General features: G+C 65.2%; 100 protein-coding genes, 2 tRNA genes and 1 pseudogene (1 of these 103 only partly in view). 76 read left to right on the top strand and 27 right to left on the bottom strand.

From position 1 onward, the window contains the following. Positions 1 to 140: the beginning of a guanine deaminase gene (gene guaD / locus ACEN2S_RS00515; protein ID WP_441860950.1), read on the bottom strand. The gene continues 1,156 nt to the left of window position 1, outside the view; 140 of the gene's 1,296 nt are visible here — the first part of the coding sequence; it begins with the start codon at positions 138 to 140; its stop codon lies beyond the left edge, outside the window. A gap of 117 nt (positions 141 to 257) precedes the next feature. On the opposite strand from guaD, the gene mgtE reads away from it, so the two are divergent. The 6 genes from mgtE (at position 258) to ACEN2S_RS00485 (ending at position 6,965) form a co-directional block, all read left to right on the top strand. Then, on the top strand, positions 258 to 1,655 hold the full coding sequence (gene mgtE, locus ACEN2S_RS00510; protein WP_441860947.1) for a magnesium transporter: 1,398 nt from the start codon (positions 258 to 260) through the stop codon (positions 1,653 to 1,655). After that, the gene (locus ACEN2S_RS00505; RefSeq protein ID WP_441860944.1) at positions 1,652 to 2,215 is read left to right on the top strand and encodes a 5-formyltetrahydrofolate cyclo-ligase; all 564 of its coding nucleotides are present in this window, start codon (positions 1,652 to 1,654) and stop codon (positions 2,213 to 2,215) included. The genes mgtE and ACEN2S_RS00505 overlap by 4 nt, the downstream gene beginning before the upstream one ends. Before the next feature lie 232 nt (positions 2,216 to 2,447). After that, positions 2,448 to 3,302 (top strand): TIGR00282 family metallophosphoesterase, encoded by an 855-nt coding sequence (locus ACEN2S_RS00500; protein ID WP_441860942.1) that lies wholly within the window; start codon positions 2,448 to 2,450, stop codon positions 3,300 to 3,302. Beyond that, positions 3,299 to 4,333, top strand: coding sequence for a DMT family transporter (locus ACEN2S_RS00495; RefSeq protein WP_441860941.1), 1,035 nt, complete (start codon positions 3,299 to 3,301; stop codon positions 4,331 to 4,333). The genes ACEN2S_RS00500 and ACEN2S_RS00495 overlap by 4 nt, the downstream gene beginning before the upstream one ends. A gap of 12 nt (positions 4,334 to 4,345) precedes the next feature. After that, positions 4,346 to 6,124, top strand: a complete 1,779-nt coding sequence (locus tag ACEN2S_RS00490) for an SLC13 family permease (RefSeq protein ID WP_441860939.1) — start codon at positions 4,346 to 4,348, stop codon at positions 6,122 to 6,124. A gap of 100 nt (positions 6,125 to 6,224) precedes the next feature. Continuing rightward, positions 6,225 to 6,965, top strand: coding sequence for a YebC/PmpR family DNA-binding transcriptional regulator (locus tag ACEN2S_RS00485; RefSeq protein WP_441860936.1), 741 nt, complete (start codon positions 6,225 to 6,227; stop codon positions 6,963 to 6,965). Positions 6,966 to 7,107: 142 nt separating this feature from the next. Here ACEN2S_RS00485 and ACEN2S_RS00480 read toward each other — a convergent pair whose 3' ends face one another. Continuing rightward, positions 7,108 to 7,983: a LysR family transcriptional regulator ArgP gene (locus ACEN2S_RS00480; protein WP_441860933.1), complete on the bottom strand. Its 876-nt coding sequence runs from the start codon at positions 7,981 to 7,983 to the stop codon at positions 7,108 to 7,110. A gap of 94 nt (positions 7,984 to 8,077) precedes the next feature. Between ACEN2S_RS00480 and ACEN2S_RS00475 the strand changes: the two genes are divergently transcribed. Both ACEN2S_RS00475 and ACEN2S_RS00470 read left to right on the top strand, forming a co-directional pair. Continuing rightward, positions 8,078 to 8,692: a LysE/ArgO family amino acid transporter gene (locus tag ACEN2S_RS00475; RefSeq protein ID WP_441860930.1), complete on the top strand. Its 615-nt coding sequence runs from the start codon at positions 8,078 to 8,080 to the stop codon at positions 8,690 to 8,692. Positions 8,693 to 8,873: 181 nt separating this feature from the next. After that, positions 8,874 to 9,734: a DMT family transporter gene (locus tag ACEN2S_RS00470; protein ID WP_441861811.1), complete on the top strand. Its 861-nt coding sequence runs from the start codon at positions 8,874 to 8,876 to the stop codon at positions 9,732 to 9,734. A gap of 53 nt (positions 9,735 to 9,787) precedes the next feature. Here ACEN2S_RS00470 and choV read toward each other — a convergent pair whose 3' ends face one another. The 3 genes from choV to choX all read right to left on the bottom strand — a co-directional run bounded on the left by choV (position 9,788) and on the right by choX (position 12,649). Then, entirely contained in the window at positions 9,788 to 10,813 is a 1,026-nt protein-coding gene (gene choV, locus ACEN2S_RS00465) for a choline ABC transporter ATP-binding protein (protein WP_441860927.1), read from the bottom strand. Next, positions 10,813 to 11,643 carry a choline ABC transporter permease subunit gene (choW, locus tag ACEN2S_RS00460; RefSeq protein ID WP_441861809.1) on the bottom strand — a complete coding sequence of 277 codons (831 nt, stop codon included), beginning with the start codon at positions 11,641 to 11,643 and terminating at the stop codon, positions 10,813 to 10,815. Before choW ends, choV begins: the two co-directional genes overlap by 1 nt. A 91-nt stretch (positions 11,644 to 11,734) precedes the next feature. After that, a complete protein-coding gene (gene choX / locus ACEN2S_RS00455; RefSeq protein WP_441860925.1) occupies positions 11,735 to 12,649 on the bottom strand; it encodes a choline ABC transporter substrate-binding protein in 915 nt (304 codons plus the stop codon). Between the two features lie 119 nt (positions 12,650 to 12,768). Here choX and betI point away from each other — a divergent pair, with 119 nt between their 5' ends. From betI to ACEN2S_RS00425, 6 genes are all read left to right on the top strand, one after another. Beyond that, the gene (betI, locus tag ACEN2S_RS00450) at positions 12,769 to 13,374 is read left to right on the top strand and encodes a choline-binding transcriptional repressor BetI (protein ID WP_441861808.1); all 606 of its coding nucleotides are present in this window, start codon (positions 12,769 to 12,771) and stop codon (positions 13,372 to 13,374) included. Then, the gene (gene betC / locus ACEN2S_RS00445) at positions 13,371 to 14,891 is read left to right on the top strand and encodes a choline-sulfatase (protein ID WP_441860922.1); all 1,521 of its coding nucleotides are present in this window, start codon (positions 13,371 to 13,373) and stop codon (positions 14,889 to 14,891) included. Before betI ends, betC begins: the two co-directional genes overlap by 4 nt. Positions 14,892 to 14,926: 35 nt before the next feature. Next, the gene (betB, locus tag ACEN2S_RS00440; protein ID WP_441861806.1) at positions 14,927 to 16,369 is read left to right on the top strand and encodes a betaine-aldehyde dehydrogenase; all 1,443 of its coding nucleotides are present in this window, start codon (positions 14,927 to 14,929) and stop codon (positions 16,367 to 16,369) included. A 92-nt stretch (positions 16,370 to 16,461) separates the two neighbouring features. Continuing rightward, entirely contained in the window at positions 16,462 to 18,120 is a 1,659-nt protein-coding gene (betA, locus tag ACEN2S_RS00435; protein ID WP_441860919.1) for a choline dehydrogenase, read from the top strand. 66 nt (positions 18,121 to 18,186) lie between these two features. Beyond that, positions 18,187 to 18,828 carry a thermonuclease family protein gene (locus tag ACEN2S_RS00430; RefSeq protein ID WP_441860916.1) on the top strand — a complete coding sequence of 214 codons (642 nt, stop codon included), beginning with the start codon at positions 18,187 to 18,189 and terminating at the stop codon, positions 18,826 to 18,828. Positions 18,829 to 18,925: 97 nt separating this feature from the next. Next, a complete protein-coding gene (locus tag ACEN2S_RS00425; protein WP_441860914.1) occupies positions 18,926 to 19,165 on the top strand; it encodes a YdcH family protein in 240 nt (79 codons plus the stop codon). Between the two features lie 64 nt (positions 19,166 to 19,229). Here the strand turns inward: ACEN2S_RS00425 and ACEN2S_RS00420 are convergent, their stop codons facing one another. The 3 genes from ACEN2S_RS00420 to ACEN2S_RS00410 all read right to left on the bottom strand — a co-directional run bounded on the left by ACEN2S_RS00420 (position 19,230) and on the right by ACEN2S_RS00410 (position 23,542). After that, the gene (locus tag ACEN2S_RS00420) at positions 19,230 to 20,624 is read right to left on the bottom strand and encodes a helix-turn-helix domain-containing protein (protein ID WP_441860911.1); all 1,395 of its coding nucleotides are present in this window, start codon (positions 20,622 to 20,624) and stop codon (positions 19,230 to 19,232) included. A 273-nt stretch (positions 20,625 to 20,897) separates the two neighbouring features. Then, positions 20,898 to 22,415 carry a GMC oxidoreductase gene (locus ACEN2S_RS00415; RefSeq protein ID WP_441860908.1) on the bottom strand — a complete coding sequence of 506 codons (1,518 nt, stop codon included), beginning with the start codon at positions 22,413 to 22,415 and terminating at the stop codon, positions 20,898 to 20,900. Between the two features lie 815 nt (positions 22,416 to 23,230). After that, positions 23,231 to 23,542, bottom strand: a complete 312-nt coding sequence (locus tag ACEN2S_RS00410) for an ETC complex I subunit (RefSeq protein ID WP_441860905.1) — start codon at positions 23,540 to 23,542, stop codon at positions 23,231 to 23,233. Positions 23,543 to 23,915: 373 nt separating this feature from the next. On the opposite strand from ACEN2S_RS00410, the gene uvrB reads away from it, so the two are divergent. After that, positions 23,916 to 26,096 (top strand): excinuclease ABC subunit UvrB, encoded by a 2,181-nt coding sequence (gene uvrB / locus ACEN2S_RS00405; protein WP_441860902.1) that lies wholly within the window; start codon positions 23,916 to 23,918, stop codon positions 26,094 to 26,096. A 60-nt stretch (positions 26,097 to 26,156) separates the two neighbouring features. Here uvrB and ACEN2S_RS00400 read toward each other — a convergent pair whose 3' ends face one another. Further along, complete coding sequence (locus ACEN2S_RS00400) at positions 26,157 to 27,614, bottom strand: MDR family MFS transporter (RefSeq protein ID WP_441860900.1); 1,458 nt, start codon at positions 27,612 to 27,614, stop codon at positions 26,157 to 26,159. Between the two features lie 251 nt (positions 27,615 to 27,865). Then, the gene (katG, locus tag ACEN2S_RS00395) at positions 27,866 to 30,076 is read right to left on the bottom strand and encodes a catalase/peroxidase HPI (protein ID WP_441860897.1); all 2,211 of its coding nucleotides are present in this window, start codon (positions 30,074 to 30,076) and stop codon (positions 27,866 to 27,868) included. 159 nt (positions 30,077 to 30,235) lie between these two features. Between katG and ACEN2S_RS00390 the strand changes: the two genes are divergently transcribed. The 4 genes from ACEN2S_RS00390 to ACEN2S_RS00375 all read left to right on the top strand — a co-directional run bounded on the left by ACEN2S_RS00390 (position 30,236) and on the right by ACEN2S_RS00375 (position 33,141). Then, positions 30,236 to 31,174 (top strand): LysR substrate-binding domain-containing protein, encoded by a 939-nt coding sequence (locus ACEN2S_RS00390; protein ID WP_441860894.1) that lies wholly within the window; start codon positions 30,236 to 30,238, stop codon positions 31,172 to 31,174. Positions 31,175 to 31,343: 169 nt separating this feature from the next. Beyond that, entirely contained in the window at positions 31,344 to 31,802 is a 459-nt protein-coding gene (locus ACEN2S_RS00385; RefSeq protein WP_441860891.1) for a GNAT family N-acetyltransferase, read from the top strand. Positions 31,803 to 31,846: 44 nt separating this feature from the next. Then, positions 31,847 to 31,923: transfer RNA gene (locus tag ACEN2S_RS00380), tRNA-Arg, on the top strand. A 195-nt stretch (positions 31,924 to 32,118) separates the two neighbouring features. Continuing rightward, the gene (locus ACEN2S_RS00375) at positions 32,119 to 33,141 is read left to right on the top strand and encodes a hypothetical protein (protein ID WP_441860888.1); all 1,023 of its coding nucleotides are present in this window, start codon (positions 32,119 to 32,121) and stop codon (positions 33,139 to 33,141) included. Positions 33,142 to 33,632: 491 nt separating this feature from the next. Here the strand turns inward: ACEN2S_RS00375 and ACEN2S_RS00370 are convergent, their stop codons facing one another. Further along, positions 33,633 to 33,917: a hypothetical protein gene (locus tag ACEN2S_RS00370; protein WP_441860885.1), complete on the bottom strand. Its 285-nt coding sequence runs from the start codon at positions 33,915 to 33,917 to the stop codon at positions 33,633 to 33,635. 179 nt (positions 33,918 to 34,096) lie between these two features. Further along, entirely contained in the window at positions 34,097 to 34,798 is a 702-nt protein-coding gene (locus ACEN2S_RS00365) for a hypothetical protein (protein WP_441860883.1), read from the bottom strand. 540 nt (positions 34,799 to 35,338) lie between these two features. On the opposite strand from ACEN2S_RS00365, the gene ACEN2S_RS00360 reads away from it, so the two are divergent. Both ACEN2S_RS00360 and ACEN2S_RS00355 read left to right on the top strand, forming a co-directional pair. Beyond that, the gene (locus ACEN2S_RS00360) at positions 35,339 to 36,322 is read left to right on the top strand and encodes an aldo/keto reductase (protein ID WP_441860881.1); all 984 of its coding nucleotides are present in this window, start codon (positions 35,339 to 35,341) and stop codon (positions 36,320 to 36,322) included. A gap of 146 nt (positions 36,323 to 36,468) precedes the next feature. Next, positions 36,469 to 37,452, top strand: coding sequence for a type I glyceraldehyde-3-phosphate dehydrogenase (locus ACEN2S_RS00355; protein ID WP_441860879.1), 984 nt, complete (start codon positions 36,469 to 36,471; stop codon positions 37,450 to 37,452). A 72-nt stretch (positions 37,453 to 37,524) separates the two neighbouring features. On the opposite strand, the gene ACEN2S_RS00350 is transcribed toward ACEN2S_RS00355, so the two are convergent. Together ACEN2S_RS00350 and ACEN2S_RS00345 are read right to left on the bottom strand one after the other, a co-directional pair. After that, positions 37,525 to 38,295 carry a Bax inhibitor-1/YccA family protein gene (locus ACEN2S_RS00350; RefSeq protein ID WP_441860877.1) on the bottom strand — a complete coding sequence of 257 codons (771 nt, stop codon included), beginning with the start codon at positions 38,293 to 38,295 and terminating at the stop codon, positions 37,525 to 37,527. A gap of 134 nt (positions 38,296 to 38,429) precedes the next feature. After that, complete coding sequence (locus ACEN2S_RS00345; RefSeq protein ID WP_441860875.1) at positions 38,430 to 38,612, bottom strand: DUF1127 domain-containing protein; 183 nt, start codon at positions 38,610 to 38,612, stop codon at positions 38,430 to 38,432. Between the two features lie 166 nt (positions 38,613 to 38,778). Here ACEN2S_RS00345 and ACEN2S_RS00340 point away from each other — a divergent pair, with 166 nt between their 5' ends. After that, a complete protein-coding gene (locus tag ACEN2S_RS00340) occupies positions 38,779 to 39,636 on the top strand; it encodes a LysR family transcriptional regulator (RefSeq protein WP_441860873.1) in 858 nt (285 codons plus the stop codon). A 92-nt stretch (positions 39,637 to 39,728) separates the two neighbouring features. On the opposite strand, the gene ACEN2S_RS00335 is transcribed toward ACEN2S_RS00340, so the two are convergent. Next, a complete protein-coding gene (locus ACEN2S_RS00335) occupies positions 39,729 to 40,694 on the bottom strand; it encodes an NADPH:quinone oxidoreductase family protein (RefSeq protein ID WP_441860871.1) in 966 nt (321 codons plus the stop codon). 327 nt (positions 40,695 to 41,021) lie between these two features. Between ACEN2S_RS00335 and ACEN2S_RS00330 the strand changes: the two genes are divergently transcribed. The 6 genes from ACEN2S_RS00330 (at position 41,022) to ACEN2S_RS00305 (ending at position 45,754) form a co-directional block, all read left to right on the top strand. Next, on the top strand, positions 41,022 to 41,384 hold the full coding sequence (locus ACEN2S_RS00330; protein WP_441860869.1) for a helix-turn-helix domain-containing protein: 363 nt from the start codon (positions 41,022 to 41,024) through the stop codon (positions 41,382 to 41,384). Positions 41,385 to 41,674: 290 nt separating this feature from the next. After that, on the top strand, positions 41,675 to 42,487 hold the full coding sequence (hisN, locus tag ACEN2S_RS00325; RefSeq protein WP_441860867.1) for a histidinol-phosphatase: 813 nt from the start codon (positions 41,675 to 41,677) through the stop codon (positions 42,485 to 42,487). Positions 42,488 to 42,857: 370 nt separating this feature from the next. Beyond that, entirely contained in the window at positions 42,858 to 43,901 is a 1,044-nt protein-coding gene (locus tag ACEN2S_RS00320; protein WP_441860865.1) for an aldo/keto reductase, read from the top strand. Positions 43,902 to 43,909: 8 nt separating this feature from the next. Next, positions 43,910 to 44,251, top strand: coding sequence for a hypothetical protein (locus ACEN2S_RS00315; RefSeq protein ID WP_441860860.1), 342 nt, complete (start codon positions 43,910 to 43,912; stop codon positions 44,249 to 44,251). 7 nt (positions 44,252 to 44,258) lie between these two features. Next, entirely contained in the window at positions 44,259 to 44,861 is a 603-nt protein-coding gene (locus ACEN2S_RS00310) for a lipocalin family protein (RefSeq protein WP_441860858.1), read from the top strand. Then, complete coding sequence (locus ACEN2S_RS00305; protein ID WP_441860856.1) at positions 44,858 to 45,754, top strand: EamA family transporter; 897 nt, start codon at positions 44,858 to 44,860, stop codon at positions 45,752 to 45,754. The genes ACEN2S_RS00310 and ACEN2S_RS00305 overlap by 4 nt, the downstream gene beginning before the upstream one ends. A gap of 14 nt (positions 45,755 to 45,768) precedes the next feature. On the opposite strand, the gene ACEN2S_RS00300 is transcribed toward ACEN2S_RS00305, so the two are convergent. Continuing rightward, positions 45,769 to 46,485: an NUDIX hydrolase gene (locus tag ACEN2S_RS00300; protein WP_441860854.1), complete on the bottom strand. Its 717-nt coding sequence runs from the start codon at positions 46,483 to 46,485 to the stop codon at positions 45,769 to 45,771. Continuing rightward, a complete protein-coding gene (locus ACEN2S_RS00295; protein WP_441860852.1) occupies positions 46,478 to 46,909 on the bottom strand; it encodes a DUF983 domain-containing protein in 432 nt (143 codons plus the stop codon). Before ACEN2S_RS00295 ends, ACEN2S_RS00300 begins: the two co-directional genes overlap by 8 nt. 201 nt (positions 46,910 to 47,110) lie before the next feature. Between ACEN2S_RS00295 and ACEN2S_RS00290 the strand changes: the two genes are divergently transcribed. The 4 genes from ACEN2S_RS00290 to ACEN2S_RS00275 all read left to right on the top strand — a co-directional run bounded on the left by ACEN2S_RS00290 (position 47,111) and on the right by ACEN2S_RS00275 (position 49,441). Next, the gene (locus ACEN2S_RS00290; RefSeq protein ID WP_441860850.1) at positions 47,111 to 47,827 is read left to right on the top strand and encodes an EF-hand domain-containing protein; all 717 of its coding nucleotides are present in this window, start codon (positions 47,111 to 47,113) and stop codon (positions 47,825 to 47,827) included. A gap of 96 nt (positions 47,828 to 47,923) precedes the next feature. Continuing rightward, positions 47,924 to 48,508, top strand: coding sequence for an RNA polymerase sigma factor (locus tag ACEN2S_RS00285; protein ID WP_441860848.1), 585 nt, complete (start codon positions 47,924 to 47,926; stop codon positions 48,506 to 48,508). Beyond that, entirely contained in the window at positions 48,501 to 48,911 is a 411-nt protein-coding gene (locus tag ACEN2S_RS00280; protein ID WP_441860845.1) for a dihydroorotate dehydrogenase, read from the top strand. Before ACEN2S_RS00285 ends, ACEN2S_RS00280 begins: the two co-directional genes overlap by 8 nt. A gap of 2 nt (positions 48,912 to 48,913) precedes the next feature. Further along, complete coding sequence (locus tag ACEN2S_RS00275) at positions 48,914 to 49,441, top strand: periplasmic heavy metal sensor (RefSeq protein WP_441860843.1); 528 nt, start codon at positions 48,914 to 48,916, stop codon at positions 49,439 to 49,441. Positions 49,442 to 49,941: 500 nt separating this feature from the next. On the opposite strand, the gene ACEN2S_RS00270 is transcribed toward ACEN2S_RS00275, so the two are convergent. Beyond that, on the bottom strand, positions 49,942 to 51,360 hold the full coding sequence (locus ACEN2S_RS00270; protein ID WP_441860840.1) for a diguanylate cyclase: 1,419 nt from the start codon (positions 51,358 to 51,360) through the stop codon (positions 49,942 to 49,944). 103 nt (positions 51,361 to 51,463) lie between these two features. Between ACEN2S_RS00270 and ACEN2S_RS00265 the strand changes: the two genes are divergently transcribed. The 7 genes from ACEN2S_RS00265 (at position 51,464) to dacB (ending at position 58,726) form a co-directional block, all read left to right on the top strand. Next, positions 51,464 to 51,739, top strand: a complete 276-nt coding sequence (locus tag ACEN2S_RS00265; protein WP_441860838.1) for a DUF3572 domain-containing protein — start codon at positions 51,464 to 51,466, stop codon at positions 51,737 to 51,739. A gap of 27 nt (positions 51,740 to 51,766) precedes the next feature. Then, a complete protein-coding gene (locus tag ACEN2S_RS00260) occupies positions 51,767 to 52,492 on the top strand; it encodes an HAD family hydrolase (RefSeq protein WP_441860835.1) in 726 nt (241 codons plus the stop codon). 307 nt (positions 52,493 to 52,799) lie between these two features. After that, entirely contained in the window at positions 52,800 to 54,590 is a 1,791-nt protein-coding gene (locus ACEN2S_RS00255) for a DUF4153 domain-containing protein (protein WP_441860833.1), read from the top strand. A gap of 69 nt (positions 54,591 to 54,659) precedes the next feature. Continuing rightward, positions 54,660 to 55,241 (top strand): heme NO-binding domain-containing protein, encoded by a 582-nt coding sequence (locus ACEN2S_RS00250; protein ID WP_441860831.1) that lies wholly within the window; start codon positions 54,660 to 54,662, stop codon positions 55,239 to 55,241. Then, positions 55,238 to 56,293: a GGDEF domain-containing protein gene (locus ACEN2S_RS00245; RefSeq protein WP_441860827.1), complete on the top strand. Its 1,056-nt coding sequence runs from the start codon at positions 55,238 to 55,240 to the stop codon at positions 56,291 to 56,293. Before ACEN2S_RS00250 ends, ACEN2S_RS00245 begins: the two co-directional genes overlap by 4 nt. Positions 56,294 to 56,577: 284 nt before the next feature. Then, complete coding sequence (locus ACEN2S_RS00240; RefSeq protein ID WP_441860824.1) at positions 56,578 to 57,186, top strand: nicotinate-nucleotide adenylyltransferase; 609 nt, start codon at positions 56,578 to 56,580, stop codon at positions 57,184 to 57,186. Positions 57,187 to 57,286: 100 nt separating this feature from the next. Then, positions 57,287 to 58,726, top strand: coding sequence for a D-alanyl-D-alanine carboxypeptidase/D-alanyl-D-alanine endopeptidase (gene dacB / locus ACEN2S_RS00235; RefSeq protein WP_441860821.1), 1,440 nt, complete (start codon positions 57,287 to 57,289; stop codon positions 58,724 to 58,726). Positions 58,727 to 58,741: 15 nt separating this feature from the next. Here the strand turns inward: dacB and ACEN2S_RS00230 are convergent, their stop codons facing one another. After that, entirely contained in the window at positions 58,742 to 59,251 is a 510-nt protein-coding gene (locus ACEN2S_RS00230; protein WP_441860818.1) for a hypothetical protein, read from the bottom strand. A gap of 218 nt (positions 59,252 to 59,469) precedes the next feature. Beyond that, positions 59,470 to 59,892, bottom strand: a complete 423-nt coding sequence (locus tag ACEN2S_RS00225) for a tellurite resistance TerB family protein (protein WP_441860816.1) — start codon at positions 59,890 to 59,892, stop codon at positions 59,470 to 59,472. Between the two features lie 109 nt (positions 59,893 to 60,001). Between ACEN2S_RS00225 and ACEN2S_RS00220 the strand changes: the two genes are divergently transcribed. The 3 genes from ACEN2S_RS00220 to ACEN2S_RS00210 all read left to right on the top strand — a co-directional run bounded on the left by ACEN2S_RS00220 (position 60,002) and on the right by ACEN2S_RS00210 (position 64,515). Beyond that, on the top strand, positions 60,002 to 61,579 hold the full coding sequence (locus tag ACEN2S_RS00220) for a lysine--tRNA ligase (RefSeq protein WP_441860813.1): 1,578 nt from the start codon (positions 60,002 to 60,004) through the stop codon (positions 61,577 to 61,579). 101 nt (positions 61,580 to 61,680) lie between these two features. After that, positions 61,681 to 62,094, top strand: a complete 414-nt coding sequence (locus tag ACEN2S_RS00215) for a DUF4864 domain-containing protein (protein ID WP_441860810.1) — start codon at positions 61,681 to 61,683, stop codon at positions 62,092 to 62,094. Between the two features lie 126 nt (positions 62,095 to 62,220). Continuing rightward, complete coding sequence (locus ACEN2S_RS00210) at positions 62,221 to 64,515, top strand: glycosyl hydrolase family 28-related protein (RefSeq protein ID WP_441860807.1); 2,295 nt, start codon at positions 62,221 to 62,223, stop codon at positions 64,513 to 64,515. 12 nt (positions 64,516 to 64,527) lie between these two features. On the opposite strand, the gene ACEN2S_RS00205 is transcribed toward ACEN2S_RS00210, so the two are convergent. Next, on the bottom strand, positions 64,528 to 65,052 hold the full coding sequence (locus ACEN2S_RS00205) for a pyridoxamine 5-phosphate oxidase (RefSeq protein ID WP_441860804.1): 525 nt from the start codon (positions 65,050 to 65,052) through the stop codon (positions 64,528 to 64,530). A 139-nt stretch (positions 65,053 to 65,191) separates the two neighbouring features. Between ACEN2S_RS00205 and ACEN2S_RS00200 the strand changes: the two genes are divergently transcribed. The 9 genes and pseudogenes from ACEN2S_RS00200 (at position 65,192) to ACEN2S_RS00160 (ending at position 76,893) form a co-directional block, all read left to right on the top strand. Continuing rightward, positions 65,192 to 66,808, top strand: a complete 1,617-nt coding sequence (locus tag ACEN2S_RS00200) for a SulP family inorganic anion transporter (RefSeq protein WP_441860801.1) — start codon at positions 65,192 to 65,194, stop codon at positions 66,806 to 66,808. A 335-nt stretch (positions 66,809 to 67,143) separates the two neighbouring features. Continuing rightward, the gene (gene acs, locus ACEN2S_RS00195; protein ID WP_441860798.1) at positions 67,144 to 69,117 is read left to right on the top strand and encodes an acetate--CoA ligase; all 1,974 of its coding nucleotides are present in this window, start codon (positions 67,144 to 67,146) and stop codon (positions 69,115 to 69,117) included. Between the two features lie 17 nt (positions 69,118 to 69,134). Next, complete coding sequence (locus ACEN2S_RS00190; protein ID WP_441860795.1) at positions 69,135 to 69,818, top strand: adenylate kinase; 684 nt, start codon at positions 69,135 to 69,137, stop codon at positions 69,816 to 69,818. Between the two features lie 68 nt (positions 69,819 to 69,886). Further along, entirely contained in the window at positions 69,887 to 70,144 is a 258-nt protein-coding gene (locus tag ACEN2S_RS00185; RefSeq protein ID WP_441860792.1) for a DUF4212 domain-containing protein, read from the top strand. A gap of 15 nt (positions 70,145 to 70,159) precedes the next feature. Then, entirely contained in the window at positions 70,160 to 71,926 is a 1,767-nt protein-coding gene (locus ACEN2S_RS00180) for a sodium:solute symporter family protein (RefSeq protein ID WP_441860789.1), read from the top strand. 84 nt (positions 71,927 to 72,010) lie between these two features. Continuing rightward, positions 72,011 to 73,846, top strand: a complete 1,836-nt coding sequence (locus ACEN2S_RS00175) for a DUF294 nucleotidyltransferase-like domain-containing protein (RefSeq protein WP_441860786.1) — start codon at positions 72,011 to 72,013, stop codon at positions 73,844 to 73,846. 9 nt (positions 73,847 to 73,855) lie between these two features. Continuing rightward, the gene (locus ACEN2S_RS00170; RefSeq protein ID WP_441860784.1) at positions 73,856 to 74,377 is read left to right on the top strand and encodes a hypothetical protein; all 522 of its coding nucleotides are present in this window, start codon (positions 73,856 to 73,858) and stop codon (positions 74,375 to 74,377) included. A 3-nt stretch (positions 74,378 to 74,380) separates the two neighbouring features. Further along, positions 74,381 to 74,743: pseudogene (locus ACEN2S_RS00165) on the top strand (response regulator transcription factor); the annotation flags it as partial. A gap of 95 nt (positions 74,744 to 74,838) precedes the next feature. Next, the gene (locus ACEN2S_RS00160) at positions 74,839 to 76,893 is read left to right on the top strand and encodes an exonuclease domain-containing protein (protein WP_441860782.1); all 2,055 of its coding nucleotides are present in this window, start codon (positions 74,839 to 74,841) and stop codon (positions 76,891 to 76,893) included. Positions 76,894 to 76,982: 89 nt separating this feature from the next. Here the strand turns inward: ACEN2S_RS00160 and arsC are convergent, their stop codons facing one another. Genes arsC through ACEN2S_RS00145 form a run of 3 tightly spaced genes read right to left on the bottom strand, consistent with a single transcriptional unit; the run spans position 76,983 to position 78,710 of the window. Next, on the bottom strand, positions 76,983 to 77,315 hold the full coding sequence (gene arsC / locus ACEN2S_RS00155) for an arsenate reductase (glutaredoxin) (protein ID WP_441860779.1): 333 nt from the start codon (positions 77,313 to 77,315) through the stop codon (positions 76,983 to 76,985). Position 77,316: 1 nt separating this feature from the next. Further along, positions 77,317 to 78,375: a quinone-dependent dihydroorotate dehydrogenase gene (locus ACEN2S_RS00150; protein ID WP_441860776.1), complete on the bottom strand. Its 1,059-nt coding sequence runs from the start codon at positions 78,373 to 78,375 to the stop codon at positions 77,317 to 77,319. After that, positions 78,372 to 78,710 carry a DUF952 domain-containing protein gene (locus ACEN2S_RS00145; RefSeq protein WP_441860773.1) on the bottom strand — a complete coding sequence of 113 codons (339 nt, stop codon included), beginning with the start codon at positions 78,708 to 78,710 and terminating at the stop codon, positions 78,372 to 78,374. Before ACEN2S_RS00145 ends, ACEN2S_RS00150 begins: the two co-directional genes overlap by 4 nt. A gap of 172 nt (positions 78,711 to 78,882) precedes the next feature. Here ACEN2S_RS00145 and ACEN2S_RS00140 point away from each other — a divergent pair, with 172 nt between their 5' ends. Together ACEN2S_RS00140 and ACEN2S_RS00135 are read left to right on the top strand one after the other, a co-directional pair. After that, entirely contained in the window at positions 78,883 to 80,457 is a 1,575-nt protein-coding gene (locus tag ACEN2S_RS00140; RefSeq protein ID WP_441860770.1) for a bifunctional metallophosphatase/5'-nucleotidase, read from the top strand. A 314-nt stretch (positions 80,458 to 80,771) separates the two neighbouring features. Then, positions 80,772 to 80,845, top strand: a tRNA-Gly gene (locus ACEN2S_RS00135). 391 nt (positions 80,846 to 81,236) lie between these two features. Here ACEN2S_RS00135 and hemP read toward each other — a convergent pair. Both hemP and ACEN2S_RS00125 read right to left on the bottom strand, forming a co-directional pair. After that, the gene (gene hemP, locus ACEN2S_RS00130) at positions 81,237 to 81,392 is read right to left on the bottom strand and encodes a hemin uptake protein HemP (protein ID WP_441860767.1); all 156 of its coding nucleotides are present in this window, start codon (positions 81,390 to 81,392) and stop codon (positions 81,237 to 81,239) included. Then, entirely contained in the window at positions 81,389 to 81,589 is a 201-nt protein-coding gene (locus tag ACEN2S_RS00125; protein ID WP_441860764.1) for a hypothetical protein, read from the bottom strand. Before ACEN2S_RS00125 ends, hemP begins: the two co-directional genes overlap by 4 nt. Positions 81,590 to 81,819: 230 nt before the next feature. Here ACEN2S_RS00125 and osmF point away from each other — a divergent pair, with 230 nt between their 5' ends. The 10 genes from osmF (at position 81,820) to ACEN2S_RS00075 (ending at position 91,771) form a co-directional block, all read left to right on the top strand. Beyond that, on the top strand, positions 81,820 to 82,740 hold the full coding sequence (gene osmF, locus ACEN2S_RS00120; protein ID WP_441860761.1) for a glycine betaine ABC transporter substrate-binding protein OsmF: 921 nt from the start codon (positions 81,820 to 81,822) through the stop codon (positions 82,738 to 82,740). Then, positions 82,730 to 83,908: an ABC transporter permease gene (locus ACEN2S_RS00115; protein ID WP_441860758.1), complete on the top strand. Its 1,179-nt coding sequence runs from the start codon at positions 82,730 to 82,732 to the stop codon at positions 83,906 to 83,908. The genes osmF and ACEN2S_RS00115 overlap by 11 nt, the downstream gene beginning before the upstream one ends. Continuing rightward, positions 83,905 to 84,858: an ABC transporter ATP-binding protein gene (locus ACEN2S_RS00110; protein WP_441860755.1), complete on the top strand. Its 954-nt coding sequence runs from the start codon at positions 83,905 to 83,907 to the stop codon at positions 84,856 to 84,858. Before ACEN2S_RS00115 ends, ACEN2S_RS00110 begins: the two co-directional genes overlap by 4 nt. Then, a complete protein-coding gene (locus ACEN2S_RS00105; RefSeq protein ID WP_441860752.1) occupies positions 84,855 to 85,637 on the top strand; it encodes an ABC transporter permease in 783 nt (260 codons plus the stop codon). Before ACEN2S_RS00110 ends, ACEN2S_RS00105 begins: the two co-directional genes overlap by 4 nt. Before the next feature lie 79 nt (positions 85,638 to 85,716). Next, on the top strand, positions 85,717 to 86,124 hold the full coding sequence (locus ACEN2S_RS00100; protein WP_441860749.1) for an acyl-CoA thioesterase: 408 nt from the start codon (positions 85,717 to 85,719) through the stop codon (positions 86,122 to 86,124). Positions 86,125 to 86,411: 287 nt separating this feature from the next. Beyond that, on the top strand, positions 86,412 to 87,386 hold the full coding sequence (ytfQ, locus tag ACEN2S_RS00095; protein ID WP_441860746.1) for a galactofuranose ABC transporter, galactofuranose-binding protein YtfQ: 975 nt from the start codon (positions 86,412 to 86,414) through the stop codon (positions 87,384 to 87,386). A gap of 126 nt (positions 87,387 to 87,512) precedes the next feature. Continuing rightward, positions 87,513 to 89,030 (top strand): sugar ABC transporter ATP-binding protein, encoded by a 1,518-nt coding sequence (locus ACEN2S_RS00090; RefSeq protein ID WP_441860743.1) that lies wholly within the window; start codon positions 87,513 to 87,515, stop codon positions 89,028 to 89,030. Beyond that, positions 89,027 to 90,043 carry an ABC transporter permease gene (locus tag ACEN2S_RS00085; protein WP_441860740.1) on the top strand — a complete coding sequence of 339 codons (1,017 nt, stop codon included), beginning with the start codon at positions 89,027 to 89,029 and terminating at the stop codon, positions 90,041 to 90,043. Before ACEN2S_RS00090 ends, ACEN2S_RS00085 begins: the two co-directional genes overlap by 4 nt. Further along, complete coding sequence (gene yjfF, locus ACEN2S_RS00080) at positions 90,040 to 91,026, top strand: galactofuranose ABC transporter, permease protein YjfF (protein ID WP_441860737.1); 987 nt, start codon at positions 90,040 to 90,042, stop codon at positions 91,024 to 91,026. Before ACEN2S_RS00085 ends, yjfF begins: the two co-directional genes overlap by 4 nt. Beyond that, on the top strand, positions 91,019 to 91,771 hold the full coding sequence (locus ACEN2S_RS00075; protein WP_441860734.1) for a FadR/GntR family transcriptional regulator: 753 nt from the start codon (positions 91,019 to 91,021) through the stop codon (positions 91,769 to 91,771). The genes yjfF and ACEN2S_RS00075 overlap by 8 nt, the downstream gene beginning before the upstream one ends. A 4-nt stretch (positions 91,772 to 91,775) precedes the next feature. Here ACEN2S_RS00075 and ACEN2S_RS00070 read toward each other — a convergent pair whose 3' ends face one another. Then, entirely contained in the window at positions 91,776 to 93,377 is a 1,602-nt protein-coding gene (locus tag ACEN2S_RS00070; RefSeq protein WP_441860731.1) for an alpha-amylase family glycosyl hydrolase, read from the bottom strand. Between the two features lie 151 nt (positions 93,378 to 93,528). Here ACEN2S_RS00070 and ACEN2S_RS00065 point away from each other — a divergent pair, with 151 nt between their 5' ends. The 13 genes from ACEN2S_RS00065 to ACEN2S_RS00005 all read left to right on the top strand — a co-directional run bounded on the left by ACEN2S_RS00065 (position 93,529) and on the right by ACEN2S_RS00005 (position 112,156). Further along, positions 93,529 to 95,931 (top strand): glycogen/starch/alpha-glucan phosphorylase, encoded by a 2,403-nt coding sequence (locus ACEN2S_RS00065; protein ID WP_441860728.1) that lies wholly within the window; start codon positions 93,529 to 93,531, stop codon positions 95,929 to 95,931. 38 nt (positions 95,932 to 95,969) lie between these two features. Then, positions 95,970 to 98,147, top strand: coding sequence for a 1,4-alpha-glucan branching protein GlgB (glgB, locus tag ACEN2S_RS00060; protein ID WP_441860725.1), 2,178 nt, complete (start codon positions 95,970 to 95,972; stop codon positions 98,145 to 98,147). A 52-nt stretch (positions 98,148 to 98,199) separates the two neighbouring features. Continuing rightward, positions 98,200 to 99,471 carry a glucose-1-phosphate adenylyltransferase gene (glgC, locus tag ACEN2S_RS00055; protein ID WP_441860722.1) on the top strand — a complete coding sequence of 424 codons (1,272 nt, stop codon included), beginning with the start codon at positions 98,200 to 98,202 and terminating at the stop codon, positions 99,469 to 99,471. Positions 99,472 to 99,492: 21 nt separating this feature from the next. Further along, on the top strand, positions 99,493 to 100,938 hold the full coding sequence (glgA, locus tag ACEN2S_RS00050) for a glycogen synthase GlgA (RefSeq protein ID WP_441860719.1): 1,446 nt from the start codon (positions 99,493 to 99,495) through the stop codon (positions 100,936 to 100,938). Then, positions 100,935 to 103,067 (top strand): glycogen debranching protein GlgX, encoded by a 2,133-nt coding sequence (gene glgX, locus ACEN2S_RS00045; protein WP_441860716.1) that lies wholly within the window; start codon positions 100,935 to 100,937, stop codon positions 103,065 to 103,067. The genes glgA and glgX overlap by 4 nt, the downstream gene beginning before the upstream one ends. 382 nt (positions 103,068 to 103,449) lie before the next feature. Continuing rightward, complete coding sequence (locus ACEN2S_RS00040; protein WP_441860713.1) at positions 103,450 to 104,484, top strand: substrate-binding domain-containing protein; 1,035 nt, start codon at positions 103,450 to 103,452, stop codon at positions 104,482 to 104,484. A gap of 108 nt (positions 104,485 to 104,592) precedes the next feature. Continuing rightward, positions 104,593 to 106,053, top strand: coding sequence for a phosphate ABC transporter permease subunit PstC (gene pstC / locus ACEN2S_RS00035; RefSeq protein ID WP_441860710.1), 1,461 nt, complete (start codon positions 104,593 to 104,595; stop codon positions 106,051 to 106,053). Next, entirely contained in the window at positions 106,050 to 107,408 is a 1,359-nt protein-coding gene (gene pstA / locus ACEN2S_RS00030; protein ID WP_441860707.1) for a phosphate ABC transporter permease PstA, read from the top strand. The genes pstC and pstA overlap by 4 nt, the downstream gene beginning before the upstream one ends. Before the next feature lie 21 nt (positions 107,409 to 107,429). After that, on the top strand, positions 107,430 to 108,227 hold the full coding sequence (pstB, locus tag ACEN2S_RS00025; protein WP_441860704.1) for a phosphate ABC transporter ATP-binding protein PstB: 798 nt from the start codon (positions 107,430 to 107,432) through the stop codon (positions 108,225 to 108,227). A 14-nt stretch (positions 108,228 to 108,241) separates the two neighbouring features. Then, entirely contained in the window at positions 108,242 to 108,964 is a 723-nt protein-coding gene (gene phoU / locus ACEN2S_RS00020) for a phosphate signaling complex protein PhoU (protein WP_441860701.1), read from the top strand. Between the two features lie 4 nt (positions 108,965 to 108,968). Then, positions 108,969 to 109,661, top strand: coding sequence for a phosphate regulon transcriptional regulator PhoB (gene phoB / locus ACEN2S_RS00015; protein ID WP_441860698.1), 693 nt, complete (start codon positions 108,969 to 108,971; stop codon positions 109,659 to 109,661). A gap of 249 nt (positions 109,662 to 109,910) precedes the next feature. Beyond that, positions 109,911 to 110,846, top strand: coding sequence for a lipid A-modifier LpxR family protein (locus ACEN2S_RS00010; RefSeq protein ID WP_441860695.1), 936 nt, complete (start codon positions 109,911 to 109,913; stop codon positions 110,844 to 110,846). Positions 110,847 to 111,061: 215 nt separating this feature from the next. Further along, positions 111,062 to 112,156, top strand: a complete 1,095-nt coding sequence (locus tag ACEN2S_RS00005; RefSeq protein ID WP_441860692.1) for a Hint domain-containing protein — start codon at positions 111,062 to 111,064, stop codon at positions 112,154 to 112,156. Positions 112,157 to 112,296: the final 140 nt, after the last annotated feature.

Raw genomic sequence — 112,296 nt, 5'->3', positions numbered from 1 at the left:
TCATCGGCCGCGCCCGTCGCGCGGATCTTGCCGCCCTCGACCAGCACGCCGCCCCGCGTCATATGCCGCGCCGCGCCGGTCCCTTCCACGAAAGGATCGCCGTGATACGCGAGGACTTGCCCGATCAATAGCTCTGCCATGACATCTCCTGTGGTTGTGCCTATGCTAGCGCCGCGTCGCAGCAAGGTAAATCGCCCCGGCCTCTGTTCCCTGACGACACCCTGCGATAAGGTGCGCGCAAAGAGACGGGAGTCAGCATGGCGGAACTCAGGGCGGAAGACCGGGCAGAAGAGACCGATCGCGAGGAAGTGGATTACGGCCTGGATGCCGATCTGGTCGATCAGCTTCTTCAGGCGGTCGAAGCCGGGGATCGCGCGCGCCTTGATGAACTGTTCGCGCCGCTGCACGCCGCCGATATTGCAGACGTTCTGGAGCAGATCAACAGCCACGAGCGCCGCGCGCTGATCGCGATCTGGGGTGACCAGATCGACGGCGAGATCCTGACCGAGATTGACGAATCGATCCGCGAAGAGGTGATCGAGGCGCTGCCCGCCAAAGTGCTGGCCGATGCGGTCCGCGAGCTGGATTCGGATGACGTCGTCAACCTGATCGAGGATCTGGAAGAGCCGCAGCAAGAGGCCATTCTGGACGCGCTGGAAGACAGCGACCGGGCGGCGGTCGAGCAATCGCTGGCCTATCCGGAATATTCCGCCGGCCGTCTGATGCAGCGCGAGGTGGTGACCGCGCCGGAACATTGGACCGTGGGGGAAACCATTGATTTCCTGCGCAACGAAGACTGGCTGCCCGATCAGTTCTACCATGTGATCCTCATTGATCCGCGCTGGCATCCGATCGGCTATGTCACTTTGGGCAAACTTCTGTCCGCGCGCCGCGACGTGCCCCTCAAGGATATTGTCGAGGACAGTTTCCGCACAGTCTCGGTGTTTCAGGAAGAGGGCGATGTGGCCTATGCCTTCAACCAATATCACCTGATCTCCGCCCCGGTGGTGGATGGCGATGAGCGGCTGGTGGGCGTGATCACCATCGACGACGCCATGGCCGTGCTGGATGAAGAGCACGAGGAAGACATCCTGCGTCTGGCCGGGGTGGGCGAGGAAAGCTCGCTCTCGGACGGGGTCTTGGAAACCGTGCGGCAACGCGCGCCCTGGCTTTTCGTGAACCTGATCACCGCCAATCTGGCGGCCTGGGTGATCTCGTGGTTCTCGGGCACGATTGAACATATCGTGGCGCTGGCGGCGCTGATGCCCATCGTTGCCTCGATGGGCGGCAATGCGGGCACGCAATCGCTGGCGGTGGCGGTGCGGGCGCTGGCGACCAAAAGCCTGACCGAAAGCAACGCGGGGCGGGTTGTGCTGCGCGAGGGGCTGGTGGGCCTGATCAACGGTCTGGGTTTCGCGGTGATGATGACGATTGTGGGCTATGCCGCCTATGGCTCGTTCCTGCTGGGTCTGGTGTTGGGCATGGCGATGGTGATCAACCTGATCGTCGCGGCTTTGGGCGGGGTTCTGGTGCCGCTGACGCTGGACCGGCTGGATCTGGACCCGGCGCTGGCCTCGGGCACTTTCGTGACGACGCTGACCGATGTGGTGGGCTTTCTCACCTTCCTCGGTCTCGCCACGGTGATCCTGCTGTGACGGCGCTGCCCGCCGCCTCCCCCGACAAAGCCGAGGCCCGCCGCGCGGCCTTCGCCGCCCGCAAAGCGGCGCATGCGGCGGGACCGGGCGCGGCGCTTGCACATCTTGAGGCGGTGCTGGTGCCTTTCGCGGGCGAGATCCTTGCCGGATACATGCCGATCCGCACGGAAATCGACCCGCTGCCCGTGATGGCGCGCCACGCGGGCCCGGTCTCTGTGCCGGTGATCCTTGGTCCGGCACAAGCACTGGCCTTTCGCGCCTGGCGCCCTGATTGCGCCATGGTGCCCGGCGATTTCGGCGCGCTGATCCCCGAAACCGGCGCCTGGCTGACCCCGCGCGTCCTGATCGTGCCGCTTCTGGCCTTTGACGCGCGCGGCTACCGTCTCGGGTACGGCGGCGGCTTTTACGACCGCACGCTTGAGGCCTTGCGGGCCAGAGGCCCGATCACCGCCATCGGCTTTGCCTATGCCGCGCAGGAAATGCCGCAGGTGCCCACCGAACCCACCGACCAACCCCTCGACCTGATCGTCACCGACCAAGGCAGCTTCGCGCCCCGCTGACCCCTTTGCCTGATCCAAAATATCCCGGGGGGCGGCCTGAGGGGACCTCAGGCCCGGGGGGCAGCGCCCCCCTCTTGCGTCTCCCCCCGCGGCACAGCCCAGACCCGGCCCCAACGCCCGGGCCCCAACACCCCGGCCCCCAACACCCGGGCCCCAACACCCGGGCCACTGCCCGATCACGCCGCTGCCTGCACTCTTGCCCTTTTGCGGCCCAAGCCCTATGGCTTTGCCCATGAAAATACTCTTTCTTGGCGATGTCATGGGCCGCGCGGGCCGCGCGGCGATCACGGAGCGGCTGCCCAGGCTGCGCACCGATTGGGGCCTCGATTTTGTCGTGGTGAATGGCGAAAACGCCTCCTCCGGCATGGGGCTCACCCCCGATCATGCCAAAGGCATATTGGCCGCGGGCGCAGATTGCGTCACGCTCGGCGACCATGCCTTTGATCAAAAAGACATGCTGCGCTTTATCGAGACCGAGCCGCGCGTGTTGCGCCCGCTGAACTTTGCCAAGGAGGCCCCGGGCAAAGGCGCGCGGGTTTATGCGGATGCGCGCGGGCGCAAGATCCTGATCACCCAGGTTCTGGGGCAGGTTTTCATGAAACGCCCCTTTGACGATCCGTTCTCGGCCATTGACGCGGTGTTGCGCAGCCATCCGCTCGGCGGCCTCGTGCAGGCCAGCTTTGTCGACATGCATTGCGAAGCCACCAGCGAGAAAATGGCGATGGGCCATTGGTGCGATGGCCGCGCCAGCATGGTCGTGGGCACCCACACCCATGTGCCGACGGGCGATGCGCAGATCCTGCCCGGGGGCACAGCCTATCTGACCGATGCGGGCATGTGCGGCGACTATAATTCGGTGATCGGCATGGACAAGGCCGAGCCGATGCGCCGTTTCATCACCGGCATGGCACGTGACCGTTTCACGCCCGCGGCGGGTGAGGCGACGCTCTCGGGCCTTTATGTCGAAACCGATGACCGCACCGGTCTGGCCAAAAAGATCGAGATGGTGCGGCAGGGCGGGCGGCTGCAACAGGCAGGCCCCGCCGCCCGCACGGATGGTGCCGCGCGCAGCGGAGCCGCGGGATGATACCGGCCGCGCCGGGTCAGGTTGCGGCGCGGCTTTTGCCGTTCGCGGTGCTGATCGGCCTGGGCGCGGCCTGGGGTCTGGCGACCCCGATGTCCAAGATCATGGTCACCGCGGGCTACCGCGATCTCGGGATCGTCTTTTGGCAAGCGGTGATTGACCTCGTGGTCCTGTTGCCGGTTCTGGCGCGCTTTGGCGGGCTGCCCCGGCACCGCGCGGCATGGCTTCTCTATCTTTTCGTGGCGCTTTTCGGCTCGGTCCTTCCGGGCGTGGCCTCAACCACGGCGGCACGGTTCCTGCCCTCGGGGGTGGTTTCGCTCTGCATTTCGCTGGTGCCGCTGTTTGCCCTGCCGCTCGCGCTGATGCTCGGCACCGACCGGGCCAGCCCGGCGCGGCTTCTGGGCCTCGTTTCCGGCCTCATCGGCGTGGCGCTGATCCTCTGGCCGGGCAGCCTGGGGGCGCAGGCGGGCGGACCGGGGCTTGGCCTCGCGGTGGGCTTGGCGCTGATCGCCCCGCTCAGCTATGCGGTGGAGGGCAATGGCGTCGCGCGTCTGGCGCAAACCCCGCTGGGGGCCAATGTTCTGGCGCCGGGCCTTTTGGGCGCGGCACAGATGGTGGCGGGCGCCTCGCTGATTTCGGCGCTGATCTCCGGCCCGCTGGCGCTGATGCGCGGCGTGTTCCTCTGGCCGCTCGATCTGCCGCAGGCGACGGGCGGCGCGGCGCTGGCACCGCTGGCCCTTGTCGGCTCGGCGCTGATCTCGCTGGCGGCCTATGTCGGCTATCTGTGGCTGATCGGCAAAGCCGGAGCGGTCTTTGCGGCGCAGGTTTCCTATCTGGTGACCGGCTTTGGCGTCTACTGGGCCATGGTGCTGTTGGGCGAACGCTTTGCCCCGGTTTTTTGGGGGGCCATGGCGGTCATATTTTGCGGCCTCATTCTTGTGCAACCGCGCAACGCTGCGGCATCCGCACCACCGAAAACCACCCTCGCGCTTGTGGCCGAACCGGGGCCGGATAATATGGGCCCAACGCATTGACGGATTCCATTCATGATTGATCTTGCCCTCGACCAGACCACGCAGGCCGTCATTACCCTGCTGGTCGTCGTGACCATGCTCGTGCTGTTTGCGCGCGAGAAATATCCCACCGAGGTGATCGCCATTGGCGGTGCGGCGGTGGTGCTGCTGCTCGGGATCGTCAGCTATGATGATGCGGTGAAAGTGCTGTCGAACACCGCGCCCTGGACGATCACCATGATGTTCCTGATCATGGGCGCGCTGGTGCGCACCGGGGCGCTCGACTGGATGACCCGCCAGGCCGAGGCGCATATCGACAACAATCCAGTGGTGACGGTTCTGGCCATCTTTGCGCTGATCGCGGCGGCTTCGGCCTTTCTAAACAACACACCCGTCGTCGTGATGATGATGCCGGTGATGATGACCATCGCGCGCCGTCTGGGCATTTCTGCCTCCAAGCTGCTGATTCCGCTGTCTTATGCCGCCATTCTCGGGGGCACGGTGACGCTGATCGGCACCTCGACCAACCTGCTCGTGGACGGGGTGGCGCGGGACCGCGGGCTGGCGCCTTTCACCATGTTCGAGATTTCGGGCATGGGGCTGATCCAGTGTTTCGTCGGCGGCGCCTATATGCTGATCCTCGGGCGCAAACTGCTGCCGAACCGCTCGTCGATGGGGATGCTCCTGGGCGACAAGCGGCGGCTGAAATTCTTCACCGAAGTGGCGCTGCCCGAGGATTCCAGCCTGATCGGCCAGCCGGTGCTGGAGGTGGATCTGTTCCGCCGCGACGGCGTGCGGCTGATCGACGTCTTGCGCGGCGATGCCAGCTTGCGGCGCGATCTGGCCTCGGCGGTGCTGCAGGCGGGCGACCGCGTGGTGCTGCGCACCGAGATGGAAGAGCTTTTGGGGATGCAGCAAAACCCCAATCTGCGGATGGTGGACAAGCTGAGCTCGGTGCAGACCGAGACGGTGGAGGTGCTGATCTCGCCGGGCTGCCGGATGATCGGCCGCTCTCTGGGCGAATTGCGCCTGCGCCGCCGCTATGGGGTCTATGTGCTGGCCGCGCACCGCCGCAACCAGAACATCGGCCGTCAGCTCGATGATCTGGTGGTGGTGGTGGGCGACACGCTGCTGCTGGAGGGCGCGGCCGAGGACATCGCCCGCCTTGCCGCCGATATGGATCTGGTCGATGTGACCAAGCCGCGGGTGCAGGCCTACCGCCGCGCCCATGCGCCGATTGCCGTGCTGTCGCTTTTGGCGGTGGTGGTGCTGGCCGCCTTTGATCTGGCGCCGATCCTGTATCTCGCCACCATTGCCGTGGCGATCATCCTGATCACCCGCTGCATTGATGCCGATGAGGCCTTCAGCTTCGTCGAGGGGCAGTTGCTGGCGCTGATCTTTGCCATGCTCGTCGTGGGCGCGGCGCTGGACAGTTCGGGCGCGGTCAAGCTGATCGTGGATGTCATTTCGCCGCATCTGATGGGGTTGCCGCCGGTGCTGGCCATCCTCGCGGTCTATGCTTTGTCCTCCTTCCTGACCGAGGTGGTCTCGAACAATGCGGTGGCAGTGATCGTGACCCCGATCGGGATCGAGCTGGCCGGGGCGCTGGGCTATGACGCGCGCCCCTTCGTGGTGGCGGTGATGTTCGCGGCCTCAGCCTCCTTCGCCACGCCGATCGGCTATCAGACGAACATGCTGGTCTATGGCCCGGGCGGCTACCGCTTCACCGACTACCTCAAGGTCGGGGTGCCGCTGAACATCATCCTGGCGCTGACCGCTTGCCTGGTGATTCCGTGGCTTTGGCCGCTCTGAGACGATATCTCTCGGGGGCGGGCGGCAGCCAAGACTTGCGGCCCCCCCATCGCCTGCACTATATGGGCCGCTAACCGCGTAAACCGGATCGGAGAGGGTCATGGCAGGCCATTCAAAATGGGCGAACATCCAGCACCGCAAGGGGCGGCAGGATAAACTTCGTTCGAAACTGTTCTCGAAGCTGGCAAAAGAGATCACCGTTGCCGCCAAGATGGGTGACCCGGACCCCGACAAGAACCCGCGTCTGCGTCTGGCGGTCAAGGCGGCCAAATCGGTCTCTTGCCCCAAGGATGTGATCGACCGCGCGATCAAGAAATCCATGGGCGGCGACGCCGAGGATTACACGGAACTGCGCTATGAGGGCTATGGCCCGAACGGCATCGCGGTGATCGTGGAAACCATGACCGACAACGTGAACCGCACCGCCTCCAACGTGCGCAGCTATTTCACGAAATTCGGCGGCAATCTCGGTACCACCGGTTCGGTCAGCTTCATGTTCGACCGTCTGGGCGAGATCATGTATCCCGCCAGCGCCGGCGACGCCGACACCGTGATGATGGCCGCTCTGGAAGCCGGTGCTGACGACGTCGAAAGCGATGACGAAGGGCATTGGATCTATTGCGCCGATACCTCGCTCAGCGAAGTGTCGAACGCGCTTGAGGCGGTCTTGGGCGAATCCGAAAGCTCGAAGCTGATCTGGAAACCGCAGAACCGCACCAATGTGGATCTGGAAACCGCGACCAAGCTGATGAAGCTGATGGATGCGCTGGAAGATGACGATGATGTGCAAAACGTCACCGCCAATTTCGACGTCAGCGAAGAGATCGCCGCGGCGCTCTGAGCCACGATTGTCAAAGATCTGACAGAACGGCCCTCCGGCATCGGCGGGCCGTTTTGCTTTGCCTGATTCCAAATATCCCCGCCGGAGGCTTCCACGGCGGCCACGGGAGCCTCCGGCGGGGATATTTGAGACGAAGCAAGCGTCAGATCGGGATCAGCACTGCCCGGGCAGCCTGCCGGACGGCGGCGGTGAGCGGGGCCAGCGGGCCTTTCATCGCACGCAGGCTTTGCCAGTAGAGCGCCACGTCGAGGGGGGCTTTGGGGTCAAGGGGGATCAGGGTGCCTGCCGCGAGGTGGCTGCGGATCAGCGGTTCGGGATTCATCCCCCAACCCAGGCCCAGAGCGGCGGCTTCGATAAAGGCCTGACTGGAGCCGATGACATGGGTGGGCGGGCTGATCCGGCGCCCCGCCTGACGGCTGGCCCAGTCGATTTGCAGCCGGTCCTTGGCGTTGAAGGTCAGCGCCGGGGCCTCGGCGAGGGCCTCGGGCGTCAGGCCTTGCGGGAACCAGCGGGCAAGATAGCCGGGGCTGGCGGTGGCGATATAGCGCAGCGCCCCCAGCGCCGCCGTATCGCAGCCGGGCAGGGGGCCCGGATCGGCGGTCACCGCCGCCACCACCGCGCCGCGTTTCAGCCAATCGGCGGAATGGTCCTGATCGTCGATGGTCAGGTCATAGAGCAGCCCCTCCTGTGTCGCGAGCGCGGGCAGCACCCAGGTGGCGAGGCTGTCGGCATTCACCGCGAGCGATAGGCGCCGGGGGCCGGTTTCCGGCATCAGATCGGCGCCGAGGCTGGCCTCCAGCAGATGCACCTGTTCGACATGGCGCGCGAGGCGCAGGCCTGCCTCGGTTCCCGCCAGCGGCGGCCCGCGCTGGATCAGGACCTGACCCAGCCGGTCCTCGAGGCCCTTGATGCGCTGCGAGATGGCGGAGGGCGTCACCCGCAGCGCCATTGCGGCGCCTTCAAAGCTGCCGCGGCGCAGCACTTCGGCGAGGGCGGCCAGGGCGGGGTAGTCGTGCATTAGCTGTCCTTCATTGGCGTTATCCCAATTAAATGGCGCGAAAGGCGCTGCCGCGCTAGAGCCTTTGTCAGAACAAAAGCGCAAAGGGCGGCAGATGGTATTCTTGGAAGGGTTCAAGCTTTCGCTCGGGCTGATCGTGGCGATCGGGGCGCAGAATGCCTTTGTGCTGCGGCAGGGGGTGTTGCGGCAGCATGTCTTGCCGGTGGTGCTGTTTTGCGCAGGTTCGGACGCCTTGTTGATTGGCATCGGGGTGGGGGGATTTGCCCGGCTGAGCGCGCTGGCGCCCTGGGTGGGGGTGGTGGCGCTCTGGGGCGGGATCGCCTTTCTCCTCTGGCTGGGGGCGATGGCCTTTCGCCGGGCCTGGGCCGGGGGCGAGGCTTTGGCGGTGGCGCGCACCGCGCCTGCACCGCTGGGAAAGGTGCTGGGGATGCTGGCGCTGATCACCTGGGGCAATCCGCATGTCTGGCTGGATACGGTGGTGTTTCTGGGCGGCATCTCGGCGCAGTTTCCGGGGCAGGGGCTGGCCTTTGGGCTGGGGGCGGCCACGGCCTCGCTGGTGTTCTTTTGCCTCTTGGGGTTTGGCGCGCGGGTGCTGGCGCCGGTCTTTGCCCGCCCCCGCGCCTGGCAGGTGCTGGAGCTGGCCATCGGGGTGGCGATGTGGTCCATCGCGCTGCGGCTGGGGCTGATGGCGCTGACGGGCGCGGCGTGACGGGTACAATCGCGGCCTTGCGCCCGCGCGGCAGTTGGCGTCAATTCCTTGCATGACACGTGAAGCCGATGCCCCCCGCACGCCCTCCCCTTTGTCTGCCGTCGATGGTGCGGCGCCGCCGGAGGATGGTTTGGCCGCCCCGCGCGTGGCCCCGAACCATCCGGTCGCGGGGGTGCTGTGGATGCTGGCGACGGGAGGCTTTTTCGTCGCGGTGAACGGGCTTGTGCGCAGCCTTGGCACGGTGCTGCCCTCGCCCGAAGCCGCCTTTTTGCGCTTTGCCTTCGGCTTGGTCTTCCTGATGCCGGTGCTGGTGCCGGTCTTGCGGCGCGGGTTCACGGTGCCGATCTGGCGGCTTTTCGTGCTGCGGGGGGTGCTGCACACGGTGGCCGTCTGCCTGTGGTTCTATGCCATGGCGCGGATCCCGATCGCCGAGGTGACGGCGATTGGCTATCTGAATCCGATCGTGGTTACCCTGGGCGCCACCCTGGCCTTTGGCGAGCGTCTGGCGGCCCGGCGGCTGCTGGCGATCGGGGTGGCGATCATCGGCGCGCTGATCGTGCTGCGCCCGGGCCTGCGCGAACTTGGTGCGGGGCAGTTCGCCCAATTGGGGGCGGCCTTTTGCTTCGGGATCTCCTATCTGATTGCCAAGAAGCTGGCCGAGAATGCGCCCGCGACCGCGGTGGTGGCGATGATGTCCTTCACCGTCACCCTCGGCCTCGCGCCGCTGGCCGCGATGGATTGGGTGACGCCGACGCTGGGGCAGATGGTCATTCTCGCGGCCACCGCTTTGGCGGCAACGGCGGGGCATTACTGCATGACGCGGGCCTTTGCCACGGCGCCGATGACGGTGACCCAGCCCGTCACCTTCCTGCAGCTGATCTGGGCGGCGCTGCTGGGGGCGGTGATGTTCGGCGAGGCGGTGGACCCGATGGTCATTCTGGGCGGCGCGATCATCATTGGCGCGATCACCTATATGACCTGGCGCGAGGCGCAGATCAAACGGCGGACGGTCACGCCGCTGCACAACGCCACCAAGGTCTGACAGCAAAACGCCGGCCCCGAGGGACCGGCGTTCTTTCTTTCAGCGCGGATGCCTTAGCCCTGCGGCGAGATCAGACAGCCGATCACGCCTTCGCGGCTGATGCGGCCACCGCCGGTGATGCCCAGCATCGGATGATCCTTCAGGAGGCCCATCACCTCGCGCACCGGGGTTTCGGCATGCACCTCCGGCGCGCCGGGGGCCTCGCCTGCTTCGGCGACGTCATGCGCGGTCAGCACGCCCATCGGATTCATATGCGCCACGAAATCGGCCACATAATCATCAACCGGATTGGCGATGATCTCGCGTGCGGTGCCGATCTGCACCAGACGGCCGCCCTCCATCAGGGCGATGCGGTTGCCCAGTTTGAAGGCCTCATCCAGATCATGGCTGACGAAGATGATCGTGCGTTTCAGCCGCGATTGCAGTTCCAGCAACTCATCCTGCAGCCGGGCGCGGATCAGCGGATCGAGCGCCGAGAAGGGCTCGTCCATCAGCAGGATCGGCGCATCGGTGGCAAAGGCGCGGGCGAGGCCCACGCGCTGCTGCATCCCGCCCGAGAGGTCACCCACCCGGCGCTCGGCCCAGTCCGACAGGCCGACGAGGGCGAGTTGCTCATCCACCTTTTTGCGGCGCGCCTCGGGGGACATGCCCGCGAGCTCCAGCCCGAGGCCGACGTTTTCGCGCACCGAGCGCCAGGGCAGCAGGCCGAATTGCTGAAAGACCATCGCCACCCGGGTCAGGCGCAGATCGCGCAGCCCGGCGGCCGAGGCATGGGTGACCGAGACCATGCCGCCCGCATCATTGCGGATGCGGACCTCGCCCCGGCAAACCGGGTTCAGCCCGTTCACGGCACGCAACAGCGTGGATTTGCCCGAGCCCGACAGGCCCATCAGCACGAGGATCTCACCCTCATCGACGCTGAGCGAGCAATTGTGCACGCCGAGCACCTGACCACATTCGGTTTTCACATCGGCGCGGGTCTTGCCCGCATCCATCAGCGGCAAAGCGGCCTGCGGCCGCTCGCCGAACACAATCGAGACATTGTCGAATTCGACAGCGGTTTTGGGGGCTGCACTCATCACTTGCGCTCCAATTTCAGCATGCGGTCAAGGATGATGGCGACCACCACGATGATGAAGCCGGATTCAAAGCCAAGCGCGGTGTTCACCGTGTTCAGCGCGCGCACCACCGGCACGCCCAGGCCATTCGCGCCGACCATGGCGGCGATGACGACCATCGAGAGCGAGAGCATGATCGCCTGATTGAGGCCCGCCATGATCTGCGGCAGCGCATAGGGCAGCTCCACCTTCCACAGCACCTGCGAGGGGGTGGCGCCAAAAGCGGTGGCGGCCTCCAGCAAAGGCTGTGGCGTGGTGGAAATGCCCAGATAGGTCAGACGGATCGGCGCGGGCAGCACGAAGATCACGGTGGCGATCAGGCCGGGCACCATGCCCAGACCAAAGAAGACGATGGCCGGGATCAGATAGACGAAGGTCGGCAGGGTCTGCATCAGGTCAAGCACCGGCTGCATCCAGGCGTAGAGTTTGGGGCGGTGGGCGACGGCAATGCCGATCGGCACGCCGATGGTCATGCAGATCACACAGGCCGAGAGCACCAGCGTCAGGCTTTCGGTGGTGTTCTTCCAGTAGCCCTGGTTCATGATGAACAAAAAGCCGACGAACACCAAAAGCGCGGTCTTCCAGTTGCGCTGCAGATACCAGGTCAGGGCGACAAAGCAGCCAATGATGACCAGCGGATGCGGTGTCTGCAGCACCCAGAGGATGCCGTTGATCAGCCCCTCCATCATGGTTGAAATCGTGTCGAAAATGCCCTTGCCGTGCATCTGTAGCCATTTGAAGACGTCACTTGCCGTCTTGCCGACCGGTATCTTGGTGGTCAACCAATCCATCTCCATGCGCGTAGAGCTCCCGCGTTGGATGTTTCGTGAAAGTCAGTTTGGGTCGAAAAAGGGCCCCTGAAACTCAGGGGCCCTGTCTGGGTCAGAGCCCCAGCGCGGTTTTCACGGCCGCAAGGCCATCGCCACCGTCCTTGGTGGTGACACCCGCCAGCCAGGGGGTGATCACTTCCGGGTTTTCCTGAATCCAGGCCTTCACCGCAACATCCGGCTCCTGACCTTCATCGAGGATCGCGCCCATGATCTGGTTTTCCATCGCCAGGCTGAACTTCTCGTTTTTCAGCAGGGTGGCGACATTCGGGCATTCCTCGGCAAAGCCCTTGCGCACCAGCGTGTTCACCACGCCTTCACCGCCAAAGAACTCTTCGCCGCCGGTCAGATATTTCAGCTCGAAATTGGCGTTCATCGGATGCGGCGCCCAGCCCAGGAAGACCACGGCTTCATCCTGCGCATAGGCACGGTTCACCTGCGCCAGCATCCCCTGCTCCGAGCTTTCGACAACTTCAAAGCCTTCCAGCTTTTTGCCCGGCTCGGTCAGGCTGATCAGATAGCCATTGCCTTCGTTGCCTGGCTCGATCCCGTAGATCTTGCCGCCCAGCTCATCCTTGAATTTGGCGATGTCTGCAAAGTCATGCAGGCCCTTGTCGTAAAGATAAGCGGGCACGGCCAGCGTGTAGTTGGTGCCCTGCAGGTTCTCGTCCAGAATCTCGATGCTGCCATTGTCGAGATAGGGTTTCACCGCGCCTTCCTGTGCGGGCATCCAGTTGCCGAGGAACACGTCGATGTCGCCGGATTCCAGCGAAGCGAAGGTGACCGGGACGGCCAGGATCTTCACATCGACCTCATATCCCAGCGCTTGCAGGATCTGTTTGGTGGCCGAGGTGGTGGTGGTGATGTCGGTCCAGCCCACATCCGAGAAGGTGACCTTGCTGCAGTCAGCCTGCGCAGCGCCAGCGGCGGCGATAAGGGCCAGAGCAGAGATCGAGGTCTTGAAAGTCATGGAACGCTCCCGTGTTCACTTGATTTGACGGTCGGAGCAGATGCCCCGCCGTGTTTCTTGATTGACGAGTCAATTAACTCATCACTAAAACATCTTTGCAACCGTTTTCCGGAGAAAACATGGCAAGGATCGCAGCAGAGCCTATCCGACGGGCAGAAATTGTTAAAGCAACCATCCAGGAGATCGGCCGGGCCGGGTCTCTCGAGGTGACCGTCGCACAGATCGCCCGTAGGGCCGGGGTCTCTGCGGCGCTTGCTCATCACTATTTCGGTTCGAAGGAATCGATCTTCATCGCGGCAATGAGACATGTGCTTTCCATCTTTGGAGCAGAGGTTCGCGGCGCTTTATTGACCGCCAGCGACCCGAAAAGCCGAATCGAAGCGATTCTTCAGGCCTGTTTTGCGCCCGGATCGTTCCGCCGCGAAGTAGTGGCGGCCTGGCTGAACTTTTACGTGCTGGCGCAATCCGAACCCGAGGCGCGACGGCTGCTGTTGATATACCACCGCCGGTTGCATTCGAACCTCTTGCATGAGCTGCGCCCGCTTCTGGGCCGCCGCGCTCCGATGGTGGCGGAAAGCATGGCGGGGCTGATCGACGGCGTCTATCTGCGCGCGGCGCTGGCCTCCGGGCAGGGCGGCAAGGGGGTGGCCCCCGACCGGGCCCGGGCCATGGCCTTGCTGCTGGATCATCTTGACCGCGAATTGACATTGGGAGAGCGCGCATGACCGCCACCGCCAAACGGCCGAACATCCTGATCCTGATGGTGGATCAGCTGAACGGCACCCTGTTTCCGGACGGCCCCGCCGAGTGGCTGCACGCGCCGAACCTCAAGGCATTGGCGGCGCGTTCGGTGCGCTTCACCAACAGCTACACCGCCAGCCCGCTTTGTGCGCCTGCACGGGCCAGCTTCATGTCAGGCCAATTGCCGTCGCGCACCAAAGTCTATGATAACGCAGCGGAATTCGCTTCGGACATTCCGACCTATGCGCATCATCTGCGCCGTGCGGGCTATCAGACCTGCCTCTCGGGCAAGATGCATTTCGTCGGCCCCGACCAGATGCACGGGCTGGAGGAACGCCTGACCACCGACATTTACCCCGCCGATTTTGGCTGGACCCCGGACTACCGCAAACCGGGCGAGCGGATCGATTGGTGGTATCACAACATGGGTTCGGTCACCGGCGCGGGCGTGGCCGAGATCACCAATCAGCTCGAATATGACGATGAGGTCGCCTATGAGGCGGTGCGCAAGATCTATGATCTGTCGCGCGGCAAGGATGACCGTCCCTGGTGCCTGACGGCGAGCTTCACGCATCCGCATGACCCCTATGTGGCGCGCAAGAAATACTGGGATCTCTACGAGGATTGCGCGCATCTGGACCCCGAAGTGCCCGCGATGGCCTTTGAGGACATGGACCCGCATTCGCAGCGGATCTACCTCGCCTCGGACGCCGCCGCGACAGAGATTTCTGCCGAGCAGATCCGCCGCGCCCGCCGCGCTTATTTCGCCAACATCTCCTATGTGGATGACAAGATTGGCGAAATTCTGGCGGCTCTGGAGGCGACCCGCCAGGAAGCCATCATCCTTTTCGTCTCGGACCACGGCGATATGCTGGGCGAGCGGGGGATGTGGTTCAAGATGTCCTTCCTCGATGGCTCTGCCCGCGTGCCGCTGATGATCGCCGCACCGGGGCTGAAGCCGGGGGCCCGGCATGAGCCGTGCTCCTCGATCGACGTGACGCCGACGCTCTGCGATCTGGCGGGGGTGTCGATGGAGGAGGTGATGCCCTGGACCGATGGCATCTCGCTGGTGCCGCTGGCGCGCGGCGAGGGGCGCACGGCGCCGGTGGCGATGGAATATGCCGCCGAGGCCTCTTATGCGCCGCTGGTCAGTCTGCGGCGGGGGCGGTTCAAGCTGAACCTCTGCGCGCTCGACCCCGATCAGCTGTTTGATCTGGAGGCCGACCCGCACGAGGCGGTCAATCTGGCCGGCGATCCGGCCCATGCCGAGACGCTGGCCGCGCTGAAGGCCGAGGCCGAAGCGCGCTGGGATCTGGGCCGCTTTGACGCCGCTGTGCGCGAAAGCCAGGCCCGCCGCTGGGTGGTCTATGAGGCGCTGCGCAACGGCAATTACTACCCCTGGGATTATCAGCCGCTGAAAAAGGCGTCTGAGCGTTACATGCGCAACCACATGGACCTGAATGTGCTCGAGGAAAACCAGCGTTTTCCGCGCGGCGAATGACCTTTCCTGCCCCCCTGACAGCGGAGACCGCAATGATTGCCACGCAACCGAAAGCCAGCCATTTCGTCAATGGCGCCTATCTGGAAGACACGGCCGGAGCGGTCATCGAGGTGATCTATCCCGGCACCGGCACGGTGATTGCCACGCTGCATGAGGCGACACCGGCGGTGATCGAGGCCGCGCTCGCCTCGGCCCGCGCGGCGCAAAAGGACTGGGCGGCGTTGCGCCCGGTCGAGCGCGGCCGGATCCTGAACCGCGCGGCGGCGATCATCCGCGAACGGCTGCACGATCTCTCGGTGCTGGAAACCTATGACACCGGCAAACCCTTGCAGGAGACGCTTGCCGCCGATTGGCCCTCGGGTGCGGATGCGCTGGAATATTTCGCGGGCCTTGCGCCGACGGTGACCGGCGAGACGATGCCCCTGGGCCGCGATTTCGTCTATACGATCCGCGAGGCTCTGGGCGTTTGCGTGGGCATTGGCGCCTGGAATTACCCCAGCCAGATCGCCTGCTGGAAATCGGCCCCGGCGCTCGCCATGGGCAATGCGATGGTGTTCAAACCCTCGGAAGTGACCCCCTTGGGCGCGCTGCAACTGGCGGAGATCTTTATCGAAGCCGGGATGCCTGCCGGAATTTTCAACGTGGTGCAGGGCCGTGGGGCCGTGGGGGGCGCGCTGGTCACCGATCCGCGGGTCGACAAGGTTTCGCTGACCGGCTCGGTCTCCACCGGTGCGCGGGTCTATGCGGCAGCGGCGGCGGGGATGAAACATGTGACGATGGAGCTGGGCGGTAAATCGCCGCTGATCGTCTTTGATGATGCAAGCCTCGAGGATGCCGTGGGGGCGGCGATGCTGGCGAACTTTTATTCCTCGGGTCAGATCTGCTCGAACGGCACAAGGGTCTTCGTGCAAAAAGGCATCAAGGAGCGCTTTCTGACGCGGCTGGCCGAGCGGACGGCGACGATCAAGATGGGCGATCCCCTGGATATGGAGACGCAGTTCGGCCCGCTGGTCAGCGCCCTGCATCATGAAAAAGTCATGGGCTATATGGGTGTCGCCAAGGCCGAAGGGGCGCGGCTGATCTGTGGCGGCGAAGCGGTAGGGCAGTTTGTCGAACCGACGGTCTTTGCCGATGTGACGGATGCGATGACGCTGGCGCGGGAGGAGGTTTTTGGGCCGGTGATGGCCGTGCTCGACTTCGAGACCGAGGACGAAGTGGTGGCGCGGGCGAATGCCACGCAATTTGGGCTGGCGGCGGGGGTGTTCACCGCCGATCTGACCCGCGCGCATCGGGTGATCGGCGCGCTGGAGGCCGGGACCTGCTGGATCAACGCCTATAATCTGACGCCTGTGGAGGCGCCGTTTGGTGGGGTGAAAGCCTCGGGCGTCGGGCGCGAGAACAGCCGCGCGGCCATTGAGCATTATAGCCAGGTGAAGTCGGTCTATGTCGGCCTCGGGCCGGTGGACGCGCCCTACTGAGGTGGTTTTGGCGGTGCGGCCGGGGGTTTTCCACCCCCGGACCCCCGAAGGTATTTTTCCCAAGAAGAACGGGACGCGGAAGGATGAGTGGGATGCGGGCGGATTATGTGATCGTGGGGGCGGGCTCGGGCGGCTCGGCGGTGGCCTACCGGCTGGCCGAGGCGGGCAAAAGCGTGATCGTGATCGAGCATGGCGGCAGCGATATCGGGCCGTTCATTCAGATGCCGGGCGCGCTGTCCTATCCGATGAACATGGGGATTTACGACTGGGGTTTTCAGTCGGAGCCGGAGCCGCATCTGGACGGGCGGCGGCTGGCCACGCCGCGTGGCAAGGTGATCGGCGGATCTTCCAGCATCAATGGCATGGTCTATGTGCGGGGCCATGCGCGCGATTATGATCATTGGGCCGAGCAGGGCGCGGCGGGCTGGGGCTATGCCGATGTTCTGCCCTATTTCAAGCGGATGGAGCAGTGGCACGGGGGCCATGATGGCGGCGATCCGGCCTGGCGCGGTGACAAAGGGCCGCTGCACATCAGCCGCGGGCCGCGCAAGAACCCGTTGTTTGACGCCTTTATCGCGGCGGGGGAGCAAGCGGGCTATCCGGTGACCGCCGATTACAACGGCCAGCAGCAGGAAGGTTTTGGCCCGATGGAGGCCACGATCTTCAAAGGTCAGCGCTGGTCGACCGCCAATGCCTATCTGCGGCCTGCGCAAAAAAGCGGCAATTGCACGGTGCTGCGCGGTCTGGCGCGGAAAGTGGTGATCGAAAACGGCCGCGCGACCGGCGTCGAGATCGAGCGCGGCGGCCGGATCGAGGTGATTTCGGCGGCGGCAGAGGTGATTCTCGCGGCCTCCTCGATCAATACGCCGAAGCTGTTGATGCTCTCGGGCATTGGCGATGCGGGCCATTTGGCTGAGCATGGGATCGAGGTTGTGGCAGACCGGCCCGGTGTCGGGGCGAATCTGCAGGACCATATGGAGATCTATTTCCAGTTCGCGTCAAAACTGCCGATCACGCTCTATAAATACTGGAATCTCTGGGGCAAGGCGCTGATCGGGGCGCAGTGGTTGTTCACCAAAAAGGGGCTCGGGGCCTCAAACCAGTTTGAGGCCTGCGCCTTTATCCGCTCGGCGGCGGGGATCGATTATCCCGATATCCAGTATCATTTCCTGCCGATTGCCGTGCGCTATGATGGCAAGGCCTCGGCGGAGGGGCATGGCTTTCAGGTGCATGTGGGGCCGATGCGCTCGAAGTCGCGGGGCGCCGTCACCCTGCGGTCCGCCGATCCGAAGGAAGCGCCGGTCATCCGCTTCAACTACATGTCGCATCCCGATGACTGGGACGAGTTCCGCAAATGCATCCGCCTCACGCGCGAAGTGTTTGGGCAGGCGGCCTTCGCGCCTTATCTCAAGCATGAGATCCAGCCGGGTGCCAATGTGCAGAGCGATGCCGAGATCGATGCCTTTATCCGCGAACATGCCGAGAGCGCCTATCACCCCTGCGGCACTGCGCGGATGGGGCGGCGCGATGATCCGATGGCGGTGGTGGACCCCGAATGCCGGGTGATCGGCGTGGAGGGGCTGCGGGTGGCCGACAGCTCGATCTTCCCGCGGGTGACGAATGGCAATCTGAACGGCCCCTCGATCATGACCGGCGAGAAGGCGGCCGACCATATTCTGGGGCGGACCCCGTTGGCGCCCGAGAATGCCGAGCCCTGGATCAACCCGGCGTGGCGCGAAAGTCAGCGTTAAGCGGCAATTTGCCATGATCCACAAGATGCCTTGACCTTTGCCGCCTGATCTACCAGATCTTGCGGTATGTGCAGGATATGTTCACTGCTGCTCTTGCTTGCCCTGCCCGCCGGGGCGCAGGTTTTTTCGGGGCCCGCGCGGGTGGTCGACGGCGATACGCTGGAGATTGCCGGGGTGAAGGTGCGCCTGTTCGGGGTGGATGCGCCGGAGGCGCGGCAGGAATGCACCACCGCCGAGGGGCGTCTCTGGGCCTGTGGCCGTGTCGCGACCGAGCGGTTGCGGCAGATGGCGGTGGGGCAGGTGCAGTGTCAGGGGGTGGACACCGACCGCTATGGCCGCACCGTGGCGCGATGCCGGGTGGCGGGGCGTGATCTGGCGGCCGATCTGGTGGCTGAGGGCGCGGCCTTTGCCTATGCGCGCTATGGTCAGGACTATGTCGCGCTGGAGGCGCAGGCCCGGCGTCAACGGCGCGGGCTCTGGGCGGGCGGGGCCGAGCGTCCCGATGTGGTGCGCGCGGCGGCGCGGCCAGACAGCACGCCGCCGGGGGCTTGCCAGATCAAAGGAAATATCTCGGCCAATGGTCATTTGTACCATCTGCCGGGTAGCGCCACCTGGGCAAAGACGCGTATCAATACCGACAAGGGCGAGCGGTGGTTTTGCACCGCCGCCGAGGCCGAAGCGGCAGGCTGGCGGCGGGCGGGCCATTGATGGCCCCTTTGATGCGCGGTTGTGAAAGTTGATCCGTATCAAAGTGCTGCCGGGCTCTGGCTGTCAGAGTGGAGGCAGCAGAACAGGAGAACAGCAGATGTCGAATACACCGCATGACCTTGCCGAGGATTTCCCGGGTGATGTCGATAAAATCCACGCTCTCAAGGCCGAAAATGCGCATTTCGCGCGGCTGGTTGAGGAATATCAGACGGTAAATGTCGCTGTGCACCGGGCCGAAACCCGGCTGGATACGCTGGAGGAGCTGGCAGAGGTCGCGCTGCGCAAGACCCGCGCCGGGCTGAAAGATGACATCAGCCGGATGCTTGCCGAGGCGTAAGTCCTTGATTTGAAAATGTGCGAGGCCCGGCCCGTCCGGGCCTTTTGCCTGTCCGGCTGGATTGTCAGCCGATCTCATAGGGCAGCAGGCCGCGGGCGTCAGGGTTGACGGTCAGGCGACGCTCCAACGGGGGCACCGAACGCTGATGGCAATGGGTGCGCTCGCAGATCCGGCAGGAAATGCCTATGGGTTCAAAGGCTTGTGGGTTCGACAGGTCCAGCCCGTCGGCATAGACCAGATCGCGCGCATGGCTGACCTCGCAGCCCAGCCCGATGGCATAGCGGCGCACCGGCGCATGAAAGGCGCCGCCGGATTTCGAGATGTCGCGCGCGAGGCAGAGATAGCGGACCCCATCCGGCGTCTCGGCCAGTTGCCGCAAGAATCGTCCCGGTGTTTCAAAGGCCTGGTGCATGTTCCACAGCGGGCAGGCGCCGCCGAAGCGGGCAAATTGCAGCCGCGTGGCCGAATGGCGTTTGGTGATCGTGCCCGCCTGATCGACGCGGACGAAAAAGAACGGAATGCCTTTGGCGCCCGGCCGTTGCAGCGTTGACAGACGGTGCGCCACCTGCTCGATCGAGGCGCCGAAACGGTCGGCCAGTTGCTCCAGATCGTGGCGGGTTTCCTGTGCGGCCAGTTGAAAGGCGCGGTAGGGCATGAGCGCGGCTCCGGCGAAGTAATTGGCCAGACCGATTTTGGCAATCGCGCGCGCCGTCTCGGACTGAAACCGCGCCAGATCCAGCGTCGCCTCCAGCAGGTCATTCTGTGCCGCGAGCGCGACCTGATGCAGCAGTTGAAACACCTGCGTCGGCGCCTGTGCGCGGGCCGAGATCTGCAGATGACCGCCGGTGAGGCGGCGCAAGCTGTCAATGTTGGAAAACTGCACATCAATGCCCCGGGCTTTCAGGGCATCAATCGCGCAAACAACCGGATCCAACCGTTTGCCATTCGGGCAGGAAAACCGCTCGGCAGCCCTGTCCACCGCATCAATGTAATTGTCGCAATAGTGAAAGAAGTCTCGGACCTCCTCCCAGGGCGACAGCACGGTTTCGCCGCCGTCGCGCCCCAATGCTTCATCGAGACTCGCCAGCCGCTCATGCGTCTGGCGATAGGCGCGGTGCAGCGCCAGAAACGACCGCGCCAACATTGGCGCATTGGAGGCCGCGAGCCGCAGATCGGCCAGCGGCGGGGCGGTGTCGGTGAAGACCGGATCGGCCAGCGCTTCGCGCATGTCGGTCACCAGCCGCTCGGAATCGCCCGCCGAAAGCTCGGTGACGTCGAGGCCAAATTCCCCCGCCAGCGCCAGCACCACCGCCGCCGAGACCGGGCGGTGGTTGTTTTCCATCTGATTGAGATAGGGCAGGGAGACCCCAAGCCGTTCGGCAAACAGCTTTTGTGTCAGGCCAATCCGGGCCCGCGTCTCGCGCAGTTTTGCCCCGGCATAGAGTTTTTGCGTGGCCATGCGCTTCTCCCATAGTTTTGCAAAGCGATCATATCCTTTGCAAACTAACGGGTCAAACGCTGCGGGGGGACCCGGTCCGCGGGTCAGCTGCAGGCGGGCCTGACGCATCAACCTCGGGACAGGGTCCGACCGGGATGGCGTGAAGGACAGTATCGGTGTCCCGCGGCACCGCGAACATCCCCGGCCAAGAGGCGCAATTGGCTTGGGTTTCCGGCGGCGGGCCGGTCGAAAGAGCCGGTGAGGGCAGCCGAAAATTCGCTCTCGGCGGGCCTTTCAGGGGCAGGTGGCGCGCATGTCGCGCAGATGCGCGCCGACCCGCAGCGCCTGGGCGGCGATGGTCAAGGCCGGGTTCAGCGCGGCGGAGGAGGGGAAGAACCCCGAATCCACCACATAAAGGTTCGGATGATCATGCGCGCGGCAGAGCGCGTTCAGGGCCGAGGTCGCGGGATCGTCCCCCATCCGCACCGTGCCGCATTGATGCGACGGGGCCTGAATGCCGAAACTGTGGCGCAGCACCACCGGAAAGCCCGCCCGCCGCAGCACGCTTTTGGCGTGCCGCACAAAGCGGTCATGCGCCTGGGTGCCGCCGGGGCGATAATCCACCTCGACCTGTCCGTCGCCCAACAGCCGCACCCGGCTCTCGCGCAGGGGCAGGTCCTCGGACATGGCCAGCACGTCGACGGAATGGCGGCCCAGCCAATGGGCGAGGGGCCGGGGCGTGGCGGGATAGGCCGCGCGGATCATCGCGCCCTGAATGTTGCCGAGCATCTGAAGATTGCCCCGCGCCTCCGGATCGCCGGGCAGGCCGTGGTAAAAATCGTTTATTGCCAGTGTTTTGGGGAATTTGGTGGCATTCACCGCAAATGGCTTTACCCCCATCAGCCCTGTCAGATGATGGTTCATCAGATAGCGCCCGACCACGCCGGAACGGTTGGCCAGACCCTCTGGTGCCCCGGGGCAGGCCGACCGCAAGAGGATCAGCGCGGAGTTGATCGCCCCGGCGCTGAGCACGAAAACCGGCGCCTCGACCCGGAGCAGGGTGCCGTTCTGCCGGACCTCGGCCGCGATGATCCGCTGGCCCTGCGCATCGGCGATCAGCCGGGTGACTTCGGCACCCCGCTCCAGCCGCAGATCGGGATGGGCGAGGAGCGGCCGCAGGACGCGGGTTTCCGCATCGCCCTTGGCGTCAAAGCGACAGGCAAAGGCATCGCAGGTGCCGCAACGCTGGCAGCTGCCGCCGGGGCCGAAATCCACTGCCGAGGGCATGTGAAACGGATGCAGCCCCTGTGCGGCCAGCCGGTCGGACAGCGCCGCGATCACGGGTTCATGCGGAATGGCGGCATGCGGATAGGCGGCACGCGGCGGCTCGGTCGGGTCGGTGCCCGATTGGCCGCGCACGCCGTAAAGACGCTCGGCGGCGGCATAATAGGGCGCGAGATCGGCATAGCGCAGCGGCCAGGCGGGCGACGGCATCCCCCCGGTTTCGCTGGCCTCAAAATCGCTTTCGCGAAAGCGGAACATGGCAGTGCCGTAGAATTTCGTATGCCCGCCAACGTAGTAATACTGGCCCGGCCGGTAGCGCGCGCCATTGGCATCTTGCCATTCATCGCGGGTTTTGTAGCGCGCCTGACCAAAGACCGCCTCGGCATCGCTGTTTTGCGGCTCATTCGGCAAAAAGTCCCCGCGTTCGAGGATCAGGATCTTGGCCCCCGTGCCCGCCAGCTGATGCGCCACCGCGCTGCCGCCCACGCCCGAGCCGATGATGACGATATCCGCGCTGATGGTCTGCATTCTCCGGCCTCCCCCTGATGGCCCAGACGTGCCGGAGGGCAGCACAGCACGCCAACCCCCAATACCGCAAGTCCTTGTATGCGCGACGCATTCTGGCTGTGCGTGAGCACGCATTGGCCGCTGCGCCACCCTGTTTCGAGGCAGTGTGGAGTGCCCCCGCCGAGGGGTCCAGATGAAATGTTGGCGCATGTTTGGCCTTTGGTCTGTCGGGACGCTGCTTTCGGGCGCTGGTGGAGGGCAATCCGGAGCGATCTGCGGTCTGACCGAGCTTGTTTCTCTGACCGGAGAGGATTACTATATTAATTAATACAATGACTTAATGTGCATCATGCTGAAGCCTGCTTCCATCCGTGATCGCGCCGCGAACGGGGCTGTCGACAAGGCGGCGCTCAACCCGCGGGGCGCGTGTCCGGTCTGGTTTGGCGCAGACACGGTTTGGCGCGCCGAAATGACCGGGGCACGGGGGCGGCCCGAGACATTCTCCGATGCGGCACTCGAGGTCTTCCGCTTGCGGTAATTACTCTTCGCCCTGCCACTTTGACCGGCGGTCGGGCGTGCCGGGCTATGAACCGGATGGCCGTGTGCAACGAGCCGCCCGCCTCGGTCATGCAGATGCACCGCCCCGTCAGGCGGGAGTCAGCTGTCGTCGCGCCGGAGCATTCAATGCCGGTGGTGCGTTGAACCGGCTTGATCGCTCCAAAAGCAAAGACCGCCCGAAAGCGGCCTCATGAAATCAAGGGCTTGCGAGACCTTTGCCCCGAACTGGACAAACTTTGCCCCAGCCGGCAGCAACTATGCCCCGACCTACACACAGTTCAGTGCGTCCAGACAGTCCGGCGGTCGGTCGCGAAATTCTCGCCATAGCCGCGCGGGCGGACGTTGGCCTTGCGCTGATGCGGCTCGGTCACGGTGTACTCAAGGCCCTTTTCCTTGGCATAGGCCTCGGCCTCGGCGCGGGTCTCAAAGCGCAGACGCACCTGACTGTTCATGTCGCCCGAGCTGGTCCAGCCCATCAGCGGATCAATCTCGCGCGCATCGGTCTGCGCATAGTCCAGAATCCAATGCTTGGTCTTGGCGGTGCCGGACTGCATCGCGTTGCGGGCGGGTTGGTAGATGCGTGCGCGCATGGATTCCCTCATGTTCAGGACAGGTTCGTTATCGTGAAACCTCAGCAAAAGTGCAAGCCCCGAGAGGCGCTTGGGCCGAACAGCGGTGTCAGGAAGCGCAAGGGTTGGCTGCCGACCGGGCGGGGGGAGCGAGGGGTGGGGGTGGTGCTCAGGTCGGCAGCCTTTACTGCTTGCCGGTTCAACATAGTAAACGCGGTGGGTATTCTCAAGAGAATATTCCGGCAAGCCATTGTCTATATTGATAAAATTGCGCGTTTACCTTAATCTTTGCGAAAGGATTCCTTCAGAGTTTCTTCATATTTTCGCCGCCCCCTTGCATGTGAACAAAAACGGACCAAACTAAAGGGGAACCACTGGGGCCAAGGATATCACCATGCCGCACAACAACACCAACGCCCCCGCGCCGCGCCCCGATGTGCTCACGCGGCCAAAGCTCGAGGGCGGCAAACGCTTCGTGATGAAGACCGACTTCCAGGCCGCGGGCGATCAGCCGACCGCGATTGCCGAGCTGTCGGCGGGGGTGCTGTCGGGCGAGCATGATCAGGTGCTGCTTGGCGCCACCGGCACCGGCAAGACCTTTACCATGGCCAAGGTGATTGAGGAGACCCAGCGCCCGGCGATCATCCTTGCGCCCAACAAGACGCTGGCGGCGCAGCTTTACGGCGAATTCAAAGGGTTTTTCCCCGACAATGCCGTCGAGTACTTTGTGTCCTACTACGATTACTATCAGCCCGAGGCCTATGTGGCGCGGACCGATACCTATATCGAGAAGGAAAGCCAGATCAACGAACAGATCGACCGGATGCGCCACTCGGCCACAAGGGCGCTTCTGGAGCGGGATGATGTGATCATCGTCGCCTCGGTCTCCTGCATCTACGGCATCGGCTCGGTTGAGACCTATTCGGCGATGACGCAGGATATGGAGGTGGGCAAGCTCTATGAACAGCGGCAGTTCATCGCGGAACTGGTGGCGCAGCAGTATAAACGCCTCGATGCCGCCTTTCAGCGCGGGGCGTTCCGGGTGCGCGGCGATACGGTCGAGGTCTGGCCCGCCCACCTTGAGGACCGCGCCTGGCGGTTTTCCTTTTTTGGCGAGGAGCTGGAGGCAATCACCGAATTTGATCCGCTGACCGGGGCCAAGACCGACACGTTCAAGCAGATCCGCATCTATGCCAACAGCCACTATGTGACGCCGCGCCCGACGATGCAGCAGGCGACCAAGGGCATCAAGAAAGAGCTGGCGATGCGGCTCAAACAGCTGAACGACGAGGGGAAACTTCTGGAAGCGCAGCGGCTGGAGCAGCGCTGCAATTTCGATCTGGAGATGCTGGAGGCGACGGGCGTCTGCAACGGGATCGAGAATTACTCGCGCTATCTCACGGGCCGCGCGCCCGGCGAGCCGCCGCCGACCCTCTTTGAGTTCATCCCCGACAATGCCATTGTTTTCGCGGATGAATCCCACGTTTCGGTGCCGCAGATCGGCGGCATGTACAAGGGCGACTACCGGCGCAAATTCACGCTGGCGGAGCACGGGTTCCGGCTGCCTTCCTGCATGGACAACCGGCCGCTGAAGTTCGAGGAATGGGATGCGATGCGGCCGCAGACCGTGTTCGTCTCGGCCACGCCGGCGAATTGGGAGATGGAGCAGGCGGGCGGCGTTTTCACCGAACAGGTGATCCGCCCGACCGGCCTTCTGGATCCGGTGATCGAGATCCGCCCGGTGGAGATGCAGGTCGATGACCTTCTGGACGAGATCCGTCGGGTGGCGGCGCAGGGTCTGCGGGTGCTGGTCACCACGCTGACCAAGCGGATGGCCGAGGATCTGACCGAATATTTCCACGAGCAGGGCATCCGCATCCGCTATATGCACTCGGACATCGACACGATCGAACGCATTGAAATCCTGCGCGATTTGCGGCTGGGGGCCTTTGATGTGCTGGTGGGGATCAACCTCTTGCGCGAGGGGCTCGATATTCCCGAATGCGGGCTGGTGGCGATTCTGGATGCCGATAAGGAAGGGTTCCTGCGCTCGGAAACCTCGCTCATCCAGACCATTGGCCGGGCGGCGCGGAACTCGGAAGGCCGGGTGATCATGTATGCCGACCGCATCACCGGCAGCATGGAGCGCGCGATGGGCGAGACGAACCGCCGCCGCGACAAGCAGATTGCCTATAATGAGCTGCATGGCATCACGCCGACGACGGTGAAAAAGAACGTCGAGGATGTGCTGGCGGGCCTCTGGCAGGGCGATACCGACATGAGCCGCGTCACCGCCAAGGTCGAGAAGCCGCTGGTGGGGTCGAACCTCGCCGCGCATCTTGACGGGCTGCGGCTGGCGATGCGCAAGGCGGCCGAGAACCTTGAGTTCGAGGAGGCGGCGCGGCTGCGCGATGAGGTCAAGCGGCTGGAGGCGGTGGAGTTGGCGGTGGCCGATGATCCGCTGGCGCGCCAATCGGATGTGGAAGCGGCAGCCGAGGCGGCGGTCAAGGCACGCGGACGTTCCACCGGCGGGCAGGCGGGGCAGCGCGGCGGCAAGGCGCGGCGCGTCCGCTAAGCCTCTGACATGCAAACGGGCGCCAAAGGGCGCCCGTTTTGACCTTCCGGCGGGGGGAGGTCAGGCAACCTGTTTCGGGGCGCGGCGGACAAAGAACCCGGCGACGATCATCAAAAGCGAGATGGTCGCGCCGCAGATGAACCCCGCCCGCAGACCGGCGGCGGTGGCCTCGACCTGACCGGCGCCTGCCGCCATTTCGGCCCCGATCCGCAGCGACATGATCGAGACGAAAAGCGCGATCCCCGCCGCCCCCGCCACCTGCTGCACCGTGCCGAGCACCGCGCTGCCATGCGGGTATAGCTCGGGCGGCAACGAGCCGAGGCTGGAGGTGAAGAGCGGCGTGAAGAGAAGCGCGAGACCGATGCTCAGCACCACGTGATAGGCCAGCACCAGCCCCACGGACGAGCCGGGCGCGAGGCTGGCCATCAGCCAGAGGCCCGCGCTGACAAACACCGCCCCCGGGATCACCAACTTGCGCGCGCCGATCCGGTCATAAAGCCGCCCGACGCTGGGGGCCAGCAGCCCCATGATCAGCCCGCCCGGCAGCACCAGCAGGCCCGATTGCAGCGGCGCCAGCCCCAGCACGTTCTGAATGTAGATCGGCAGCAGGATGATCATCCCGAAAAGCGACATCATCGCCAGCCCCATCATCACCACCGACACCGTGAACACCCGCACCCGGAAGGTACGCAGATCCAGCAGCGCCCGCTCTTGCGGCCCGAGTTTCAGCTGGCGGGCGACGAAAAACACCAAGGCCACGCCGCCGATCAGCAAGGGCAGCCAGACCGGCATCGCCGCCTCGCCACCGCCGCCTTCGCCCAGCGTCGAGAGGCCGTAAACCACGCCGCCAAACCCCAGCGCCGCCAGCGGCACCGAGATCAGGTCGAGCGGCACCTTACGCGGCTCGGTCACGTTCTGCAGCTTGGCCCGCCCCAGCGCCAAGGCGCCGAGGCCGATGGGCAGCACCAGCCAGAACATCCAGCGCCAGTCGAGAAAATCAAGGATGATGCCGGAGATGGTCGGCCCGATGGCCGGGGCCACCGAGATCACGATCGAGATATTGCCCATGGTCTTGCCGCGCGTCTGCGGCGGCACCAGCGTCATGACGGTGGTCATCAGAAGCGGCATCATGATCGCGGTGCCACAGGCCTGCACCACGCGGCCAAAGACCAAAAGCCCCAACCCCGGCGAGAGCGCGCAGATCAGGGTGCCGGTGCTGAAGAGTCCCATCGCGAGGGTGAAAACGCTGCGGGTGTGGATGCGCTGCAGCAAAAAGCCGGTGATCGGGATCACCACCGCCATCGTCAGCAAAAAGGCCGTGGTCAGCCATTGCGCCGCGCTCGCGGTGACGTTCAGATCCTGCATCAGCCGGGGCAGGGCGACGCTCATGATCGTCTCGTTCAGGATCACGGTGAAGGCGGACACCAACAGCAGCATGATCACCAGCCGGTTGCGCGCGGCATGTTCGGGCGACAGCGGTGCCATCGGGGCATCATCGGCGGGAAGGTCGATTTGCATCGGGCTGCCTTTCACGGTTGGGGGGCGCAAAGGACCGGAAAGCAAGCCCCTGACGTCGGGGTGGCGCGAGTTGCCACGCATGTCAAGTCAGGCTTCGCGCGCCGCCACGGCCCCGGCGGCGGAACGCCCAAGCAGCACAGGAAACGCCCGAACCCTCTGTGGATTCGGGCGTTGATGGTTGTGCGCTGCCCCACAACGGGGGCGGTGAAAGGGGCGCGGCCGCGGCGGCGCGCGCCCGGTTTCCGACGGTCTCAGGCCAGATCGAAACGGTCGGCGTTCATCACCTTGGTCCAGGCCTTCACGAAGTCACGGGTGAATTTTGCCTGTGCGCCGTTCTGGCCATAGACCTCGGCAATCGCCCGCAGCTGCGAGTTCGAGCCAAAGACCAGATCGGCGCGGCTTGCCGTCCATTTCAGCGCGCCGCTGGCGCGGTCGCGGCCCTCAAAGACCATGTCGCCGCCGCCAATCGGCGCCCAGACCGTGCCCATATCCAGCAGGTTGACGAAGAAATCATTCGTCAGCACGCCCGGACGGTGGGTCAGCACGCCTTGCTGGCTGCCGCCGTGGTTGGCGTTCAGCGCCCGCATCCCGCCGATCAGCACCGTCATTTCCGGCGCGGTCAGGGTCAGGAGTTGCGCCCGGTCCACCAGCAGCTCCTCGGTCGAGAAGCTGAAAGCCTGCGCCTGATAGTTGCGGAACCCATCCGCCATCGGCTCCATCACTTCGAAGGATTCGATGTCGGTCTGTTCCTGGCTCGCATCCGTGCGGCCGGGGGCAAAGGGCACTTCAACCGCTTCGCCCGCAGCCTTGGCCGCCGCTTCCACCGCTGCGACACCGCCGAGCACGATCAGATCGGCCAGCGAGATCTGCTTGCCGCCCGGCGCTTTAGCGTTAAAGGCCGCTTGCACGCCCACCAGCGCCGTCAGCACAGTGGCGAGCATGGCGGGTTCATTCGCTGCCCAGTCCTTTTGCGGGGCCAGACGGATGCGCGCGCCATTGGCGCCGCCGCGCTTGTCCGAGCCACGGAAACTGGCCGCAGCATTCCAGGCGGTCGAGATCAGATCGGCGGCACTGACGCCGGTGGCCAGAATGCTGGCCTTCAGATCGGCAATCTCCGCCGCCTCCACCAGGGGATGCGTGACCGGCGGCACCGGATCCTGCCAAATCAGGTCTTCGGCGGGCACTTCATCGCCGAGATAGAGCACTTTCGGTCCCATATCGCGGTGGGTCAGTTTGAACCAGGCACGGGCAAAGGCATCGGCAAACAGGGACGGATTCTCGTAATAGCGGCGCGAGATCGGCCCGTAGATCGGGTCAAAGCGCAGCGCGAGGTCGGTGGTCAGCATCGAGGGCGCGATCCGTTTGTCCGTATCATGCGCATCCGGCACGCTGCCCGCGCCCGCGCCGTCTTTCGGCCGCCATTGATGTGCCCCGGCGGGGCTTTTGGTCAGCTCCCATTCAAACTCAAAGAGGTTGCGGAAGAAATGGTTGCTCCAGGCAGTCGGCGTCTGCGTCCAGACCACTTCCAGGCCCGAACCGATGGCGTCGCGGCCAATGCCGGTGCCGTGTTTGCTGACCCAGCCGAGGCCCTGCATCTCGATCCCTGCCGCTTCCGGATCCACGCCGACCAGCGCCGCATCGCCCGCACCATGCGTCTTGCCGAAGGTATGGCCGCCCGCGATCAGCGCGACGGTCTCTTCGTCATTCATCGCCATCCGGGCAAAGGTTTCGCGGATGTCCTTGGCGGCGGCCAGCGGATCGGGGTTGCCGTTCGGCCCCTCCGGGTTCACGTAAATCAGCCCCATCTGCACGGCGGCCAGCGGGTTCTCCAGTTCACGCTCGCCCGAATAGCGTTTGTCGCCCAGCCATTCCGCCTCGGCACCCCAATAGATGTCTTCGCCCGGCTCCCACACGTCCGGACGGCCGCCCGCAAAGCCAAAGGTTTTGAAGCCCATTGATTCCAGCGCGACATTCCCGGTCAGGATCATCAGATCGGCCCAGGAGAGGTTGTTGCCGTATTTCTGCTTGATCGGCCACAGCAGGCGCCGCGCCTTGTCGAGGTTGACGTTATCGGGCCAGGAGTTCAGCGGCGCGAACCTCTGGGTGCCCGAGCGCGCCCCGCCCCGGCCGTCCGCCGTGCGGTAGGTGCCCGCACTGTGCCAGGCCATGCGGATGAAGAACGGCCCGTAATGGCCCCAATCGGCGGGCCACCAGTCCTGACTGTCGGTCATCAGCGCGTGCAGATCCTGCTTCACCGCGCCGATGTCCAATTGCTTGAAAGCTTCGGCATAGTCGAAATCGGCCCCGAGCGGGTCCGAGAGGCTGGAATTCTGATGCAGGATCTTCAGGTTCAGCTGATTGGGCCACCAGTCGCGATTCGAGCGGGCCTTATGGCTGACATTGGGGTTGCCGCCGTGCATTACCGGGCATTTGCCGCCTTCGGTTCTGTCGTTTCCGTCCATCTTATCCTCCGATCATGCGTATTTCCGGCACACTATGGGCGCCGCGCGGCCATCCTCGTCGCAGAATATGTCTGCCGGGTGACCCTTGTCTTGCCTTTCTAACAGAGTTCGCCGATTAGTTTAATTTGGAATTTCTGATGGTCGCGATAAGGTGCGCTGATGCTGAACATGACGCTGAAACAGTTGCGCTATTTCGAGGCGCTGGCGCGGCAGGGTCATTTCGGCCGCGCCGCCGAGGATTGCGCCATCACGCAACCGGCGCTGTCTATGCAGATCAAGGAGCTGGAGGAGGTGCTGGGCACACCCTTGTTTGAGCGCAGTCCGCGGCAGATCCGCCTGACCGGCTTTGGCGAGGTTTTCGCGCAGCGCGCGCGCGAAATTCTGCGCGCCGTCGAAGAGCTGGAGGACCTCGCCCGCGCCGCGCGCACGCAGCTGGCAGGAAGGTTGCGCATCGGGGTGATCCCGACAATCGCGCCCTATCTTTTGCCGACGATCATCGGTCAGCTGACCAGCCTCTACCCCGATCTTGACCTGCATCTGCGCGAAACGGTGACGCCAAAGCTGTTGCAGGAGCTGATGGACGGGCGGCTCGACACCGCCATCATCGCGCTGCCGGTATCGGAGCCGACGCTGACCGAGGTGCCGTTGTTCTCCGAAAACTTCCTGCTCGTGCGCCATCACAGCGACGTGGGCAAACCGGTGCCCAACCGCGAGATGCTGCGCGAAATGCGGCTCTTGTTGCTGGAAGAGGGGCATTGTTTCCGCGATCAGGCGCTGTCGTTTTGCGACATCGCCACGGCCCGGCCGCGCGAATGGCTCGACGGCAGTTCGCTGGCCACGTTGGTGCAGATGGTGGGGGCGGGGATTGGCGTCACCCTGATCCCGGAAATGGCGGTGCCGGTCGAGACGCGCTCGGCCCCGGTCTCGGTGGCGCGGCTGCGCGATCCGCAGCCCGCGCGCACGATCGGCATGGTCTGGCGCAAGACCAGCCCGCTCGCCCGTCAGCTGACCGATATTTCCGAGGTGGTGCGCCAATCCGCCGAGACGCTGCGGGCGAGCCAAAGCCCGGCAATCCTGCGGCAGGCAGCCTTGGGCTGACGGATTCGGCAAGGCACGCGGATGGCGGGGTGGGGGGGCGTTGCGGCAAGCCTTGCCTGCGCTGCCGGGCCTGCTACTCTCATCGTCAGGATTGTCGGATGAGCACCACGGGACGCACGCCATTGAGAAAAACTAATAATTTCAGGATCATCACCGGAATTATCCGCCCATGATCGAGATCTCGCGCGAAAGCCCGCTGGGGGCGGATCTGACCCTGTTGATGACGCGGCACACGCAGGCGATGCACGAAGACACGCCGCCGGAATCGATCCACATGCTGGACGCGGGTGCGCTGGCCGCACCGGGCATCTGGTTCTATGTCATGCGGGAAGCGGGGCAACCCTTGGGCATGGGGGCGTTCAAGCGCATTGATGCGACCCATGCCGAGATCAAATCAATGCATATTCTGGCCGAGGCGCGCGGCCGCGGTCTGGCGCAGGCGATGCTGGATCATCTGGTTGCCGCCGCCCGGGCCGAGGGCTTTTCGCGCCTCAGCCTTGAGACCGGCGCCCAGCCGAGTTTCACCGCAGCGCGGCGGCTCTATGCGCGGGCGGGTTTCGTCGAATGCCCGCCGTTTGAGGGCTATGTGCTCGATCCCAACTCGGTTTTCATGACGCTCACCCGCTGAGACCCTCTTGCGCCACGGGGCCTGATGGCGCAAAACGGCGCCGTGGTCCCGTAGCTCAACTGGATAGAGCAGCCGACTTCTAATCGGCAGGTTGAGGGTTCGATTCCTTCCGGGATCACCAGTTTTTCAGATGCTGCAGGTAAGGCATATGTATGCACGAGGCGGTGTTTTTCGCGCACACCCCTGTCAAGCCTGTTCTGTTGGCGGCCCCGCTTTATGCTGATAAGTCTCTGTTATTCATGTGATTAAACTTGTGGATTGCAGAATCCCGTCGGTTCCCACCTGATGGGGCATAGAGCGCGAGCGCTCACCCGCGATGGCGTTTCAACACGGCTTCCGCCGCGCTGCGAAGGTAGATCTTGCCGTAATCGCCTCCGTCCGGGCTGAAGGGTCGAATGCCTTTTGCCCTCAGGAGTGCCGATGCGGTCTGCCCGTGAAGATCAAACGCGTCGAGAATCCGCGGCAGAGTCAGGTATTTCTTATGGAATCGGGCGTTGTGTTCTTCGGAGATGACGAACTGCGCGTTGCGTTCTTTGGTTCACAATCCGGGAACACGGCAGGGCTGCGCGAACCCGATTGGGGGGGGGGGCGGATCACGGTGTCACGCCTGTGCCCGGAGATCGTGCAGGTCAAGGAGGCCTCAGCCTTCAACGAGGATCTGAGATATGCTCATCTGGGCCGCGATATTTCCTGCAATCTCGGCAGTTTGAACGTCGCGGCGACAATGGATGGCCCCGATTTCGGCACCACGATCGAGACCGCGATCCGCGCGCTGGCCGCGCTGTCGGAAATGTCGGCCATCGACCCGGTGCCCAGGATCCGGCGCGGCAATGACGCGGCGCATGCGGTCGGGGTCGGGCAGATGAACCTGCGCCGGTCTCTCGCGCGCGAGCCGATCCACTGCGGAAGTGCGGCGGGAGTGGAATTCTCCCCGGTCCATTTCGCCGCTGTCGCCTGCCACGCGCTGCGGGCGGCAAACCTGCTGGCGCGCGAACATAGCACGCCCTTCTACGGGTTTGCCGCGTCCGAATATGCCGATGGCTGCTTTTTTGAGAGGAATCTTGAGGAAGACCGGCTGCCCGCGCTGCCCGATGTGGCGCGGGTGTTTGTGGGGATCTCCGATGGATTTTTTCGCGAGAAATGGCCGCAACATCACCCCGCGGGGCAGGTCAGTCAGTCGACCAGTCCGGCGGCCTTTTTCAAGCCGATTTCTTCAAAGAAATCCAGGGCGGCTCTCTGTGCTGGGCTTCCCAAAAGAGAGTGCAATCCTACCGCGCTCTCATCAATGATCTTGCCAAGGCGGGCCGCAGCCAGATTGTCGCTCACGCTCTGCCCATAGGCCGCTTCGGCAACGGCTCTCGCGATGACCTGATGCCTGAGAGGCGACCCTTTGCGAATGGCGCAGGGGCCCTGGTCCAACGATGAAATTGTGTCAAAAAGGCAATCAAGAACAACGCGTGAGGTTCTCATGACGCGCTACCTTTCTTCAGTTCCCGACGCGCTGGCATCTTCGCAGCAGGTCATTCTCTTCGCCTCGCGGCATGTAGATAGTGATTTCTTAACAGGTGGTTGTGGCGGTTTCGCGACGGCTTTCGCCTAGGTGATTTTTGATCTGATTTTCAGATGCCCGTGGCGTGATCCGCAAAAGGGCATCTTCCTGAAGCTATCTATTCTGGAAAAAAATTGTCAATATGGCTGAAAAGAGAGGCTGTGATTTTTCGCGGCTTTCGGTCTGGCGCGCTGAAAATGCAGGCGAGAGTACTGCGTGTCAGGCAGTGTTGTCACCATGCCGGTGCCCGTGCGGCCTGACGGCTTTGGGATAGCCCGGCGTCACATTTGCCTCTCGAGCCATTGAGGAATCTGGGCAGGCATGCCCGCCGCATCCTTCAGGCCAATTTCCTCCAGAAACACCAGCACGGCCATCTCTTCCTGCGCCCCCCAAAGGAGGAAAAGGTCCAACGCACAGTCGTCGACCATTTTGCCGAGGCGCGCGGCTGCAAGATCGTTGTCAATCCCGCGCCCATAGGCCTCAAACGCGACCGCGCGCGCGATGATCTGGTGGCGCAAAACGGAATTTCTCGGAAGCGCGCCGTCGCCGCTATCCAGAAAGGCCAAAGTGTCCCAAAGACAGGAGAGAACGTCGTGAGCTGTTCGCATGGCATACAATCATGGCAAGCTTGCCGAATGCCTGCGCGCAGCGGCGCGATCCCATCCGGCAAAAGGATAAAGCGATACGTGGTGCCGTGCGGCGCCACCCAACCAAGGTCGTCTCGCGTGACGAGAGGTGAGCAACCTCATGGCATCTTGCTTTGCCGATCTTGCGAATATTTGTTGTTCTGCAGCTCCGATTGGATGCCCAGCAAGAAAGCCGTTTGGCTGACCGGCATCTTCAGCGTTGTGTCGCAGATTGCGATACGTTCGACCGAAAAATCATTGGCGGTCACGCGACGTGAGCCCATGATGATCGGCAGCCGCGGCGCCAGGACCCGCAGCCTGAGGCCGAGATCGACGAGGCTTTCCACTTCCCCGACGTAATCTGAGTCGACAAAGCAGAAATCGAGCGTGGCGTAGTTTTCGGCGAGCCAGTCCAGCGGCGGAGATTTCTCTTCCACGACGATGGCGGCGCCGCCATATTCCTCATACCAATCCCGGAGCTTGCGCATTTCAGCGTTGTTCTCACCGCAAAACAGCGCGACGCCATTCTTCAGCAAGGCCGGATTGATCAGGCGGTTGACTTCCACTCTGCCCTGGCGCGTCCAGCGCAAACCGCGCACGTCCGCCGGATGTCGCGGCTTTTGCACTTCGGCCGGCTGACGCAAGCCGCCGGGCGCGAACTGGAGCGTTTCGGCCAGCTTTCTGACCAGCCGCCCCGTTAATCCCTGCAGTTCCGTGAGGGGGCCAGCGTTGACGGGTTTTTCCAGCAGGAGCGGTGAGGTCCGTCCTCCCAATTCCTCATGACGAGGGGCGATTTCGTAGGGGGCGTCTTTGTTCTTCATTCATTCCGTTCCTCGCATGGGTGATGAGCCTGCAATGAGCATGATGGCGGCACGCATGTGCCGCCCCTCAATCACTAACAAACTTACGAACACCCCCCCGAGCACAACCAGGAGACGAAAAATGAGATACATTGTCAATATGACTGCAACTAATGGCTGAAACTTTCGTACTTTATTGCCTAAAATTCTACCAATGCGCGCATTTCATCAACAATACTTGGGGCAAACCTCACCTGCGCGGCGGCTTGGGGGGCCGCTTCGGCGCCGGATACCCCGCCCCATCACGGCAACGTGACGCTTCGTTTTCTGCCGCCGACGCGAGGGGCCCTCTGGCGGCTTTTGCCAATCACCGCCCCCAAGGAAGTTGCCCCGACGGAAGCTGCCCCCGGGGCGGTGTCGCGGGGAAATGCCCGAAGGATGCGCGTTTTGCGGGCAATGCGGAGCGCCTGTGGCGGGCAGGGGCCGCAATTGCCGGGCAGCGGGTTGACCCCCGGGCGGGTCTGTAGCCAAATCCCCGCGATCAGAAAAAGGATAGTGACCATGCAACAGCGGCAATTGGGGCAGGGCGGGCCAATGGTCTCGGCGATCGGGTTGGGCTGCATGTCCTTTGGCGGCATGTATGGCCCCACCGGATTGGCCGAGAGCCTGCGCTGTCTGGACGCGGCCTGGGACCACGGCATCACCTTTTACGACACCGCCAATATCTATGGCATGGGCGTCTCGGAAACCGTGCTGGGGGAATGGCTTGCCCGCCGCAAGCACGAGATCGTGCTGGCGACCAAGGCCTCGATCATCTCGGGACCGCCCCGGCGCATCGACAACAGCGCCGAGCATCTGCGCGGCGAGCTGGAGGCCTCGCTGCGGCGGTTGGGGCGCGAGCGGGTGGAGCTGTTCTACATCCACCGCCGCGATCCCGGCGTGCCGCATGAGGCCTTGGCCGAGACGCTGGAACGTTTCATGGGCGAGGGGAAGATCGGCGGCTATGGGCTGAGCGAAGTCGCGCCGTCGACGATCCGGGCGATGCATGCGCTTTTGCCCTGCCGCGCGGTGCAGAACGAATATTCGCTCTGGACGCGGCAGCCCGAGCTGGGGGTGACCCGTGCCTGCGCCGATCTGGGCATTGCCTTCGTGCCGTTCTCGCCGCTGGGCCGCGGGATCTTTTCGCAAGAGCCGTTGGAGCAGGCGAGCTTTCCCCCCGGCGATTTCCGCCGCAGCAATCCCCGCTTTATCGCGCCGAATTTTGAGGTGAATCAGCGTCTCATCGCGGGGTTCCGGGCGTTCTGTCAGGCGCGCGGCTGGAATGTCGCCGCGGCGGCCATGGCCTGGGTGCTGCAACAACCGGGGGGCATGCTGCCGATCCCCGGCACCCGCACGGCCGAGCATCTGGCCGATTGGGCCGGGGCCGATGCGCTGATCTTCACGCCGGAGGAATGGGCCGAGATCGACCGCCTGCTGCCGCCGGGTTTCGCGCAGGGCGCGCGCTATGGCGAAGCACAGCGGGTCTCGGTCGAAGAATATTGCTGAGGCGGCCCGGGGCAGGCCTCCGGCCCGCGCGAAGTTGTACCCATGTCAAAGTTGCCCTGTTCCTGCGGGGGCTTTCTTCCTAAAACCGGGCGAGGTCTCGCGTCGCAGTCCTTGCGCGGAGCCCTTGTTCGGCAAGGAGGATCACGATGGTCAAAGTGTTCATCAATGGCTTTGGACGGATCGGCCGCTCGGTGCTGCGGGCCTGGCTGCAGGGGCAGCCGCAGGGGATGTGGCCCGGGCTGGAGATTGTCGGCATCAATGACATCGCCGCGCCGGAAATGTGCGCCTACCTTTTTCAATACGACAGCGTCTTTGGGCCGTTTCCGGGCAGCGTGGTGCAAGAGGGCGGTGCGCTGAAGGTGAACGGCCATAGCATCGCGCTGCACCGGGTCCCCGATCTGACCGAGCTGGATCTGTCCGGCGTCGATCTGGTGCTGGAATGCACCGGGCGCGGCGACCGGCATGATATCGCGAGCCAGGGCATGATGGCAGGGGCCGGGCGGGTGCTGATTTCGGGGCCTTCGGCGGTGGCGGATTATACCGTGGTGCTGGGGGCGAATGACGCAGGTCTTGCCGATCAGAAGATCGTCTCCAACGCCTCTTGCACCACCAATGCGCTGGCGCCCCTCGTGCGGCTCTTGAACGACCGTTGGGGCGTGGTGACCGGCTCGATGACCACCATTCACTGCTACACCGGCAGCCAGCCGACGGTGGACGCGCCAGCCGCCAATTATGCGCGGTCGCGCGCGGCGGCCTTGTCGATGGTGCCCACCACCACCTCGGCCCAGCGTCTCCTCGATTTGGTGCTCCCCGAGGTGGCGGGGCGGATCGAAGGCTCGGCGGTGCGGGTGCCGGTGGCCTCTGTCTCGGCGGTGGATCTGACGGTGCTGCTGGAGCGTCCGGCGACGGCGGCCGAGCTGAACGCGGCCTTTCACGCGGCGGGCGGGGTGATCGGCGCGATTGACGGACCGCTGGTCAGCACCGATCTGCGCGCGCGTCCCGAAAGCATCGTGATGGCCACGCCCGAGACGCGGGTCACGGCGGGCGGCCTCGTGCGGGTCTATGGCTGGTATGACAATGAATGGGGCTTTTCCAACCGCATGCTGGATATTGCCCTGCGGATGGGCTGACGCGCCCCGCCGCCGAAAACGAAAAAACCCCGCCGTGAGGCGGGGTTTTCCAATCTCTCGCGGCAGGGACGCTTAGTTGCGGTTGCCGAAGAATTGCAGCAGGAACATGAACATGTTCAGGAAGTCGAGGTAGAGCCGAAGCGCGCCCATGATGGCGGATTTGCCCAGGAATTCCTCGCCCGAATGCGCCATTTCCAGATAGGTGTTCTTGATGTTCTGCGTGTCGAACGCGGTCAGGCCCGCAAAGATCAGCACGCCGATCACCGAGATCGCGAATTGCACGGCCGACGAGGCCAGGAAGATGTTCACGACCGAAGCCACCAGCAGGCCGATCAGACCCATCATCAGGAAGGTGCCCATGCCCGACAGGTCACGCTTGGTGGTATAGCCCCAGAGCGACAGACCGGCGAAGGAGATCGCGGTGATCAGGAAGGTCTGCACGATCGAGAAGCCGGTGTAGACCGCGAAGATCCACGAGATCGAGATCCCCATCAGTGCGGCATAACCGAGGAACACCGCCTGCGCGGTGGCAACCGACATCCGGTTCAGCATGGCGCCAAAGGCGAAAACCACGGCGAGCGGCGCGAACATGATCACCCATTTCAGCGGCGACATGAACAGCGTGCGGCCGAATTCGGTCAGATAGGTGCTCGACCCGATCTGATAGGGCGTCGGGTCGGCGGAAATCGCCAGGCTGGCCATCAGCCAGGCAGCGACAGCCGTGATGATCATGCCCACGGACATCAGACCGTAGACTTTGTTCATATGCGTGCGCAGGCCTTCGTCAATGCTCACGCGGCGGGCGCCGGCCTGGCCGGCGCGGATTGAGTTATAGTCTGCCATAACAGCCTCCGTTTACTCTGGCAGGGCCCCGGCGGGCGCCGATCCCGTCCCAGTTCAGCATATTGGAGGGACGGGCTGCGAATTCAAGACTTTCGCTGCAAAAGAGCGGGGGGTTTCCGCGGCTTTGGAGAGGCTCAGGGAATGTCGCGCCGGATCCAATGTGCGGGGGCGTCCCAGCGCGGCCGCGCGGCTTCGGTCTGCGCCTCATCGGCCGTCAACCCGATGTCGCGCAGCAGATGCGGCTCAAGCTCGGCCAGCTGGCGGCGCTGCCGCGCGAGCCCGGCTTGTCCGAAGATGCGCAGAACCCAGGAATACAAGCGCGATTGCGGTCTGGCGGACCGGCTTCGGGGCAGGGCGCGTTCCATGGTTTTCCTTTCCGTTTCGTGATGAACCTTCGGCACTCATGCCGATACTTGATTTATCGCCGAAATAAGTTCATCATGAAAACGAATGATTGTTATGCTTTTGATCACGGAGTCTGATATGCCGCGCAACCTCGATACCTCCGCGCTGCGCGCTATTGTCGCAGTGGCCGATGCGGGCGGGGTGACCCGTGCCGCCTCGATGCTGAACCTGACACAATCGGCGGTGTCGATGCAGATCCGGCGGCTGGAGGAAAACCTCGGCATCGATCTCTTCACCCGGGCCGCGCGCAAGATGGAGCCCTCGCGCGCGGGGGAGCAATTGATCTCTTATGCGCGGCGGATGCTGGCCCTGAACGATGAGGCGCTGATGAGCCTCGCGCCGCAGGCCTTCGAGCAGGAACTGCGGCTGGGGGTGCCCTATGATATCGTGGCGCCGCAAATGCCCGGCATTCTCAAACGCCTCTCCTCGGGCTGGCCGAAGATGCGGATCAATCTGGTCTCCTCTTACACCAAGACCCTCAAGGAGGGGTTCGCGCGTGGTGATTATGACCTGATCCTGACCACCGAGCAGCGCCCCGATCCGCAGGCCGAGGTGCTGGCCGCGCGGCGGCTGATCTGGGTGGGGGCGGCGGACAGTATTGCCTATGCGGCGCGGCCGCTGCGTCTGGCCTTCAAGGAAACCTGCTTCTTCCGGCCGGTGGCGCATGCGGCGCTGGATGCGGCGGGCATCGCCTGGGAAAGCGCCTTTGATGGCGACAGCGAAACCGTGGTCGAGGCGACGGTGGCCGCGGGTCTCGGGGTGACGGTCCGGATGGAGGGCTGCGCGCCCGTCCATTGCATTGAATGGGGGGCGGAGCAGGGCCTGCCGGACCTCGGCGCCTCGCAGATCTGCCTCTATGACAGCGGTCAGGCGCGGGGCGAACTGGCCGATGCGCTGCGTGCCGAATTGCGCGCGGCCTATGGCATGCCGCTTTGACCGCGGCCGCGCGATCGCAAAACCCCTGACTTTGCCTGATTGAAAATATCCCCGCCGGAGGCGCAGATCGCCCCCGGCGCCCCCGCCGGGGCTCAGTCCCGCATCGTCACCACGATCTTGCCCGTTGCGCGCCGGTGCCGCAGCATGTCCAGCCCCTCGGCCACCCGATGCAGGGGGAGCAGGTGGCTGATATGCGGCTCCAGCCCGCCCTCGGCGAACATCGCGAACAATTCCGACATCCCCGCCCGCATCACCTCGGGGTCCAGCACCATATACCCGCCCCAATAGATGCCATGCAGCGTCTGGTTCTTGACCAGCATGTGATTCAGCTTCACCCGCGGAATATCGCCCGAGGCAAAACCGATCACCAGATAGCGCCCGCCCGGCCGCAGTGCCGCGAGCGCCGCTTCACCCAAGGCGCCCCCCACCGCATCATAGACGACATCGCCGCCGCCCGCGGCCTTGAGGGCGGCCTTCATATCCGGGTGATCCGCGTCGATCAGCCGCTCCGCCCCGGCGGCCTGCGCGACGGCCAGCTTGTCCGCGCCGCGGGCCACCGCGATCACCCGGGCGCCCATGCGCGCCGCCAGTTCCACCGCCGTCAGCCCGACCCCGCCCGACGCGCCCAGCACCACCACCGTCTCGCCCGGCCGCACCTGCGCACGGTGCGTCAGGGCAAGATGGCTCGTGCCATAGGCAATCTGGAAGGCGGCGGCCTGATCAAAACCCATGGCATCGGGCAAGGGAATGCAGCGGTTGGCCGCCACAACACCCCATTCCGCGAGCCCGCCCTGTCCGGCGACAGCGGCCACCCGCGTTCCCGGTGCCGGTCCCTCGGTGCCGGGCCCCAGTGCCTCAACAACCCCGGCCCATTCCATCCCGAGGGTGAAGGGCGCGGCCGGGGTGTCCTGATAGCGCCCCTCGATCATCAAGAGATCGGCAAAATTCAGACCGCAGCATTCGATGCGCAACAGGGCCTCGCCGGGTCCCGGCGCCGGGCGGGGCAGCGTGGTCAGCGTGGGCGCAGTGCCAGCGGTGCTCAGGTGATAGGCGCGCATGCTCTTCCTTTTGTCGGCCAGATGTCACGTCATACGACCATAGTCTGCCGGTGCCCCCAAGCGCGAATCGCTTGCGCCGCCCCGCGGCTTTTGCTGCGGCTGCGCGGTGACCGGCTTCCCTAGGGGCAGTTGCAAAATGAATTGCATTTTGCAAAACACGCATAGGATGTGCGGCTGTCGGCGGCCTCAATTTGGCAAAATTCGCTTTTGCGGCCGTGTACTGGGGCAGGTACTTATCTTTTTTGGCAGGTTCCTAACTATCCCTCCGGTGGTAACTAGTTCGAAGCGGATCCAACCCTAGATTGTCCGCGATTGTAGGAGTAATAAATGAAACATCCGGTAGATATTCACGTCGGCAAACGCATTCGTCACCGCCGTTGGATGATTGGGATGACGCAACAGCAGCTGGCCGACGCGGTTGGGATCAAGTTTCAGCAGATTCAGAAGTATGAGACCGGCATGAACCGCGTCTCTGCCTCGCGGCTGTGGGACATCGCGGAAGCGGTCGAAGTGCCGATCAGCTTCTTCTTCGAGGGTATCGAAACCGAAGGCACAGCCAAATACGACGTTTCCGGCGATATTCTGGCCGATAAAGAAGCGCTGATGCTGGTGCGGTCCTATTATGCCATTCCCGAGGCGCAACGCCGCCGCCTGTTCGATCTGGCGAAGGTGCTCTCGGACGCGGCCTGAAAACCGCCGGCCCCCTGACCCTGTACGCCGATCCGCCCGATGGGGCAGCGCCGATCCGCCGTCTCGCCCCTCTGACGACATGTCGGTTTTGCCGGACGCCTTGCGCACATCAGCCATGACGATCCCTTGGGCGCAGGCCAGATGCCAATCGGCTGCCGCCACCGAAGACCGCTCATAAACGGCTCGCCCCCTCCCGGCGGGCCGTTTGGTTTTGCGCCGCCTTCAATGACTTGACCGGGGGCAGGGGCGCCGCTACCGCTTTGGGCGATGTTTCAGCCCGAGGGATGCCCATGAGCCGTACCGCCGACCGCCTGAGCGCGGCAGATCGCCAAGAGATCATCACCACCGCCGCGGCGCTGGCCGATGCGGCGCGGCGCGAAACGCTGCAGCATTTCCGCGCCGAGGATCTGAGCGCCGAGACGAAAGAGACCGAGCGCTTTGACCCGGTCACCGTCGCAGACCGTGCCTCCGAGCAGGCGATGCGGGACATTCTGGCCGCCCGTCGGCCGCAGGACGCCATTCTGGGCGAGGAATTCGGGCCGAAAGCGGGCAGCTCCGGTCTGACCTGGGTGCTGGATCCGATTGACGGCACCCGGGGCTATTTGTCCGGCACGCCGACCTGGGGCGTCCTGATCTCGATCGCCGATGAACAGGGGCCGGTCTATGGGCTGATCGACCAGCCCTATATCGGCGAGCGGTTTGAGGGGGGCTTTGGCCGCTCTGCCATGCAGGGCCCGCAAGGCACGCGCGCGCTGAAGACCCGTCCGGCGCGGCCTTTGGCGCAGGCGATCCTGCTCTCGACCTTTCCCGAGGTCGGCACCGAGGCGGAAGGGGCGGCTTTTCGCCGTGTCAGCGCTCAGGCGCGGCTGACCCGCTATGGGATGGATTGCTATGGCTATGCGCTGCTGGCGGGGGGGCATGTCGATCTGGTGATCGAGGCGGGTTTGCAACCCTACGATGTGCAGGCGCCGATTGCGGTGATTGAGGCGGCGGGCGGCGTGGTGACCGATTGGCAGGGGCGGCCTGCGCCGCAGGGCGGGCAGATCCTCGCCGCGGCGAATGCCGCGATTCACGCCGAAGCGATGGCCCTTTTGAACCGCTGAGGCCGCGGCCGCCTGCCCGGCGGCACCCGATGCGTGGACGCGACGGCCCCTTGGCGCTGGCCCTGTGACACGGGCCTTGTGACACGGGCCTTGTGCCACTGGCCCTGTGACACCGGCGCGGCCTGCGCGCGGCCGGGCCCGGCTTTCCCCGGCGCCCGCGTCTGCCGTGGCGCCGCAAGCCTATCGCCCGCGCAAAAAACCCAGCGCGGATGCCCGGTCTTTGCCTGCGGGCGCGCCGCAGCATGGCGGTCCGCTGCCCCACGGCTTTGGGCGGGCCGGCCCCCCGTGCAATATCAGGTCTTTAACCCGGGGCCGCGCTATGGCAGGTTCGCGCGGTCGCGCCATGGGGCGCAGCTTGCCGGAGATCTCCATGAAAACCGTTCAGCTGGGCCGTACCGGCCTTGAAATCAGTGCTTTGTGCCTGGGGTCGATGACCTGGGGCTCGCAGAATACCGAAGCCGAGGGCCATGCCCAGATCGATCACGCCCGGGCGGCGGGGATCAATTTCATTGATACGGCCGAAATGTATCCGGTGAACCCGGTCAAAGCCGAGACCGCGGGCCGGACCGAAGAGATCATCGGCACCTGGCTGGCGAAATCCGGGCAGCGCGATCAGATCGTGCTGGCCAGCAAGATCACCGGGGCGGGCTCGGTCCTGCGCGAGGGCGCGCCGATCACCCCGGCCTCGATGCGCGCGGCCTGCGAGGACTCGCTGCGCAGGCTGCAGACGGATTACATCGACCTCTATCAGATCCACTGGCCCAACCGGGGCAGCTATCACTTCCGCCAGATGTGGAACTTTGACGCGCGGCGTCAGGGCCCGGCGGCGGCGGTGACCGAGGATATGATCGCGCTGCTCGAGATGCTGGAAACCCTGCGCGATGAGGGCAAGATCCGGCATTTCGGCCTCTCGAACGAAAGCGCCTGGGGCATGGCGCAATGGCTGCGGCTGGCGGATGAGGGGCATGGCCCCCGCGCGGCCGCGCTGCAGAACGAATATTCGCTGCTCTACCGCGTGCATGACACCGATATGGCCGAGCTGACGGTGCATGAAGAGGTGACGCTGCTGGCCTATTCGCCCCTGGCGGTTGGCATTCTCAGCGGCAAATATTCGGGCGATGCGACGCCGCCGGGCACCCGCCGGGCGGTGAACGAGAGCCTGGGCGGGCGGGCGACGCCGCAGGCTTTTGCCTTGGCGGATATCATCGTGGGCATCGCGGCCGAGGCGGGGCTGGACCCGGTCAGCATGGCCATTGCCTGGATCATGCAACGTCCCTTCCCGGTGGTGCCGATCATCGGGGCCACTTCGGTGGCGCAGCTTGAGCCCGCGCTGGCGGCGGCGGAGATGGTGCTGCCGCCGGAGGTGATCGCGGCGCTGGAAGCCACGCATCGCGCGCATTCGCTGCCCTATTGAGTCTGCGGATGCGCCCGTTTGTGCTGATCTCCGGCGGGCTGGCGCTGGTCCTGGCGCTGGCGGCCTGCCGCCAGTCGCCCCCCGCGCCCGCGCCGGTGGGGGCCGCGCGCGTGCAGATGGAACGTACGGCCTGCGAAAAGGGTGGCGGGATTTACCGCAGCCTTGGCAGCAGCGGCGGCCTGTTTTGCCAAAGCGTGCCGAAAGATGCCGGGCGCAGCTGTCAGCGCGCCAGTGATTGCGAAAGCGCCTGTCTGGCGCGGTCGAACACCTGCGCGCCGTTCAAGCCGCTGGTGGGGTGCAACGAGATTTTGACCTCAAGCGGCCTCAGGGTCACGGAATGCGTGGAGTGATAGCGCGATGCGAATGAATGCGGTGCCCGGCGCGCCCGGTATTGTCCGCCCCGGTACGGCGCGCGGCGCGGCGCGGATGGCGGCGCGGATGGCGGCTCTGGCCCTCTGCGGTGCGGTGGCGCTGGGTCTGGCCGGTTGCGCCAAAAAACCGGCGGCGCCGGAGGTGCGGCGCGATCCGGCGGTGCGGATTTCCTCGGCGGTGATTTTTGAGCCTGCGCGCTTTGCGGGTGACTGGCGCGTGGTGGCCAGCCACACGCCGGGCTGCACGGGCGCCCAGCAGCAGTGGCAGCAGGCGCAGCAGCGCGGCACCCCGGCCTATGTGCTCTCGGGGACCGATTGCACGGGTGCGCGCCCCGCGCGCCTCTCGGGTGCGGCGGTGGTCACCGGACCCGGCGCGCGCTTCACCCCTGACACCGGCTTTGGCCGCGACCCGATTTATGTGATGTGGGTCGATCAGGATTACCGCATCGCCGCGCTGGGCACGCCCTCGGGCGGCTGGGCAATGATCCTCGCGCGCGACAGCGTGATGGGGCGGTCCGATCTGACAGCGGCCGCGCGTGAAGTGCTGGCGTTCAACGGCTATGATCTGAGCAAGCTGGCCGCGAAATGAGCCTGTGGATCCTGATCACCTTCGGCGCGGCGCTGGTGCAGACGCTGCGCTTCATGCTGCAAAAACAGCTGAAAGGGGCAGGGCTCTCGACGGGCGGCGCCACCTTCTCGCGCTTTCTGTTCGGCGCGCCGCTGGCGGCGCTGACCGCCGCGCTGACATTGGGCATCAGCGGCACGCCGATGCCCGATCTGTCGGCGGCCTTCTGGGGTTTTGCGCTGATGGGGGGGGTCGCGCAGGTGGCGGCCACCTTCATGACCGTCGCGCTGTTCTCCTTGCGCAATTTCGCGGTGGGGGTCGCCTTTACCAAAACCGAGACCGTGCAGGTCGCGGCCTTTTCAGCGCTGATCCTGGGCGAAGCGGTCAGCCTGCCGGGCTGGCTCGCGATTGGCATCGGGCTGGCGGGGGTGATCATGCTCTCGCGCGGGCCGAAGGGGGGCGGGCTTCTCAGCCGCGCCTCGGTCTATGGCGTGCTGGCGGGGGGGCTTTTTGGCCTTTCGGCCATCGGCTACCGCGGAGCAACGCTGGAACTGCTGCCGCTGGGCTATTTCCTCCGGGCCATCGTGACGCTGGCCTGTGTGACCTTCAGTCAAAGCATCGGCATGGCGCTCTATCTGGCGCTGCGCGAACCCGGCGAGTTGGCGCGGGTGGTGCGCGGCTGGCGGCGCACGATCTGGGTGGGGGTGACGGGAGTGCTCGGCTCGGCCGGGTGGTTCACCGCCTTTTCGCTGCAAAACGCCGCCTATGTCCGCGCCCTGGGGCAGGTCGAGATCGTGTTCACGCTTCTGGTCTCGGCGCTGGTCTTCAAGGAAAAACTCAGCGGGCGCGAGGGGGTGGGCATCGCCCTTGTCATGCTAAGCCTTGTGTTGATCGTGCTCTTTGGCGGCGCGGGCTGAGCGGGCCCATGGCCTTACAGCCGCGAAAAGCGTGAGCGGGGGCCGGTGTTGTCAAAGAACGGCACCCCGGGGGCCGAGCTGCCCCGGCAGAGGGCGGCCACCTCCGACAGCACCACTTCGGTGACAAAGGGCAGGTTGAGGTCGCGCGCCTGATCGAGCGGCACCCAATGCAGATGCGACAGCTCATCGCAGGCCTGCGAGAAATCGTCAGGATCGCCGCGCAGCGCCGCCGCCTCCACCATGAAAAACCGCGCGTCAAAGCGGCGCGGCCGTCCCGTCGGCGTGATGGCGCGGAATACAAAGCGCAGCGCCTGCGCGTCGGGGCGGTAGCCGCGCGCGGCGAAACCCGCCCAATCGCCGGGGACCGCCGCGGGCCAGTCCGACGGATGGCCGAGGATCAGCCCGGTCTCTTCCCACAATTCGCGCAACGCGGCCGCGGCCAGCGCCTCGGGCGTGACCGGGGGCGTCCCGCCGGGGCAGGGCATCTGCGACAGCGCAGCGCTCAGCGCGGCGGGCAGAGGCTGCCAGAGTGGCACGGTCGCATCCTGCGGATCCACCGCGCCGCCCGGAAACACATATTTCGACGGCATGAAGGCGGCACTGGCGCCGCGTTGCCCCATCAAAACAGCCGGGCCGCCCGGCAGGTCATGGCGCAGCACCACCACGCTGGCCGCATGGCGCAGCGCCGAGCGGTCCGGCGGTGCCGCGGTTGCGGGCGACGGCTCAGTCATTCACCAACGCCGGTTCCCCGCGCGCTTCCCGCGCGGCGGCGCCAAAGCCATGCATTTCCTTGGCCCATTGCAGCGCCACGATCATGCCTTTGAACCGCGGCAGCAAGAACAGCGAGAGGGCGACGGTGCCGGTCATGAAGATGGTCATCAGCGTCAGCGGCTCGGGCCGGAAGGTGACAAAGGCCCAGAGCAGCAGCGGCGCCATCAGATGCCCGACGATCAGAATGGTCAGATAGGCGGGACCGTCATCGGCCCGGTGGTGCGAGAGGACTTCGCCACAGGCGGGGCAGGCGGCGTTCACCGTCAGATAGCCGGTCAGCATATGGCCCTTGCCGCAGGCCGGACAGCGCAGCATCAGACCACGGCGCAGCGATTGGCCCATCGGGCGCTCTTCCGCATCGGCAAGCAGATGGAGATCGGTCATCGGCGGCATCCTCATATGTGGCAACCGGCCATTCTCTGTGCGCCGGATCTGACCGCGCCAGTATCGCCTGAAAATCGGCCGGGGGAAAGCGCTACGCCGTCGCGGGGATGAGGGCCGGGCAATCTTGCGACGGAAAGCCGGGCCTGCCGCGTTTGACGGGTATCAGGGCGACGAAATGCGCCCCCCAAGAGGAGATACGGAATGAACCGGAAAACCACGATCACCGCTGCGCTGTTGCTGGCAACCTGTGCGGGTTTCGCCGTGCCGAGCTTCGCTCAGGAATCCGCGCCGGCGCCGGAGGCGGCACAGCCGGGCGACGGTCCGATGGGCATGATGCCGGATTTTGCGACGCTGGATTTCAACGGCGACGGCAAGCTGACGGTTGAGGATATCACCGCCAAGCGCGCGGCGCGCGCGGCGGCGCTGGATGCCGACAAGGACGGGCTGATCAGCGTTGAAGAACTGGTGGCGCAACGGATGCAGGACATGCAGGCCCGTGTGGAAGCGCGCGCCAAGGCGCAGGTGGCGGCCCTTGATCTGGACGGGGATGGCAAGCTGTCGGCGGCCGAGCTTGCTGCAGGCCCGGCGATGGGATCGCGCGGGGGTCATCGGGGCATGATGACGGGCGAGGGTCCGGCAGGCGGTGCCGAGCGGATGATCGCGCGCTTTGACACCGACAAGGATGGTGCCGTCAGCGCGGCCGAGTTCGAGGCGGGCAAGGCGCAATTTGCTCAGATGATGCAAGAGCGCATGGAGCGGGGCGGCGCGCGTGGGGGCGAAGGTCATCACATGAAGCGCGACGGTTGGGAGCATGGCCGGGGCCATGACCGTGACGGCAAGGGCCATCACATGCGCATGAAGCCGCCGGTGCCGCCGCAAGACATGCCCTCGGATGATGCGGCCCCTGCCGGGAACTGATGGGAGACGGGGGGATCCCGGCGGGGGTGCCCCCGGCTGTGCCTCGGGGGCGGTGCGATTGCGCCGCCCCTGAATTCGCGCTAGGCCAGAATGGGTATGGAGATGGCATTTGACGCGATGATCGACGTGACCGACGAAGCATTGCTGGTGCTCTATGCGAATGGAGATCCCGCGGCCGCGCGCAGCCTGACGCTGCGCCTGGGGCCTCTGGCTTTCCGCGTGGCAATGCGGATGCTGCGCGACACCGCCGAGGCGGAAGATGTGGCGCAAGAGGCGCTGTTGCGCCTGTGGCGCATCGCGCCCGACTGGCGGCAGGGGGAAGCCAAGGTCTCGACCTGGCTCTACCGGGTGGTCACCAATCTGAGCACCGACCGTCTGCGCCGCAGGCGGGGGGTGGCGCTGGAGGCGGTGGCCGAGCCGGAAGATGGCCGCCCGAGCGTGGTGGAGGTGATGATCGACACCGACCGCGCCACGGCGCTGGAGACGGCGCTTGCGGCGCTGCCCGAGCGGCAACGGCAGGCGGTGGTGTTGCGGCATCTGGAAGGGTTGTCTAACCCGGAGATAGCCGAAGTGATGGAAATTGGCGTCGAGGCGGTTGAAAGCCTCACGGCGCGGGGCAAGCGGGCGCTGTCGGCTCTTTTGGCGGGGCGGCGCGAGGAATTGGGGTATGGTCATGGCTGAGACGGATCGCGAATTTGACGGGCTGGAAGGCTATTTTGCCGCCGCACGGGCGACGGCCATGGACCCTTCCGCCGATTTTATGGCGCGGGTTCTGGCGGATGCCGAAGCCGAAGCGGCGCGGCGGATCCCGCAGGGCCTGAGCCGCCCGCAGGCCGCGCCGCGGCAGGGCCTCTGGGCGATGCTGGTGGCGGGGCTGGGCGGCTGGGGTGGTCTGGGCGGTATGGCCACGGCCGCGGTCGCCGGGGTGTGGATCGGGGTTTCCGGCCTGAGCAGCTTTGGCACGGTGGGAACCACGCTGAGCGGTTCGCTCTGGTCTGCATCGACGGTGGCCGAGCAACTGGGATCGGTGCAATTGCTGCCCGATGACGATATTTTGGCCTGGGCTGACGGGCAGGAGGGATGAGCATGGCTGACACTGCCGCGCCGGGCGCAAAGCCGAAAATTCCGGGGCCGATCCGTGCCGTGCTGATCATCTCGCTGGCGCTCAATCTGTTGGTGGTTGGCGTGGTGGCCGGGCGGCTGTTCATCGGGCCGCCACATCCGCCGCGCCCGATGGTGGGCGACATCGGCATGGGCACCTTTACCGATGCGCTGTCGCGCGACGACCGCGAGGCGTTGCGCCGTGCCGCCGCCCCCGATGGCGCGGCTTTCCGCGAGATGCGCCAGCAGGCGCGGGCCGATATGGATGCGTTTGTTGCGGCATTGCAGGCCGATGTCTGGGATGGCACCCAATTGCAGCGCCTGTTTGATGCCTATGGCGCGCGCAGCAAAAGCCGGATGGAGATTGGCCAGCGGCTGTTCGCCGAGCGCATTGCCGCCATGTCGCCCGAGGCGCGCAAAGCCTATGCCGCCCGTCTGCAGGAGATGCTGAAGCGGCAAATGGACAAGCGCCCCGGTGCGGGCAAGGAAAGACCGCAGCCGCCCGCCAACTGAGCCCATGCTGCCTCAGGGCTGACGGTGACACCGGGTCGCCACCGCGCACTGTCGCCGCTTACCGCCGCATCCCGCCGGGGCTGCGGCGGTTTTGTTTGTGGGCAGATGAAAGGGCTGCGCCGGGGCGGATGCCGAAGCCAGCGGCGCAGGTCACGTCTTTCGAAATGATCTTGTCGGGGACCATGCGCCCGGGCAGCCCCGATGCCGATGCCGATGCCGATGCCGATGCCGATGCCGATGCCGATGCCGATGCCGATGCCGAAAGGTCTGCCCCTGCAACCTTTTCGCGCAGCGCCGTTTGCACGGCGGGGGCAGAGATTTGTGGCGGGATGTGCCCGCTGTCCCCGGCGCGGCATGAGTTGTACTGCCCGGAGCGCAGAGGTCCGCCGGGCTGCGTGTCTTCAGCGGGATCTGTCCCAACCGGGGCCGCCTGCCGCGACCGGACAGGTCGCGATGCACCTGCAGGGGGGGGGGCGGAGCTTGCGCCCCTGCCGTTTGCTTCAGGCGGCGGTGGCGCTGATCGTCACCTGATTGCGGCCCTCGGCCTTGGCGCCCATCAGTGCGCGGTCGGCGCGGGTCACCAATTCCTGCACCTGAGCATTCTGATAATGCGGGCCGCCGCCCATCGCGAGACCGATGGAGACGGTGATCGAGATGTCACCCATCCCGTCGGGCAGCGACACCGGGTCCCGCTCCACCGCGCGGCAAATCCGCTCTGCCGTGCGATGCGCGGTCTCCAGCGTGGTTTCGGGCATGGCGATCAGGAATTCCTCGCCGCCGATGCGCGAGATCAGATCCACCTCGCGCAGATTGCCGCGCAGGCGCTGGGCCATTTCCACCAGCACCGTATCGCCGGCGTCATGGCCAAAGGTGTCATTGACCTGCTTGAACCGGTCAAGATCCAGCACCATCACCGCGAACTGGCGCCCCGTTGCCTTGGCACGCTCGGCCATGCGGGCCAGATGCGGCAGTGCGTAGCGGCGGTTGTACAGCCCGGTCAGCGGATCGGTCACCGCCATGCGCAGCCCGTCGGTGACGCTGTTGCGCTGACGGTCGGCCACCCGCTTGCGCGCAAGCTGGTTGCGCAGCCGGATGGCGGTTTCCTCGGCATTGTCCCCGGCGGTCAGATCCAGCGGCAAAATATCGCTCGCCCCAAGGTCCAGCGCCACCGCCACGGTTTCGCGCATCCCCTCGCCGCTGGCGATGCAGATCACCGAATTTCGGGTGGCGGGACGCGAGCGCAGCTCGCTCATCAGGCGCAGCCCGTCGCCGGGGCGGCCGAGATCGGCGGCAATCACGAAAGCATCCGGCCCGTCGCCGCCGCCCAATCCCTGACCACCTGCCCCCTGCGAGAGGGCTTCATCCCGGTTCAGACTGATCACCAGCGCGCCCGGCAGATGCCGCGACAACGCCGCGCGCCAGGTGACACCAGCTTCACGCGACGGGGCCACGAGGGCCACGGTGGCGCGGCCCGCAAACTCTGCCTGACCTTCGTTGAAGCCCAGCTCGCGGCAGGTGGTTTCGCGCAGCCGCAGCTCTTCATCGGTTTCGCGGGCGCGCAAAAGGCTGCGCAGCCGGGCCAAAAGCACCAGCTCATCCAGGGGTTTGAGCATGAAATCATCGGCGCCCGCCTTCAGCGCGGCCAGACGCGTGCCCGGTTCGGCATTGGCGGTGACGAGAACGACAGGGATCCCACGGGTGACCGGATCGGCCTTCAGCTGACGGCAGACCTCGATCCCGTTCAGATCGGGCAGGCGCACATCCATCAGGATCAGATCGGGCAGTTCGCGCCGCGCGAGGGTCAGTGCCATCTGACCCGCGGCCGCTTGCGACGTCTCATATCGCGCGCCCGAAAGTTTCACTTTCAGCACGATCCGGTTGGTCGCAATATCGTCAACGATCAGGATTTTCCCCGTCACGGTTACCCGCTCCCTTCTAGAGATCTTTACTGGTACTACCCACGAGGTCATCTTTTGTTTGAAAAGGTTAACAAACCCTTTCGACGACTGTAAAGGAATAGTGATGAAGGCAGAATATGCAGAGACTTTGGCGTTGCGGGCGCTGGGCTGGCTGGCGGCGGATGACGAGCTGTTTCAGAGCTTCCTCACCGCCTCGGGTCTGACGGTGACCGAGCTGCGTGAACGGGCGTCGGAACCGGTGGTTCTGGTCTCGGTGCTCGATTTTTTGCTGATGAGCGATGATTGGGTTCTGGGCTTTGCGGCCGAGGCGGGCGTGGCGCCGCAGGAACCGATGACGGCGCGGCAGATCCTGGCGGGACCGGAACTGCACTGGACCTGATAAGTATTTTACCTAAAAGGAAAAATCGTGACGACACCGCAGGGGATTTTGTTCGACAAGGATGGCACCTTGTTTGATTTTCACGCGACCTGGGGCGCCTGGGCGCAGGGGTTGCTGACCGAACTGGCGGCGGGTGATGCCGCGCGGGCGGCAGCCTTGGGTGATGCGGTGGGCTTTGATCTGGCGACGGGTGACGGGCAGGGATCCTTTCGCCCCGAAAGCCCGGTCATTGCCGGAACACCGGATCAGATCGCCGCGATCTTGCTGCGCGAATTGCCCGAGTGGCAGGCGGGCCCGCTGGTCACCTTGATGAATGACCGCGCCGCGCTGGCACCCCAGGCAGAGGCGGTGCCGCTGCGCCCGCTGTTAACCCTTTTGCGCGGGCTGGGGCTGCGGCTGGGGGTGATGACCAATGACGCCGAGGCCCCGGCGCGGGCGCATCTCGCGGCGGCGGGGGTCAGCGATCTTTTCGACATGGTGATCGGCTGCGACAGCGGCCATGGCGCCAAGCCGGACCCGGCACCGCTTTTGGCCTTTGCGCAGGCGATGGGGCTCGACCCGGCGGCGGTGGTGATGGTGGGCGACAGCCGCCACGATCTGCACGCGGGCCGGGCGGCGGGCATGGCCACGGTCGGTGTGCTGACCGGGCTGGCCACAACGCCCGATCTGGCGCCGCTGGCGGATGCGGTGCTGGCCGATATCGGCCATCTGCCGGGCTGGCTGGCGGACCGGGGCCTGCCGCAGGCGGGCTGAGCCCGGAGGGCCCCGCGCCCAAGCACACGGCCGGCCCCGCGGCCCGCTCTCCATGTCGCGCGTCCTGCGCCCTTCTGCCGCGCCCGCGACACCGAGCGCGGCAGAAGGGCGATCCGTTTTGTGTCCGAAGCGCCGGTTTCCGTGCCTGGTGCCGGGTGCGCCGGGCACCTGCGAGACCGGGCACCTGCAACACTGAGCACCTGCGACATCGGGGGCTTCTGGCCTTTGCGCCCGCCGCGCGATAGGCTCTGCGGCCAGAGGATGCGTGCCGGAACGGCGGCGCGGGACCGGGCAGAAGGAGAGCGCCATGCTGCGCGCAAGGATTGAACACGCGGTGCTGGGCACTCTGGCGGGGGCGGCGGGCTGGAGCCTGACAAATTGGGTCCCTGATCTGCTGGCGGGCGGCGATCTGGCGGCGCGGCTGGCGCTGGTGATCTCGGTTCTGGCGCTCAGCTTTTTTACCGCGGCGCTGGTGATGCTGTCGCAGGTGGGCCTGTGGCGGGCGCTGGGGGCCTCGGCGCTGCTGGCGCTGCTGGTGGCGGCGCTGGCGGCCGTGGCGTCGCTGCGCTTTGACTCCGTGGGCGATTTCCTTGACAGCGGCCATCATTTCATGGCGCTTTTCGTGCTGATGACGCTGCCGGTGCCTTTCCTGATGGGCTGGGGGCAGGGGCAGGGCTGGCGGGCCTATCCCGCGCTTTTCGTCAATGCCTGGAGCATTGTCGTGCGCTATGCCGCCGCCTGGCTCTTTACCGGCGTGGTCTGGGGGGTGCTCTGGCTCTCGGCGCTGATGCTCAACCTCGTCGGGATCAAACTGCTGGAGCAGGCGCTGATGAACGAGGGCGTGGCCTGGCTGTTGACCGGGGCGGCGCTGGGGCTGGCGCTGGCGGTGGTGGCCGAGATGTCGGATCTGATCTCGCCCTATCTGGTGCTGCGGCTGTTCCGGCTGTTGTTGCCGGTGGTGCTCGTTGTGATAACGGTCTTTGTGCTGGCGCTGCCGCTGCGCGGGTTGAACGGGCTGTTCGGGCATATTTCGGCGGCCTCGATGCTGCTCTCGGCGGCGCTGGGGGCGATCAGCCTGATCTCGATCGCGGTGGATCAGCGCGACAGTGATGCCGCGCAGGGGCGGATCATGCGGCTTTCGGCGCAGGCATTGGCGCTGTTGGTGCCGGTTCTGGCCGCGCTCGCCGTCTGGGCGGTGGGCCTGCGCGTGGCGCAATATGGCTGGACGCCGGAGCGGGTCTCGGCGATGGCGCTCTCGGGCATCACCCTGGGCTATGGGCTGGGATATGGCGTCTCGGTGATCATGGGCTCGGGCTGGATGCGGCGCATCCGGGCGGTGAATCTCGGGCTGGCCTGGGCGGTGCTGGCGCTGGCCGCGCTCTGGCTGACGGTGATCTCGCCCGAGAAGATCGCGGTGAACAGTCAGCTTGCGCGGTTTGACGCGGGGCGGCTGCCGGCGGATGCCCTGCCTTTGTGGGAAATGGCGCATGACTGGGGCCGGGCGGGGGCCGAGGGGTTGGCGCAACTGCGCGCCCGTGCTGCGACCGCCGGGCAACCGGCATTGGCCGAACGTCTGAAAGTGCTGGAGAGCAGCACCGATTCCTGGACCTTCAACCAGCGCCGGTGGGACGAGGACAGCGCGCGCCGGGCCGCGGCGCTTGTCGCGGCGGTGCCGGTGCTGCCCGCCGATGCGCCTGCCGATGCGGATTTCTTCACCGCGTTGGGGGAGACGGTCGGCGCGGATATTCTGGACGCCTGTGCCCGCCGCACGCCGCAGGATCATCCCGGCTGCCTGCTGGTGCTGGCCGATCTGCTGCCGGGCCAGAATCAGGGCTCGGCCCTGCTCTTTACCTGGGATGGGCGCGCGGATGCCGGAGCGGGCATCCGCACGCTGATCAAATCCGGCGGCAGCTGGTCGCTGGACTGGGCGACGCCCCGGGTGGCCGGGGAGACGATCGCGGCGGAAACCGGGACAAACCTGAGCGATCTGCCCGGCGCCGCGCTGATTGATCAGCTTTGGGCGGAGGGGGTGCGGCTGGTGCCGACCGGGGATCAGGCCCTGGCGATTGGCAGCCAACGCATTGTGATCAAACCCTAAGCGCGGCGCTGTTTGGCCTTTTTTAACACGGGCGCGCTAGCGTGGCCGGGTCAAGGAAAGGCCCCCGCCATGCACGGTCTCGTAAACCGTTCCATTCAGAGTTTCCTCTGCGACACCTATGGAACGGCGCTGTGGAGCGCCGTGGTGCAGCGTGCGCGCCTGCCCGAAGACGGGTTCGAGGCCATGCTGCATTACGAGGATGAGCTGACGGACAAAACTCTGGTGACGGCCTGCCAGCAATTGGGCAAGCCGCTGAATGCCTTGCTGGAAGACCTCGGCAGCTATCTGGTCACGCGTGAGGCCTTGCGCCGTCTTTTGCGTTTCGGGGGCGTGGATTACGCGGAATTTCTGATGTCTTTGGAGGAGTTGCAGGGCCGCGGCCAGATGGCGCTGCCCGATCTGGCCTTGCCCGAGATTGAGGTAACGGCCGAACCGGAGGGCCGCTACAAATTGCGCATCCGCTCGGCACACAATGGCTGGGGGGCGGTGTTCACCGGGCTGTTGCGGGCGATGGCCGATGATTATGGCGCGCTGGCGCTGATCGAGCAGCGGCTGGAGGGGGCGGGCGCGGAAATGGTCACGGTGGAATTGCTGGAGGCGAGCTTTGCCGCCGGGCGGCGATTCGATCTGGCGGGCGAGGTGCATCCATGATCGAGGGCCGGTTGCCCGAGGCCGTGCTGGGGCTGGGCGCCAAGGCGCTGGGCCAGTTGATGCCGATGTATCTGTGGCTGGGGCCGGGCGGCGACATTCGCGGCGCGGGCCCGACGCTGGACAAGCTCTGTGGTGACTGGCCGCTGAAGGGCGGGCATTTCGCCGAGCATTTCCGCCTGTTGCGGATGCGGACCCGGCCCGGCATTTTCCGGCTGCAGGACATGGTGGGGCAGCGGCTGCATCTGGGGCTGCGGATGCATGCGGCCACCACGTTGCGCGGGCTGGCGGTGCCGGTGGGCGCGGGGCAGCCGGAGGACGGGCTTTTTCTCAACCTCTCCTTCGGGATCGGACTGTCGGATTCGGTGCGCGAGCATGGGCTGACGGCGGGGGATTTCGCCGCCTCGGATCTGGCGATGGAGCTGTTGTATCTGCAGGAAGCCAAGACGGCGATCATGGCGGAATTGCGCGGCCTGAACGAGCGGCTTGAGGGCGCGCGGCGCGCGGCCGAGGCGCGGGCGCAGACCGATCCGCTGACCGGGCTTGCCAACCGCCGGGCGCTGGATCTGGCGCTGGATCGCGCGATTGCGGCGCTGGGGCAGGGGGGCGGGCCCTTTGCGGTGGCGCATCTCGATCTGGATCACTTCAAGGCGGTGAATGACACGCTGGGCCATGCGGCGGGCGATCATGTGCTGGCGCGGGTGTCGCGCATCCTGACCGAAGAGACCCGCCGTCATGATCTGGTGGCGCGGATGGGGGGCGATGAGTTCGTGCTTCTCCTGCGGGGTGCGGTCGATCCGGTCAGCCTGCGCACGATGGGCGCGCGCATCATCGAGCGGCTGGAAGAGCCGACGACGTTTGAAGGACATCTGTGCCGCATTTCCGGCTCGCTCGGGGTGGCGATGTCCACCAGCTATGCGCAACCCGAGGCCGAGCGGATGCTGTCGGACGCCGATGGTGCGCTTTATGCCTCCAAGCGGCGGGGGCGCGCCCGCTGCACGGTGCTGGTGCCGGGCGAAGATCTGTCGATGGGAAAACGGCACGACGATCCGTGAGCCTTCTCGCTGCCCCGGGCAATCTGTCTGTCCGGCGGGTGCGCCACGCGCTGCGGGTTCAGGCTTTGTGGGCGAAGCGGGGCCGGGGTGAAGACGCGGCGCGCGGTGTCGGGCCGCGCCCGGGGGATGCATCTGGTTCAGCATCAGGAGACACATTTGGGGCGGGGCGGCGGCGTGACTTTGGGCAGGCGCGGCGTGGGCCTGGCGCGACAGTCTCACGCCCTGTCAAGGGTTTGTCATATTTCACTCCCCAAATCACGCGCGATCGTTTACGACCTCGGCGCATGAAACAGGGCTTTCCCATCGCCTGTCAGGGCATGACGATCGGCTTGCTGGGGGGGTCTTTCGATCCCGCCCATGAAGGGCATGCGCATATCACCCATGAAGCCTTCAAACATTTCGCGCTGGACCGGATCTGGTGGCTGGTCAGCCCCGGCAATCCGTTGAAGGCGCAGGGGCCCGCGCCGATGGCCGACCGGCTGGCACGGGCATGGCGGGTGATGCAGGATCCGCGGGTGGAGATCACCGATCTCGAGGCCAGACTGGGCACGCGCTACACGGCAGAGACGCTGGCGCGGCTGGGGGCGCTTTATCCCGGGGTGCGGTTTGTCTGGCTGATGGGGGCGGATAATCTGGCGCAATTCCATCTGTGGGACAATTGGCGCGATATTTTCGCGCAGGTGCCGGTGGGTGTGCTGGCGCGGCCGGGGCAACGGCTGCGGGCGCGCTGCTCAAAGGCGGCGCAGGTGATGGCCGATGCGCGGCTGCCCGCCGAGCGGGCGACAGCCCTGGCGCGGCATCCGGCGCCGGCCTGGTGCTTTGTGAATGTGCCGCTGGTGGATCTCTCCTCGTCGCAGATCCGCGCCGAGGGGCGGTGGCGGCGCGGCGGCTGAGATCACGATACCTGCGATTTCGGGATAAAATGCACCGAGGCCCCTTGTCGTCCGGCGGCGCAGGGATCACCATCCCGCCCGAAACCAGGGGGAGACGCAGATGTCGGTGACGCGGCGCAGCATGATCGGTGGCATGGCGGCAGGGTTGGGGCTGAGCCTCGGCGCGCCGCGTGTCTTTGCGCAGACCACCCGGCTGGCGGGCCCCGAGGATCTGATCGCTGCCGCCAAGCTGAGCGGCAAGGTCGGCTATCTGGTCGCCAATGCGCGGACCGGAAAGATCCTGGAGCAGCGCGATGCCAATCAGCCGATGCCGCCCGCGAGCACGCTGAAATCCATCACCTCGCTTTATGCGCTGAGCACGCTTGGCCCCTCGGGGCGCTTTGCCACCCGGCTGATGGCGACGGGGCCGGTGCGGGGCGGCGTCATTCAGGGCGATCTGATTCTGGCGGGAGGCGGCGATCCGACGCTGTCGACCGATGATCTGGCCGATATGGCAGCGGCCCTGCGCGCCAAGGGCGTCAGCGGTGTGACCGGGCGGTTTCTCGTCTGGGGCGGCGCGCTGCCCTATGAGCATGAGATCGCGGGCGATCAGCCGATCCATGTGGCCTATAACCCGGCGGTCTCGGGCCTGATTCTGAACAGCAACCGCGTCTTTTTTGAATGGAAGCGCGCGGGCAATGGCTATCAGATCGGGATGGAGGCCAAGGCCGACCGCAACATGCCGACCGCTTATACCGCCAGCATGGCGGTGGCCAACCGCAAATCGCCGTTGTTCACCTACAGCGACGGGGGCGGCAAGGAACTGTGGACCGTGGCGCAGCCCTCGCTGGGCAAGGCGGGCAACCGCTGGCTGCCGGTGCGCCGCCCCGCGCTTTACGCCGGGGATGTGTTCCAGACGCTGGCGCGGGCGCAGGGCATCCCGCTGCCGGGGCCGGAGGAATTGCAGGGGCTGCCTGCCGGAGAGATTCTCGTCGATCACGGCAGCACCGGGCTGCGCGATGTGCTGAAAGACATGCTGAAATATTCAACCAACCTGACGGCAGAGGCCGTGGGGCTGGCCACTTCCGCGCGGCTGGGCGCGGGGGGATCACTGGTCGCCTCGGGGCGGGCGATGGGCGATTGGCTGCGGGCGCAGACCGGGGCATCCTCGGCGCGGTTTGTCGATCACTCCGGGTTGGGGGCGGCTTCGCGGATTTCGGCGGCGGAAATGACGGGCGCGCTGGCGCGGCTGGGGCCGGGCGTCGATCTGCGACCGATCCTGCGCAACATCCCGCTGCGCGATGCGCAGGGCAAGGTGGTCGCCAATCATCCGATCAAGGTGCAGGCCAAGACCGGCACGCTGAATTTCGTCTCGACCCTGACCGGCTATGTCTCGGCGCCGGGCGGGACCGAGTTGGTCTTTACGATTTTCACCGGAGATGTGGCACGGCGCGAAGCCTCGGCCCGTTCGGAAGCGCCGGAAGGATCGCGCGGCTGGATCGGCCGCTCCAAACGGTTGCAGCAGCAGTTGATTGAACGCTGGAGCGTCGCCTACGGCTGAGGCGCCGCGCCGCGCTCAGGAGCGTTGCGCGCCGATCTGGGTGACCGCGGCGCAGAGTGCATCAAGATTGCGGGTGGTCAGCAGCCGCATGCGGGTGTCAGCGGCAGTGCTTGCGTTTGCGGTGGTGGCTGCGGCGCCGGTGGTCGGTGCTGCCGTGCCGCCGGAGGGGCTGGTGAGGGCGATGACCTCGATCCCGTCATCGGCCAGCGTGAGCGGCACTGTCGCCGGGCTGGCGGCGGTTTCGGGCACCTCAATGACCGAATCTGCGGTGGTCAGCGGAACCAGCGTGGTGTCGGGCTGATCGGCGGTCAGCCCGGCGGGGGTGATGCCAAGATCGAGCAGGCAGCGCGCGGCAGCATCTTGCGCCACCGCAATCTGCGCCGTGAGATCGGCGCGGCTGTCGCGGGCCACGGCGGTCGGGGCGTTGTCGGCGGGCATCACCAGAGGTGCCAAAGGCGCCCCTGCCGCGAGCGCCATGCTGCCCAGCATCGGCAGCATCCACAAACCATGCATCACCTTGCGCATTCGTCGATCCCTTGTTCGCGATCCCGGCCCGTTATCCCGCCCCGCCACCCTGAACGGATCAGGGTCTGCGCAGGACTGTGGCGCAGGATGCGGATTTTGGCGCGATCCGCATAGATCAAATGCGAAGGATCCCGGCCGCTTCGGCGCGAAATTGCCGACAGCAGCAGGGATCCGCCGGTCCGTGTTACCTGCCGCTGCGGGCTGCTGCTTTTGGGGGGTTACAGCGTCAGGTGGCGCGCGCGGGCGCCGCGCTCGATTGCCGCCGCGTGCAGCCGGTCAATGTTCAGCTCATAGCGGATTTCCTCGAGCATCCGCAGTTCCGCCTCGCGCAGCGTGCCATCGGCGGCGGCGACATCGCAGGCCAGGGCATAGGCGGTTTCGAAATATTTCTCAGGGAGTGCATCGCGCACGAGGCCAAAGAGCGCATCCAGCCCGTCTTCCTCTTCCATCAGCGCATAAACGGTCTGCGCGACGGCGCGGGTGCGGTCGGTGTCATATTTGCCAAAGATCGGTGCGTGATTGACCATGCGGTCGATCGCCATCAGTTCCGAGGTGCGGATCGTCTCATCCGAGACCGAGACCGCGACCATGACGGCAACAAGTGCATCCTGGGGCGACAGCGAGGGGAGGGCATCGGTCACGGGTTTTCTTCCTGTTTGAAAGGCTTTCGCCTGCAAATTATTGACGATTGCCCCCCCGTTCAATAGGTGAAGCGCGATGGGCGCATGGGGCGCCCCGATGAGGTATGATATGACGACGCTTCGCGACGCTGCAATGAACTCCAAAGCCTGGCCTTTCGAGGAAGCGCGCCGCGTGCTCAAGCGTTACGAAAAGGCGCCGCCGGAAAAGGGTTACGTCCTGTTCGAGACCGGCTATGGCCCGAGCGGCCTGCCGCATATCGGCACCTTTGGCGAAGTGGCGCGGACCTCGATGATCCTGCGGGCCTTTCAGCTGATCTCTGACATCCCGGCGAAACTGCTGTGTTTCTCGGATGATATGGACGGGATGCGCAAGGTGCCGGAGAATGTCCCCAATCAGGACATGCTGCGCGAGCATATGCAAAAGCCGCTGACCGCCGTGCCGGACCCGTTCGGTGAATACCCGAGCTTTGGCGAGCATAACAATGCGATGCTGCGCCGGTTCCTTGATACGTTCGGCTTCACCTATGAATTTGCCAGCGCCACGGAATATTACAAATCCGGCAAGATGGACGCGATCCTGCTGGCGGCGGCGCGGAATTATGATGCGATCATGAAGATCATGCTGGCGTCTTTGCGCGAAGAGCGGCAGCAGACCTATTCCTGCTTCCTGCCGATCAGCCCCAAGACCGGCCGCGTGCTCTATGTGCCGGTGAAGGCGGTGGACGCCGAGGCGGGCACCATCACCTATGGCGATGAGGACGGCGCGGAAGTGACCATCCCGGTCACCGGCGGCAATGTGAAGCTGCAATGGAAGCCGGATTTCGGCGCGCGCTGGGCGGCTTTGGGCGTCGATTTCGAGATGTATGGCAAGGATCACGCGGCCAATACCGCGATCTATGACAACATCTGCCGCGCGCTGGGCGGTGTTGCGCCGGAGCATTTCACCTATGAATTGTTCCTGGATCAGAATGGCGAGAAGATCTCGAAATCCAAGGGCAATGGCCTGTCGATTGACGAATGGCTGACCTATGCCTCGACGGAATCGCTGAGCTATTTCATGTATCTCAAGCCGAAAACCGCCAAGCGGATGTATTTCGATGTGATCCCGAAAGCCGTCGATGAATATCATCAGCAGCTGAAAGCCTATGCGACGCAGGATGATGCGGCGCGGCTGAACAACCCGGTCTGGCACATCCACGGCGGCGACGTGCCGGAGTCGAAAATGGTGGTGCCGTTTGCGATGCTGCTGAACCTCGCCTCGGTGGCGGGGGCGACGGACAAGGACGGGCTGTGGGGCTTTATCAAGCGCTATGCGCCGGAAGCGAGCCCCGAGACGCATCCCGATCTGGATCAGGCGGCGGAATTTGCCGTGCGCTATTTCCGTGATTTCGTGGCGCCGACCCGGGTGTTCCGCCTGCCGACCGATCAGGAGCGTGAGGCGCTTGAGGAACTGGTGGCGCGGCTGAAGGCCTGGGACGGCGGTCTTGACGCCGAGGCGCTTCAAACGATGGTGTTTGCGGTGGGCACCGAGGCCGGGTTTGAGCCGCTGCGCGATTGGTTCACGGCGCTTTATGAGGTGCTTTTGGGGGCCAGCCAGGGCCCGCGTTTTGGTGGCTTTATCGCGCTCTACGGGGTGCGCGAGACCATTGGGCTGATCGAAAAGGCCCTCGCCGGTCGCCTCGTCTGAGGCTTTCCTACCGGGTTTTCGGGGCGATTTTCGTCCCGGAGCCTGCGCCATCCTTGCCCTTCTGACGCATCGGCCTAGCTGATCTTCAGGAGGGCTTTTTCATGCGTGTTCCGGTTTTTGCTTCCCTGCTTCTCTCACTCGCGCTGTTCACGGGCGCGCCGCCCGGCATGGCGCAGGATAGTGACCCGATCCGTTCGGTCATTTCGGCGCAGCTGGAGGCGTTTCGGGCGGGCGATGTGGTCGCCGCCTATGATTATGCCTCGCCGATGATCCGCGCGATTTTCCCGACGCCACAGGTCTTTGGCGAGATGGTCGGGCGCGGCTATCCCGAGATCAGCAACCCCGGCGCGGTGGAGTTTCTGGGCCAGCGCGAAGAGGCGGGCCAGCCGGTGCAGCGGGTCCTGCTGCGCGGCGAGGGCAACCTGCGCGTCTTTGACTACACGATGCGGCAGGTCGATGGCCTCTGGCGGGTGGATGGTGTGACCCCGGTGATCGACGCGGGCAATTCGGTCTGACCTGCCGCCGCGCACCGGCCCCGGCCGTTGCGTTCCGGGCGCGTGACGCGCGCGGCGGGCAAGGCAGCCCTTCAGTTTCCCCTGCTACCTCTCGCCTGAAGCGGGCGGAATGCGAGGGGATTTGGGATGAACAAGGCGATTACCGACGGTCTGGTCTTCATGCCGACCGAATTCGCGGCGGGGCTGAATGTCTGGTCGAGTGAAAACGGCACGGCGGGGTCGGATACCTATGCCGGGGCGGCCAATGCGGCGCTGGTGACGGCGGATCAGGACTTCGGCGGCTGTCTGGAGATGATCAAGACCCAGAGCACGCAAAAGCTGCGCTATATGGGGCAGACCACCATCCTGCCGGGCTGTTATTTGCAGATCACTGCGCGGGTCAAGGCGATCTCGGGCAACCTGCCGTCGGTGAACATCGCGGGCTATGCGGCGAAAGCGAATGGCAGCAATGTCTCGGGCGTGGTGCAGGTGGGGCCGAGCGTGGCGCTGACCGCCTATGGCAAGGTCGAGACGATCACCGCGATTGTCGGCACCGGCAGCCGGGGCGGGGTGGACATGGCCTGGGGCACGCAGGCGGTTTACGGGCATTTCGGGCTGGACCTCACCGGGTCGAATGGCGGCACGGTGCGGATTGACGATATCGAGATCACCGACATCACCAGCGCCTTTTTGCGCGACATGATGGATTGGGTGGATGTGCGCGATTATGGCGCGGTGGGGGATGGGGTGACCGATGATGCCGCCGCCTTCAACGCGGCGGATGCGGCGGCGGCGGGGCGGCAGATCCTGGTGTCGGAGGGTGTCTATTACCTTGGGTCCAGTGTCTCGATTGCCGCGCCGATCCGCTTTGAGGGGACGCTGGTGATGCCGGTGACGGCGCGGCTGTCGCTGCTCAGCAGTTATGATTTCCCGACCTATGCCGATGCCTTTGGCGATGAACTGCTGGGCTTCAAAAAGGCGCTGCAGGCGTTGTTTTCCTATACCGATCACAATGCGCTTGATCTCTGTGGCCGCCGGGTCGAGGTGACCGAGCCGATTGACGTGCGCGCGCTGGCCCCCGATGTGGCGACCTTCTCCAACCGCCGGGTGCTGCGCAACGGGCAGTTCAATGTCGTTGCCGGGGCGGCCTGGAACACGACCACCGTCACCTCTTCGGCCAGCTACAACATCAATCAGCCGACGACGCTGACCAGCGTGACCAATATCGCCAATATTCCGGTGGGGGCACGGGTCACCGGCACCGGGGTGGGGCGTGAGGTCTATGTGAAGGCGGTGAATGTCGGCGCTTCCAGTCTCACCCTCAGCCAGCCCTTCTATGGCGGCTCGGGCACGCGGACGCTGACCTTTACCCGCGACAAATATGTGCTGGATTTCTCCGGCATGGCGCAGCTCGACCGGTTCAACATCGATGATGTCGAGTTTCTGTGCAACGGCGTGGCCAGCTGCATCATGCTGGCGCCGGACGGCCAGATGTTCCATCTGCGCGACAGCTATGTGGTCAAACCCAAGGCGCGCTGCATCACCTCGATCGGGCGGGGCTGTCAGGACATGCTGGTGGACCGCTGCCAGTTCCTCTCGGATGAGCAACTGGTGCCCGCGCAAAGCCGCACATCGCTCGCCATCAACATCAATGCCAATGACGCCAAGATCCGCGACAGCCGCTTTGTGCGCTTTGGCCATACGATCATCGCCGATGGCTCGGGGCATCTCTTTGTCGGCAACCATTGGTTCCAGGGCGATGAGGAGACGAATGGCGTGCGCGTGGCCGGGTTGATCCTGACCCAGACCAATGTGCAGACGGCGATCACCGGCAATTACATCGACAATTCCACCATCGAATGGACGAATGAATATGCGCCGAGCCCGAATTTCACCGGCACGGAATATTCCTTTGGCGGGCTGACGGTGACCGGCAATACCTTTGTCTGCATCAATGTGGCGCCCTGGTTCCGCTGGTTCTCGATGAAGCCCTATGGGTCGGGGCATTACATTCAGGGGCTGAACATTTCGTGCAATGTGTTCAAATCGCTGAACGGCTCGATTGACCGGATCGAGAAAGTGGACACCACCTTTGCCGATCTCGACCGCAGCCGGATGCGCAACATCCTGATGGAGGGGAACATCTACAACGCGGTCACGCAGTTCGTGAGCAATCCGGTGTTTCTTGAACACAATCAGGCGACGGCGCAGACGGTCTGGACGGTGGACCCCGGGGCCTATCTGCCGTTTGACGGCTGGGCGCGCAATGTCGAGAGCCTGGTGGCTGAGGGGATGATCACCACCGGATCGGGCGCGCGGATCTCCGACATGCCCTATGTGGGGGTCGAGCAGGGGGTCAACAACAATCAGGTGACGGTGAACTGGCCGCAGGCCGCGAAGGGGCGGATCCAGATCCGGGTGCGGATGGACAATCCGAACTGAGCAGCGGGGCGGTCAGGGCGTGAGGTCGGCTTCGCCGCGCAGATCCGCGGCGGTGAATTTCCAGGCCCGGCCAAAGCCGCCGTTCAGCGCGCCGCCGGTGATCTTCAGGAAAACAAAACGAAAATCCGCCAGCTCGATATAGAGTTTGGCCTTTGGATGCTCTGTCAGCCAGCGCCGGGATAGTTCCGGGCGCTGGCTTTCCTCTGTCGGTTCGGCGGTCACGCTGAGCGAGAGGCGCGGATGCGTAAGCGGGTCGCCCTTGGGCCCCGGTTCGCCCAGTAGAAGCCCCGCGCGCGGATCGGCGGCGAGGGCGGCGGTATGCGCGGCAAGGCCCGAGACAAAGAGATACAGCCCCTCGGGCACGGCCAGCCCCACCGCGACGCGGGTGACGGCGGGGGCGCCGGTGGCGGGGTCGAGGACGGCCAGAGCGCCATGGCGCGCCATGGTCATGAGCTGATGCGCCAGGGCGCGGCCTTCGGCATCGGCTGCGCGAAACGGTGTGGCAGGCGCGCCATTTGTCGCGGGGGGCAGGGGCATCGGGGACCTCGGCGGGCTTGACACTGGGCGCGGGCGGGCGCGAGGCTCGCGCAACAACAGCTAGGGATGAATGATGACACCTGCAAGCCGTGACGCGGCCGCAGTCCAGCACGCTCCTGTACGGGACGCGGCACTGCCGATGCTGATCACCCGACTGCGCGAAGGGTACAATGCGGGCGACCTGCGCGCCGATGCTTTGGCGGGGCTGACCGTCGCCATCGTGGCGCTGCCCCTGTCGATGGCGATTGCGATCGCCTCGGGGCTGGGGCCGGAGCGGGGCCTGTTCACCGCGATTGTCGGCGGGTTTCTGGTCTCGCTTCTGGGCGGGTCGCGGCATCAGGTGGGCGGCCCCGCGGGGGCGTTCATCGTGCTGGTGGCGGCCTGTGTCGCGCAGATCGGCGTGCCGGGGCTGGTGCTGGCGACGGTGCTCTCGGGGCTGATGCTGATCCTGTTGGGCCTGCTGCGGCTGGGCAACACGATCCGCTTCATCCCCTATCCGGTGACGCTGGGCTTTACCGCCGGTATCGGCGTCATCATCCTGCTCAGCCAGATGAAGGACCTCTTTGGCCTGCATCTGAGCGGTGCCGAGCCCGGCCCGGTGATCGCCAAGGTGGAGGCGCTTTGGGCGGCGCGGGGCAGCCTCAATCCGGCCTCGGTGGTGGTGGCGGTGCTGTCGATTGCGCTGATCCAGGCGCTGCGGCGCTGGCGTCCGCGCTGGCCGAACCTGCTGATCGCCGTCGTCGTCGCGTCGGTGCTGGTGGCGCTGTTGGGGCTGCCGGTGGAAACCATCGCCAGCCGTTTTGGCAGCCTGCCGCGGGTGCCGCCTGTGCCCAGCCTGCCGCCGATGGATGCGGCGCTGGTCATGCAGGCATTGCCCTGGGCGGTGAGTTTCACGCTTCTGGGCGCGATCGAGAGCCTTTTGTCGGCGATGGTGGCCGATGGGATGACCGGCGGTCAGCACCGCTCGAATGTCGAGCTGGTGGCGCAGGGGGTGGCGAATATCGGTGCGGCGCTGTTTGGCGGCATGTGCGTCACCGGCACCATCGCCCGCACCGCGACCAATGTGCGCGCAGGCTCGCGCGGGCCGGTCTCGGGGATGCTGCATGCGCTCTTCGTGCTGGGCTTCATGCTGATCGCGGCACCGCTCGCGGGCTATATCCCGCTGCCTGCCCTTGCGGGGGTGCTGGTGCTGGTCGCCTGGGGGATGATCGAGCGCGAGGAATGCGCCGTGCTGATCCGCGCCTCGCGCGCGGATGCGGCGGTGCTGGCGGTGACCTTCTTCCTCGTGGTCTTCCGCGATCTGAGCGAGGGGATCGTGGCGGGGTTCGCGCTGGGCGGTCTCGTTTTCATCCGCCGGATGGCCGAGGCGGCGCGGGTGGAGGCGCCCGAACCTGCCGGGCCGGAGGATCCGCCCTCGGACCCCGATATCGTCGTGCACCATCTGCGCGGCGTGATGTTCTTTGGCGCGGCGGCACTCCTGAGTGCGGTGCTGGACCGGATTGCCGCGCATCCGCGGGCGCTGATCGTGGATCTCGGCGATGTGCCATTTGTGGATTCCACCGCGGCGCGGATGCTGGTCTCGGTCGCGCAGAAAATGACCCGGCGGCAGGGACAGCTCTACATCTCCTCCGCCCGTCCGGCCCTGCGCGCGGCGCTGGCGGCGCAGGGGCTGGAGGCGCCCGCGGTGGTGTTTTGCGCCGATATTGCTGCGGCGCAGCATGCGGCGCGGCTGCGGCTCGACGCGGCGGCAGCCTGACCGAATCACTTGCCCGGTTTCAGGCGCGCGGCCCCGGGGCCGTGGTGCAAAGATGCCTGTCACATGCGCTATATCTGGTAGGGCAGCCTGGCAGCTTCACCGATCCGTGAACACACAACCGATTGAAACTCCTTGTCTTCGGGAAAGGGCTTTTTGCACGATTTACAAAGTTAACGCAAACACTGTCAAAATATTTACAGAAAAAATCAATTGTTAAAAAGAGCTTACACAAAATCGGCACTTTGGTTTACACTTCACTTGGGACGAGAGGCTTTGCTAAGCTAAAGCCGGGACCATCCGTAGTGGTCCGAAGCAGATCGAGGGAGGAAAGTCCGATGGGGGCTCACGAGCAGGTTGCAAATGCAGCAACTGAAACGCATCCGGTGCCGGCAGGGTTTGAGGGGGCGCATGCCGACCTCGCCAAATACCGCGCCATGTATGCGGAATCGATCAATGACCCGGACAGCTTCTGGGGCCGCGAAGGCAAGCGGCTCGATTGGATGACACCCTACACCCGCGTCAAGAACACCGATTTCACCTTTGGTCAGGTCTCGATCAAATGGTTTGAGGACGGGGTTCTGAACGCCAGCGTCAACTGCGTGGACCGGCATCTGCCCACCCGCGCCGATCAGACCGCGATCATTTTTGAACCCGATGATCCGGCCACCCCGGCCGAGCACATCACCTATGCGCAGCTCTCCGAGCGGGTGAACCGTTTCGCCAACGTCCTGCTCAGCCAGGGCGTCATGCGCGGTGACCGCGTCGTGATCTATCTGCCGATGATCCCCGAGGCGGCCTATGCCATGCTGGCCTGTGCCCGGATCGGTGCCATCCATTCCATCGTTTTCGCCGGTTTCTCGCCCGATGCCCTTGCCAACCGGATCAACGATTGCGGCGCCAAGCTGGTGATCACCGCCGATACCGCCCCGCGCGGCGGCCGCCGCACGGCGCTGAAATCGAACACCGATGCCGCCCTGCTGCATTGCTCGGACAAGGTGCGCTGTCTGGTGGTCAAACACACCGGCGATCAGACCACCTGGGTCGAAGGCCGTGACGTGGACGTCAAGGCGCTGATGGCGTCGGTCAGCCCGGAATGCCCGCCGCGGCCGATGGGCGCGGAAGATCCGCTGTTCATCCTCTACACCTCCGGCTCGACCGGCAAGCCGAAGGGCGTGGTGCACACCACCGGCGGCTATCTGGTCTATGCGGCGATGACGCATCAATACACCTTCGACTACCATGACGGCGACGTCTTCTGGTGCACGGCGGATGTGGGTTGGGTCACCGGCCACAGCTATATCATCTATGGTCCGCTGGCGAATGGCGCCACCACGATCATGTTTGAAGGTGTGCCGACCTGGCCGGATGCCGGGCGTTTCTGGCAGGTCTGCGAGAAGCACAAGGTCACCCAATTCTACACCGCCCCCACCGCGATCCGCGCGCTTATGGCGCAAGGGACGGAATTCGTTGAGAAATGCGATCTCTCCAGCCTGCGCGTCCTGGGCTCGGTCGGTGAGCCGATCAACCCCGAAGCCTGGGTCTGGTATGATCAGCATGTCGGCAAGGGTAAATGCCCGATCGTCGACACTTTCTGGCAGACCGAGACCGGCGGCCATATGCTGACGCCGCTGCCGGGCGCCACGGCGACCAAGCCCGGCTCGGCCACCACGCCGTTCTTTGGCGTGAAGCCGGTGGTGCTCGATCCCGCCACCGCGATCCGTCAGGGCGAGACCGAGGCCGAGGGCGTGCTCTGCATCTCGGACAGCTGGCCGGGGCAGATGCGGACGCTCTGGGGCGACCATGAGCGCTTCCAGGAGGCCTATTTCGCGCAGTATCGCGGCTATTACTTCACCGGCGACGGCTGCCGCCGCGACAAGGATGGCTATTACTGGATCACCGGCCGGGTGGATGACGTGATCAACGTCTCCGGCCACCGGATGGGCACGGCAGAGGTGGAATCGGCGCTGGTGGCGCATCCGCAGGTCGCCGAGGCGGCGGTGGTCGGCTATCCGCATGACATCAAAGGGCAGGGCATCTACGCCTATGTCACCTTGATGAACGACATCGAGCCTTCGGAGGATCTGCGCAAAGAGCTGGTGAAATGGGTCCGCCATGAGATCGGGCCGATCGCCAGCCCGGATCTGATCCAATGGGCGCCGGGCCTGCCGAAAACCCGTTCGGGCAAGATCATGCGCCGGATCCTGCGCAAGATCGCCGAGAATGACTTTGGCGCGCTGGGGGACATCTCGACGCTGGCCGATCCTTCGGTGGTCGATGATCTGATCGCCAACCGCATGAACCGGGCGTAAGCCCGATGGAGGCGCTGATGAACGATACAGTCCGCAGCCGCCCCGCGGTTCTGATCCTGCTCGGCCCTCCGGGGGCGGGCAAGGGCACGCAGGCGCGGATGCTGGAGGAGGGCTATGGCCTGATCCAGCTCTCCACCGGCGATCTGCTGCGCGCGGCGGTGGCGGCGGGCACGCCCGCGGGCCTCGCGGCGAAATCGGTGATGGAGGCCGGTGGCCTTGTCAGCGACGAGATCGTGCTGTCGATCCTGAAGGACCGCATGGCCGAGCCGGATGTGGCGGCGGGGGTCATCCTGGATGGCTTTCCGCGCACCGATGCGCAGGCGGCGGCGCTGGATGCGCTTTTGGCCGAGGCGGGTCAGAGCATCGGCGCCGCGATCAGCCTTGAGGTTGAAGATGAGGCGATGATCGCCCGGGTGGCGGGGCGCTATACCTGCGCCGCCTGCGGCGAAGGCTATCATGATGAATTCAAACAGCCGGCCCAGGCCGGGGTTTGCGACAAATGCGGCAGCCTGTCGTTCAAACGGCGGGCTGACGATACGGCCGAAACGGCGCGACAAAGGCTGAAAGCCTACCACGCCCAGACGGCCCCGCTGATTGCCCATTATGACCGGCAAGGCGTGCTGCACCGGGTGGATGCGATGGCTGACATCGACACCGTCCGGTCGAGCCTTGGCCGTGTGGTCACGGGTCTCTCAGCCTGAGGGGGAGGGATGTGGCCCCCAAGAGGAGCGGGGGCTGCATCCGGAGGTAACAACAGGGAGTAACGACAATGGCGGAGAAGTCTTCGTCCAATGCCTATTGGGCAGCCAATATCTCTATGATCCGCATCTCGCTGGTCATCTGGTTCTTGTGCTCATTCGGCTTTGGCATTTTGCTGCGCCCGATGCTGTCGGGCATCGCGGTCGGCGGTACCGACCTTGGTTTCTGGTTTGCCCAACAGGGTGCCATCCTCGTGTTTCTGGTGCTGATCTTTGTTTATGCCGCGCGCATGAACAAGCTCGACCAGGAACATGGCGTGGACGAATAAGGGAGCAGCGGAACCATGGATCAATTTACCCTCAACCTGCTCGTGGTGGGCGCGACATTCGCACTCTACTTCGGGATCGCGATCTGGGCCCGTGCCGGCTCGACCGCGGAGTTCTATGCCGCGGGCCGCGGCGTGCATCCGGTGCTGAACGGCATGGCGACCGGCGCCGACTGGATGTCCGCCGCCTCGTTCATCTCGATGGCGGGCCTGATCGCCGCCGTTGGCTATGACAACTCGACCTATCTGATGGGCTGGACCGGTGGCTATGTGCTGCTGGCGATGTTGCTGGCACCCTACCTGCGCAAATTCGGCAAGTTCACCGTGCCGGAATTCATCGGCGACCGTTTCTACAGCCCGACCGCCCGCATGGTGGCCGTGATCTGTCTGATCGTGGCCTCGGTCACCTATGTGATCGGCCAGATGACCGGGGTGGGCGTTGCCTTCTCGCGCTTCCTCGAGGTGAAATCCTCGACCGGCCTCTACATCGGCGCGGCGGTCGTGTTCTTCTACGCCGTTCTCGGCGGCATGAAGGGCATCACCTACACGCAGGTGGCGCAATATGTCGTGCTGATCATCGCCTATACGATCCCGGCGGTCTTCATCTCGCTGCAACTGACCGGCAATGCCCTGCCGCCGATCGGCCTGTTCTCCGAGCATACCGCCTCGGGCATGCCGCTGCTGGCCAAGCTCGACCAGGTCGTCACCGATCTCGGCTTTGGCAGCTACACCGGTGCGCATGACACCATGCTGAACACCTTCCTGTTCACCATGTCGCTGATGATCGGCACCGCCGGTCTGCCGCACGTCATCGTCCGCTTCTTCACCGTGCCGAAAGTGGCCGATGCACGCTCCTCGGCGGGCTGGGCGCTGGTCTTCATCGCGCTGCTCTATCTCGTGGCCCCGGCCGTGGGTGCGATGGCGCGTCTGAACCTGATCGACAACATCTACCCGAACGGCACTTCGGAGGCTCCGGTTTCCTATGAAGCCCGCCCGGACTGGATGAAGAACTGGGAAGTCACCGGTCTTCTGAAATTCGAAGACAAGAACGGCGACGGCCTGATCCAGTTCTACAACGACAAATCCGCCGCCTATGAACCCACCGCAACCGAACGCGGCTGGAAAGGCTCGGAGTTGACCGTGAACAATGACATCATGGTTCTGGCCAACCCCGAAATCGCGAAACTGCCGGGTTGGGTGGTTGCGCTGGTGGCGGCCGGTGGTCTGGCGGCGGCACTTTCGACAGCAGCGGGCCTTCTGCTGGCGATCTCTTCGGCGATCAGCCATGACCTGATCAAAGGCCAGCTGAACCCGAACATCTCGGAAAAAGGCGAGCTGATGGCCGCGCGTGTCTCGATGGGCGTGGCGATCGTGGTGGCCACCTATCTCGGCCTCAACCCTCCGGGCTTTGCGGCGCAAACCGTGGCACTGGCCTTCGGCCTGGCCGCAGCCTCGATCTTCCCGGCACTGATGATGGGCATCTTCTCGAAGCGCATCAACAACAAGGGCGCCGTGGCAGGGATGGTAACCGGTCTCTTGGTCACCATCGTCTACATCTTCCTGCACAAAGGCTGGTTCTTCGTGGAAGGCACCAACAGCTTCACCGATGCCGACCCGCTGCTGCTGTCGATCAAATCGACCTCCTTCGGGGCGGTGGGCGCGCTGATCAACTTCATCGTCGCCTATGTCGTGTCGAATGCGACCGAAGAGCCGCCGGTGGAAATTCAGGAACTGGTGGAATCGATCCGCATTCCGCGCGGTGCGGGCCAAGCCTCGCATCACTAAGTAAAACCGGGGGCAAACCCCTGACATCAACGGCGCGTCCCCCGCGGGGGGCGCGCCCACCAAGATCCCGAGGGAGGCCCCGAGATGACCGAGACCCATCCGGCCGTAACCGCCTTTTTGCAGACGGTGCATCCCTATGACAATCTGCCGCCCGACGAGCTGGCGCGTGTCGCCCGTTCCTTCAGCCGCAGGGAATATCTGCCCGGTGCCCTGATCTATGCCTTTGGCGAGCCCTTGGGCGGGCTGTTTCTGATCAAGAGCGGCGGGGTGGAAATCACCGACCGCAACGGCGCGCTGGTGTCGCTCCTGAGCGCGCGCAACAGCTTTGGCGAGCGCGGCCTGCTGCGCGACGGCTTGGCCGCCACCACCGCCCGCGCGAGCGAGCCGAGCGTGGTGCTGATGCTGCCCGCCGATGATTTCCGGCGCCTGATCGACAGCTCGGACGCCTTTGCGCGGTTCTTCAACCGCAGCCGCGCGGGAGAGCCGCGGGCGGCGGATTTCGCGCTGATGAAAGTCTCCGATATTCTGGCCCGCGCACCGCTGGCCTGTGCCCCTGACGCCAGCGTGGCGGTGGCGGCGCGGCTGATGCGCGACGCGGCGGTCTCTTCGCTGGGGGTGACGCAGGACGGGCTTGCGCATGGGCAGCTTCTCGGCATCGTCACCCAGCGCGATCTGTCGAACAAGGTGCTGGCCGAAGACCGCGATCCCGCGACGCCGGTGGCCGAGGTGATGACGCAAAATCCGGTGTCGCTGACGCAAAATGCGCTGGGGGGCGATGTGCTGGCCCTGATGCTCGAGCGGCGGATCGGGCATCTGCCGATCACCGATGAGGGGCATTTCATCGGCATGATCACCCAGACCGATCTGACGCGGTTTCAGGCGGTGTCCTCGGCGATGCTGGTGCATGAGGTGGCGGGGGCGCGGGATGCGGCGCAAATGGCGCAGGTGACCGCGCGGATCCCGCAGCTCTTGGCGCAGCTGGTTGGCGGCAATCACCGGCATGAGGTGATCACCCGCCGCATCACCGATATTGCCGATGCGGTGACCCGCCGCCTGCTGGCGCTGGCCGAAGAGGCCTTTGGCCCGCCGCCGGTGCCCTATCTTTGGCTCGCCTGTGGCAGCCAGGGGCGGCAAGAGCAGTCGGGCGTCTCGGACCAAGACAATTGCATGATCCTGGATGACAGCGTGACGCCAGAGGATATGCCGTATTTTCAGAACCTTGCGGCCTTTGTCAGCGATGGTTTGAACGAATGCGGCTATGTCTTTTGCCCCGGCGAGATGATGGCGACCACGCCGCGCTGGTGCCAGCCCGCGCAGGTCTGGCGCGACTATTTCCGCCATTGGATCGCCCGCCCGGATGGCGAGGCGCAGATGCTGGCCAGCGTGATGTTCGATCTGCGCCCGATCGGCGGTGCCGCCAGTCTCTTCGCCGAGATTCAAGCCGAGACGCTGGAGATGGCAGCCAAGAACTCGATCTTCGTGGCGCATATGATCAGCAATTCGCTGAAACACACGCCGCCTCTGGGGCTTATCCGCGGCTTTGCCACCATCCGCTCGGGCGAGCACCGCAACCATATCGACATGAAGATGAACGGCGTCGTGCCGGTGACCGATCTCGCGCGCATCTATGCGCTGCAGGGACGGCTGTCGCCCGCCAACACCCGTGCCCGGCTGCAGGGGGCGGAGGAGGCGGGGGTGATCTCGGTCACCGGCGCGCGCGACCTGATCGAGGCCTATGATCTGATCGCGTCCATGCGGTTGGAAAGTCAGGCCGTACTGGTCAAATCCGGGCGCAGGCCCGACAATTACCTGGCCCCGTCGGATCTCTCCGATTTTGAACGCAGCCATCTGCGCGACGCCTTCGTGGTGGTGCGCACGATGCAATCGGCGGCAGGGCACGGCAAAGGCGCAATAGGATAGGACTGACATATGACAATGGATCTGATTTCGATGCTGGCCGTGGGGGTTCTGGCCTTTTGCATCGCCTTTGCGCTCAATCACCTGACCGGAAAGCGGCTGCCGAAATGGAGCCTGCCCGCCGCCATCGGTCTGGCGATGATCGCGTTTTCGGTCTGGAATGAATACAGCTGGTTCCCCCGCGTGCGCGCCGAGCTGCCGCCCGAGGTGGAGGTGCTGCGCACGGCCAGCGACAGCGCGCCCTGGCGGCCCTGGACCTATCTCGCGCCGATCACCACCCGCTTCATGGCGCTGGATCAGCGGCAGGTGCTGCGCTCGGAACTGCATCCGGATCTGGTCGCGGCAGAGATCATGCTGGTGCAGCGCTGGACGCCCACCCGCCGGGTGCCGGTGGCCTTTGACTGTGCCGCCAACGCCCGCGCCGATCTGATCGAAGGCGCGGCGATGACGCCCGAGGGCGATGTGCGCGATGCCGTCTGGGTGCCACTGCCTGCCGATGATGCCGCGCTGATGGCGGCCTGCCGGAAAGGATAGGCGATGGAACCGCCGCGCGTGCTGATCGTCGAGGATGAGGATAATATCGCCGTCGCGCTGGATTATCTGATGACCCGCGAAGGGTTTACCGCCAGCCGCATGGCCAGCGGTGCCGGGGCTTTGGCCCGCATCCGCGCCGAGCGGCCCGATCTCGTGCTCCTCGATGTCATGCTGCCCGAGGTTTCGGGCTATGAGATCTGTCAGGAAATGCGCGCCGATCCCGGTCTGGCGGCGGTGCGCATCCTGATGATGACCGCGCGCGGCTCGGCGATGGAGCGGCGCAAGGGGCTGGCGCTCGGGGCGGATGGGTTCATTGCCAAACCGTTCGAGCTGCGCGAATTGCGCGCCGAAGTGCAGCGGCTGATGCAGCTGACGGCCCCGGGCGGGGGGGCCGGATCTGCCGCGGGAACCGATCCGACGGGAGGTGACCCGTCAGGTGGCGCGGCCTCGGGCGGGGCCGCATGATCACCGCGCTCTTGCGCCCCCTTGTGCGGCGGCTGCCGCTGCGGCGGCGTATATTTCTGTTGTTCTCCGGGCTGTTGGCCGGGGTGTGGCTTCTGCTGGCGGCGGGGCTTTATGCGGGCTACCGCCATCTGGGCCTGCCTGCGGCGGCGGATGGATTCTGGATCGGCGGCGTGGTCGCGGGCTTTGGCATCGCGCTGGCGGTCAGCGGCATCTGGTATCTTTTTGACGAATATCTGGCGCAGCCGCTGGAGCGGTTGGCGGGGGCGATGCGCGCGCAGAGCCATCCGGAGGCGGGTGAGACGGCGGCGGGCCTCGATCAGCTGCGCTATCTGGGCGATCTGGTGCCCGCGGCCCGGGCGCTCGGGGGCGAGCTGACCCGGCTGCGCGGGGCCTTGGCGGCATCGGTGGAACAGCAAACCACGCAGCTTGCGGCGGAAAAGCGGCGCCTTTCCGGGTTGTTGGCGGATGTGCCGGTGGGGGTGGTCCTGTGCCGCAGCGATCATCAGCTGGTGTTTTACAATGCGATGGCGCTCGATCTGCTGAACACCGCCGCGGCGGCGCCGGGGCTGGCGCGGCGGCTGACCGATTATCTTGTGGCCGGGCCGATCCTGCATGCCCATGCCCGGCTTTGCGCCGGGGCGGACCCCGAGGCGGCCTCGGATCTCTTGTGCACCAGCGCCGATGGCAGCCGGATTCTGGCCGCGCGGATGCGGCTCTGGGCCGAGGCGGGCGGGCAGGGCTATCTGCTGACGTTGCGCGATGTGACGCAGGATCTGGCGCAGCACGCCGCGCGCGAGGGGCTGGTGGCCGAGATGTCAGAGCGGCTGCGGCGGCCGGTGGCGGCCTTGCAGGCGATGGTCGAGCTGCCCGCGCCGGATGCGGCGGCGTTGCGGTCCGAGATTTCGGCGCTGACGCAGGCGCTGGCCGATCTGGCGGCGCGTGAAGAGGCCTGCCGCGCCAGTGCCGCGCCGCTGCCGGTCTTGCGTGCCTCGGATCTGATCGAGGCGGTGACCGCGCGGGCCGGGCGCGGGGTCACCACCGAGGTGGCCGATCTTTTGCTGCGCGGCGACGGGTTTGAGCTGGTGCTGCTGCTCGCGCATCTGGTGAGGCGGCTGGAGGGGGCGGATCTGCGGCTGAGCCTGAGCGAGGAGGGGGCCGGGGCGCTGATCCGGCTGGACTGGCACGGCGCGGCGCTGCCGATTGCCCGGCTGGAGGCGCTCCTGGCCGAGCCGCTGGAGCCGTCCCTGCCGGAGTTGACCGGGCGCGCGGTGCTCTCGCGGCATGGCACCGAGATCTGGCCCGAGGCGGGGCGCGGCACCGCCGCGCTGGTGCTGCCTCTGCGCGAGGCGCGGCGGGCCCCGCAGGCCTATGCCCCGCTGTCGCGGGAGTTGGTCTATGATTTTGCGCTGTTGGAGAAAACCGCGTTGACCGCGCTGGCGGACCGGCGCTGGGAGGATCTGACCTTCGTGGTCTTTGACACCGAAACCACCGGGCTGCGCCCCGATCAGGGCGATGCGGTGGTGCAGATCGCGGCGCTGCGGATCGTCAACGGGCGGCTGATCGCGCGCGAGGTTTTTGACACATTGGTGGATCCGGGGCGGCGGGTGCCGGCCTCGGCCACGGCGGTGCATGGGATCAGCGACGGGATGCTGGTGGGCGCGCCCGCCTTTCCCGAGGTGGCGCGGCGCTTTCACCGCTTCGCGGAAGGCGCGGTGCTGGTGGCGCATCACGCGCCCTTTGACATGGCCTTTCTGCGGCAGGTTGAACCTGCATTGGGCCTGCGTTTTGATCACCCGATTCTGGACACGGTGCTCTTGTCGGCGGTGGTCTTTGGCCCGGGCGCGGATCACTCACTCGACGCGCTGAGCCATCGTTTGGGGATCACGATTCCCGAGGAGGAACGGCACACGGCGCTGGGAGATACGCGGGCGACGGCGGAGGTCTTGTTGCGGCTGATCCCGGCGCTGCAGGCCAAGGGGATTGAGACCTTTGGCGGGTTTCTGGCCGAGGCGCGGCGGCATGGGCGGCTGCAAAAGGATCTGAACGGCTAGGGGCGTGCTTGCGACGCGGGCGAGGGGGGGGCTGTCTGCCCCCCGGCCTGCGGCCTCCCCCCGAGGATATTTGTGCCGAAGCAATGACTTCAGGGGAAGAGGGTCAGAACCGCTTCGGGGGGGCGGCCGAGGGCGGCGCGGTTTTCGTGCAGCACGAGGGGGCGCTCGATCAGTGCCGGGTTTGCGGCGAGGGCCGCGAGAATCTCGGCCTCGGGGGCGGTGGCGAGGTCCTTGGGTGCGTCTTTGACGCGGAGGAGGCTGAGGGCGGGTTGGCCAAGGGCGGTGAGGGCCTCTTGCAGCTCCGCAACGCTGGGCGGATCCTGCAGATAGAGCCGGATCTGCGGCGTGATCCCCGCTTCCGTCAGCAGCGCCAGCGTGGCGCGGGATTTGCTGCAGCGCGGGTTGTGCCAGATCGTGGTCATTTCAGAGCCAGTCGGCGCGGCCGGTGCCCACCGCTTCGGAAACAGCGGCGAAACCATCGCGGGCCAGAAGCGCATCAAGGCCGCGCACCACCTCGCCGACCAGTGAAATGCCGCCATAGACGAGGGCGGTGTAGAGCTGCACGGCGCTCGCACCTGCGCGGATCTTTTCATAGGCCTGTTCGGCGCTGCTGATGCCGCCCACCCCGATCAGGGGCACTTTGCCATGGGTGAGCTGCGACAGCCGGGCCAGGACACGCGTGGACTTTTCGAACAAAGGCGCGCCGGAGAGGCCGCCCATTTCGCCTGAATGTGCACTTTTCAGACCATCCCGCGCCAAAGTGGTGTTGGTGGCGATGATCGCGTCAATCTTGGCGGTCATGGCAACCTCGGCCAGATCCTCCAGTTCGGCGGGGCTGAGATCGGGGGCGATTTTCAGGAAGACCGGGATCCGGCGCGCGAGGCTGTCGCGGGTTTCGGTCACGCCTTTCAGCAGCGCGGAGAGCGCGGCCTTGCCCTGCAGATCGCGCAGCTTTTCGGTGTTGGGCGAAGAGACATTGACGGTGGCAAAATCCACATGCGGCCCCGCCACCGCCAGCACGCGGGCGAAATCGGCAGCGCGGTCGGCGCTGTCCTTGTTGGCCCCGAGGTTGAGGCCGACCGGCACGCCCGCCGGGCGCGCCGCCAGACGCAGGGCAATGGCCTCGACGCCCTCGTTGTTGAAGCCGAAACGGTTGATCGCGGCGCGGTCCTCGGTCAGCCGGAACAGCCGCGGCTTCGGGTTGCCGGGCTGCGGGCGCGGCGTGGCGGCGCCCACTTCGACAAAGCCAAAGCCCGCCTGCATCAGCCGGGCGGTGGCGGTGGCGTTCTTGTCAAAGCCAGCCGCGAGGCCGACCGGATTGGCCAGCTGCAGTCCCGCCAGCGTGGTCGCCAGCCGCGGCGAGGTGATCACCCCCGGCAGCGGTGCCAGACCCGCGTTCAGCGCGCGGATCGACAGGCCATGCGCGGTTTCCGGATCCAGCCGGTGCAGGGCAGCAAGCCCGATCGTCTCAAAGAATTTCACAATCTGCCCTCGGGAAAGATATGGCCGCTGAGGCCGAGCGGGAGCGAGGTGTCCCAGACCACCTCGGTGATCTGCAACGCCCGGTAAAGATGCGGGAAGAGCTGGCCGCCGCGCGAGGGTTCCCATTTCAGGGAGGCGCCGAGCGCGTCGCTGTCAAAGGCCACCAGCACCAGATCGCTTTCGGTGGCGAAATGCTTGGCGGCCGTCTCAACCACCTGGGTGCCGGTGGAGAAATGGATATAGCCATCGGCCAGATCGACCGGCGCCCCGGCGAATTCACCGGCGGCGACAAAGGCATCCCATTCGGGGCGGCGGAGGATTTTGTAAATCTGCATGGCGTTCAAATGCCCTGTGCCCCGAAATTGGTCAATCCTTGGTTTGCTGCCTGCGGCCTGCACAATGTCACGGCCGCGTCATTTCATGCCGCTAGGTCAGCGTAGGACTGAGGCTTTGACAGACCGCCATTGTAACAGCATCGTAACACGATCGTTTTCTCAGGAGGATTCCATGTCCCTTCGTTTGCTGACCTCGGCCGCCATTCTGGCGATGACTGCCGGTGCCGCTTCGGCGGATTATACGCTGACCATCCTGCATACCAATGATTTCCACTCCCGGTTTGAGCCGATTTCGAAATATGACGGCCCCTGTTCTGCCGAAGATGCGGCGGCGGATGACTGTTTTGGCGGCTCGGCCCGGCTGGTCACTGCGGTGACCGAGGCGCGCGCGCGCGATGAAAACGCGATTCTGGTGGATGGCGGCGATCAGTTTCAGGGCTCGCTGTTCTACACCTATTACAAGGGCAAGATGGCCGCCGAGTTCATGAACAAGCTCGGCTATGACGCGATGACGGTGGGCAACCATGAATTTGACGACGGGCCGGAGGTGCTGGCGGGCTTTATGGAGGCGGTGTCGTTTCCGGTGCTGATGTCCAACGCCGATGTCTCGGGCGAAAAGGCTCTGGCCGGCAAGCTGATGAAATCGACCATCATCGAGAAGAACGGCGAAAAGCTGGGCCTGATCGGCCTGACGCCGCAGGACACGGATGAGCTGTCGAGCCCGGGCAAGAACATCGTCTTCACCGATCCGGTGGATGCGGTGCAGGCCGAGGTGGACAAGCTGACCGCCGAAGGGGTGACCAAGATCATCGTGCTCAGCCATTCGGGCTATGCGGTGGACAAGAAGGTCGCGGCGGGCACCACCGGGGTGGACGTGATCGTCGGCGGGCACACCAATACCTATCTGTCGAACACCGACGAGAAGGCCGAAGGGCCCTATCCGACGATGGTCAACGGCACCGCGATTGTCTCGGCCTATGCCTATGGCAAGTTTCTGGGCGAGCTGAAGGTAGTGTTTGACGATGCGGGCGTGGTCAAGGAAGCCTCGGGCGAGCCTTTGATCATGAACGGTGAGGTGGTGCAGGACCAGCCCACGGTCGAGCGGATCGCCGAGCTGGCCAAGCCGCTGGAAGAGATCCGCAACAAGATCGTCGCGGAAAGTGCCGATCAGATCGACGGCAGCCGCGATCTCTGCCGCTCGGCCGAATGCCCGATGGGCAATCTGATTGCCGATGCGATGCTGGACCGGGTGAAGGCGCAGGGCGTGCAGATCGCCATTCAGAACGGTGGCGGTGTGCGCGCCTCGATCGATGGCGGGCAGGTGACCATGGGCGAAGTGCTGACCGTGCTGCCGTTCCAGAACACGCTCTCGACCTTCCAGGCCAAGGGCTCGACCGTGCTGGCGGCGCTGGAAAACGGGGTGAGCCAGGTGGAAGAGGGCGGCGGCCGTTTCCCGCAGGTGGCGGGGATCAAATTCGCCTTTGACCCGACGAAACCGGCGGGCGAGCGGATCTCGGATGTGATGGTGGCCGAGGGTGACGCCTTCGTGCCGCTGGATCCGGAAAAGGTCTATGGGCTGGTGTCGAACAATTATGTGCGCACCGGCGGTGACGGCTACAAGGTGTTCGACACCGAATCGTCGAATGCCTATGACTTCGGCCCCGATCTGGCCGATGTGACGGCGGAATATCTGGCCAAATCGAACGGCTATACCCCCTATGTGGACGGGCGCATCACCCGTAAATGACGGGCACGCATCCGATATTCAGGGCACGCGGCCAAGGTCGCGTGCCCTTTTTCATGCCCGTTCCCGCCGCGACCGCAAAGCAGGCAGGGCGTCTTTGCACGCCTCACCCGGATGCGGCAGCCGCGCGCTCTGCCCGGACCCCGCGCGCCGGTCTGCCCCGCGCGGCACAGGAACTCCCGGCCCGTGCCGTGTGGCCGTTGTGCCCCTTTGCGGGTCGCCGCAAAGGGGGAGGGGCGGGCCGCGCAGGATCTTGCGCGCGGTGATGCAGCAGATGCTTGAACCCCGCGCGCGATGCCGTTATGACAGGGCGCAGCGCGGGCGTTGTGTAATGGTAAGACCTTAGCCTTCCAAGCTAAAGACGCGGGTTCGATTCCCGCCGCCCGCTCCAGATCCTCTCCCCATATCCTCCCGGATCGTCAGACACTGCGCCGCCCGCCCGCAGTGCGTGAAGGCGGAGCGCAAGGGTTTTGACGATGGGAGAGCGGGTTCAGCCCTGCGCCCGGCGTGCCAGTGCCCCGCCTGCCAGTGCCTCGCCTGCCAGTGCCCTGCCTGAACAGGATGCTACCCTATCAGCGCAGCGGTGACTGTCCGGCATGCGGCGGGACTTTGACAGGCGGTGCCCTGGGTCCGGCAAGCAGTGGATCCGGCAGGCCGTGGAACTGGCATGCGGTGCTGGTCTGGTCAGACCCCCGCCCGGACCCGCGTCACGCCCGATGCGGCGCAGGCGGGAGACCACCTGCGCCGCATCGGGCAGCCTTGGCGCACATCAGGCGCGGGATTTATTTGGTCAGGATCAGCTTGCCCGCGCGGGTGATGCGCAGCGTATAGACCTGCCCGTGCAGCATGATATGCGCCTGCGCGCCGCCGTCGGTCAGGCGGGTCGCATCATGCACCGGCAGGCCGGTGGTGAAACTTTGGGGGTCGCTCAGGGTCATGGCATCCTCTCGATACGGTCCAGCATCATTTCCAACCCCTCCGCCGAGGGGAAAATTCCGGCCAGCAGCATCTGCAGCATGTCGCGCAGATCCGGCCCGGCGCCGGGGCGCTTTGGGCCCGGTTCGCGGGCAGACGGTTCGGGCGCAGAGGCCGCGGGGACAGCCCGCAGGGGGACGGGCTGTGGCATCATGTTCATTCCGGTCTCCTTTCGCTTGGGGCTTGTCTCGTGACTGGCCTGAAAAAGATGACTTGTTCGCTCAGGTTTGTAAAGCCTGATTCTTTTACTAGGATTTAGAAATCTGACTGGGCGGCGCGCCCTCTGGCCGCTCAGCGCCGCACAGGGAGTGGTGCGCGCAAAAAGGTCAGGAAAATCTTTGCCCGCCGGGATGGGTGGACTACCTTGGGGCCAACGAGAGGGAGAAAACGATGCAAAAACCGATGTTCCGCGCGCCCGCGCTTCTGGCACTGGGGCTGGGCCTTGCTGTCACCACCGGCGCTTTTGCCGATGTCACCGTCTCCTCCAAGATCGATACCGAGGGCGGGGTTCTGGGCAATATCATTCTGGAGATGCTGAAAACCAACGAGATTCCGGTGGTGGACAAGATCCAGTTGGGCGCCACCCCGATCCTGCGCGAGGCGATCATTCAGGGGCAGGTCGACATTTATCCGGACTATACCGGCAATGGCGCCTTCTTCTTCAATCAGGCGGATGACCCGGTCTGGAAAGATCCCGACGGCGCCTATCAGGCGGTGAAAAAGCTGGATTATGACGCCAACAAGATCGTCTGGCTGGCCCCGGCTTCGGCCAATAACACCTGGGCGATTGCGCTGCGCCGGGACCTGGCCGAAGCGAAGGGGCTGAAAAGCCTCAGCGATTTTGGCGCCTATGTCGCGGCAGGGGGCACGGTGAAACTGGCGGCGAGTTCGGAGTTCGTCACCTCGGCCTCGGCACTGCCCGCGTTTCAGGAGGCCTATGGCTTCACGCTCAGCCCGGATCAGCTGATCACCCTCTCGGGCGGCGACACGGCGGCGACGATTGCGGCGGCGGCGCAAAAGACCTCGGGCGCGGATGCGGCGATGGTGTACGGCACCGATGGCGGCATTGCGGCGGCCGATCTGGTGGTGCTTGCGGATGACAAGAACGTGCAGCCGATCTATCAGCCGGCGCCCCTGGTGCGCGAAGCGGTGCTGACGGAATATCCGCAGATCGAGGGGATCTTGACCCCGGTCTTTGCCGCGCTGGATCTGGAGGCCCTGCAAGAGATGAATGGCCGCGTGCAGGTGGGCGGCGAGCCTGCGGCTCAGGTGGCGCATGACTTCCTGCTCTCCAAGGGCTTTGTCCATTAAGAGGCTCGACCGGCTGGGGTCAGTGATTGCTCTGGCGCTGATTCTGGCGCCGGGGCTTTTGCCGTTTGCCCTGCTGCGGCCGAACCGGATCGCGGCGCCGCAGGGGGTGCCGCTCTGGCAGGCGCTGCCGCAGCCTGGCGCCGGGCTGGCGCTGCTGGCGCTGGTGGTTCTGGCGGGGCTGTTTCTCTGGCGGGGGGCGCCGCGTCTGCGGCTGCTGGCGGCGGCGCTGGGGCTTGTGGGGCAGGGCGTGGCGATCGGTCTTGCCGCGCGGCATCTGCTGCCCCCCGAGAATGGCTATGCCCGCGTCTCGCCGGGGGCAGGGTTCTGGCTGCTGCTGGCGGCGCTGGGGCTGGCCTTGGCCGATGCTTTGGCCCGCGAGCGCCTGCGGCCCGGCGGCCGGGTTCTGGCGCTGACACTGGCGCTGGCGGCGCTGGCGCTCATGATCGGCTCGGGCCTTTGGCGCGATCTGTCGGTCCTGCGCGAGGCGGCGAGCCGCGAGGCGGCCTTTGTGCAGGCGCTGCAGGTGCACGCCGCATTGGCGCTGTCGTCGGTGGCGATGGCCCTCATGGTCGGCCTGCCGCTGGGGATCTGGGCGCAGCGCCGCCCCCGCCTGCGCGAGGGGCTGCTGGCGGGGCTGAACATGGTGCAGACCGTGCCCTCGATGGCGCTCTTTGGCCTGATGATCGCGCCGCTGGCCTGGCTCGCGGCCAGTTGGCCCGGATTGGCGGCGCTGGGGGTGGCGGGGATCGGCCCGGCCCCGGCCTTTCTGGCGCTCTGGATCTATGCGCTGTTGCCGGTGGTGGCCTCGGTTCTGGCGGGGCTGCAGGCGGTGCCCGGGGCGGTGCGGGCGGCGGCAGATGGTATGGGCATGAGCGCGCGGCAGCGCCTTTGGCAGGTGGAGCTGCCGTTGGCCTTGCCCGCAATCCTCACCGGGCTGCGGCTGGTTCTGGTGCAAAACATCGGGCTGGCGGTGATCGCCGGGCTGGTGGGCGGCGGTGGCCTTGGCGTGTTCGTGTTTCAGGGGCTGAGCCAGACCGCGCCGGATCTGGTGATGCTGGGGGCGCTGCCGACAGTGGTGATGGCGCTGGCGGCGGCGGTGCTGCTGGACGCGGGCACCGAATGGGCGCGGCGCGGGCGCAGCGCCCCGGGGGAAGGGAGAGGCGCATGATTGAGCTGGAAAATCTGGGCCGCCGCTACAGGGACCGCATGGCGGTGGAGGGCGTGAGCCTGACCGTGGCAAAGGGCGAGATTGCGGTGATCGTCGGCACCTCCGGCTCCGGCAAGACCACACTCCTTCGGATGATCAACCGGCTGGTCGAGCCGAGCACCGGCCTCGTGCGCATCAATGGCCAGCCCAACACCGCGCTGCCCGCACAAGAGCTGCGGCGGGGGATTGGCTATGCCATTCAAGGCAATGGCCTGTTTCCGCACCGCACCGTGGCCGAGAATATCGCCACCGTGCCCCGCCTTCTCGGCTGGGACCGGGCGCGGATCCGGGCGCGGGTCGATGCGCTGCTCACGCTGTTTGACCTCGACCCCGCCCTCTACCGGGACCGGATGCCGCAGGCGCTCTCGGGCGGGCAGCAGCAGCGGGTGGGGGTGGCGCGGGCGCTGGCCGCGGATCCGCCGATCCTGCTGATGGATGAGCCCTTTGGCGCGCTCGACCCGATCCTGCGGGCGCGGGCGCAGGCCGATCTGCGGGCGCTGCAGCGGCGGCTGGGCACCACCATCGTGCTCGTCACGCATGACATGGAGGAGGCGCTGACGCTGGGCGACCGGATCGCGGTGATGGCCGAAGGGCGGTTGCAGCAATACGCCCGCCCGGCAGAGCTGCTGACCGCGCCCGCCAATGCGTTCGTCCGCGACCTTCTGGGCAGCGGCGATCCGGCGTTGCGGCTGTTGGGGGTGCAGGATCTGGCGACGCTGGTCGAGGCGGGCCCCGCCGAGGGCCCCGCGATGGCGGTGGATGCCTCAATGCGGGCGGCGCTGGCCGAATGCCTCTGGTCGCGACGCAGCGCGCTGCCGGTCAGCCGTGACGGGGTGGTGATTGGCCGGGTGACCCGCGCCGCATTGGAGGCGGCGGGCGGGCGGCCTCTCGATGCCGGGGGCGTGGCATGAGAGCGGTCTGGCTGCGCGGCGGGGTGGCGGTGGCGATGCTGGCCTTTCTGGCGCGGCCCGAGGCCTTTGCGCCGGTGTTTGCGCCGCTCACCCGCTATGGTGCGGCGCCGATCTATCTGCAAACGCCGCTCTGGTCGCTGATGCTGGGGCATCTGGTGCTGGTGGGGGTGGCGGTGTCGGCGGCGGCGGTGCTGGGCATTGGCCTTGCCGTGCTGACCACCCGCGCGGGCGGGCGCGATTTCCTGCCGCTCGCCCGGCTCTTGGCCAATCTGGGCCAGACCTTTCCACCCGTCGCCGTGCTGGCGCTGGCGGTCCCGGTCTTTGGTTTTGGCACGGTGCCGACGTTGATCGCGCTTTTTCTCTATGCGCTCTTGCCGATTTTCGAGACGGCGCTGACCGGCCTGTTGGGCGTGCCCGCTGCGGTGCGCGAGGCAGCGGATGGGATGGGGATGCACCCGGCCCAGCGGCTCTGGCAGGTGGAATTGCCGCTGGCGTTGCCGCAGATGCTGACCGGGCTGCGCCTCTCGGCGGTGATCGCGCTGGCCACGGCGACGCTCGGCTCCACCGTGGCGGCGCGGAGTTTGGGCGAGGTGATCCTTGCCGGGCTGCAGACCGGCAATACCGCCTTTGTGGCGCAGGGCGCGCTGTTGGTGGGCGGACTGGCGGTGCTGACCGATGCCGGATTTCGCGCGCTGGAGGCGCTGGTGCGGCGGCGGCTGGGGCAGGAGGCCCCGGGCGCGCCGGCGGCAGGTCCGGTGGCGGAACCAGCCCGCGGCTGAATTGACCGTTGTGCAGCGCCGCCCTTGCCGCGCCCCGAAACCCTCCGTATCCTTTTGGAAAACAACGGGGATGGTGCCGATGGACGAAAGTGGTGGCCCGCAGGGCGAATTGCAGCTGCGCACGCTGGCAATGCCAGCGGATGTGAATGTGAATGGCGATATTTTCGGCGGCTGGGTGCTGTCGCAGATGGACATCGCGGCGGGCATCGTGGCGGGCGCCCGCGCGCGCGGCCGGGTGGCGACCATCGCCATTGATGCGATGAAATTCATCCGTCCGGTCAAGGTGGGCGATGTGCTCTGCATCTATGCCGATGTCGAGCGGGTCGGGCGCAGCTCGATGGGGATCCATATCGAGGCCTGGGTGCTGCGCGACCGCTATGGCAACCGCGAGAAGGTGACCGAGGCCACCTTTACCTTCGTCGCCATTGATGAGCAGGGCAAGCCGCGCCCGGTGGATGGGCCCGTCGATGGTCCGGCAGAGAGCTGACCGCGCGGCCTGAGTCTGCCGCGGCGCAGCAGGCCTCCGCGCAGCTGCGGCACGGGGGGAGGCCGCGCGGGCCGCGGGCGGGCGGTTTATGAAAAGACATAGATATATCAATGGACAACCCCGCCCGGACGCGCGTTCCGGCGGGGTTTTCTCATGCCGGAAATGGTATGCAAGCATCCGAAATTCGGCGGGTTCCGCATGCTTTACATATAATAGTACTTTTGCTAGCGTTTGATCACGCTCTGGTGAAACGAGGAGGTTTCATTGGGGATTTCAGGGAGGAAATCATGAAAACTTCGCGTCTGCTTGCGGTCTCCGCAGGCCTCATTACCCTTATGTCGTCGACCATCGCCTCGACCGCGATGGCCAAGGATCTGGTGGTCGGTTTCTCGCAGATCGGCTCGGAATCCGGCTGGCGGGCGGCCGAGACCTCGGTCACCAAGCAAGAGGCCGAAAAGCGCGGCATCGATCTGAAATTTGCCGATGCGCAGCAAAAACAAGAGAACCAGATCAAGGCGATCCGTGGCTTTATCGCCCAGGGCGTCGATGCGATCCTGGTCGCGCCGGTCGTCGCCACCGGCTGGGATGATGTGCTGTCGGAAGCCAAAGACGCCAATATCCCGGTCGTGCTGCTCGACCGGGGCGTCGATGCGCCGGAAGATCTCTATCTGACCTCCGTCGCCTCGAACCAGGTGACCGAAGGCAAAGTGGCAGGCCAATGGCTGGTGGACGCGGAAGCGGGCGCCGATTGTAAGGTTGTTGAGCTGCAGGGCACCGTCGGCTCGACCCCGGCGATCAACCGCAAGCAGGGCTTTGAAGAGGCGATTGCCGCCGCGCCGAACATCACGATCATCCGCAGCCAGACCGGGGATTTCACCCGCTCGAAGGGCAAGGAAGTGATGGAAGGCTTTATCAAGGCCGAGAATGGCGGCAAGGACATCTGCGCCGTTTACGCCCATAACGATGACATGGCGGTGGGTGCCATTCAGGCGATCAAGGATGCCGGGCTGAAGCCGGGCACCGACATCAAGGTGGTCTCGATCGATGCCGTGCCGGATATTTTCTCGGCCATGGTCGCGGGCGAGGCGAATGCCACGGTGGAGTTGACGCCGAACATGGCGGGCCCGGCCTTTGATGCGCTGGAGAAATATCTGGCGGATGGCACGATGCCGGAGAAATTCATCATCACCGAGTCGAAACTCTACACCCCGGCGGATGACGCACAGGGCGAGTTCGACCGCCGCAAGGGCTTGGGCTACTGACCTTCCTGACCTGAGGCAGTCCGCCGGGGGCCTTCGGGTCTCCGGCGGAACTGTCTTGCGGCAGGGGAGAGGCGGCGGCATCGTCACAGCAGGCGGCCGGGGAGGCCGACAGGGCAGGGGGACAGGATGACAACATCCGACATCGTGCTGGAGGCGCGCGGGATCACCCGGGTCTTTGGCGCACATACCGCACTCGACGGGGTGGATCTGGCGCTGCATGCGGGCGAGGTTCACGCGCTTTTGGGCGAAAACGGCGCCGGGAAATCGACGCTGATCAAGATTTTGACCGGGGCGGATCAGCCCGATGGCGGCGAGATCGTACTGCAGGGCAGCGGCGTCAGTTTCCGCGATCCGCAGGAGGCGCAGCGTTTCGGCATTGGCACCGTCTATCAGGAGGTGAACCTGCTGCCGAACCGTTCGGTGGCGGAAAACCTGCTTCTGGGGCGGCAACCAACCCGCTGGGGCATGGTGCAAAAACGCAAGATCGAGGCCGAGGCGCGCGAGATGATGGCGCGCTACGGGCTGAACATTGATGTGCGGGCGGAGCTGTCGACCTATTCGGTGGCGGTGCAGCAGATCGTGGCGATTGCCCGGGCGGTGGAGCTGTCGGGCAAGGTCCTGATCCTCGATGAGCCGACGGCCAGCCTTGATGCGGAAGAGGTGGAAAAGCTCTTTGAGGTGATCCGCGGCCTGAAGGCGCAGGGTCTGGCCGTGGTTTTCATCACGCATTTCCTCGATCAGGTGTTTGCGGTTTCCGACCGGGTGACCATTCTGCGCAATGGAAAATTGGTGGGCACGCAGCCCCTGAGCAGCCTCACGCGGATGGAAGTGGTGCGGATGATGCTGGGCAAGGATATTGCCGCCGCCAGCGCGCAAGTGGGCGCGGCTGAGCAGCCCGCAGGCGAATGTTTCGTGGAATTTCAAGGGACTGGACGCGCGGGCAAGATCCGCCCCTTCAGCCTCAAGGTGCATCGGGGCGAGGTGATCGGCGTGGCCGGGCTTCTCGGTTCGGGCCGGACCGAGATGGCGCGGGTGATGTTTGGCATTGATGCGGCGGACAGCGGTTCGGTGACCTGCGGCGGCAAGCCCGCCCGCATCACCAGCCCGGTCGAGGCGATCCGCCACGGCTTTGGCTTTTGCCCCGAGGACCGCAAGGTCGACGGCATTCTGGGCGATCTCTCGGTGCGTGAGAACATCATCGTGGCGTTGCAGGGCAAGCTTGGCTGGTTCCGCGCGCTGACCCGGGATGAGCAATTGGAGATTGCCGGGCGCTTTACCGAAATGCTCGACATCCGCGCCGCCTCGCCGGACATGCCGGTGCGGCTGCTCTCGGGCGGCAATCAGCAAAAGGTAATTCTGGCGCGCTGGCTGGCGACCGATCCGAATTTCCTGATCCTTGATGAGCCGACCCGCGGCATCGACATCGGTGCGCACGCCGAGATTGTCCGCACGATCAACCGTTTGCGCGATGACGGGCTGGCACTGGTGGTGATCTCGTCCGAGCTCGATGAGGTGGTGGCCTATTCCAGCCGGGTGATCGTGCTGCGCGACGGGCAATTGGTCAGCGAGCTGCGCGGCGAGAATATCACGCCGGAGGTGATCGTGAGTGAAATCGCCGCCCAACACGAAGGGGTTCTGGCATGAGACGGTTTTCGCCCCTGCGGCTGATCAATGCGCAAAGCCTGGCGCTGGCGGCGATCCTGCTGCTCAACTGGCTGTTGTTCCCCGGCTTTTTCGACATCAGCCTGCAGGATGGGCGGCTGTTTGGCAGCCTGATCGACGTGCTGAACCGTGGCGCGCCGGTGGCCATTCTGGCGATTGGCATGACGCCGGTGATCGCCACCAAGGGCATCGACCTCTCGGTCGGCGCGGTGATGGCGGTGGCGGGGGCGGTGGCGGCGACGCTGGTCGTCTCCGGCCAGCCGATGCCGGTGGCGGTGCTGGCGGCGCTGGGCGTGGGCGTGGTCTGCGGTCTCTGGAACGGCTTTCTGGTGGCGTTTTTGCAGATCCAGCCGATCATCGCCACGCTGGTTTTGATGGTGGCCGGGCGCGGCATCGCGCAGCTGATCACCGAAGGCTCGATTGTCACCTTTGCAGATCCCGCGCTGATTTTCCTCGGCACTGGTTCCTTCCTCTGGCTGCCGATGGCTACGGTGATCATGGCGGGGCTGGCGCTTCTGGCCATTCTCGCGGTGCGGCGCACGGCGATCGGCCTCTTTATCGAGGCGGTGGGGGTGAACCGCTCGGCGGCGCAATTCGCCGGGCTGCGCAGCCAGACGCTGTTGCTGCTGGTCTATGGCTTTTCCGGCCTCTGTGCCGCGATTGCCGGGGTGATCGTTGCCGCCGATATCCGCGGCGCAGATGCCAATAACGCCGGGCTCTGGCTGGAGCTTGACGCCATCCTTGCAGTGGTGATCGGCGGCACCTCGCTCTTGGGCGGGCGTTTCTCGATCCTGATGTCGGTGATGGGCGCCATCATCATTCAGGCGATGAACACCGGCATTCTCGTCTCGGGCTTCCGGCCCGAGTTCAACCTGATCGTCAAGGCGGGGGTGATCATCCTGATCCTGATCCTGCAATCGCCGCAGGCGCAGCGCCTGATGGCCCGCCGCCGCGCCAAAGCGCCGCAGACCGCCGTGAAAAGGAAAACCACATGAACCGTTCCTTGCGCCCGCTGGTCGCCACCGGCTCAATCTTCCTCATCGCCTATCTCCTGGCGATGAGCCAGTTTCCCGGCCTCTGGTCCACCCGCGTCTTGGGCAACTTCCTGACCGACAATGCCTTTTTGGGCATCACAGCGGTGGGGATGACCTTTGTCATCCTCTCGGGCGGGATTGACCTGTCGGTCGGCGCGGTGATCGGCTTTACCGGCGTGCTGGTGGCGGTGCTGATCTCCTGGGCGGGGCTGCATCCCGTCGTGGCCTTTGCGCTGGCGCTGGGCGTCGCCACCCTGTTCGGTGCCGGGATGGGGGCGGTGATCCATTACCTCGAAGTGCCGCCCTTCATCGTCACGCTGGCGGGGATGTTTCTGGCACGCGGCGCGGCCTCGGTCATCACGCAGGACAGCATTCCGGTCAGCCACGCCTTCTACTCGGCCGTCTCGCAGATGTATTTCAAACTGCCCGGCGGCGGACGGCTCAGCCTGATCGGCATGCTGATGGTGGCGGTGTTCATTCTGGGCGCGCTTCTGGCGCACCGCACCCGCTTTGGCTCCAACGTCTATGCGCTTGGCGGCAATGCCACCTCGGCCTCGCTGATGGGGGTGCCGGTGGCGCGGACCACGGTGCAGATCTATGCGCTCTCCAGCTTTCTGGCCGGGTTGGCCGGAATCGTCTTTTCTTTCTACACCTCGGCGGGCTATCCCCTTGCCGCGGTGGGGGTTGAGCTCGATGCCATATCGGCGGTGGTCATTGGCGGCACGCTGCTGACCGGCGGCTATGGTTTCGTGGCGGGCACCTTCATCGGCGTGATGCTTCTGGGGCTGGTGCAGACCTACATCATCTTTGACGGCAGCCTCTCCAGCTGGTGGACAAAGATCGTGATCGGCGCGCTGTTGTTCCTGTTCATCGTGCTGCAACGCATGGTCTTTTCCGCGTCGGGCTCTCGGCGCAAGCCGTTTTGGAAAGTGCAACGTGAGTGAAGCCGGAGGTCTGATACGCTCCCTCTCGGGGGCGACACCAGCGCGCAACTTCCACTCTTATGTCATCAATGCCATCGGGGCGGGAATTGTCTCGGGCCGGTTCGCGGTGGGGGAGATCCTGCCCAATGACGCGGCGATGATGGCGCAATACGGCGTCTCGCGCACGGTGCTGCGCGAGGCGCTGAAAACGCTTGAGGCCAAGGGGCTGGTCGAGGCGCGCCCCAAGGTGGGCACCAGGGTCTCGGCGCGCGGGCGCTGGAACATGTTCGATCTGCAGGTGCTGTTCTGGCATTTCGAGCGGCGGCAGGATGCGGCCTTTGTCACCCATCTTTTCGATGCGCGGATGGTGATCGAAATGCGGGTGGCGGATCTGGCGGCGCAGCACCGCACGGCGGATCATCTGCGGCAATTGCACTATTGGGCGCAGCAGATGGCGCTGAGTGCCACCGCACCCGAACCCTATGCTTTGGCGGCGCTGGAGCTGCACCGGGTGATGGCCGAAGCCGCGCAGAACCCGTTTCTGCGCTCGGTCGGCGGCACGGTGGAACTGGCTTTGTCGATGGCGGTGGCGGCCGGGATGGCGGCGGCAGAGGCCCATGGCGCGGGGTTTGACGCCACTGCCCGGGTGGCCGAGCACCGCGCTTTGGCCAGCGCCATTGAGCGCAGCGACCGTGGTGCGGCGGCGGCATCCCTTTCGGCCATCGTGCAGGCCGAACTGGCGCAGGCGCTGACCGCCTGCACCTGATCCCTCAGGCGCTGAAAAACGCCCAGCCATTCGGCGCGAGGTCAAGCTGCCCCGCCGCCACCGTCGCGCGCGAGGCGTCGGCCATCAGCGTCAGACCCTTTGGCGCGGGCAGTTTGACGGCGCTGGGCGCGAGATTGAAATAACAGGTGATTTGCTCCACCCCACTGCCGCGGGTGAAGATCATCACCTTGCCCTGCGCGGGCAGGAACGCCATTTTGCCCGACCGCAGCACCGGCAGCGACCGGCGCCAGTGCAGCATCTCCCGGTAATGCTCGAGCACCGAGCCCGCGACGCCCTCTTGCGTCGAGACGGCTTTCGCCGCCTGCGGTGCCTTGACCGGCAGCCAGGGCGTGACGGTGGAAAAACCGCCATAGGCGCTCTCGTCCCAGACCATTGGCGTGCGGCAGCCATCGCGGCCCTTGTTGTCGGGCCAGAACCGCAGGCCGACCGGATCGGTCAGCTCGCTGTAGTCGAGCTCGGTTTCCGTCAGCCCCAGCTCTTCGCCCTGATAGAGACAGATCGAGCCTTCGAGTGCCACGAGCAGCGTGATCGCCTGCTGCGCCAGCGCCGCCTCGGAGATCCCGAGATCTTTCCAGCGGCTGACATGGCGCATTACGTCGTGGTTGGACATCGACCACATCGGCCAGCCATCGGGCGCGCCCTGCCAGAAGCCCTCGATCACCTTGCGGAAATGCTCGGGCGAGTATTTTTCCGACAGCATGTCAAAGGAATAGGCCATGTGCAGCCGGTCATTGCCCTTGGTGTATTCCGCCATCAGCTGGATGGCGAAATCATTGTCGCCCACCTCGCCTACCAGGGTGCGGCCTTCGAATTCATCGGTCAGCGCGCGGACCTTTTTCAGGAAATCCACATTCTCGGGGCGGCTTTTGGAATAGAGATGGATCTGCATGTCATAGGGATTGCCGGGTGTGCCGCCATCCTCATAGACCTTGGGCGGGTTGTTGCGCAGCTGCGCGTCATGCACGAAATAGTTGACCGTATCGAGGCGGAACCCATCCACCCCCAGCTCCAACCAGAACCGCAACACCTCGAGCACCGCCGTCTGCACATCGGGGTTGAGGAAGTTCAGATCGGGCTGTTCGGACAGGAAATTGTGCAGGTAATATTGCTTGCGCCGTGCATCCCATTGCCAGGCCGAGCCGCCGAACACCGACATCCATTCATTCGGCGGCGCGCCGGTGGGCGAGGGGTCGTGCCAGACATACCAATCGGCGCGCGGGTTGGTCTTGTCGGCGCGGCTTTCCGCGAACCACGGATGCTGGTCCGAGGTGTGGTTCAGCACCTGATCAATCAGCACTTTCATGCCAAGTTCATGCGCGCGGTCAACCAGCGTTTTGAAATCCGCGAGCGTGCCAAAGGTCGGCTCGATATCCACATAGTTTGAGACGTCATAGCCCATATCGGCCATCGGCGAGGGGAAGATCGGCGAAAGCCAGACCGCCTCAACCCCCAGTTTCGCAATATGCTCCAGACGGCGGGTGATGCCCGGCAGGTCGCCAATGCCATCGCCGCTGTCGTCCTGATAGGAGCGGGGATAGACCTGATAAATCACCGCGCCGCGCCACCAGTCCGAACTCTTCACCATCAGGATGCTCCTCAGCTGTGGGCAACGCCTTGCGATGCCTCATTTCTAAGCAAACGGTAGTATGCTGGGCGCCGCAACCGCAAGGAAAACTGGTAGCGCTGTCAGTTCTGTGAAAAAACCGGAGGAGATGCAGAAAAACTGGGCATGGGTGATGAAACTTCAGGCTGGCGGGCAGGATGAGGCGGTCGGGGTTGTGGCCCTGGCAGAGGCGATTGAGGCCGCGCTGCGGGCGGATCTGGGGATCGAGCCTGCGGCGGCGGATGCGGCGGCCTGGCAGCGCGCCACCGCCATCGCGCTGCGGCGCAAGGTGATGGTGCCCTGGCTCGCGGCCGAGGCGCAGGCTTTGGGCAAGCGCCGGGTCGCCTATCTCTCGATGGAGTTTCTGGTCGGGCGGATTTTGGGCGATTGCGCGCTGAACCTCGGGCTTTATGACACGCTGGGGCTGGCGCTCGACCGGCTGGGCGTGCCCTTGGCGGCGGTGATCGGCGAAGAGCCGGACCCGGCGCTGGGCAATGGTGGCCTCGGGCGGCTGGCGGCCTGTTTTCTCGACAGCCTGTCGACACTGGGGGTTGCCGCCACCGGCTATGGGCTGCGCTATGAATATGGGCTGTTCCGGCAGGGGTTTGCCGGCGGCCAGCAGGTGGAAAGCCCGGATGACTGGCTGAAAACCCCCTCGCCCTGGCTGGTGGAACGTCCCTCGGCTTCGTATCTGGTGGGTTTTGGCGGCCATGTCGGCTTTCGCAACGGCGCGCCCTATTGGGAACCGGGCGAGCAGGTCTCGGCCGAGGCGCATGACCTGCCGGTCGTGGGCTATGGCGGCAAATGGGTGAACCCGTTGCGGCTCTGGCAGGCGCGGGCACCGCAGCCCTTTGATCTGCCGCAGTTTTCGCGCGGCGATCATCTGGGCGCCTCCGAGGCGGAGCTGAACGCCCGCAAACTTTGCCGCGTGCTCTACCCCGATGATGAGACGCAGGCGGGCAAGGAGTTGCGGCTGAAGCAGGAATATTTCCTCTGTGCGGCGGCGGTGCAGGACATCCTTGCGCGGCATTACGCGGCGGGGGGGCGGCTGGAGACGCTGCACAAAAGCTTTGCCATCCAGATGAACGACACGCATCCGGCGATTGTGGCACCAGAGCTGGTGCGGGTGCTGACCGATGGCACCGGCATGGGCTTTGATCAGGCGATGCGGATCACCACGGCCACGCTGGGCTACACCAACCACACGCTGATGCCCGAGGCGCTGGAGGCCTGGTCGACCTGGACCATGGGCACTGTGCTGCCGCGCCACATGCAGATCATCGAGCAGATCGACAGCTGGCACGAAAAGCAGCACCCCAAACGCCCGGTTTCCACCAAGATCGTGGCCTTTGACACGGTCCGGATGGGCAATCTGGCCTTTATCTCGGCGCATAAGGTCAATGGCGTCTCGGCCCTGCACAGCGATCTCGTCCGCTCCACGGTCTTTGCCGATATGGAGGCGCTGCATCCGGGGCGTATTCTGAATGAAACCAATGGTGTGACGCCGCGCCGTTGGATTGCGCTGGCCAATCCGCCGCTGGCCCGCCTCCTGACGGATGAGTTGGGCGAGGGCTGGCAGACCGATCTCGACCGTCTCTCCGGGCTGGAAGCGCGGGTGGAGGATGCGGGCTTTCTGGATCATCTGGGGCAGGTGAAGGCGCAGGCCAAGGCGCGGATGGGCGCGCTCCTCGCACCGCAGGGCGTGGTGCTGAACCCCGAGGCGCTGGTGGATGTGCAGGTGAAGCGCATCCATGAATACAAACGGCAATTCCTCAATCTGCTGGAGGCCATCGCGCTCTGGCAGGATCTGCGCGAGGGGCGGGCCTCGGGTGCCGTGCCCCGGGTCAAGATCTTTGGCGGCAAGGCGGCGCCGGGATATCACATGGCGAAATCCATCATCCGGCTGATCCATGATGTGGCCGATGTGGTCAATCGCGACCCGAAAACCCGCGACATGCTGCAGATCATCTATCCCGCGAATTACAACGTCTCGATGGCGGAAGTGCTGATCCCCGCCGCTGATCTCTCCGAGCAGATTTCGACGGCGGGCACCGAGGCTTCGGGCACCGGCAATATGAAATTCGGGCTGAATGGTGCGCTGACCATCGGCACGCTCGACGGCGCCAATGTGGAGATGCGCGAGAAGGTGGGGCCTGAGAATTTCTTTCTGTTCGGGATGACCACGCCCGAGGCGCGCGCCTGTCTGGCCACCCCCGGCCATGCCCGAAGCGCGATCGAGGCCTCGCCGCGCCTGCAGGAAGTCTTGCAGCTGATCGCCGAAAACCGCTTTTCGCCCACCGATCCGGGGCGGCACAGCGGCATTCTGGACATGATCTGGAACCACGACCCCTATGCCTGCGCCTCAGACTTCGAAAGCTACTATGCGCAGCAGCGCGAGGTGGATAGTCTCTATGCCAAGCCCCTGCTCTGGCGGAAGAAAGCGGCGCTGAACATCGCGCGGCTGGGATTCTTCTCCTCCGACCGGACGATCCGGGGCTACATGGAAGATATCTGGAACGTCACCCCTTTGATCTGAAGGGGGGGCGGTCCGGCACCGAGAGGCGGGGGAAACGGATGACTTTGATCGACAGCGCCACGGCGCAGGCGATCCGCACGGGGCGGCACGGAGAGCCCTTTGCGGTGCTGGGGCGGCATCCGGTGGCCTCGGGCTGGCAGTTGCGGGTGTTTCAGCCGGGGGCCGAGCGGCTCTGGATGCTCTGTGACCCCGAAACGGCGGTGGAGCTGTCGCCTTTGGGCGCGGGCCTCTTTGCGGGCGATGTGCCGGGGCCGGAGGTCGCGGCGGAGTACAGGCTGCGCGCCTTGGGGGGCGGCGCCGAATGGGTGTTTGAGGACCCTTACCGCTTTGACCCCGTGCTGGGCGAGATGGATGAGCATCTGATCTCGGAGGGCGCACATCAGCGGCTGTGGGAGCGCCTGGGCGCGCATCCGGTCACGCATCAGGGGGTGGCGGGCACGGTCTTTGCCGTCTGGGCGCCGAATGCGGCTCGGGTCTCGGTGGTGGGGGATTTCAACTTCTGGAACCCGGCGCGGCATCCGATGCGCAAACGCGGGGTGACCGGGGTCTGGGAGCTGTTCCTGCCCGATGTCATGCCGGGCGCGCTTTATAAATATGACCTTCTGGGTCACGATGGCGCGCAATTGCCGCAAAAGGCCGATCCGGTGGGTTTTGGCGCCGAACATGCGCCGCTCACCGCCTCGGTGGTGCGTGACCTGCCCGCCGCCCCCGATCCGGCGCGGCGCGCGGCACGGGCCGCCTGGCAATCGCCCGAAGCGCCGATCGCGATCTATGAGGTGCATCTGGGCTCCTGGCGGCGCAAGGTCGAGGAGGGCGGGCGGCGGCTGAGCTATGACGAGCTCGCGCGCGAGCTGGTGGGCTATGCCAAGGGAATGGGCTTTACCCATCTTGAGCTGATGCCGATCTCGGAATTTCCCTATGACGGCAGCTGGGGCTATCAGCCGGTGGGCATGTTCGCCCCCACCGTGCGGCATGGCACGGCGGCCGAGTTCTCGGCCTTTGTCGCTGCCGCGCAGGATGCGGGGCTGGGGGTGCTGCTCGATTGGGTGCCGGGGCATTTCCCCACCGATGCGCATGGGCTGGGCTGGTTCGACGGCACGCCGCTCTATCAATATGCCGATCCGCGCGAAGGGTTCCACCGCGACTGGAACACGCTGATCTATGATTACGGCCGCCGCGAGGTGAAGAATTACCTCACCGCCAACGCCCTCTATTGGCTGCAACAATATGGGGTGGACGGGATCCGGGTAGATGCCGTGGCCTCGATGCTCTACCGCGATTATTCCCGCCCCGAGGGGGAATGGGTGCCCAACGTCCATGGCGGGCGCGAGAATCTGGAGGCGATTGCTTTCCTGCGCGAAATGAACGTGCTGGCCTATGCGGCCGCCCCCGGCGCAATGACCGTGGCCGAAGAAAGCACCAGCTTTCCCGGCGTCTCACGCCCTGTGCATGAGGGGGGGCTGGGCTTTGGTTACAAATGGAACATGGGCTGGATGAACGACACGCTGGAATATATCCGGCAGGAGCCCATTCACCGCAGCTATCACCACCATCAGCTGACCTTCGGGCTGAACTATGCCTTTTCCGAGAATTTCATCCTGCCGATCAGCCATGACGAGGTGGTGCATGGCAAGGGCAGCATGCTGGGCAAGATGCCGGGGCAGGGGCCTGAGCAATTCGCCAATCTGCGCGCCTACTACGGCTTTATGTGGGGGCATCCGGGCAAGAAACTGCTGTTCATGGGCTGCGAATTTGCGCAATCGCGCGAGTGGAACCATGACATCAGTCTCGATTGGCACCTCTTGGACGATCCCGCCCATGCGGGGATGCAGCGCCTGATCCGCGATCTGAACACGCTTTATCGTGGCACGCCCGCGCTCTACCGGCATGACACGAGGGCCGAGGGCTTCGGCTGGATCGTGCTCGATGATGCGGCGCAATCGGTGCTGGGCATGCTGCGCAAGGGCGATGCGGGCGAGGCGCCGGTGGCGGTCCTGAGCAATTTCACCCCGGTGGAGCGCACCGGCTACCGCATCGGCCTGCCCGAGGGCGGGCGCTGGGATGAGGTGCTGAACACCGATGCCGGTATTTATGGCGGCGGGAACCGCGGCAATATGGGCGGGGTTGAGGCGGAAAACATCGCTTGGAACGGCCATCCGTTTTCGGCCATGATAACGCTACCACCTTTGTCCACCGTGTTTTTGCGCAAGGGCTGAGGGGAGGCGACAGAATGAGTGAATGGGATCGGCGTGTCTGGGAGGGCCAAGAATGAAACCTACTGAAAGTCTGCGCGTCGCGCGCCGCTCGATGGCCTTTGTGCTGGCCGGGGGGCGGGGCAGCCGGTTGAACGAGCTGACGGATTCGCGCGCGAAACCGGCGGTTTATTTCGGCGGCAAGGCGCGGATCATCGATTTCGCGCTCTCCAACGCCTATAACTCCGGCATTCGCAAAATGGCGGTGGCCACCCAGTACAAGGCGCATTCGCTGATCCGGCATTTGCAGCGCGGCTGGTCGTTCTTTCGCGCCGAGCGCAACGAATATCTCGATATTCTGCCCGCCAGCCAGCGGGTGGCGGAAAACAAATGGTACCTCGGCACCGCCGATGCGGTGACGCAGAACATCGACATCGTCGACAGCTATGGCATTGAATATGTGCTGATCCTGGCCGGGGATCATATCTACAAGATGGATTATGAGGTGATGCTGCGCCAGCATGCCGAGACGGGGGCGGATGTCACCATCGGCTGTCTGACCGTGCCGCGCGCCGAGGCTTCGGCCTTTGGGGTGATGGCGGTGGATGACAAGAAGAACATCACCGCCTTCCTTGAGAAACCCGCCGATCCGCCGGGGATGCCGGGCAACCCCGAGATGGCGCTGGCCTCGATGGGGATCTATGTTTTCCGCTGGGATTTCCTGCGCGATCTCTTGCTGAAAGACGCGGAAGATCCGAATTCCAGCCATGATTTCGGCTTTGATATCATCCCCGATATCGTGAAAAACGGCAAAGCGATGGCGCATCTGTTTGACGAAAGCTGCATCACCGCCACCGAATTCGAGAAACCCTATTGGCGCGATGTGGGCACGATCGACAGCTTCCATGCCGCCAATATCGCGCTGACCGATTTCACGCCAGAGCTGGACATCTACGACAACAGCTGGCCGATCTGGACCTATGGCGAGATCACGCCGCCCGCGAAATTCATCCATGACGAAGAGGGGCGGCGCGGTCTGGCAATCTCCTCGATGGTGGCGGGGGGCTGCATCATTTCGGGGACCGAGATCCGCGAGTCGCTCTTGTTCACCGGGGTGATGACGCATTCCTTTGCGGAATTGCATCAGGTTGTGGCGCTGCCCCGTTCGGTGGTCAATCGTTCAGCACGTCTGAGCCGGGTGGTGCTGGATCGCGGGGTGATTGTTCCGGCGGGGCTTGTCGTCGGCTTTGACCCGGAGGAAGATCGCAAGTGGTTCCGGGTCAGCGACAATGGCGTGACGCTGATCACCCAGCCGATGCTCGACCGGCGCGCGGCCACACTCGACTAGACCCAACAGCAGGGGGGCCGGATGGCCGAAGGCAAACTCAGGGTTCTTTCCGTCACCTCGGAAGCGGTGCCCTTGATCAAATCCGGGGGCCTTGCCGATGTGGCGGGGGCCTTGCCGCTGGCGCTCGCGCCCTTTGGGGTCGAGATGCGGGTGATGCTGCCCGCCTATCCCGGCCTTGCGGCCAAGATCGGTCCTTCAAAAGTGGTCTGGGCGGCGCCCGATCTCTTTGGCGGTCCGGCGCGGCTTTTGGCAGGGCAGGCGGGGGGCGTCGACTTTCTGCTCCTCGATGCGCCGCATCTTTATGGCCGCACGGGCGGGCCCTATCTCGGCCCGGACGGCAAGGATTACCCCGACAACCCGGAGCGTTTCGCGGCGCTAAGTTGGGCCGCGATGGCGGTCTGTCGCGACGGGCTGACCGATGGCTGGACGCCCGGGGTGATGCATGGCCATGACTGGCAGGCGGCGCTGACCCCGCTTTATCTGCGCCGTCAGGGGGTTGCCTGTCCGAGCGTGCTGACCATCCACAACATCGCCTTTCAGGGGCTGGCGCCCTATGAAAAGCTGGCGGCCCTGCGGCTCGACCCCGCCGATTTCACCTCGGGCGACCTTGAATATTGGGGGCAGATCTCAACGCTGAAGGCGGGGATCATCCATGCTGATCAGGTGACCACGGTGTCGCCGACCTATGCGGTTGAATTGCAGCGCGAAGAGTTCGGCATGGGGCTGCATGGGGTGATCAATGCGCGCCCGGGCGGCGTGCGGGGCATTCTGAACGGCATCGACGAGGCGGTCTGGAACCCCGAGACCGACCCGGAGGTGCGCAATTATTCGCTGCGCACGCTGGCGCCGCGCAAGGGCAACCGCAAGGCCTTGCTGAAGGAATTCGGGCTGAAGGAAACCGGCGGCCCCTTGGCCATCGTGGTCAGCCGCCTGACCCGGCAAAAGGGCCTCGACCTGCTGCCCGAGGTGCTCCCGGCCTTTGTGGCGGGCGGCGGCATGGTGGCGGTGCTCGGCTCGGGCGACCGCGATCTGGAGGAGGCGCTGGCGGGCCTTGCCACCGCGCATCCGGGCCGCATCGGCCTGCGCATCGGCTATAATGAGACGCTGTCGCATCTGATGTTCGCGGGCGGCGATGCGGTGGTGATCCCCTCGCGGTTTGAACCCTGCGGGCTGACGCAGCTCTATGGCCTGCGCTATGGTGCGGTGCCGGTGGTGACGGCGACGGGGGGGCTGGCCGATACGGTGATCGCCGCCAATCCGGCCGCATTGGCCGCAGGCGTCGCCACCGGGATCGTCATGCACCGCACAGATCCTTTGGCACTGCATATGGCGTTCAGCCAGCTTCTTGCTTTATACGCCCAGCCCGAGACTTTCACCCAGATCCGCAAAGCGGGGATGCGCGCCGATTTCGGCTGGAGCCGATCCGCCGCCGCCTATGCCGATCTTTATCACGGAATGCGCGCATGAATTCCCGCCTGTCGGGCCTGCCTCAGGTCCCGGCCAAACTCTCGCATCACGGCCTCTCGGCAGGGCGTCCCGATCCGCTGGGCGCCACCTGGGATGGCGAAGGCGTCAATTTCGCGGTCTTCTCCTCCGAGGCCAAGCTGATCGAACTCTGCCTGTTTACCGAGGACGGGCGGCGCGAGATTGCGCGGATACCGCTGCGAGAGCGTGATGGTGACATCTGGCACGTCTATGTGGCGGGGCTGTTGCCGGGCACGCTCTACGGCTTTCGCGCGCATGGGGCCTATGCGCCGGAGGAGGGGTTGCGGTTCAACCCCAACAAGCTGCTTCTTGATCCCTATGCCAAGAACCTTGCGGGCAAATTCCGCTGGTCGGATGCGCTGCTCGGCTATCGCTCCGGTGCGGCGCGGGCGGATCTGAGCTTTGATCCGCGCGACAGTGCCTTTGCCATGCCGAAATGCGTGGTCACCGATCCGGCCTTTGCCTGGGGCAATGACACCAGCCCCCGGCACCGCCGTTCGCGCTCGGTGCATTATGAGGCGCATGTGAAGGGGATGACGGCGCAGCATCCGCATGTGGACCGACGGCGGCGCGGCAGTTTCCTCGGGCTGGCCTCAGCGCCGGTGCTGGATCACCTGAACCGCATCGGGGTGACCACGATCCAGCTGATGCCGGTGCAGGCGCATCTGTCCGAGCGGTTTTTGGTGGAAAAGGGCCTGTCGAACTATTGGGGCTATCAGACGGTGGGGTTTTTCGCCCCCGATCCGCGGTTCCTGACGCAGGGCGAGATCTGGGAATTCCAGACCATGGTGCGGCGCTTTCACACGGCGGGGATCGAGGTGATCCTCGACGTGGTCTATAACCACACCGCCGAGGGCAGCGAGCTGGGGCCGACGATCTGTTTTCGCGGCCTCGACAACCGCTCCTATTACCGGCTGGCCGAGGACAAGCGGCATTACATCGACGATACCGGCTGTGGCAACACGCTGAACACCCGGCATCCGGCAGTGCTGCGGATGGTGATGGACAGCCTGCGCTATTGGGTTGAAGAGATGCATGTCGACGGTTTCCGCTTTGATCTGGCGACGACGCTGGCGCGGGGGCCTGACGGGTTTGACACGCAGGGCGGCTTCATTTCGGCGATCCGGCAGGACCCGGTTTTGCGCGAGCGCAAACTGGTGGCCGAGCCCTGGGATCTGGGCCCGGGGGGCTATCAGCTCGGCGCCTGGCCGCATCCGTTCATGGAGCTGAACGACCGCTACCGCGACGGCGTGCGGCAGTTCTGGCGCGGTGACGCGGGTGCCACTGCCGATTTCGCGCGGCGGATCCTCGGCTCGGCCGAGACCTTTGACCATTCGGGGCGTTCGGCGACGTCGACGGTGAACTTCCTCGCCTCGCATGACGGGTTCACGCTGGAGGATGTGGTCAGCTATTCCGCCAAGAAGAACTGGGCGAATGGCGAAGAGAACCGCGATGGGCATGAGCCGAATTTCTCCGACGGGATGGGGGCCGAGGGGCCAACGCAGAATCCGGTGATCCGGGCGGCGCGGGCTTTGCGCAAACGCAACATGCTGGCCACGCTCTTTCTCAGCCAGGGCACGCCGATGCTGTTGGCGGGGGATGAGATCGGCAATTCGCAGGGCGGCAACAATAATGCCTATGCGCAGGACAATGCCACCGGCTGGGTGAACTGGGACCGGCCGGATCAGGTGCTGGCCGAGTTCGTCGGCCGTCTGGCCGAGCTGCGCCGCAATCACCCGGTGCTGCGCCAGCGGCTGTTCCTGCATTCGCGCCCGCGCGACACCGACGGGATTCCCGATCTTTTCTGGCGGCGGCCCGATGGGGCGGCGCCAAGCTCTGAGGATTGGCACGATCCGGCATGGCGCACGCTGTGTGTCGAGATCCGCGCGGCCTCGGCGACGCCGACCTATTCGATGTCGGATGATGTGGTCTTTGTGGTGTTCAACGGCGGCGATGGCTGCGCCGTGACCCTGCCCGCCCCCCAGCGCGGGCGCGGCTGGCGCTGGTTGCTGGACACGACCCTGGAGGTCGATCCCTGCACGGCGGTGGGCGGCGAGGTGGAGGTGCCCGCGCAATGCGTGGCGGTGTTTGAGCAGGTGGCCCTGGGCTGACCGACCTTTGGTGCGGGAGGTGGCGGGGGAGAAGGGGGGGGCGCTGCCCCCGCCCTGCGGGCTCCCCCGAGGTATTTTGGCCAAGAAGAAAGCGCAGGCCGCGGCATCTGGGGGGCCGCGGCATCGCCTGATCCTGGCGCGCCGGGGTGAGTCGTCTTCATCATTGTGACAAAAGTGGCGGGGTGATTCCGGGGTTTTGGCCATCGGGCCTGGTCTGGCGCGGGAAATGTCGGATTAATTTGTTATTTATATCAATATGTTGAGTGGAGATGTCGGGTTGTCATGCGGCTGTTACAATTCTATCGCATTGATTTTACATAGGGCCCCTAGAAGCGGCTCAGGTCCAATGAGAGACCCCGTTCAGACCCTCTGGAGTGATCCTATGAAATCCGTGAAATTCACCGTTTCGGTGCTGGCGATTGCCGCCGTGTCCGCCACCGCCGCCGCCGCCCGTGACCAGGTGCAAGTCTCCGGTTCCTCGACCGTTCTGCCCTATGCGACCATCGTTGCCGAAGCTTTCGGCGAAAACACCGACTTCCCGACCCCGGTCGTGGAATCCGGCGGCTCCTCGGCCGGTCTGAAGAAATTCTGCGAAGGTGTGGACGAGAACACCATCGACGTGGCCAATGCCTCGCGCAAGATCAAGGACTCGGAAATCGAAGCCTGCGCCGCCAATGGCGTGACCGATATCATGGAAGTCCGCATCGGCTATGACGGCATCGTCTTTGCCTCGGACATCAACGGCAACCACTTCAAATTCACCCCGGCTGACTGGTACAAGGCGCTGGCCGCCGAGGTTGTCGTCGACGGCAAACTGGTGCCGAACGCGGTCACCATGTGGAACGACGTGAACGCCGATCTGCCGGCGCAAGAGATCCAGACCTTCGTTCCGGGCACCAAGCACGGCACCCGCGAAGTGTTCGAGGTCAACGTGATCGAGCAGGGCTGCAAGGACACCGGCGCCTATGACGCGATCATGGCGGCCAATGGCGGCGACAAAGACGCCACCGTGAAATCCTGCACCAGCCTGCGCACCGACGGCCGCGCGGTTGACATCGATGGCGACTACACCGAGACCCTGGCCCGCATCGACAGCAACAAGAACGGCATCGGCGTCTTCGGCCTCGCCTTCTACGAAAACAACACCGACAAGCTGCAAGTGGCGACGATGAACGACATCGTTCCCTCGACCGAAACCATCGCCGATGGTTCCTATCCGGTGTCGCGCCCGCTCTACTTCTACGTCAAGAAAGCGCATATCGGCGTGATCCCGGGCCTGAAAGAATACGCGGAGTTCTTCGTGTCGGACGACATGGCTGGCCCGGATGGCCCGCTGGCGGCCTATGGCCTGGTTTCCGACCCGGAGCTGGCTTCGGTTCAGGCGGCGGTCGAAGCTGAAACCGTGATGTCGAAATAATCGCATCGGCGGCGCCCCTCACCCCCGGGCGGGGCGCCGCCACCCTCTCAGGCCCGGTTTCCGGGCCTTTCGTTTGCGCCGACAAACCCTCCCCGAACCGAGGCCCCAATGCCCGTAGTCTGGATTATCGTTATTTTGCTTGCCCTGGCCGTGCTCGGCTTTGGCCTTGGCCGCCGCCGTGCCGTGGCGTCGGTTGGCGGTGACAGCCGCAAACTGCACTCTTTGCCGAACTTTTACGGCTGGAACGTCGCGATGTTCACCGCGGTTCCGGCCCTTTTGCTGATGATTGTCTGGGCCATTGCCGAGCCGATTTTCGTCGAAAGCCGGGTGGAGCATATGATCCCCGCGTCGATGATGGCGGATGGCGCCAACCTGAGCCTGGTGATGAGCGATGTGCGCCGGGTGGCGGGCGGGCTGGATCTGGCGGTGGCACAGGGTGTGCTCTCGGCGGATGAGGTGGCCGCGATGGATGCTTCCACCACCAATCTGCGCGGCACGCTCGGCTCGGTGGGTGTGGCGCTGGGGTCGGATGTGGCGCCTGAGGTGCTGGCGGCGGCCAAGGGCTACCGCAGCATGGCGGGCACCGCGCATCTGGTGATGACGGTGCTGGCGCTGGCGCTGGCGCTGGGCGGCCTTGGCTGGTCGCTGCGCAAGACGCAGGGCGAGTTCCGCGCCCGCAACATGGTGGAGACCGGGATCAAGTCGATCCTGATCCTCTGCTCGCTGATCGCGATTGCGACGACCGTCGGCATCATCCTGTCGATGCTGTTCGAGACGGCGAATTTCTTCCGGCAATACAGCTGGACCGAGTTCTTCTTTGGCACCAAATGGGCGCCGAACTTCCACGGCAATTCGGATCTGGGCATGCTGCCCCTGCTCTGGGGCACGCTTTACATCTCGGCGATCTCGCTCGCGGTGGCGGTGCCGATCGGTCTGTTTGCCGCGATCTACATGTCGGAATATGCCGGGCCGAAGTTCCGCTCGGTTGCGAAACCGCTGATCGAAGTGCTGGCCGGGATCCCGACCATTGTCTATGGCCTCTTTGCGCTGATCACCGTCGGGCCGATGCTGCGCGATTACTTTGCGCAACCGATGGGGCTGGGGCAGAGCGGGTCGAGCGTGATGACCGCCGGGTTGGTGATGGGGATCATGATCATCCCCTTCGTCTCCTCGCTCTCTGATGACATCATCAACGCCGTGCCGCAGTCCCTGCGCGATGGCTCGCTGGGCCTCGGCGCCACCAAATCGGAAACCATCCGTCAGGTGGTGCTGCCGGCGGCGCTGCCGGGGATTGTCGGCGCCGTGCTCCTGGCCGCCAGCCGGGCGATCGGCGAGACGATGATCGTGGTTCTGGGGGCGGGTGCCGCCGCCAAACTCTCGGTCAACCCTTTCGAGGCGATGACCACGATCACCGTGAAAATCGTCAGCCAGCTGACCGGCGACACCGATTTCGCCGCGCCGGAAACGCTGGTGGCCTTTGCCCTTGGGCTCACGCTCTTCACCATCACCCTCGGGCTGAACATCTTCGCGCTGTTTATCGTGCGCAAATACCGGGAGCAGTACGAATGACCGATTTCACGGCCAATCCCGCCGCCGCCACGCCCACCGCGCGCGGCAAGTCCATCCTTGAGCTGGATGCCCGCACCCGCAAACGCAATGCCGCCGAAGGCCGCTTTCGCGCCTATGGTCTGACCGCCGTCATCCTTGCCGTCATGGCGCTGGCGATGCTGTTGATCTCGATCTTCGGCAACGGTTCTTCGGCCTTCCAGCAAACCACGCTGGATCTGGAAATCGCGCTGCCCGCCGAAAAGCTGGACAAGACCGGTGCCCGCGACCCGGAGGTGATGAAAAAGGTCACCACCATCGGCTATGCCGCGGTGATCAACGCCGCGCTGCATGACACGCTGGCGGCCAAGAACATCCCGGTCGAGGGGCTGAGCAAGAAGGAAATCGACGGCATGGTCAGCCAGGAAGCGGCGGCGCAACTGCGCAACACCGTTCTGGCCAACCCGGCGCTGGTCGGCACCACCATCCCCTTCAACGTGCTGGTGAATGGCCGGATCGACGGCTATTTCAAAGGCCGCGTGTCGATGGAAAGTGCCGAGAAGGACTCCAACGTCTCGCCCGCGCAGCTGAAACTGGCGGATGATCTGCGGGCGGCGGGGCTGCTGGCCACGCATTTCAACGCCGATTTCATCTCCAACCCGGATGCCTCGGACCAACGCCCCGAGGCCGCGGGCCTGGGCGTGGCGATCATCGGCTCGGCCTATATGATGATCATCGTGCTTCTGCTTTCGCTGCCGATCGGTGTTGCCACCTCGATCTATCTTGAGGAATTCGCACCGAAGAACCGCTGGACGGACATCATCGAGGTGAACATCTCGAACCTCGCCGCCGTGCCCTCCATCGTCTTTGGTATCCTTGGCCTTGCGATCTTCATCAACTTTGCCGGTCTGCCGCAATCGGCGCCCATCGTCGGTGGCCTTGTGCTGACGCTGATGACGCTGCCGCGGATCATCATTCCGGCCCGTGCCGCGCTGAAAGCGGTGCCGCCCTCGATCCGCGATGCGGCTCTGGGTGTGGGTGCCTCGAAGATGCAATCGGTGTTCCACCATGTGCTGCCGCTGGCCGCACCGGGGATCCTGACGGGCATGATCATCGGGCTGGCGCAGGCTTTGGGCGAGACCGCACCCTTGCTGCTGATCGGGATGGTCGCCTTTGTGCGCGAATATCCCGGCGCACCGCTGGACGGCTTTTTCGACCCCGCCTCGGCGCTGCCGGTGCAGATCTACAACTGGACCCAACGCGCCGATCCGGCCTTTGTCGAACGCGCCTCGGGGGCCATCATCGTGCTTCTCGTCTTTCTTCTGGCGATGAACACTGTCGCCATCATTCTGCGCCGCCGGTTCGAGCGTCGTTGGTAAATTCCGCAAACAGGTGCACAAATGAACGATATGCGACTGCTGGAGAGAACCGTGGATACTCAGGAAAACAAGATCTCCGCCCGTGGCGTGCAGGTCTATTACGGGCCCACCCATGCGATCAAGGACGTGGATGTCGACATTCTCGACAAGACGGTCACCGCCTTTATCGGCCCGTCGGGTTGCGGCAAATCCACCTTTCTGCGCACGCTGAACCGGATGAACGACACCATTGACGCCTGCCGCGTCGAGGGGAAGATCATGCTGGACGGCGAGGACATCTATGACAAACGCGTCGACCCGGTGCAGCTGCGCGCCAAGGTCGGCATGGTGTTCCAGAAACCGAACCCCTTTCCGAAATCCATCTATGACAATGTGGCCTATGGCCCGAAAATCCACGGCCTGACCCGGAACAAGGCCGAGCTGGACGAGGTGGTGGAATCCGCTCTGCGCCGCGCCGCCCTCTGGGGTGAGGTCAAGGACCGGCTGGACAAGCCCGGCACCGGCCTCTCGGGTGGCCAGCAACAGCGTCTGTGCATCGCGCGCGCCGTGGCGACCAGCCCGGAAGTGCTCCTGATGGACGAACCCTGCTCGGCCCTTGACCCGATCGCCACCGCGCAGGTGGAAGAGCTGATCGACGAGCTGCGCTCGAATTTCTCGGTGGTGATCGTCACCCATTCGATGCAGCAGGCAGCCCGGGTCAGCCAGCGCACCGCCTTCTTCCACCTTGGTAATCTGGTGGAATATGGCGAGACGGGGCAGATCTTCACCAATCCGCGCGACCCGCGCACCGAAAGCTACATCACCGGCCGGATCGGCTGAGGCGAGGACAGAACATGAGCTCTGATCAACATATCGCATCCGCCTTTGACCGCGATCTCGAAGCGGTTCAGGCGCAGGTCATGAAAATGGGCGGCCTGGTCGAGGCAGCCATTCTGGATGCCGCGCTGGCGCTGGAAACCCGCGACGAGGAACTGGCCGAAGCGGTGCGCGGCCGCGACAAGGCGATTGATGCGCTGGAAATCCTGGTCAACGAAGAGGCCGCGCGCCTGATCGCTTTGCGCGCCCCGGCGGCAAAAGACCTGCGCGTCGCCCTTTCGGTGATGAAGGTCGCCGCCAGCCTTGAGCGGGTGGGCGATTACGCCAAGAACATCGCCAAGCGCAGCCATGTGCTGGTGCATATGCCCGACATCGCCGGCTCCGGTGGCGCGATCCGCCGCATGGCGCATGCGGTGCAGGGGATGCTGAAGGACGCGCTCGACAGCTACATTCAGCGCGACGCGGCGCTGGCGGCCGATGTGCGCGCCCGCGACGTTGAAGTCGACCAGATGTACAACGCGCTCTTCCGCGAATTCCTGACCTATATGCTGGAAGATCCGCGCAACATCACCGCCTGTATGCATCTGCATTTCATCGCGAAAAACATCGAGCGGATGGGCGACCATGCCACCTCGATCGCGGAACAGGTGATCTATCTGGTGACCGGCGAAGCGCCGGAGGACCCGCGCCCCAAGGCCAATTCCGTGCCGCGGGCCGATCTGAACGAAGGCGAGGACTGAGAAGATGGCGGCAAATCAGGCCCCCTGCGTTCTGGTGGTGGAGGACGAATCCGCCCAGCGGGAAGTTCTGCGCTACAACCTTGAATCCGAAGGGTTCAAGGTGGTCATGGCCGAAAACGGGGATGAGGCGCTGCTGCTCGTGGCCGAGGAAAACCCGGATCTGATCGTGCTCGACTGGATGCTGCCCAATGTCTCGGGCATCGAGGTCTGCCGTCAGGTCAAGGCCAATCCCGAGACCCGGTCGATCCCGATCATCATGCTCTCGGCGCGGTCGGAAGAGACCGACCGTGTCCGGGGCCTTGAGACCGGGGCCGATGATTATGTGGTCAAACCCTATTCGGTGGTTGAGCTGATGGCGCGGCTGCGCACCCAGCTGCGCCGCACTCGTCCGGCAACGGTGGGCGAGCGGCTGACCTTCGGCGATATCCTCGTTGATGCCACCGAATACCGGGTCTGGCGTGGCGGCGAAAAGGTGACGCTCGGGCCGACCGAGTTCCGTCTGCTGTCGACGCTGATCGAAAAGCCGGGCCGGGTCTGGACGCGCGAGCAGCTGCTGGACCGCGTCTGGGGCCGCGAGATCTATATCGAAACCCGCACGATTGACGTGCATATCGGCCGCCTGCGCAAGGCGCTGATGGTCAATGGCGGTGAGGACCCGATCCGCACGGTGCGCGGCGTTGGCTATTCGCTCGACTGAGCGGTGGTGCCGCAGCGCTCAAGCCCCGACCAAGGCGCCCGACGGGCGCCTTTTTTATCTGCAAATTCCCTGAGCAGTGTGCATTTTTGCGGGGCGACAGCGGCGAAAGCCCCGGAATCAGGGCGAAAATATGGCCATTTTGCGATTGCCTTCGTCTCATCGCGGCGCATCTGTTGCGCGCCTGCACTAGTGCTTTCGCGAGGCGTGCGGTAGCTCATTAACCAGAAAATCGAACAGAATGGATACCCGATGCGTACGCAGGCCTTCGCCCTTGTTCTGGGTCTTATCAGCGGCATTTCAACGCTGGGCGCTGCTGCGCATGCCGAGGGATTGCACTTCTCGGACCGGGTGACGCTGGGCGTCGGCCGCTTGTTCGACAACGACTTTCTGGGTGACAACAAGGACCGTTGGCAGACCGGCGGCTACAGCCTCAGCGTGATGCGCGGCGAGCAATGGGATGGCGCGCTGCCCGACCATCCGTTCGAGATCATGGAATACCGCTTTGGCGGCCGGATCATCGCGCCGTCGAAGTTGCGCAACCCGGCACCGGGTGATCGCCCCTATGCGGGCCTGCTCGAATTTCTGGCGCAAACCCACTACCAGATGGGCCAGATCGAGACGAGCGGCGGCCTCGGCCTGACCGCCGTGGGGCCGGGCACCGGCATCGGGCGGCTGCAATCAACGCTGCACAACCTGTTGGGCGCGAGCAAGCCGAATGTGCTCGACGATCAGCTCGACAACCATCTCTATCCGGTGGTGACCGGCGAAATGGCGCACAGCTATGAGCTGGGCGGCGCGCAGCTGCGCCCGTTCATCGAGGGTCGCGCGGGGGATGAGACCCTGGTGCGGGCCGGTTTTGACATCAGCTTCGGGGCGCGCGAACGCGGCGCGCTCTGGCTGCGCGATGAGGTGACCGGGCAGCGCTATGTCGGCATCTCGGGCAATTCGCAGCCGGGGGTGGCCTTCACCCTGGGCGGCGACATGGCCTATGTCTCGGAAAGCGCCTGGTTGCCGGGCAGCGCCGGGGTGACGATGGAAAACCACCGCAGCCGTCTGCGGGCGGGCGTCGAGATGCGCGGCACGAATGTGGGGCTGTTTTACGGGGTCACCTGGCTCTCGAAAGAGTTCAAGGAACAGCCCGAGGATCAGGTGGTTGGCTCGCTTCGGTTGCGCGTGAACTTCTGAACCGCGACGCAGCCTGGGGTTGCAGGGGGCGCCACGGGCGCCCCTTTTGCTGTCAGATTGATAAATTGCCCAATCTTTTTCGCCACTTGGGGTCCGTTTTCTGACGGAACAGTTGGCAAGACCGCGAATCACATGGTACGATTCGCGCAACGGCCGATCACAGGCCGATGAGGCAATCCCCCGAAAATGGGGGGCTATGGGCAGGAAGCATACGGATGAAGGCGGGCTATCTTGGCACGTTTGTCATCTCTTGGGCGCAATCCGAAGTTGACGGGATCGCGGCAGCGCCGTTGGAGATGCTGACGATTGGGTCGCAATGGCGCTGGTCTGGCGAAGCCTTGCGCGTGGACGGTCCGTCGGACGTCCTGATCCTGACCGGGCCGGATGGCGAAGAGGACATGCGCCGCCGCGCCGCCCGCAAATTGCGCCGTCTGATGGGGGCTGCGGTCAGTGGCCGCGCGCTGGCGCAGGTGGCCGAGCCGCCGATGGTTTCCGAGCAGGGTTTCACAGTCACCGACGGATTGCGCGCCTATGTGGTGACGCTGGTTGATCTGCCCGACAGCGCCGCCCGGCTGGTGATGTTCGCGGGCCGGGTGCCGCCGTCGAATTGCGATCTCTGGGTGGTGGACCGGACGCTGGATCTGGGGCTGCGGCCGCGCGATACCGGCGGCAAGGGTGTGATCTGCTTTGTGCGGGGCACTTGCATCGACACAGCCGAGGGGCCGCGTCCGGTCGAGACCTTGCGCCCCGGCATGCGGGTGCTGACCCGCGATGACGGGCCGCAGGAGATCTTGTGGATAGGGCAACGGCGGATGACCGGCGCGCGTCTGCATGCGATGCCGCAATTGCGCCCGGTGCGGATCCGGGCGGGCGCGCTGGGGCAGGGCGGCACGCCGCGCGCGCTGCATCTGGCGCGGCGGGAGGCGGGGCAGGATCTTTTGGTCTCGCCGCAGCACCGGCTGTTGCTGCGCGGCCCGGCGGCGCAGATGCTCTTCAACGCGGAGGAGGTGCTGGCCTCTGCGCGCGACCTTCTGGATGACAGCGGTGTCCGGGTTGAGGCCGGGATGCCCGAGGTGACCTATCTGCATCTGATGTTCGAGCGGCATCAGATACTCTGGGCCAATGGCGTGGAATGCGAGAGTTTTCACCCCGCCGACGCCGATCTCGACCTGATGCCGGCGGATCAGCGCGCGGCGCTGGAGACGGTCCTGCCGGGGGTCGCGGCCGCGCCCGCGCTCTATGGCGCGACGGTGCGGCGGGCGCTGAAAGGGTCGGAGATGGCGATTCTGCGGCACGATCTGGCGGCGTGAGGCGGGGGTTCGGTGCGGGTTTTGTCCCGGGCTGCCGGTGCCGGGCGCGGGATGGCGGGCCGTCGGGGGGGGGGGGGGGGGGGGGGGGGGGGGGGGGGGGGGGGGGGGGGGGGGGGGGGGGGGGGGGGGGGGGGGGGGGG

Source organism: Phaeovulum sp. W22_SRMD_FR3 (genome assembly GCF_052113705.1).
GTDB lineage: Bacteria > Pseudomonadota > Alphaproteobacteria > Rhodobacterales > Rhodobacteraceae > JBGQOG01.
Note: the sequence above shows the minus strand (reverse complement) of the source record. Positions and strands in the feature narration are given on the sequence as shown.

What these genes read in the sequence shown, in the direction of transcription:
- betI (WP_441861808.1), top strand. Translation starts at nt 12,769, where the DNA reads ATGGCAAGGATCGCAGCAGAGCCTATCCGACGGGCAGAAATTGTTAAA.
- ACEN2S_RS00340 (WP_441860873.1), top strand. Translation starts at nt 38,779, where the DNA reads ATGCCGCGCAACCTCGATACCTCCGCGCTGCGCGCTATTGTCGCAGTG.
- ACEN2S_RS00320 (WP_441860865.1), top strand. Translation starts at nt 42,858, where the DNA reads ATGAAAACCGTTCAGCTGGGCCGTACCGGCCTTGAAATCAGTGCTTTG.
- ACEN2S_RS00310 (WP_441860858.1), top strand. Translation starts at nt 44,259, where the DNA reads ATGCGAATGAATGCGGTGCCCGGCGCGCCCGGTATTGTCCGCCCCGGT.
- ACEN2S_RS00480 (WP_441860933.1), bottom strand. Translation starts at nt 7,983, where the DNA reads ATGCACGACTACCCCGCCCTGGCCGCCCTCGCCGAAGTGCTGCGCCGC.
- glgB (WP_441860725.1), top strand. Translation starts at nt 95,970, where the DNA reads ATGACTTTGATCGACAGCGCCACGGCGCAGGCGATCCGCACGGGGCGG.
- ACEN2S_RS00400 (WP_441860900.1), bottom strand. Translation starts at nt 27,614, where the DNA reads ATGCAAATCGACCTTCCCGCCGATGATGCCCCGATGGCACCGCTGTCG.
- hisN (WP_441860867.1), top strand. Translation starts at nt 41,675, where the DNA reads ATGAGCCGTACCGCCGACCGCCTGAGCGCGGCAGATCGCCAAGAGATC.
- mgtE (WP_441860947.1), top strand. Translation starts at nt 258, where the DNA reads ATGGCGGAACTCAGGGCGGAAGACCGGGCAGAAGAGACCGATCGCGAG.
- ACEN2S_RS00330 (WP_441860869.1), top strand. Translation starts at nt 41,022, where the DNA reads ATGAAACATCCGGTAGATATTCACGTCGGCAAACGCATTCGTCACCGC.
- ACEN2S_RS00250 (WP_441860831.1), top strand. Translation starts at nt 54,660, where the DNA reads ATGCACGGTCTCGTAAACCGTTCCATTCAGAGTTTCCTCTGCGACACC.
- ACEN2S_RS00355 (WP_441860879.1), top strand. Translation starts at nt 36,469, where the DNA reads ATGGTCAAAGTGTTCATCAATGGCTTTGGACGGATCGGCCGCTCGGTG.
- ACEN2S_RS00490 (WP_441860939.1), top strand. Translation starts at nt 4,346, where the DNA reads ATGATTGATCTTGCCCTCGACCAGACCACGCAGGCCGTCATTACCCTG.
- ACEN2S_RS00430 (WP_441860916.1), top strand. Translation starts at nt 18,187, where the DNA reads ATGTGCAGGATATGTTCACTGCTGCTCTTGCTTGCCCTGCCCGCCGGG.
- ACEN2S_RS00005 (WP_441860692.1), top strand. Translation starts at nt 111,062, where the DNA reads ATGAAGGCGGGCTATCTTGGCACGTTTGTCATCTCTTGGGCGCAATCC.
- pstB (WP_441860704.1), top strand. Translation starts at nt 107,430, where the DNA reads ATGAACGATATGCGACTGCTGGAGAGAACCGTGGATACTCAGGAAAAC.
- ACEN2S_RS00485 (WP_441860936.1), top strand. Translation starts at nt 6,225, where the DNA reads ATGGCAGGCCATTCAAAATGGGCGAACATCCAGCACCGCAAGGGGCGG.
- ACEN2S_RS00390 (WP_441860894.1), top strand. Translation starts at nt 30,236, where the DNA reads ATGCTGAACATGACGCTGAAACAGTTGCGCTATTTCGAGGCGCTGGCG.
- ACEN2S_RS00085 (WP_441860740.1), top strand. Translation starts at nt 89,027, where the DNA reads ATGAGACGGTTTTCGCCCCTGCGGCTGATCAATGCGCAAAGCCTGGCG.
- ACEN2S_RS00105 (WP_441860752.1), top strand. Translation starts at nt 84,855, where the DNA reads ATGAGAGCGGTCTGGCTGCGCGGCGGGGTGGCGGTGGCGATGCTGGCC.
- phoU (WP_441860701.1), top strand. Translation starts at nt 108,242, where the DNA reads ATGAGCTCTGATCAACATATCGCATCCGCCTTTGACCGCGATCTCGAA.
- ACEN2S_RS00175 (WP_441860786.1), top strand. Translation starts at nt 72,011, where the DNA reads ATGACCGAGACCCATCCGGCCGTAACCGCCTTTTTGCAGACGGTGCAT.
- choX (WP_441860925.1), bottom strand. Translation starts at nt 12,649, where the DNA reads ATGACTTTCAAGACCTCGATCTCTGCTCTGGCCCTTATCGCCGCCGCT.
- ACEN2S_RS00290 (WP_441860850.1), top strand. Translation starts at nt 47,111, where the DNA reads ATGAACCGGAAAACCACGATCACCGCTGCGCTGTTGCTGGCAACCTGT.
- ACEN2S_RS00210 (WP_441860807.1), top strand. Translation starts at nt 62,221, where the DNA reads ATGAACAAGGCGATTACCGACGGTCTGGTCTTCATGCCGACCGAATTC.
- glgA (WP_441860719.1), top strand. Translation starts at nt 99,493, where the DNA reads ATGGCCGAAGGCAAACTCAGGGTTCTTTCCGTCACCTCGGAAGCGGTG.
- ACEN2S_RS00190 (WP_441860795.1), top strand. Translation starts at nt 69,135, where the DNA reads ATGAACGATACAGTCCGCAGCCGCCCCGCGGTTCTGATCCTGCTCGGC.
- ACEN2S_RS00230 (WP_441860818.1), bottom strand. Translation starts at nt 59,251, where the DNA reads ATGCGCAAGGTGATGCATGGTTTGTGGATGCTGCCGATGCTGGGCAGC.
- ACEN2S_RS00365 (WP_441860883.1), bottom strand. Translation starts at nt 34,798, where the DNA reads ATGAAGAACAAAGACGCCCCCTACGAAATCGCCCCTCGTCATGAGGAA.
- choW (WP_441861809.1), bottom strand. Translation starts at nt 11,643, where the DNA reads ATGGATTGGTTGACCACCAAGATACCGGTCGGCAAGACGGCAAGTGAC.
- ACEN2S_RS00040 (WP_441860713.1), top strand. Translation starts at nt 103,450, where the DNA reads ATGAAATCCGTGAAATTCACCGTTTCGGTGCTGGCGATTGCCGCCGTG.
- yjfF (WP_441860737.1), top strand. Translation starts at nt 90,040, where the DNA reads ATGAACCGTTCCTTGCGCCCGCTGGTCGCCACCGGCTCAATCTTCCTC.
- ACEN2S_RS00240 (WP_441860824.1), top strand. Translation starts at nt 56,578, where the DNA reads ATGAAACAGGGCTTTCCCATCGCCTGTCAGGGCATGACGATCGGCTTG.
- ACEN2S_RS00255 (WP_441860833.1), top strand. Translation starts at nt 52,800, where the DNA reads ATGCTGCGCGCAAGGATTGAACACGCGGTGCTGGGCACTCTGGCGGGG.
- pstA (WP_441860707.1), top strand. Translation starts at nt 106,050, where the DNA reads ATGACCGATTTCACGGCCAATCCCGCCGCCGCCACGCCCACCGCGCGC.
- acs (WP_441860798.1), top strand. Translation starts at nt 67,144, where the DNA reads ATGGGGGCTCACGAGCAGGTTGCAAATGCAGCAACTGAAACGCATCCG.
- choV (WP_441860927.1), bottom strand. Translation starts at nt 10,813, where the DNA reads ATGAGTGCAGCCCCCAAAACCGCTGTCGAATTCGACAATGTCTCGATT.
- dacB (WP_441860821.1), top strand. Translation starts at nt 57,287, where the DNA reads ATGTCGGTGACGCGGCGCAGCATGATCGGTGGCATGGCGGCAGGGTTG.
- ACEN2S_RS00495 (WP_441860941.1), top strand. Translation starts at nt 3,299, where the DNA reads ATGATACCGGCCGCGCCGGGTCAGGTTGCGGCGCGGCTTTTGCCGTTC.
- ACEN2S_RS00170 (WP_441860784.1), top strand. Translation starts at nt 73,856, where the DNA reads ATGACAATGGATCTGATTTCGATGCTGGCCGTGGGGGTTCTGGCCTTT.
- ACEN2S_RS00415 (WP_441860908.1), bottom strand. Translation starts at nt 22,415, where the DNA reads ATGCAGACCATCAGCGCGGATATCGTCATCATCGGCTCGGGCGTGGGC.
- ACEN2S_RS00160 (WP_441860782.1), top strand. Translation starts at nt 74,839, where the DNA reads ATGATCACCGCGCTCTTGCGCCCCCTTGTGCGGCGGCTGCCGCTGCGG.
- ACEN2S_RS00420 (WP_441860911.1), bottom strand. Translation starts at nt 20,624, where the DNA reads ATGGCCACGCAAAAACTCTATGCCGGGGCAAAACTGCGCGAGACGCGG.
- ACEN2S_RS00375 (WP_441860888.1), top strand. Translation starts at nt 32,119, where the DNA reads ATGGCGTTTCAACACGGCTTCCGCCGCGCTGCGAAGGTAGATCTTGCC.
- arsC (WP_441860779.1), bottom strand. Translation starts at nt 77,315, where the DNA reads ATGACCACGATCTGGCACAACCCGCGCTGCAGCAAATCCCGCGCCACG.
- ACEN2S_RS00285 (WP_441860848.1), top strand. Translation starts at nt 47,924, where the DNA reads ATGGAGATGGCATTTGACGCGATGATCGACGTGACCGACGAAGCATTG.
- ACEN2S_RS00305 (WP_441860856.1), top strand. Translation starts at nt 44,858, where the DNA reads ATGAGCCTGTGGATCCTGATCACCTTCGGCGCGGCGCTGGTGCAGACG.
- ACEN2S_RS00410 (WP_441860905.1), bottom strand. Translation starts at nt 23,542, where the DNA reads ATGCGCGCACGCATCTACCAACCCGCCCGCAACGCGATGCAGTCCGGC.
- uvrB (WP_441860902.1), top strand. Translation starts at nt 23,916, where the DNA reads ATGCCGCACAACAACACCAACGCCCCCGCGCCGCGCCCCGATGTGCTC.
- katG (WP_441860897.1), bottom strand. Translation starts at nt 30,076, where the DNA reads ATGGACGGAAACGACAGAACCGAAGGCGGCAAATGCCCGGTAATGCAC.
- ACEN2S_RS00280 (WP_441860845.1), top strand. Translation starts at nt 48,501, where the DNA reads ATGGCTGAGACGGATCGCGAATTTGACGGGCTGGAAGGCTATTTTGCC.
- ACEN2S_RS00200 (WP_441860801.1), top strand. Translation starts at nt 65,192, where the DNA reads ATGCTGATCACCCGACTGCGCGAAGGGTACAATGCGGGCGACCTGCGC.
- ytfQ (WP_441860746.1), top strand. Translation starts at nt 86,412, where the DNA reads ATGAAAACTTCGCGTCTGCTTGCGGTCTCCGCAGGCCTCATTACCCTT.
- ACEN2S_RS00110 (WP_441860755.1), top strand. Translation starts at nt 83,905, where the DNA reads ATGATTGAGCTGGAAAATCTGGGCCGCCGCTACAGGGACCGCATGGCG.
- pstC (WP_441860710.1), top strand. Translation starts at nt 104,593, where the DNA reads ATGCCCGTAGTCTGGATTATCGTTATTTTGCTTGCCCTGGCCGTGCTC.
- ACEN2S_RS00425 (WP_441860914.1), top strand. Translation starts at nt 18,926, where the DNA reads ATGTCGAATACACCGCATGACCTTGCCGAGGATTTCCCGGGTGATGTC.
- ACEN2S_RS00145 (WP_441860773.1), bottom strand. Translation starts at nt 78,710, where the DNA reads ATGCAGATTTACAAAATCCTCCGCCGCCCCGAATGGGATGCCTTTGTC.
- ACEN2S_RS00205 (WP_441860804.1), bottom strand. Translation starts at nt 65,052, where the DNA reads ATGCCCCTGCCCCCCGCGACAAATGGCGCGCCTGCCACACCGTTTCGC.
- ACEN2S_RS00100 (WP_441860749.1), top strand. Translation starts at nt 85,717, where the DNA reads ATGGACGAAAGTGGTGGCCCGCAGGGCGAATTGCAGCTGCGCACGCTG.
- ACEN2S_RS00300 (WP_441860854.1), bottom strand. Translation starts at nt 46,485, where the DNA reads ATGACTGAGCCGTCGCCCGCAACCGCGGCACCGCCGGACCGCTCGGCG.
- ACEN2S_RS00185 (WP_441860792.1), top strand. Translation starts at nt 69,887, where the DNA reads ATGGCGGAGAAGTCTTCGTCCAATGCCTATTGGGCAGCCAATATCTCT.
- ACEN2S_RS00500 (WP_441860942.1), top strand. Translation starts at nt 2,448, where the DNA reads ATGAAAATACTCTTTCTTGGCGATGTCATGGGCCGCGCGGGCCGCGCG.
- ACEN2S_RS00070 (WP_441860731.1), bottom strand. Translation starts at nt 93,377, where the DNA reads ATGGTGAAGAGTTCGGACTGGTGGCGCGGCGCGGTGATTTATCAGGTC.
- ACEN2S_RS00010 (WP_441860695.1), top strand. Translation starts at nt 109,911, where the DNA reads ATGCGTACGCAGGCCTTCGCCCTTGTTCTGGGTCTTATCAGCGGCATT.
- ACEN2S_RS00360 (WP_441860881.1), top strand. Translation starts at nt 35,339, where the DNA reads ATGCAACAGCGGCAATTGGGGCAGGGCGGGCCAATGGTCTCGGCGATC.
- ACEN2S_RS00275 (WP_441860843.1), top strand. Translation starts at nt 48,914, where the DNA reads ATGGCTGACACTGCCGCGCCGGGCGCAAAGCCGAAAATTCCGGGGCCG.
- phoB (WP_441860698.1), top strand. Translation starts at nt 108,969, where the DNA reads ATGGCGGCAAATCAGGCCCCCTGCGTTCTGGTGGTGGAGGACGAATCC.
- ACEN2S_RS00475 (WP_441860930.1), top strand. Translation starts at nt 8,078, where the DNA reads ATGGTATTCTTGGAAGGGTTCAAGCTTTCGCTCGGGCTGATCGTGGCG.
- ACEN2S_RS00090 (WP_441860743.1), top strand. Translation starts at nt 87,513, where the DNA reads ATGACAACATCCGACATCGTGCTGGAGGCGCGCGGGATCACCCGGGTC.
- glgC (WP_441860722.1), top strand. Translation starts at nt 98,200, where the DNA reads ATGAAACCTACTGAAAGTCTGCGCGTCGCGCGCCGCTCGATGGCCTTT.
- ACEN2S_RS00350 (WP_441860877.1), bottom strand. Translation starts at nt 38,295, where the DNA reads ATGGCAGACTATAACTCAATCCGCGCCGGCCAGGCCGGCGCCCGCCGC.
- betC (WP_441860922.1), top strand. Translation starts at nt 13,371, where the DNA reads ATGACCGCCACCGCCAAACGGCCGAACATCCTGATCCTGATGGTGGAT.
- ACEN2S_RS00315 (WP_441860860.1), top strand. Translation starts at nt 43,910, where the DNA reads ATGCGCCCGTTTGTGCTGATCTCCGGCGGGCTGGCGCTGGTCCTGGCG.
- ACEN2S_RS00470 (WP_441861811.1), top strand. Translation starts at nt 8,874, where the DNA reads ATGCTGGCGACGGGAGGCTTTTTCGTCGCGGTGAACGGGCTTGTGCGC.
- ACEN2S_RS00140 (WP_441860770.1), top strand. Translation starts at nt 78,883, where the DNA reads ATGTCCCTTCGTTTGCTGACCTCGGCCGCCATTCTGGCGATGACTGCC.
- glgX (WP_441860716.1), top strand. Translation starts at nt 100,935, where the DNA reads ATGAATTCCCGCCTGTCGGGCCTGCCTCAGGTCCCGGCCAAACTCTCG.
- hemP (WP_441860767.1), bottom strand. Translation starts at nt 81,392, where the DNA reads ATGACCCTGAGCGACCCCCAAAGTTTCACCACCGGCCTGCCGGTGCAT.
- osmF (WP_441860761.1), top strand. Translation starts at nt 81,820, where the DNA reads ATGCAAAAACCGATGTTCCGCGCGCCCGCGCTTCTGGCACTGGGGCTG.
- ACEN2S_RS00065 (WP_441860728.1), top strand. Translation starts at nt 93,529, where the DNA reads ATGAAACTTCAGGCTGGCGGGCAGGATGAGGCGGTCGGGGTTGTGGCC.
- betA (WP_441860919.1), top strand. Translation starts at nt 16,462, where the DNA reads ATGCGGGCGGATTATGTGATCGTGGGGGCGGGCTCGGGCGGCTCGGCG.
- ACEN2S_RS00385 (WP_441860891.1), top strand. Translation starts at nt 31,344, where the DNA reads ATGATCGAGATCTCGCGCGAAAGCCCGCTGGGGGCGGATCTGACCCTG.
- ACEN2S_RS00265 (WP_441860838.1), top strand. Translation starts at nt 51,464, where the DNA reads ATGAAGGCAGAATATGCAGAGACTTTGGCGTTGCGGGCGCTGGGCTGG.
- ACEN2S_RS00125 (WP_441860764.1), bottom strand. Translation starts at nt 81,589, where the DNA reads ATGAACATGATGCCACAGCCCGTCCCCCTGCGGGCTGTCCCCGCGGCC.
- ACEN2S_RS00215 (WP_441860810.1), top strand. Translation starts at nt 61,681, where the DNA reads ATGCGTGTTCCGGTTTTTGCTTCCCTGCTTCTCTCACTCGCGCTGTTC.
- ACEN2S_RS00295 (WP_441860852.1), bottom strand. Translation starts at nt 46,909, where the DNA reads ATGACCGATCTCCATCTGCTTGCCGATGCGGAAGAGCGCCCGATGGGC.
- ACEN2S_RS00220 (WP_441860813.1), top strand. Translation starts at nt 60,002, where the DNA reads ATGACGACGCTTCGCGACGCTGCAATGAACTCCAAAGCCTGGCCTTTC.
- ACEN2S_RS00335 (WP_441860871.1), bottom strand. Translation starts at nt 40,694, where the DNA reads ATGCGCGCCTATCACCTGAGCACCGCTGGCACTGCGCCCACGCTGACC.
- ACEN2S_RS00245 (WP_441860827.1), top strand. Translation starts at nt 55,238, where the DNA reads ATGATCGAGGGCCGGTTGCCCGAGGCCGTGCTGGGGCTGGGCGCCAAG.
- ACEN2S_RS00180 (WP_441860789.1), top strand. Translation starts at nt 70,160, where the DNA reads ATGGATCAATTTACCCTCAACCTGCTCGTGGTGGGCGCGACATTCGCA.